Annotated in this window: 104 protein-coding genes, 1 tRNA gene and 1 pseudogene (2 of these 106 running past the window's edge); 54 read left to right on the forward strand and 52 right to left on the reverse strand. The window is 68.8% G+C overall.

The features are described 5' to 3' along the window. From HPO96_RS32580 to HPO96_RS32605, 6 genes are all read right to left on the reverse strand, one after another. Positions 1-558: the 5' portion of a CoA transferase subunit A gene (locus HPO96_RS32580; RefSeq protein ID WP_171678249.1), read on the reverse strand. It extends 204 nt beyond the left edge of the window; the window shows 558 of its 762 coding nt (coding positions 1-558); the start codon lies at positions 556-558; its stop codon lies beyond the left edge, outside the window. A 67-nt stretch (positions 559-625) separates the two neighbouring features. Next, positions 626-1528 carry a hypothetical protein gene (locus HPO96_RS32585; RefSeq protein ID WP_171678250.1) on the reverse strand — a complete coding sequence of 301 codons (903 nt, stop codon included), beginning with the start codon at positions 1526-1528 and terminating at the stop codon, positions 626-628. 44 nt (positions 1529-1572) lie between these two features. Then, on the reverse strand, positions 1573-2274 hold the full coding sequence (locus HPO96_RS32590; protein WP_171678251.1) for a carbohydrate-binding family 9-like protein: 702 nt from the start codon (positions 2272-2274) through the stop codon (positions 1573-1575). Further along, positions 2267-2668, reverse strand: a complete 402-nt coding sequence (locus HPO96_RS32595) for a hypothetical protein (RefSeq protein ID WP_184999599.1) — start codon at positions 2666-2668, stop codon at positions 2267-2269. The genes HPO96_RS32590 and HPO96_RS32595 overlap by 8 nt, the downstream gene beginning before the upstream one ends. Before the next feature lie 75 nt (positions 2669-2743). Continuing rightward, a tRNA-Pro gene (locus HPO96_RS32600) sits at positions 2744-2820 on the reverse strand. Positions 2821-2850: 30 nt separating this feature from the next. Next, the gene (locus tag HPO96_RS32605; RefSeq protein ID WP_171678252.1) at positions 2851-3789 is read right to left on the reverse strand and encodes a metallophosphoesterase; all 939 of its coding nucleotides are present in this window, start codon (positions 3787-3789) and stop codon (positions 2851-2853) included. Between the two features lie 26 nt (positions 3790-3815). Between HPO96_RS32605 and HPO96_RS32610 the strand changes: the two genes are divergently transcribed. Both HPO96_RS32610 and HPO96_RS32615 read left to right on the forward strand, forming a co-directional pair. Further along, positions 3816-4283: a GatB/YqeY domain-containing protein gene (locus tag HPO96_RS32610; protein ID WP_171678253.1), complete on the forward strand. Its 468-nt coding sequence runs from the start codon at positions 3816-3818 to the stop codon at positions 4281-4283. A gap of 143 nt (positions 4284-4426) precedes the next feature. Next, positions 4427-4816 (forward strand): hypothetical protein, encoded by a 390-nt coding sequence (locus HPO96_RS32615; RefSeq protein WP_171678254.1) that lies wholly within the window; start codon positions 4427-4429, stop codon positions 4814-4816. A gap of 36 nt (positions 4817-4852) precedes the next feature. Here HPO96_RS32615 and HPO96_RS32620 read toward each other — a convergent pair whose 3' ends face one another. The 4 genes from HPO96_RS32620 to bagA form a co-directional block, all read right to left on the reverse strand. Next, positions 4853-7267 (reverse strand): penicillin-binding protein, encoded by a 2415-nt coding sequence (locus HPO96_RS32620; RefSeq protein ID WP_171678255.1) that lies wholly within the window; start codon positions 7265-7267, stop codon positions 4853-4855. Positions 7268-7399: 132 nt separating this feature from the next. Then, entirely contained in the window at positions 7400-9751 is a 2352-nt protein-coding gene (lon, locus tag HPO96_RS32625) for an endopeptidase La (protein ID WP_171678256.1), read from the reverse strand. A gap of 88 nt (positions 9752-9839) precedes the next feature. Further along, on the reverse strand, positions 9840-10955 hold the full coding sequence (gene bagB / locus HPO96_RS32630) for an ArsA-related P-loop ATPase (protein ID WP_171678257.1): 1116 nt from the start codon (positions 10953-10955) through the stop codon (positions 9840-9842). 343 nt (positions 10956-11298) lie between these two features. Further along, positions 11299-12249, reverse strand: coding sequence for an ATPase BagA (bagA, locus tag HPO96_RS32635; protein WP_171678258.1), 951 nt, complete (start codon positions 12247-12249; stop codon positions 11299-11301). A 59-nt stretch (positions 12250-12308) separates the two neighbouring features. On the opposite strand from bagA, the gene HPO96_RS32640 reads away from it, so the two are divergent. From HPO96_RS32640 to HPO96_RS32660, 5 genes are all read left to right on the forward strand, one after another. Further along, positions 12309-12470, forward strand: a complete 162-nt coding sequence (locus tag HPO96_RS32640) for a Sp36 family protein (RefSeq protein ID WP_132413438.1) — start codon at positions 12309-12311, stop codon at positions 12468-12470. Further along, a complete protein-coding gene (locus HPO96_RS32645; RefSeq protein ID WP_171678259.1) occupies positions 12467-12925 on the forward strand; it encodes a RidA family protein in 459 nt (152 codons plus the stop codon). Before HPO96_RS32640 ends, HPO96_RS32645 begins: the two co-directional genes overlap by 4 nt. A 120-nt stretch (positions 12926-13045) precedes the next feature. Continuing rightward, a complete protein-coding gene (locus tag HPO96_RS32650; protein WP_171678260.1) occupies positions 13046-13876 on the forward strand; it encodes an NUDIX hydrolase in 831 nt (276 codons plus the stop codon). Next, positions 13873-14652, forward strand: a complete 780-nt coding sequence (locus tag HPO96_RS32655; RefSeq protein ID WP_171678261.1) for an MBL fold metallo-hydrolase — start codon at positions 13873-13875, stop codon at positions 14650-14652. Before HPO96_RS32650 ends, HPO96_RS32655 begins: the two co-directional genes overlap by 4 nt. 138 nt (positions 14653-14790) lie before the next feature. Then, on the forward strand, positions 14791-15747 hold the full coding sequence (locus HPO96_RS32660; protein WP_171678262.1) for a type IV toxin-antitoxin system AbiEi family antitoxin domain-containing protein: 957 nt from the start codon (positions 14791-14793) through the stop codon (positions 15745-15747). A gap of 76 nt (positions 15748-15823) precedes the next feature. Here the strand turns inward: HPO96_RS32660 and HPO96_RS32665 are convergent, their stop codons facing one another. Then, on the reverse strand, positions 15824-16501 hold the full coding sequence (locus HPO96_RS32665; RefSeq protein WP_171678263.1) for a cyclic nucleotide-binding domain-containing protein: 678 nt from the start codon (positions 16499-16501) through the stop codon (positions 15824-15826). A 134-nt stretch (positions 16502-16635) separates the two neighbouring features. Between HPO96_RS32665 and nth the strand changes: the two genes are divergently transcribed. The 6 genes from nth (at position 16636) to HPO96_RS32695 (ending at position 21174) form a co-directional block, all read left to right on the forward strand. Beyond that, entirely contained in the window at positions 16636-17427 is a 792-nt protein-coding gene (nth, locus tag HPO96_RS32670) for an endonuclease III (protein WP_171678264.1), read from the forward strand. 197 nt (positions 17428-17624) lie between these two features. Further along, complete coding sequence (locus HPO96_RS32675) at positions 17625-18026, forward strand: TlpA family protein disulfide reductase (protein ID WP_337796904.1); 402 nt, start codon at positions 17625-17627, stop codon at positions 18024-18026. Then, positions 18023-18778 carry an NUDIX domain-containing protein gene (locus tag HPO96_RS32680; protein ID WP_171678265.1) on the forward strand — a complete coding sequence of 252 codons (756 nt, stop codon included), beginning with the start codon at positions 18023-18025 and terminating at the stop codon, positions 18776-18778. The genes HPO96_RS32675 and HPO96_RS32680 overlap by 4 nt, the downstream gene beginning before the upstream one ends. Beyond that, entirely contained in the window at positions 18775-19947 is a 1173-nt protein-coding gene (locus HPO96_RS32685) for a MarP family serine protease (RefSeq protein WP_171678266.1), read from the forward strand. The genes HPO96_RS32680 and HPO96_RS32685 overlap by 4 nt, the downstream gene beginning before the upstream one ends. Positions 19948-19985: 38 nt before the next feature. Further along, complete coding sequence (locus tag HPO96_RS32690; protein ID WP_337796905.1) at positions 19986-20495, forward strand: SigE family RNA polymerase sigma factor; 510 nt, start codon at positions 19986-19988, stop codon at positions 20493-20495. Position 20496: 1 nt separating this feature from the next. Further along, a complete protein-coding gene (locus tag HPO96_RS32695; protein ID WP_171678267.1) occupies positions 20497-21174 on the forward strand; it encodes a hypothetical protein in 678 nt (225 codons plus the stop codon). Here HPO96_RS32695 and HPO96_RS32700 read toward each other — a convergent pair. From HPO96_RS32700 to HPO96_RS32715, 4 genes are all read right to left on the reverse strand, one after another. Further along, entirely contained in the window at positions 21167-22012 is an 846-nt protein-coding gene (locus HPO96_RS32700; protein WP_337796906.1) for an alpha/beta fold hydrolase, read from the reverse strand. The two genes, HPO96_RS32695 and HPO96_RS32700, sit on opposite strands and share 8 nt — an antisense overlap. 53 nt (positions 22013-22065) lie before the next feature. Further along, the gene (locus HPO96_RS32705) at positions 22066-22470 is read right to left on the reverse strand and encodes a phage holin family protein (protein ID WP_171678268.1); all 405 of its coding nucleotides are present in this window, start codon (positions 22468-22470) and stop codon (positions 22066-22068) included. 35 nt (positions 22471-22505) lie between these two features. Continuing rightward, on the reverse strand, positions 22506-23672 hold the full coding sequence (gene nhaA / locus HPO96_RS32710) for a Na+/H+ antiporter NhaA (RefSeq protein ID WP_171678269.1): 1167 nt from the start codon (positions 23670-23672) through the stop codon (positions 22506-22508). A 69-nt stretch (positions 23673-23741) separates the two neighbouring features. Continuing rightward, a complete protein-coding gene (locus tag HPO96_RS32715; protein ID WP_171678270.1) occupies positions 23742-24689 on the reverse strand; it encodes a glutathione S-transferase family protein in 948 nt (315 codons plus the stop codon). Between the two features lie 186 nt (positions 24690-24875). On the opposite strand from HPO96_RS32715, the gene HPO96_RS32720 reads away from it, so the two are divergent. Further along, positions 24876-25634, forward strand: a complete 759-nt coding sequence (locus tag HPO96_RS32720) for a GntR family transcriptional regulator (protein WP_171678271.1) — start codon at positions 24876-24878, stop codon at positions 25632-25634. Positions 25635-25839: 205 nt separating this feature from the next. Here HPO96_RS32720 and HPO96_RS32725 read toward each other — a convergent pair whose 3' ends face one another. Together HPO96_RS32725 and HPO96_RS32730 are read right to left on the reverse strand one after the other, a co-directional pair. After that, positions 25840-26502, reverse strand: a complete 663-nt coding sequence (locus HPO96_RS32725; RefSeq protein WP_171678272.1) for a sugar isomerase domain-containing protein — start codon at positions 26500-26502, stop codon at positions 25840-25842. Between the two features lie 46 nt (positions 26503-26548). Continuing rightward, on the reverse strand, positions 26549-27148 hold the full coding sequence (locus HPO96_RS32730; RefSeq protein WP_171678273.1) for an NAD(P)-dependent oxidoreductase: 600 nt from the start codon (positions 27146-27148) through the stop codon (positions 26549-26551). A gap of 57 nt (positions 27149-27205) precedes the next feature. Between HPO96_RS32730 and HPO96_RS32735 the strand changes: the two genes are divergently transcribed. The 5 genes from HPO96_RS32735 (at position 27206) to HPO96_RS32755 (ending at position 31349) form a co-directional block, all read left to right on the forward strand. Continuing rightward, positions 27206-27550, forward strand: a complete 345-nt coding sequence (locus HPO96_RS32735; protein ID WP_171678274.1) for a winged helix-turn-helix transcriptional regulator — start codon at positions 27206-27208, stop codon at positions 27548-27550. 229 nt (positions 27551-27779) lie between these two features. Beyond that, on the forward strand, positions 27780-29708 hold the full coding sequence (acs, locus tag HPO96_RS32740; protein ID WP_171678407.1) for an acetate--CoA ligase: 1929 nt from the start codon (positions 27780-27782) through the stop codon (positions 29706-29708). Between the two features lie 56 nt (positions 29709-29764). After that, positions 29765-30418 (forward strand): type III secretion system chaperone family protein, encoded by a 654-nt coding sequence (locus HPO96_RS32745; protein ID WP_171678275.1) that lies wholly within the window; start codon positions 29765-29767, stop codon positions 30416-30418. After that, complete coding sequence (locus tag HPO96_RS32750; RefSeq protein WP_171678276.1) at positions 30418-30858, forward strand: hypothetical protein; 441 nt, start codon at positions 30418-30420, stop codon at positions 30856-30858. Before HPO96_RS32745 ends, HPO96_RS32750 begins: the two co-directional genes overlap by 1 nt. A gap of 74 nt (positions 30859-30932) precedes the next feature. Further along, on the forward strand, positions 30933-31349 hold the full coding sequence (locus tag HPO96_RS32755; RefSeq protein ID WP_171678277.1) for a MarR family transcriptional regulator: 417 nt from the start codon (positions 30933-30935) through the stop codon (positions 31347-31349). A 107-nt stretch (positions 31350-31456) separates the two neighbouring features. On the opposite strand, the gene HPO96_RS32760 is transcribed toward HPO96_RS32755, so the two are convergent. From HPO96_RS32760 to pseB, 9 genes are all read right to left on the reverse strand, one after another. Next, complete coding sequence (locus HPO96_RS32760) at positions 31457-35032, reverse strand: discoidin domain-containing protein (RefSeq protein ID WP_171678278.1); 3576 nt, start codon at positions 35030-35032, stop codon at positions 31457-31459. A gap of 197 nt (positions 35033-35229) precedes the next feature. Further along, the gene (locus HPO96_RS32765; RefSeq protein ID WP_171678408.1) at positions 35230-36861 is read right to left on the reverse strand and encodes a solute symporter family protein; all 1632 of its coding nucleotides are present in this window, start codon (positions 36859-36861) and stop codon (positions 35230-35232) included. Between the two features lie 11 nt (positions 36862-36872). Then, positions 36873-37214, reverse strand: a complete 342-nt coding sequence (locus tag HPO96_RS32770; protein ID WP_171678279.1) for a DUF485 domain-containing protein — start codon at positions 37212-37214, stop codon at positions 36873-36875. Positions 37215-37473: 259 nt separating this feature from the next. Next, complete coding sequence (locus HPO96_RS32775) at positions 37474-38295, reverse strand: class I SAM-dependent methyltransferase (protein WP_171678280.1); 822 nt, start codon at positions 38293-38295, stop codon at positions 37474-37476. 38 nt (positions 38296-38333) lie between these two features. After that, entirely contained in the window at positions 38334-39071 is a 738-nt protein-coding gene (locus tag HPO96_RS32780; protein ID WP_238355752.1) for a cytidylyltransferase domain-containing protein, read from the reverse strand. Continuing rightward, positions 39059-39874, reverse strand: coding sequence for a hypothetical protein (locus HPO96_RS32785; RefSeq protein WP_171678281.1), 816 nt, complete (start codon positions 39872-39874; stop codon positions 39059-39061). The genes HPO96_RS32780 and HPO96_RS32785 overlap by 13 nt, the downstream gene beginning before the upstream one ends. Beyond that, positions 39874-41226: a hypothetical protein gene (locus tag HPO96_RS32790; RefSeq protein ID WP_171678282.1), complete on the reverse strand. Its 1353-nt coding sequence runs from the start codon at positions 41224-41226 to the stop codon at positions 39874-39876. Before HPO96_RS32790 ends, HPO96_RS32785 begins: the two co-directional genes overlap by 1 nt. A 175-nt stretch (positions 41227-41401) precedes the next feature. Then, on the reverse strand, positions 41402-42526 hold the full coding sequence (locus HPO96_RS32795; RefSeq protein ID WP_171678283.1) for a DegT/DnrJ/EryC1/StrS family aminotransferase: 1125 nt from the start codon (positions 42524-42526) through the stop codon (positions 41402-41404). Between the two features lie 2 nt (positions 42527-42528). Continuing rightward, entirely contained in the window at positions 42529-43512 is a 984-nt protein-coding gene (pseB, locus tag HPO96_RS32800; RefSeq protein ID WP_171678284.1) for a UDP-N-acetylglucosamine 4,6-dehydratase (inverting), read from the reverse strand. Between the two features lie 116 nt (positions 43513-43628). Between pseB and HPO96_RS32805 the strand changes: the two genes are divergently transcribed. Continuing rightward, the gene (locus tag HPO96_RS32805; protein WP_171678285.1) at positions 43629-44648 is read left to right on the forward strand and encodes a spore coat protein; all 1020 of its coding nucleotides are present in this window, start codon (positions 43629-43631) and stop codon (positions 44646-44648) included. Here HPO96_RS32805 and HPO96_RS32810 read toward each other — a convergent pair. After that, on the reverse strand, positions 44633-46789 hold the full coding sequence (locus HPO96_RS32810) for a hypothetical protein (protein ID WP_337796907.1): 2157 nt from the start codon (positions 46787-46789) through the stop codon (positions 44633-44635). The two genes, HPO96_RS32805 and HPO96_RS32810, sit on opposite strands and share 16 nt — an antisense overlap. 108 nt (positions 46790-46897) lie before the next feature. Then, entirely contained in the window at positions 46898-49225 is a 2328-nt protein-coding gene (locus tag HPO96_RS32815; RefSeq protein ID WP_202886696.1) for a hypothetical protein, read from the reverse strand. A 57-nt stretch (positions 49226-49282) separates the two neighbouring features. Between HPO96_RS32815 and HPO96_RS32820 the strand changes: the two genes are divergently transcribed. From HPO96_RS32820 to HPO96_RS32835, 4 genes are all read left to right on the forward strand, one after another. Continuing rightward, positions 49283-50035, forward strand: a complete 753-nt coding sequence (locus HPO96_RS32820) for an N-acetyltransferase (protein ID WP_171678287.1) — start codon at positions 49283-49285, stop codon at positions 50033-50035. Between the two features lie 157 nt (positions 50036-50192). Continuing rightward, entirely contained in the window at positions 50193-52532 is a 2340-nt protein-coding gene (locus tag HPO96_RS32825) for a glycosyltransferase family 2 protein (RefSeq protein WP_171678288.1), read from the forward strand. Further along, positions 52532-53353, forward strand: coding sequence for a hypothetical protein (locus HPO96_RS32830; protein WP_171678289.1), 822 nt, complete (start codon positions 52532-52534; stop codon positions 53351-53353). Before HPO96_RS32825 ends, HPO96_RS32830 begins: the two co-directional genes overlap by 1 nt. Next, complete coding sequence (locus HPO96_RS32835; RefSeq protein WP_171678290.1) at positions 53346-55013, forward strand: hypothetical protein; 1668 nt, start codon at positions 53346-53348, stop codon at positions 55011-55013. The genes HPO96_RS32830 and HPO96_RS32835 overlap by 8 nt, the downstream gene beginning before the upstream one ends. A 3-nt stretch (positions 55014-55016) precedes the next feature. On the opposite strand, the gene HPO96_RS32840 is transcribed toward HPO96_RS32835, so the two are convergent. The 3 genes from HPO96_RS32840 to HPO96_RS32850 are packed head-to-tail and all read right to left on the reverse strand — an operon-like array spanning position 55017 to position 58065. Next, positions 55017-56510: a class I SAM-dependent methyltransferase gene (locus HPO96_RS32840; RefSeq protein WP_337796908.1), complete on the reverse strand. Its 1494-nt coding sequence runs from the start codon at positions 56508-56510 to the stop codon at positions 55017-55019. Continuing rightward, the gene (gene pseI / locus HPO96_RS32845; protein ID WP_171678291.1) at positions 56507-57559 is read right to left on the reverse strand and encodes a pseudaminic acid synthase; all 1053 of its coding nucleotides are present in this window, start codon (positions 57557-57559) and stop codon (positions 56507-56509) included. The genes HPO96_RS32840 and pseI overlap by 4 nt, the downstream gene beginning before the upstream one ends. Continuing rightward, entirely contained in the window at positions 57556-58065 is a 510-nt protein-coding gene (locus HPO96_RS32850; protein ID WP_171678292.1) for a GNAT family N-acetyltransferase, read from the reverse strand. Before HPO96_RS32850 ends, pseI begins: the two co-directional genes overlap by 4 nt. Positions 58066-58148: 83 nt before the next feature. On the opposite strand from HPO96_RS32850, the gene HPO96_RS32855 reads away from it, so the two are divergent. Then, the gene (locus tag HPO96_RS32855; RefSeq protein WP_171678293.1) at positions 58149-59723 is read left to right on the forward strand and encodes a glycoside hydrolase family 10-like protein; all 1575 of its coding nucleotides are present in this window, start codon (positions 58149-58151) and stop codon (positions 59721-59723) included. On the opposite strand, the gene HPO96_RS32860 is transcribed toward HPO96_RS32855, so the two are convergent. Continuing rightward, positions 59720-62002, reverse strand: a complete 2283-nt coding sequence (locus tag HPO96_RS32860; protein WP_238355753.1) for a DUF2339 domain-containing protein — start codon at positions 62000-62002, stop codon at positions 59720-59722. The two genes, HPO96_RS32855 and HPO96_RS32860, sit on opposite strands and share 4 nt — an antisense overlap. Before the next feature lie 616 nt (positions 62003-62618). Between HPO96_RS32860 and HPO96_RS32865 the strand changes: the two genes are divergently transcribed. Genes HPO96_RS32865 through HPO96_RS32880 form a run of 4 tightly spaced genes read left to right on the forward strand, consistent with a single transcriptional unit; the run spans position 62619 to position 65013 of the window. Continuing rightward, complete coding sequence (locus tag HPO96_RS32865) at positions 62619-62828, forward strand: hypothetical protein (protein WP_171678294.1); 210 nt, start codon at positions 62619-62621, stop codon at positions 62826-62828. Further along, positions 62821-63036: an acyl carrier protein gene (locus HPO96_RS32870; protein WP_238355754.1), complete on the forward strand. Its 216-nt coding sequence runs from the start codon at positions 62821-62823 to the stop codon at positions 63034-63036. The genes HPO96_RS32865 and HPO96_RS32870 overlap by 8 nt, the downstream gene beginning before the upstream one ends. Continuing rightward, positions 63033-64274: an AMP-binding protein gene (locus HPO96_RS32875; RefSeq protein ID WP_171678296.1), complete on the forward strand. Its 1242-nt coding sequence runs from the start codon at positions 63033-63035 to the stop codon at positions 64272-64274. Before HPO96_RS32870 ends, HPO96_RS32875 begins: the two co-directional genes overlap by 4 nt. Continuing rightward, positions 64267-65013 carry an SDR family NAD(P)-dependent oxidoreductase gene (locus HPO96_RS32880; protein WP_171678297.1) on the forward strand — a complete coding sequence of 249 codons (747 nt, stop codon included), beginning with the start codon at positions 64267-64269 and terminating at the stop codon, positions 65011-65013. Before HPO96_RS32875 ends, HPO96_RS32880 begins: the two co-directional genes overlap by 8 nt. Here HPO96_RS32880 and HPO96_RS32885 read toward each other — a convergent pair. Further along, entirely contained in the window at positions 65010-66365 is a 1356-nt protein-coding gene (locus HPO96_RS32885; RefSeq protein ID WP_171678298.1) for an FAD-binding oxidoreductase, read from the reverse strand. The two genes, HPO96_RS32880 and HPO96_RS32885, sit on opposite strands and share 4 nt — an antisense overlap. A 102-nt stretch (positions 66366-66467) precedes the next feature. On the opposite strand from HPO96_RS32885, the gene HPO96_RS32890 reads away from it, so the two are divergent. Together HPO96_RS32890 and HPO96_RS32895 are read left to right on the forward strand one after the other, a co-directional pair. Next, positions 66468-67688 (forward strand): DUF2786 domain-containing protein, encoded by a 1221-nt coding sequence (locus tag HPO96_RS32890; RefSeq protein WP_337796909.1) that lies wholly within the window; start codon positions 66468-66470, stop codon positions 67686-67688. Next, positions 67685-68218, forward strand: coding sequence for a dTDP-4-dehydrorhamnose 3,5-epimerase family protein (locus HPO96_RS32895; RefSeq protein ID WP_171678299.1), 534 nt, complete (start codon positions 67685-67687; stop codon positions 68216-68218). The genes HPO96_RS32890 and HPO96_RS32895 overlap by 4 nt, the downstream gene beginning before the upstream one ends. Here HPO96_RS32895 and HPO96_RS32900 read toward each other — a convergent pair. Next, a complete protein-coding gene (locus HPO96_RS32900) occupies positions 68199-68780 on the reverse strand; it encodes a TetR/AcrR family transcriptional regulator (RefSeq protein ID WP_171678300.1) in 582 nt (193 codons plus the stop codon). The genes HPO96_RS32895 and HPO96_RS32900 overlap by 20 nt on opposite strands. Before the next feature lie 124 nt (positions 68781-68904). On the opposite strand from HPO96_RS32900, the gene HPO96_RS32905 reads away from it, so the two are divergent. Beyond that, the gene (locus HPO96_RS32905; protein WP_171678301.1) at positions 68905-70368 is read left to right on the forward strand and encodes an MFS transporter; all 1464 of its coding nucleotides are present in this window, start codon (positions 68905-68907) and stop codon (positions 70366-70368) included. Here the strand turns inward: HPO96_RS32905 and HPO96_RS32910 are convergent. The 4 genes and pseudogenes from HPO96_RS32910 to HPO96_RS32920 form a co-directional block, all read right to left on the reverse strand. Next, complete coding sequence (locus tag HPO96_RS32910; protein WP_337796915.1) at positions 70357-70914, reverse strand: GNAT family N-acetyltransferase; 558 nt, start codon at positions 70912-70914, stop codon at positions 70357-70359. The two genes, HPO96_RS32905 and HPO96_RS32910, sit on opposite strands and share 12 nt — an antisense overlap. After that, positions 70903-71172 (reverse strand): annotated as a pseudogene (locus HPO96_RS39340) (GNAT family N-acetyltransferase); the annotation flags it as partial. The pseudogene HPO96_RS39340 and the gene HPO96_RS32910, both read right to left, overlap by 12 nt. A 93-nt stretch (positions 71173-71265) precedes the next feature. Further along, on the reverse strand, positions 71266-72951 hold the full coding sequence (gene argS / locus HPO96_RS32915) for an arginine--tRNA ligase (protein ID WP_171678303.1): 1686 nt from the start codon (positions 72949-72951) through the stop codon (positions 71266-71268). A 78-nt stretch (positions 72952-73029) separates the two neighbouring features. Beyond that, positions 73030-75051: a bifunctional glycosyltransferase/CDP-glycerol:glycerophosphate glycerophosphotransferase gene (locus tag HPO96_RS32920; RefSeq protein ID WP_171678304.1), complete on the reverse strand. Its 2022-nt coding sequence runs from the start codon at positions 75049-75051 to the stop codon at positions 73030-73032. A 24-nt stretch (positions 75052-75075) separates the two neighbouring features. Between HPO96_RS32920 and HPO96_RS32925 the strand changes: the two genes are divergently transcribed. Further along, complete coding sequence (locus tag HPO96_RS32925) at positions 75076-75852, forward strand: Fic family protein (RefSeq protein ID WP_171678305.1); 777 nt, start codon at positions 75076-75078, stop codon at positions 75850-75852. A 291-nt stretch (positions 75853-76143) separates the two neighbouring features. Here HPO96_RS32925 and HPO96_RS32930 read toward each other — a convergent pair whose 3' ends face one another. Then, on the reverse strand, positions 76144-76968 hold the full coding sequence (locus HPO96_RS32930) for an HAD family hydrolase (RefSeq protein WP_238355755.1): 825 nt from the start codon (positions 76966-76968) through the stop codon (positions 76144-76146). Positions 76969-77497: 529 nt separating this feature from the next. Here HPO96_RS32930 and HPO96_RS32935 point away from each other — a divergent pair. Further along, entirely contained in the window at positions 77498-79183 is a 1686-nt protein-coding gene (locus tag HPO96_RS32935) for a chitinase (protein WP_171678307.1), read from the forward strand. Then, entirely contained in the window at positions 79183-80100 is a 918-nt protein-coding gene (locus HPO96_RS32940; protein WP_171678308.1) for a helix-turn-helix domain-containing protein, read from the forward strand. The genes HPO96_RS32935 and HPO96_RS32940 overlap by 1 nt, the downstream gene beginning before the upstream one ends. A gap of 4 nt (positions 80101-80104) precedes the next feature. Here the strand turns inward: HPO96_RS32940 and HPO96_RS32945 are convergent, their stop codons facing one another. Both HPO96_RS32945 and HPO96_RS32950 read right to left on the reverse strand, forming a co-directional pair. After that, a complete protein-coding gene (locus HPO96_RS32945; RefSeq protein WP_171678309.1) occupies positions 80105-80554 on the reverse strand; it encodes a YbaK/EbsC family protein in 450 nt (149 codons plus the stop codon). Further along, positions 80551-81756, reverse strand: a complete 1206-nt coding sequence (locus tag HPO96_RS32950) for an MFS transporter (RefSeq protein ID WP_171678310.1) — start codon at positions 81754-81756, stop codon at positions 80551-80553. Before HPO96_RS32950 ends, HPO96_RS32945 begins: the two co-directional genes overlap by 4 nt. Before the next feature lie 71 nt (positions 81757-81827). On the opposite strand from HPO96_RS32950, the gene HPO96_RS32955 reads away from it, so the two are divergent. Beyond that, positions 81828-82715, forward strand: coding sequence for a LysR family transcriptional regulator (locus HPO96_RS32955; RefSeq protein ID WP_171678311.1), 888 nt, complete (start codon positions 81828-81830; stop codon positions 82713-82715). Positions 82716-82764: 49 nt separating this feature from the next. On the opposite strand, the gene HPO96_RS32960 is transcribed toward HPO96_RS32955, so the two are convergent. Next, complete coding sequence (locus tag HPO96_RS32960) at positions 82765-84303, reverse strand: cellulose binding domain-containing protein (protein WP_171678312.1); 1539 nt, start codon at positions 84301-84303, stop codon at positions 82765-82767. A 28-nt stretch (positions 84304-84331) separates the two neighbouring features. Then, complete coding sequence (locus HPO96_RS32965; protein ID WP_238355756.1) at positions 84332-86065, reverse strand: glycosyl hydrolase family 18 protein; 1734 nt, start codon at positions 86063-86065, stop codon at positions 84332-84334. A gap of 210 nt (positions 86066-86275) precedes the next feature. Between HPO96_RS32965 and ssd the strand changes: the two genes are divergently transcribed. The 9 genes from ssd to HPO96_RS33005 all read left to right on the forward strand — a co-directional run bounded on the left by ssd (position 86276) and on the right by HPO96_RS33005 (position 92823). After that, positions 86276-87385 carry a septum site-determining protein Ssd gene (gene ssd, locus HPO96_RS32970; RefSeq protein ID WP_171678313.1) on the forward strand — a complete coding sequence of 370 codons (1110 nt, stop codon included), beginning with the start codon at positions 86276-86278 and terminating at the stop codon, positions 87383-87385. Further along, complete coding sequence (locus HPO96_RS32975) at positions 87348-88493, forward strand: TadA family conjugal transfer-associated ATPase (RefSeq protein ID WP_337796910.1); 1146 nt, start codon at positions 87348-87350, stop codon at positions 88491-88493. The genes ssd and HPO96_RS32975 overlap by 38 nt, the downstream gene beginning before the upstream one ends. Beyond that, complete coding sequence (locus tag HPO96_RS32980; protein WP_171678314.1) at positions 88490-89275, forward strand: type II secretion system F family protein; 786 nt, start codon at positions 88490-88492, stop codon at positions 89273-89275. The genes HPO96_RS32975 and HPO96_RS32980 overlap by 4 nt, the downstream gene beginning before the upstream one ends. A 9-nt stretch (positions 89276-89284) precedes the next feature. Beyond that, the gene (locus tag HPO96_RS37695; protein ID WP_202886697.1) at positions 89285-89998 is read left to right on the forward strand and encodes a type II secretion system F family protein; all 714 of its coding nucleotides are present in this window, start codon (positions 89285-89287) and stop codon (positions 89996-89998) included. A gap of 117 nt (positions 89999-90115) precedes the next feature. Then, positions 90116-90334 (forward strand): DUF4244 domain-containing protein, encoded by a 219-nt coding sequence (locus tag HPO96_RS32990; RefSeq protein ID WP_171678315.1) that lies wholly within the window; start codon positions 90116-90118, stop codon positions 90332-90334. Then, positions 90334-90702: a TadE family type IV pilus minor pilin gene (locus HPO96_RS39945; protein ID WP_420371481.1), complete on the forward strand. Its 369-nt coding sequence runs from the start codon at positions 90334-90336 to the stop codon at positions 90700-90702. The genes HPO96_RS32990 and HPO96_RS39945 overlap by 1 nt, the downstream gene beginning before the upstream one ends. 432 nt (positions 90703-91134) lie before the next feature. After that, on the forward strand, positions 91135-91545 hold the full coding sequence (locus tag HPO96_RS32995) for an Rv3654c family TadE-like protein (protein WP_184999657.1): 411 nt from the start codon (positions 91135-91137) through the stop codon (positions 91543-91545). A gap of 208 nt (positions 91546-91753) precedes the next feature. Next, complete coding sequence (locus HPO96_RS33000; protein WP_337796911.1) at positions 91754-92374, forward strand: response regulator transcription factor; 621 nt, start codon at positions 91754-91756, stop codon at positions 92372-92374. A gap of 29 nt (positions 92375-92403) precedes the next feature. Then, on the forward strand, positions 92404-92823 hold the full coding sequence (locus tag HPO96_RS33005) for a hypothetical protein (RefSeq protein ID WP_171678318.1): 420 nt from the start codon (positions 92404-92406) through the stop codon (positions 92821-92823). Positions 92824-93334: 511 nt separating this feature from the next. Here HPO96_RS33005 and HPO96_RS33010 read toward each other — a convergent pair. From HPO96_RS33010 to HPO96_RS33045, 8 genes are all read right to left on the reverse strand, one after another. Then, on the reverse strand, positions 93335-94579 hold the full coding sequence (locus tag HPO96_RS33010) for a CehA/McbA family metallohydrolase (protein ID WP_171678319.1): 1245 nt from the start codon (positions 94577-94579) through the stop codon (positions 93335-93337). Beyond that, entirely contained in the window at positions 94579-95691 is a 1113-nt protein-coding gene (locus HPO96_RS33015; RefSeq protein WP_171678320.1) for an ABC transporter ATP-binding protein, read from the reverse strand. Before HPO96_RS33015 ends, HPO96_RS33010 begins: the two co-directional genes overlap by 1 nt. Further along, positions 95691-96512: an ABC transporter permease subunit gene (locus HPO96_RS33020; protein ID WP_171678321.1), complete on the reverse strand. Its 822-nt coding sequence runs from the start codon at positions 96510-96512 to the stop codon at positions 95691-95693. Before HPO96_RS33020 ends, HPO96_RS33015 begins: the two co-directional genes overlap by 1 nt. Then, positions 96509-97369 (reverse strand): ABC transporter permease subunit, encoded by an 861-nt coding sequence (locus HPO96_RS33025; RefSeq protein WP_171678322.1) that lies wholly within the window; start codon positions 97367-97369, stop codon positions 96509-96511. Before HPO96_RS33025 ends, HPO96_RS33020 begins: the two co-directional genes overlap by 4 nt. A gap of 92 nt (positions 97370-97461) precedes the next feature. Continuing rightward, a complete protein-coding gene (locus HPO96_RS33030) occupies positions 97462-98880 on the reverse strand; it encodes an extracellular solute-binding protein (RefSeq protein WP_171678323.1) in 1419 nt (472 codons plus the stop codon). A gap of 596 nt (positions 98881-99476) precedes the next feature. Further along, positions 99477-100238 carry an RICIN domain-containing protein gene (locus HPO96_RS33035; protein ID WP_171678324.1) on the reverse strand — a complete coding sequence of 254 codons (762 nt, stop codon included), beginning with the start codon at positions 100236-100238 and terminating at the stop codon, positions 99477-99479. A gap of 415 nt (positions 100239-100653) precedes the next feature. Next, positions 100654-101034, reverse strand: coding sequence for a hypothetical protein (locus tag HPO96_RS37700; RefSeq protein WP_184999600.1), 381 nt, complete (start codon positions 101032-101034; stop codon positions 100654-100656). A gap of 36 nt (positions 101035-101070) precedes the next feature. After that, the gene (locus tag HPO96_RS33045; protein WP_171678325.1) at positions 101071-103377 is read right to left on the reverse strand and encodes a DEAD/DEAH box helicase; all 2307 of its coding nucleotides are present in this window, start codon (positions 103375-103377) and stop codon (positions 101071-101073) included. 148 nt (positions 103378-103525) lie between these two features. Here HPO96_RS33045 and HPO96_RS33050 point away from each other — a divergent pair, with 148 nt between their 5' ends. The 7 genes from HPO96_RS33050 to HPO96_RS33080 all read left to right on the forward strand — a co-directional run bounded on the left by HPO96_RS33050 (position 103526) and on the right by HPO96_RS33080 (position 112188). Further along, positions 103526-103885 (forward strand): STAS domain-containing protein, encoded by a 360-nt coding sequence (locus HPO96_RS33050; RefSeq protein WP_202886698.1) that lies wholly within the window; start codon positions 103526-103528, stop codon positions 103883-103885. A 225-nt stretch (positions 103886-104110) separates the two neighbouring features. Further along, positions 104111-106417, forward strand: a complete 2307-nt coding sequence (locus HPO96_RS33055; RefSeq protein ID WP_171678326.1) for a sodium-translocating pyrophosphatase — start codon at positions 104111-104113, stop codon at positions 106415-106417. Between the two features lie 72 nt (positions 106418-106489). After that, positions 106490-107692 (forward strand): DUF4142 domain-containing protein, encoded by a 1203-nt coding sequence (locus tag HPO96_RS33060; RefSeq protein ID WP_171678327.1) that lies wholly within the window; start codon positions 106490-106492, stop codon positions 107690-107692. Positions 107693-107908: 216 nt separating this feature from the next. Continuing rightward, positions 107909-108907, forward strand: a complete 999-nt coding sequence (locus HPO96_RS33065) for an ABC transporter ATP-binding protein (protein ID WP_171678328.1) — start codon at positions 107909-107911, stop codon at positions 108905-108907. A 1-nt stretch (position 108908) separates the two neighbouring features. Then, entirely contained in the window at positions 108909-109658 is a 750-nt protein-coding gene (locus HPO96_RS33070; RefSeq protein WP_171678329.1) for a hypothetical protein, read from the forward strand. Between the two features lie 96 nt (positions 109659-109754). Further along, entirely contained in the window at positions 109755-110543 is a 789-nt protein-coding gene (locus HPO96_RS33075; RefSeq protein WP_171678330.1) for a DUF2785 domain-containing protein, read from the forward strand. Between the two features lie 340 nt (positions 110544-110883). Next, positions 110884-112188: a cytochrome P450 gene (locus tag HPO96_RS33080; protein WP_202886726.1), complete on the forward strand. Its 1305-nt coding sequence runs from the start codon at positions 110884-110886 to the stop codon at positions 112186-112188. Between the two features lie 57 nt (positions 112189-112245). Here the strand turns inward: HPO96_RS33080 and HPO96_RS33085 are convergent, their stop codons facing one another. Further along, positions 112246-113715: an MFS transporter gene (locus tag HPO96_RS33085; RefSeq protein WP_171678332.1), complete on the reverse strand. Its 1470-nt coding sequence runs from the start codon at positions 113713-113715 to the stop codon at positions 112246-112248. A gap of 88 nt (positions 113716-113803) precedes the next feature. On the opposite strand from HPO96_RS33085, the gene HPO96_RS33090 reads away from it, so the two are divergent. Beyond that, positions 113804-114436 carry a TetR/AcrR family transcriptional regulator gene (locus HPO96_RS33090; protein ID WP_171678333.1) on the forward strand — a complete coding sequence of 211 codons (633 nt, stop codon included), beginning with the start codon at positions 113804-113806 and terminating at the stop codon, positions 114434-114436. A 4-nt stretch (positions 114437-114440) separates the two neighbouring features. Further along, positions 114441-115343, forward strand: the 5' portion of a protein-coding gene (locus HPO96_RS33095; RefSeq protein ID WP_171678334.1) for a serine hydrolase domain-containing protein. 99 nt of this gene lie beyond the right edge of the window; 903 of the gene's 1002 nt are visible here — the first part of the coding sequence; the start codon lies at positions 114441-114443; its stop codon lies off the right edge, out of view.

A 115343-nucleotide genomic window follows, 5' to 3' on the forward strand; every position in this document is an offset into this window, starting at 1 on the left:
GTCGAAGACCAGGTTGCCGTGGGTGTCGCCGCGGAGCGCGTGCACGAGGCCGAAGTCGGTGGTGATCGACTCCTCCAGGACGTACGTCGTCCCGTTCAGCTCCCGGGTCTCCTTCGGCGCCGACGCCTTGGCGACCGAGCCGTCGCTGTTGTACTTCTGCGGCAGGCCGCCGTCGGCGACCTGGGTGCCGACCCCGGCCAGGGTGAAGAAGGCCGCGATCCCGCAGCCGCCGGCCCGCAGCTTCTCGGCCAGCGTGCCCTGCGGGGTCAGCTCGACCTCGAGCTCACCGGACAGGAACTGCCGGGCGAACTCCTTGTTCTCCCCGACGTACGACGAGGTCATCTTCGCGATCCGCTTGTCCGCGAGCAGGATGCCCAGACCCCAGTCGTCGACGCCGCAGTTGTTCGACACCACGCTGAGTCCGTGCACCCCCTTGGCGTGCAGCGCGCTGATCAGCTGCATCGGGTTTCCGCAGAGGCCGAACCCGCCGACCGCGAGGCTTGCTCCGTCCTCGATGTCCGCGACCGCCGCCTCGGGCGATTCGTACGTCTTGTCCATGGCGCCGACTCTAACGACCCGTCCACTATTCGGGACAGACCCGCGATCTGTGGGCACGGCCACAGGCTCAGGCGGTTGCCTCCGAGGTGTTCAGGACGCCGAGCTCGTGCAGCGCCTCGTAGTGCGCATCCTCCAGGCCCGGCAGCTCGAGTACGGCGGCCAGATGCGCCCGGGCGGTCTGGGTGTGCCCGCAGCAGCGCGCCGCGCGGGCCAGGCCGATCCGAGCGGCCGCAGCGGTCTCCAGCAGGTCTGCACGCTCGCCGAGGGCCAGCGCCATCGCGTAGTCCTGCCGGGCGGCGTCCAGATTGCCCTGGGCGCGGTAGAGGTCACCACGGCGACACAGCAGGATGCCGGTCTCCTCGTCGAGCCCCAGTTGGTCGGCCAGCGCGAGCGCCTCGGTCGTCAGCTCCAGCGGGGCGTCTGTGGTCTGCTGCAGCGCGTTGAGTGCCAGGAACGTGCCCCAGGCGTCCTCCAGCATCCGGAACCGGCCCAGCGCCGTCCGCAGCGCCTGTGCGGCCTCTTCGGGCTCAGCGCGGGTCAGCCCGGGGTAGCCGCGGCACAGCTCGACAGCGGCGCGCACCCACGCGTCACCGGCCTCGTTGCGCTTCAGCACGTCCTCGACGACGTCCACCGGCTCGAACGGGCCGAACACCAGACACCAAAGCAGTACGGTCGCGGAGTACCGGAAGGGGCCGTCGGTGTCGTCGACGATCTGCTGGGCGAGCTCGATCTGCTCCTGCTCGGCCGAGGCCGCGCCGTGCAGGACGGCGAGCAGGTACTCCTCGTCGAGCCCGACCGGGATCGTCCGCCCCAGCATGCTGAGCACGCGCTCCGCCGCGGCGGCCGCCTCGTCCTCCAGGCCGCGCGACCACCAGTACGCCGAGTAACGGGCGACCAACCGGAGTGCGGTTCTCAGATCGGTCTCGCAGGCGCGTTCGACCGCGCTGACGACTCCGCCCCCGAACTCCACGTACCTCATTGTCACCTCGGCGCCCAAATTGCGGGTACGCGGGGTCAGAAGCGCAGAACACCCCACTGCTTAGGGACGTGCATGTCGAGGACGTACTGCGGCGACCAGACCCAGAACTCGCAGTCGGCGCCCTTCACATAGCTGCCGTCGGCGATCGCGTGCTGCCACTGGCAGCGCATCAGGTTCATTCGCCACTCGTCGCCCGGGCTCGGCGCGGTGGAGCGCCCGCCGGTGTACGCCGCCAGATCGGCCCAGGGGATCGCCACCTCGGCAGACCAGCCGGTATCGGTGTCGGACGGGTCGTTGAGCGTGCCGTCGATGTGGATCGCCGACCGTAGGCCGGGCAGGTTGGTCGGGTCGATCGGGACGCCGCCGTCGGAGTACGGCTTGGGTAGCGTCAGCTCCCAGATCGTGCCGAGCGGGTTGATCTCGAACTCGTAGTAGTTGAGACCGTCGCCGTCCGGGTCGAGGAACAGCTCGAAGTTGTTCTCGAAGTACAGCCGGCTGTTGTGCTCCGCCATCGTCGACCAGACGTGCGGCTCTTCCAGGAGGCCGGCGACGTACAGGTGCTCGTCGTCGTACATCAGCTTGACGCGGGTCCGGTACTGCGGCGCCGGGCCGTCGCCGGTGATCTGGAGGAAGTCCCCGCTCCAGGGCGCGACCTCCCAGGCGGGGTCGGTCAGCGTGCCGTCGAGGTTCGGGGCGGTCGGCGTCCGAGGGCAGTCGTAGACGGGCAGATCAGGCATCAGCGCGCTCCAGGAGTCGGGCGACGAGATTGGCGAGCAAAAAGGTGATCGCGGTCAGCATCGGGACGACGGCCAGCGTCCACACCGACGACAGGCTGCCGGTCAGGAAGGCGAGGACGACGGCGAGCATGAATGCGACCCCGAGGAACGCCACCAGCCGCGGATGCGGCATCGCCAGCCGCCGCAACGCGACCGCGCCGGCGACCATCGTCACCACCACGATCACCAGCAGCAGCGGCAACCCGAGCGCCCCGCAGTTGGTCGTGTCCCGGAACCGCTCGCACCCGCGCTCGCTCGCCCACACCAGCCCGATCGTGACGAAGCCGCACAGCAACCCCACCACCGCCAAAATCAACACTGGCGGCAGCGGCGGCTCAGCCTCCGACTCACCCATGACCGCACAGTATCGGGCAAAGCGCAGTATCGGGGAAACAGGAAGGGCGGCGACCGGAGTCACCGCCCTGCATGTTGGTCGGGCTGACAGGATTTGAACCTGCGACCTCTTCGTCCCGAACGAAGCGCGCTACCAAGCTGCGCCACAGCCCGAATTCGCCGTTAGCTTACATGCGCCCGGCGCTACTGCGAAATCGAGTTAACGCGGGGGACGAGAGTGAGCAGCGTCGCCTCCGGACGGCAGGCGAACCGGACCGGTGCGTACGGCGAGGTGCCGAGGCCGGCCGAGACGTGCAGGGCGGCCTGGCGCCCTTCGGCGCCCCAGGTGGTGAGGCCCTTGACGCGGGAGGCGTCGAGGTCGCAGTTGGTGACCAGAGCGCCGTAGAAGGGGACGGCGAGCTGGCCGCCGTGGGTGTGCCCGGCCAGCACCAAGGGGTAGCCGTCGGCAACGAAGGCGTTCAGGACGCGCCGGTACGGCGCGTGCGTCACACCGATCGAGAGGTCGGCCGACGGATCCACCTCGCCCGCGATCTCGGCGTACCGGTCGCGTTTGATGTGCGGGTCGTCGGTGCCGGCGAAGTCGAACCGCAGGCCGTTCAGTTTGAGCGAGGCCTTGGCGTTGTTCAGATCGGCCCAGCCGGCGTCGGTGAAGGCGCGGCGCATGTTCTCGAAGGGGAGATCGGGGCCGTGCGGCTTGTGGCGCTGTTTGTGCGCCGGCAGCAGGTACTTGGCCGGGTTCTTGAAGTGCGGCTTCCAGTAGTCGTTGGAGCCGAACACGAAGACACCGGGCAGGTCGAGCAGGTCGCCGAAGGCGCGCAGCAGCGGGGGAACGGAGTCCTCGTGGGAGAGGTTGTCGCCGGTGTTGACCACCAGGTCGGGCTGGAGGTCGATCAGGTCGTTGACCCAGCCGATCTTCTTCTCCTGGGTCGGCATCAGGTGCAGGTCGGACAGATGCAGCACCTTCACCGGCGTCGCGCCTGCGGGCAGCACCGGCACCGTCACCCTGCGCAGTGTGAACCAGCGCACCTCGACCACCGCCGCATACGCGACACAGGCCGCCCCGACGGCGCCGACGGCAGCCGTGGCCTTCAGGGTGGTGGTGGCAATCCTGCGCAAACTCATTGCTCCAGCCTGCCACAATCTCCGGTATGTCCAACTCCGGAATGAAACAACGCCTGCACGACGACATGACCGCCGCCCTCAAGGCGCGCGACGACATCCGCAAGTCCACCCTGCGGATGGCGCTCACCGCCGTCACCAAGGCCGAGGTTGCCGGTAAGGAGGCCCGCGAACTGTCCGACGCCGAGATCCTCGACGTCCTCGGCTCCGAGGCCAAGAAGCGCCGCGAGTCCGTCATCGCCTACCGCGAAGCCGGCCGCGCCGAACTCGCCGACAAGGAACAGGCCGAAGCCGACATCCTCGCCGAGTACCTCCCCACCCAACTCACCGCCGCCGAGATCGCCGCCCTCGTCACCGAAACCATCGCCGCCACCGGCGCCGCCGACCTCGGCCCCCGCGGCATCGGCAAAGTCATGGGCGCCCTCCAACCCAAAGTCAAAGGCAAAGCCGACGGCGGCGCCGTCTCCGCCGAAGTAAAACGCCAACTCGGCGCCTGACCCCATGCCCCCAGCCGCCCTGACGACCCAACAACCACCACCCCCGACCACCTCGACGAGCCTCCGGCGACCTCGACGAGCCTCCGGCGACCGCCTCCGGCCGCGCCCCTGACGGCCCGGCCACCGGCGACCTCGACGAGCCGGTGGCTGCCGTCTCCGGTCGCGCAGGTGTCGGTCTGGGCAGCGGCCGCGTCCGCCTGGTCGTCGGCGGTGGTTACGCAGCTCAGGTGTTGATCGGAGCGCTACTGGCCTGGCCGTCCATCTTCGCCGAGCTGGTCGTCCGCCAACTCGTCGGGACAGCGCTGGACGCGCCCTGGGCGCCGTTCGGCGACGACCCGGAGGGCAAGCTGTGGATCTGCTTGTGGGCGGTGTTGCTCTTCGGCGTCCCGCTCCTGCTCGGCGCGATCGCCATCAGCCGCGCGGTACGCCGCCGACTACCGGCCGGCCGGCGGACAACCGCACTGCACTACGCGGTTGTGCTCGCGCTCCTCATCCCGCCGATCCTCCTGATCCGCGCAGCGACCACCGCATGACGAAGGGCCTCGTCCGACGGACGAGGCCCTTCGTGTTCAGCAGTTGGGGTACTTCGGGTTCCAGGGCGGGCAGGTGTTGTTCGGCCCGCCGCCGTTGCCGTTTCCGTTGCCCGGTGGGCGGGTGGTGTTGGGCGGCTGGTTCTCGTCGCCGTCTTCGTCGTTGTCGCCGTTGTTGTTACCGCGGCTGCCGTTGGAGACGTAGATGGTCACCAGGGAGCCCTCGGGGGCGCCGTCGCGACGGCGGGGGTCGGTGTAGGCGACGGTGCCGGCAGCCTCTTCGGAGTTGACCGGGGTCGGGTCGATCGCGGCCTCGAAGCCGTTCTGGCGGAGCTTGTTGGCGGCGTCCTCGGGGTTCATTCCGTTGATGAACGGAAGCTCCTTGGTGTCGCCGCGCCGGGTCTTGTCGGTCGGGGCGGTGAACTTGGTGGTCGGTTTGCCCTTGAGGGCGGCGCGCATCGCGGTCTCCCAGAGCGGACCGGCGGTCTTCGAGCCGGAGGCGTCGTTGACGCCGCGTCCGTTCAGCGTCTGGCCCGCCAGCGTCTCGTACGGCGGGGAGGCGTCGGCGACGACGGCCGAGGCGGCCAGGCTGCTGGAGTAGCCGGAGTACCAAACGGCCTTGGCCTTCTGGATCGTTCCGGTCTTACCGGCGAGGTCGCTGTTGCCGAACTTCAGCGCTTGACCGGTACCGCCCGGCTCCATGACCTGGTGCAGGACCTCGTTGACGCCGTCCGCGACCTCGGGGGCGAGCACCTGCTTGCAGCTCTGGCCCGGGATCTTCACGGCCTTGCCGTTGGCGTCGCGGACCGAGGTGACGACCCACGGGTTGCAGAACTTGCCGCGCGCGGCGAAGGCGGCGTACGCCGCGGTCAGCTGCAGCGGGGTCATGTAGTCGACGCCCAGCGTCATCGAGGGCACCTGCTCCAGCGGCTCCTCGGTCTGGGCGTTGTTCAGACCAAGGCTCGCGCCCAGCTTCGCGATCGAGCACAGCCCGACCTGCTGCGACAGCAGGAGGAAGTAGGTGTTGGTCGACTTCTGCGCGGCCTGAACCATGGTCGGCACCGGCACGTTCTTGGTCGAGTTGCTCGGCGTGTACTTGGGAGCCGACGTCGTCCCGTCACAGGTGCTGAACTTCTTGCCGCTCAGGTCGATGGTGTCCGGCGAGGCGATCTTGTGGTTGATCGAGAAGCCCTTCTGGATCGCGGCCGCGACCGTGAAGGCCTTCATCGTCGAACCGATCTGGAACCCGCCGAAGCCGCCGGCGTACGTCTTCTCGACGTTGTAGTTGTACGCCGTCTGGTTCTTCTTCGCGCCGTACGGCCGGCTCTGCACCATCGCCTTCACCAGACCGGTGCCGGGCTCGACCATGCTGATCGCAGCGATCGCCTGGTCGTTCGCCCGCGAGTGCTGGTCGATCGAGGCCTGCGCCGCGGCCTGGATCTTCGGGTCGATGGAGGTGCGGATGGTGAGGCCCGCGGTCTTGAGGAAGTCCGAGCGCTCCTTCTCGTTCTTGCCGAAGGCGGGGTTGTCCTTGAGTTGGGCGACGACGTACTCGCAGTAGAAGGGGTACGGCGAGTTGGCGCAGCCGACCTTCGTCTTGCGGACGATGTTCAGGTTGACGACCGGCGCCTTCAGCGCGGCGTTGGCCTGGTTGAGGGAGACGACTTTCAGTTCGAGCATCCGGCGGATGACGACGTCGCGGCGGTCCTTGGCCTTCTTCATGTTGTTGGTCGGGTCGTAGGCCGTCGGGCTCTTGACCAGACCGGCCAGCATCGCGGCCTGGGCCAGCGTGAGGTCCTTGGCGTCGACCCGGAAGTAGTGCTGCGCGGCGGCCTGGATACCCCAGGCGCCGTCGCCGAAGTTCGCCAGGTTCAGGTACTTCTCGAGGATCTCGTTCTTGGAGAACTGCTTCTCGGCGGCGATCGCGTAGCGCAGCTCGGCGATCTTGCGCTGCGGGGTGGACGCCGTCGCGGCCTGCACCTCGGCGACCGAGGTCGCCTTCTCGATCAGGCTCATCTTGATGTACTGCTGGGTGATACTCGAGCCGCCCTGCTGGACCGAGCCCTCGGCCTGGTTCACGGCCAGGGCGCGCAGGGTGCCCTTCAGGTCGAGTGCGCCGTGCTCGTAGAAGCGGTCGTCCTCGATTGCGACGATCGCCTTCTGCATGATCGGCGCGATCTGGCTCAGCGTCACCGGTGTCCGGTACTTCTCGGCCAGCGTGGCGATCACGGAGCCGTCGGCGGCCCGGATCGTGCTCTTCGCCTTGACCGTGACCTCGTCGAACTTCTGCGGCAGGCTCTCGATCGACTTGTAGGTCTGCTCGGTGGTGAACCCCGCGAGCCCCGCCAACGGCATCGCCAGACCAGCTGCCAGCGCGCCCGACAGCACACTCACCCCGAGGAACAGAATCACCGACTGGACGACTCCCCGGTCGCCCTTCTCCCTGACGCGCATGGTTATAGAGACTACGGGACGCCGATTTCGGATTACCGCTCCGAGTGTGAATTGCGTCACGGATGCTGGACAAGAATCATCCAAAAGGACGAGGGCCCGAGCATGTGCTCGGGCCCTCGCCGTACTGCTCGATCAGGCAGCGTACTGACGGGCGTCCACCTGGGCCGGTTCGAGGGCCAGCTCCAGCACCTCGCGGACGTCGCTGACCGGGTGCACGGTCAGCTCCGCGAGCACGGACTCCGGGACGTCGTCCAGGTCCGGCTCGTTCCGCTTCGGGATCAGGATCGTGGTCAGCCCGGCCCGGTGGGCGGCGAGCAGTTTCTGCTTCACGCCGCCGATCGGGAGCACCCGGCCGGTCAGCGACACCTCACCGGTCATCGCGACCTCCGAGCGGACCGGCCGCCCGGACAGCAGCGACGCGAGCGCCGTCGTCATCGTCACACCGGCCGAAGGCCCGTCCTTCGGGACGGCGCCGGCCGGCACGTGGATGTGGGTGTTCCGCTCGGCCAGGTCGCCGACCGGGAGCCCCAGCTCCGCGCCGTGCGAGCGCAGGTACGACAGGGCGATCTGCGCCGACTCCTTCATCACGTCACCCAGCTGCCCGGTCAACGTGACTCCGGTCGGGCCGGTCTCCTTGTCGGCCAGTGACGCCTCGATGAAGAGGACGTCGCCGCCCGCGCCGGTCACCGCCAGCCCGGTCGCCACCCCCGGCAGCGCCGTCCGCTCCGCCGACTCCGGCGTGAACTTGGGCGAGCCCAGGTAGCCCTTGAGGTCGCTGTCGCTGATCGTCAGCTTGCCGACCTCTTCGCCGAGCGCAATGCGAGACGTCACCTTGCGCAGTACCCGAGCGATCCCGCGCTCGAGCTGCCGGACGCCGGCCTCCCGGGTGTACTCCCCGGCCAGCAACCGCAGCGCCGAGTCCTCGACGGACACCTCGTCCGCCGTCAGGCCCGCCCGCTCCAGCTGACGCGGAAGCAGGTGGTCACGGGCGATGGTGACCTTCTCCTCCTCGGTGTACCCGTCCAGCTGCACCAGCTCCATCCGGTCCAGCAGGGGGCCGGGGATCGAGTCCAGCACGTTCGCCGTGGCCAGGAAGACCACGTCGGACAGGTCGAGCTCGACCTCCAGGTAGTGGTCCCGGAAGGTGTGGTTCTGCGCGGGGTCGAGGACCTCCAGCAGCGCGGCCGTCGGGTCGCCGCGGTAGTCCGCGCCGACCTTGTCGATCTCGTCGAGCAGGACGACGGGGTTCATCGACCCGGCCTCGGTGATCGCCCGGACGATCCGGCCCGGCAGGGCGCCGACGTACGTCCGCCGATGCCCGCGGACCTCCGCCTCGTCGCGGACGCCGCCCAGCGCGACCCGGACGAACTTCCGCCCCATGGCGCGCGCGACGGATTCACCCAGCGAGGTCTTACCCACGCCCGGAGGGCCGACGAGCGCGAGGACGGCGCCGCTTCGGCGTCCGCCGACGACACCCAACCCACGGTCGGCCCGACGGCGACGGACCGCCAGGTACTCGGTGATGCGCTCCTTGACGTCGTCCAGACCGGCGTGGTCCGCGTCCAGGACGGCGCGGGCTTCGCGCAGGTCGTAGCTGTCCTCGCTGCGCTCGTTCCACGGCACTTCGAGGACGGTGTCGAGCCACGTCCGGATCCAGCCGACCTCGGGCGACTGCTCGGCCGTCCGCTCCAGCTTGTCGACCTCGGCCAGGGCGGCCTTGGCGACGTGCTCGGGCAGGTCGGCCGCCTCGACGCGGGCGCGGTAGTCCTCTTCCTCGGACTCCGCCTTCCCGTCGAGCTCGGCCAGCTCCTTGCGGATGGCCGCCATCTGCTGGCGCAGCAGGAACTCGCGCTGCTGCTTCTCCATCCCCTCCTGGACGTCCTTCTGGATCGTCTCGGAGACCTCGAGCTCGGCCAGGTGGTCCTTCACCCAGCCGATCAGCTTCTCCAGCCGCTCGGAGACGTTCGCGTTCTCCAGCAGCTCGGACTTCTGCTCGTTGCTCAGGTACGACGCGTACCCGCCCAGGTCGGACAGCTCACCGGGGTCGGTGACCTGCTTGACCGAGTCGATGACCTGCCAGGCGCCGCGGCGCTCCAGCACGGACGTCGTGAGCGACTTGTACTCGCGGGCCAGCTCGGCCGACCGCGCGTCGGTGATTTCGTGCAGGCGGGTCGCGCCGACCCACAGCGCGGCGCCCGGACCGGTGGTCCCGGCGCCGATCAGGACCCGCGCGGTTCCGCGGATCACGGCCGCCTGGGCGCCGCCCGGCAGCCGGCCGATCTGCTCGATCTCACCGAGCGTCCCGGCCTTCGCATATTTCCCGTCCAGCCGCGGTACCAGCAACACCTGGTCGGCACCCGAGGCCTGCGCGGCATCGATCGCCGCTCGCGCCTCGCTGTCGGCGAGGCGGACCGGCACGACCATACCCGGCAGAACGACCAGGTCGTCCAACGGCAGAACCGGAAGATTCAACGTATCGGTCACGCTGTCACACCCTTATCCAAAGATTGAGTCTGATTGGCTCAACCAGGGTTGTGACCAGGTCATTCCCGGCGTTCGCTGAGGGTGAAACTCACGCTGTCAGCAGTTCACCGATCCGGCGTAGACCGGAAATGTCGTGGACGTCGTCGGCCAGCGCCGGGACCTCGACGGTCGGGATGGAGCGGTGGCCGCGTTTGAACCGGTCGGCGCGCTTCCGGTCCGCGACCACCTGCTGCATCTTGTCGGCGTGCAGCCGGAGCAGCGCGGCGGTCAGCGGGGACTTCTCCGCCTCCTCCAGCTTCTCGGCTGCCGCGAGCGACCGCTCGGCCGACAGATCCATCGCCTCCGAGTTGGTCACTCGGTTGAGGACGACGCCGGCCAGCGGCATGTTCTCCGCGCGCAGTCGCTCGGTGAAGTACGACGCCTCCCGCAGCGCGTCGTTCTGCGGGGCGGCAACCACGAGGAAGGCCGTGTGCGGCTCGCGCAGCAGCGCGACCGTCTTCTCGGCCCGCTGCCGGAACCCGCCGAAGAGCGTGTCGAACGCCGCGACGAACGTCTGCACATCGGTCAGCACCTGAGCGCCCAGGACCTTGTTCAGCACCGACATCGCCATGTTCACCGCGGTCGACATCAGCCGGAACGGCCCCTTCGCCGGCGCCAGCAGCAGCCGCAGGAACCGCCCTTCCAGGAGCGAGGCCAATCGCTCCGGCGCATCCAGGAAGTCCAGCGCGGAGCGCGACGGCGGCGTGTCCACCACGATCAGATCCCAGTCGCCCGAAGCCTCGGCCTGCTTGTGCAGTTGCCCGAGCTTCTCCATCGCCATGTACTCCTGCGTCCCCGCGAACGACGACGACAGCGCCACGTAGAACGGATTCGCCAGGATCTGCTCCGCCTTCTCCGGCGTCGCATGCGCGAGCACGACCTCGTCGAAGGTCCGCTTCATATCCAGCATCATCGCGTCCAGCCGCCCGTCGCCCCCCACCCCCGCGACCGCCCGCGGCGTGTTGTCCAGCTCCGTCAACCCCAGCGACTGCGCCAACCGCCGAGCCGGATCGATCGTCAGCACCACGACCTTCCGCCCCCGCTCAGCAGCCCGCAACCCCAACGCCGCCGCCGTCGTAGTCTTCCCCACCCCACCCGACCCACAAGTAACCACAATCCGAGTCCCCGGATCATCAATCAACGCATCCAGATCGAGCTCACTCACCGCGCCACCCCCTCACCCAAGCCGCCCGCAAGCGAGCCCGCCACACCCACGCGCCCCGCGCCAGCTCGGCCGACGCCTGAGCCCACGCGCCCCGCGCCAGCTCGGCCGACGCCCGAGCCCACGCGCCCCGCGCCAGCTCGGCCGACGCCCGAGCCCGCTCGTCTCGTGCTTGCTCGGCTGGCGTCTGCGTCCGCTTGCGCTGCGCCCGCTCGGCCGGCGCCTGCGCCCGCTCGGCCCACGCTCAGCTCCGCTTCGCTGCGTGCTCCGCCGCACTTCTCGGCGGCCCCGGCGAACCCGGCCCGGGGGAAGGTTGCGGCCGCTCTCCGGCGAACCCGCGTCGTGCTCATCCGGTGAACTCCTCGGCGAGGTCCAGCAGGGCGCCGTGGTCGATTCCCCCGGGCTGGAGGGCGAGTTCGGTGACTTGTTTGCCTAGGGCATCTATGCGGTCGCGGTTCTCGCGTTCGAGGCCGACGCGGACGGCGTGGTCGCGGGCTTCGGCGGCGAGGGTGGCGACCATCTCCTTGCTGTAGGAGACGCCGGCCGCGCGGAGGCCCTTGGCGAGTTCGGCGGCGGGGAGTTTCTCCTTCACCGCAAGGGCGATCGCGTCGTCGTCGAGCGGGCTGTGCCGGACCATGTTGACGACGATCGAGCCGATCCGCAGATCGAGGGCTTCGAGTTGTTCGACGGCGTCCAGGGTCTCCTGGACCGGCATCTCCTCGAGCAGCGTGACGAGATGGATGCGGGTGACGTCCGAGCGCAGCATGCCCATGATCGCGTCCGCCTGGTTACGGACCGGGCCGACCTTGGCCAGATCCGCGACCTCGTGGTTCACGTTCAGGAACGGGCCGATCCGCCCGGTCGGCGGCGCGTCCACGACGACGGCGTCGTACGCGAGTTTGCCGTGCGCCTTGCGCCGGGTCGCCTCGTAGACCTTGCCGGTCAGCAGGACGTCGCGCAGCCCGGGCGCGATCGTGGTGACGAAGTCGATCGCGCCGACCTTGTCGAGCGCCTTCCCGGCGCGGCCGAGGTGGTAGTACATGTCGAGGTACTCCAGCAGCGCGGCCTCGGCGTCCACCGCCAGCGCGAACACCTCGCCGCCGCCGGCCCCGGTCGCGATCTTGCGCTCGACGTACGGCAGCGGCGGTGAGTCGAAGAGCTGGGCGATCCCCTGCCGCCCCTCGACCTCGACCAGCAGCACCCGCTTGCCCGGCCCGGCCAGCGCGAGCGCCATGGCCGCGGCAACGGTCGTCTTCCCGGTGCCTCCTTTGCCGGTGACCACGTGGAGTCGCGCCATAGGACCAGGGTAGGACGTGGCCCACACCACAGCCCGTTTGCCTTCGTTAGAGTCCCCCCATGAAGAAGTTCGAGTACTTCACCGCGCCGCTGCTGGTCCACTCGACCAAGGAGATCCTGGACAACTTCGGCCAGGACGGCTGGGAGCTGGTCCAGGTCGTCCCGGGCATGAACCCGGAGAACCTGGTCGCCTACTTCAAGCGGGAGATCGAGAGCAAATGAGCCACCCCGAGGAGAAGCTGGCCGAGCTCGGCCTGAAACTGCCCGAGGTCGCCAAGCCGGTCGCCGCCTACGTCCCCGCCGTCCGCACCGGCAACCTGGTCTACACCTCGGGCCAGCTGCCGCTGCGCGAGGGCACGCTGATTGCCACCGGCAAGGTCGGGGACGCCGTCACCGCCGAGGTCGCCAGCGAGTGCGCGCAGCAGTGCGCGCTGAACGCCCTGGCCGCGATCAAGGCCGAGATCGGCGACCTGGCGAAGATCAAGCGGATCGTCAAGGCCGTCGCGTTCATCGCGTCGACGCCCGAGTTCACCGGTCAGCCGCAGGTCGCGAACGGCGCCTCCGAGCTGTTCGGCCAGGTCTTCGGCGACCTCGGTCAGCACGCCCGCAGCGCGGTCGGCGTCCCGGTCCTCCCCCTCGACGCCCCCGTCGAGGTAGAACTCATCGTCGAAGTCTGACCCCCACCTCTCCGCATTTGGCTGGTTGACCAGCCGATTCATTGGTCTTCCACCCGTATCCACGGTGCAGAACCCACGATTTCGGTGGTGGACCAGCCAAATGGGGTCGGAAGGAGCCGCATGGTGCGCGACCTGAGGTCGGAGCCGCTCACCGGCCGGATGGCCGAGGCGGCGCTCGCGCACGTCCGGGAGTCCCGGACGCCGGCCGAGCCGCGCCCGGCCGCGACCGTGATCCTGCTCCGCGACACCGCCGCCGGGCCCGAGGTGTACCTGCTACGCCGGCAGCGGTCGATGGCGTTCGCGGCCGGGATGACGGTCTTCCCGGGCGGCCGGGTCGACCCGACCGACGCGACCGTCGCCGACTCGTGGTCCGGTCCGGCGCCGGAGCAGTTCGCGGCCCGGCTGGGGTGTGATGCGGCGACCGCCTCGGCGTACGTCGCGGCCGCCGTCCGGGAGACCTTCGAGGAGTCCGGCGTCCTGCTGGCCGGGCCGTCCGCCGAGACCGTCGTCGGGGACACCAGCGGAGACGACTGGGAGGCCGATCGAGTCGCGCTGGAGTCGCGGGAGCTCGGGTTCGCCGACTTCCTGCACCGGCGCGGGCTGGTCCTGCGGGCCGACCTGCTCGGCGCCTGGGCGCACTGGATCACCCCTGAGTTCGAGCCGAAGCGGTACGACACCGCATTCTTCGTCGCGGCGCTGCCGACCGGCCAGATCACCCGTGACGTGACCAGCGAGTCCGACCAGGTCGCCTGGCTGCGCCCGGCCGATGCGGTCGCCGCCGCCGACGCGGGCGAGGTCCTGATGCTCCCGCCGACCTACCTGAGCTGCGCCGACCTGACGCCGTACGCCGATGTTGCGGGCGCCCTGGCCGCGGCGTCCGACCGGGAAATCCCACTGATCATGCCGACGCTGCGGATCGAGAACGACCTGGCCTACCTGGAGACGACATGACCGGCGCCGAACGAGTCACCGACTACGCGACCCGGCTGCTCGCCGCCAACCCCGGGCTGATGACGCTCGACGGCACCAACACCTGGATCCTGCGGGCGCCCGGCGCCGAGCGCTCGATCGTGGTCGATCCCGGTCCGCTGCTCGAAGACCACCTCCGAGCCGTCCTGGACGCCGCGGGCCCGGTCGCCGTCGTCCTGCTGACCCACCAGCACCCGGATCACACCGAGGGCGCCGCCTGGTTCGCCAACCTGGCCAACTGCCCGGTTCGCTCGGTCGACCCGGCCTTCCGGATCCCGACCGATCACGCCCACGGGCTCGCCGAGGGCGACGTAATCACCGTCGACGGCCTCCGCGTCGAGGTCCTCCCGACACCTGGCCACACGCTCGACTCGGTCTGTTTCTGGCTCCCGCAGGACGGCTCGCTGCTGACCGGCGACACCGTCCTCGGCCGTGGTACGTCGGTCGTCGCTCACCCGGACGGCGCGCTCCGGCCGTACCTGGAGTCGCTGGAGAAGCTCCTCAGCTTCGCCAACTCGGCCGCGGGCCTGGAGCGGCTACTGCCCGGCCACGGCCCGGTCGTCGACGACCCGGGCAAAGTCCTCAGCTACTACCTGACGCACCGCAAGGAGCGGCTGGAGCAGGTCCGGCAGGCGGTCGCCGCCGGTCACACCACTCCGGAGGCCGTCGTCGAGCATGTGTACGCCGACGTCGACAAAAGCCTCTGGCCCGCCGCCGAACGCTCGGTGCGGGCTCAGCTCGACTATTTGGCTGGTTGACCAGCGAGATCAGGGGTTCTCCACCAAACCTCCGGATGCAGCACCCCCGAGTTGGTGGGGTGACCAGGCAAAATGGAGTTATCCACAGGCTGCGGTAGCCGGGTGTCGGGATGGCGAGACTTCGGTGATTCTGGGCATATGAACCCGGTACTCGCGGTTGTCGCAGGGCAACAAGGTGGTGTTTTCAGCCGTCGTCAGGCCCTTGAAGCCGGGTACACGCCTGAGCAAGTTCAGGAGCGATTGAAGGCTGGGCGGTGGCATCGGGTACGGCACGGCCAGTACGCCGAGCGCGTCGACCTCAGCGAGTTGACTCCGTGGGAGCGCGAGCTCTGGCTTCATCGGCAACTTGTGCACGCCGCGATGAACTCGATGAAACCGGGGACATCGGTGGTGAGCCACCACTCCGCGCTCATCCTGCACGGCATCCCGGTTTGGGAAGTCGACCTGTCCGAAGTACAGCTGACCAGGACGAGCGGATGGCGGAGTGGGAGATCGGCTGGGGTCATGCATCACCGAGGTCCACTCGGCGCACCCGACATCGGTAGCAGGCACGGCCTGGCCGTCACCGTCATCGGCCGTGCCCTGGTCGAGAGCGCCGCGGCCGCATCGTTCGAGGCAGCCGTTGTCAGCGCGGACGCCGTCTTGCGGAGTGGAGAACTGACGGACGACGAACTCCGCAGGGTGCTCGTGCCGACCGAATTCTGGGCCGGCGGGCCGACGATCCGAGCCGCGCTCGCCTTCGCCGACCCATTGGCCGAATCGGTCGGTGAATCGCGACTCAGAGTTCTGATGCACGACCAGCGCTTGCCAGCGCCTGTTCTGCAGGCGGGATTCAAGGACGCCGCCGGGTTCGTCGGCCGGGTCGACTTCTACTTTCCCGACCACAGCACCGTGGTCGAGTTCGACGGTCTGCTGAAGTACGCGACCGGTTCCAGCGACGTCCTCATTCGTGAGAAGACACGCGAGGACCGGTTACGTGCGCTCGGGCTCGAGGTCGTCCGGCTCACCTGGCTGGATCTGGCGCAGCCGGCGCGGACAGCCGCGGCCATTCGCCGAGCCTTCGACCGATCTCGCCGTACTCACGTACCAGCCTGACCAGGCAATTCGGGGGTTCTGCACCCTTAACCGTGGTGCAGAACCCCTAACTTCGCTGGTCAACCAGCGAAATGAGTTAGCGGGCTCGGCGCTGGAGGCGGTCGACGTCCAGGAGGACGACGGAGCGGGGTTCGAGGCGGACCCAGCCACGGGAGGCGAAGTCGGCCAGGGCCTTGTTGACCGTCTCGCGGGAGGCGCCGACCAACTGGGCCAGCTCCTCCTGGGTGAGGTCGTGGTGGACGTGGACGCCGTCGTCGGCCGTGCGGCCGAAGCGGCTGGCCAGATCCAGCAGGGCCTTGGCGACGCGGCCGGGCACGTCGGAGAAGACGAGGTCGGCGACGACGTCCGAGACCTTGCGCAGGCGGGAGGCCAGTTGCAGGAGGAGGCCGCGGGCCACCTCGGGACGACCGGCCAGCCAGCGGAGCAGCTCGTCGTGGGTCAGCGACATCATCGAGGCGTCGGTGACGGCGGTGACCGTGGAGGAGCGCGGTCCCGGGTCGAACAGCGACAGCTCGCCGAACATCTGGCCGGGCCCGAGGACGGCGAGCAGGTTCTCCCGGCCGTCGGCGGAGGTGCGGCCGAGCTTGACCTTGCCCTCGACGACGATGAACAGCCGGTCCCCGGAGTCGCCCTCGTGGAAGAGCACCTGGCCACGGCGCAGCCGGCTCTCGGTCATCGACGCGGCCAGCGCGTCGGCTGCCTCGTCGTCGAGCTGACTGAACAGCGGCGCCTGTTTGAGCACTGCGGCATCCACTTTGGGGCCTCCTAGGACCTTCGACCACGTCTTCGGCCGGGGGATCGCCCCGCCCGGCGAGGTGAGCGTATCCACCCGCTCGCCCCAAAACCGTAGCCCCTCCAGTGTCGGCCCCGCCACGTAGGCTGGCCTGCATGCCATCGCAGCGTGTCGCGGAACCGGTCGTGCAGCCCCTTCCCGGGGCCCTGCCGACGGTGACGCTGAAGCTCCCCCGCAAGGCCCCGGTGTTCGCCGGCGAGACCTCCAGTCAGCTCGTCCGGCGGGCCCGGAAGATGCACAAAGTGCTCACCGAGACGTATCCGGACGCTCACTGCGAGCTCGATTTCACGACGCCGCTGGAGCTGCTGGTCGCGACGATCCTGTCCGCCCAGACCACCGACGTGACCGTGAACAAGGTGACCCCGACGCTGTTCGCGAAGTACCCGACGGCGCAGTCGATGGCCGAGGCGGACCGCGAGGAGATGGAGGCGATCCTCAAACCGACCGGCTTCTTCCGGGCCAAGACCAACAGCGTGATCAAACTCGGTCAGGCGCTCGTCGACGAGTACGACGGCGTCGTCCCCGGCAAGCTCGAGGAGCTCGTCAAACTCCCCGGCACCGGCCGCAAGACCGCGAACGTCGTCCTCGGCAACGCCTTCGGCGTCCCCGGGATCACCGTCGACACCCACTTCGGCCGCCTCGTCCGCCGCTTCGGCTGGACCACCGAAGAAGACCCGGTCAAGGTCGAGCACCTGATCGGCGCCCTCTTCCCCAAGAAGGACTGGACGATGCTCTCGCACCGCCTGATCTTCCACGGCCGCCGCCGCTGCCACGCCAAGAAACCCGCCTGCGGCGCCTGCCCCATCGCCCAGTACTGCCCCTCCTACGGCACCGGCCCCACCGACTACGCCCCCGCCGCCAAACTCGTCAAGGTCCCCACCCCGTGACCCCATCCCCACCCGCCGTGCCCTCCCTCGTTCCGCGCGTCGTGCGGTTGCTGGGGGGAGTGGCGCTTGCGCTGGTGCTCGTGGCCTGCGGGTCTCAGCCGGCCCAACAACCAGTGAGTGGGGTGGCGGGGGCCGATCGGTTGGTGGCGTGTCCGGTGGTGGAGCCTCGGCCGCCGGTGGCGGGTGGGTTGCCGGAGGTGAGTTTGCCGTGTTTGGGGGCGGGGCCGGATGTTCGGCTGGCTGATTTGCGGGGGCCGTTGGTGATCAACGTGTGGGCGCAGTGGTGCCCGCCGTGCCGCGACGAGGCGCCTTATCTGGCGGCGTTGCAGCAGAAGGCCGGCGACAAGCTGCGGATCATGGGGATCGACTACACGGATCCGCGGCCCGAGCTGGCGGTGCAGTTCGCGCTGGACAACAAACTCGACTACCCGCATCTGGTCGACGCCGAGAAGCAGGTGCGGAAGCCGTTCAAGGTCGGCGGGCCGCCGGTGACGGTGTTCGTCGACAAGACCGGCAAGTTCACCCTGCACAACGGCGCGCTGACGTCGCAGGAGCAGCTCGATCAGCTGGTGCGGGAGCGGCTGGGAGTGCAGCTGTGACCCTCGACGTCCAGATCCCGGAGTGGCTGCACCCGCTGGCGAAGGCCTCCGCGGACGTCGATCCGAACGTGCTGTCCCGCTTCCTGCCGCCCGACGACCCCACCGTGCGGAACTCCGCCGTCCTGATCCTGCTTGCCGAGGGCAACGAGGGCCCCGAGGTGCTGCTCACCGAGCGGTCCTGGACGCTGCGCAAACACGCCGGCCAGGTCGCATTCCCGGGCGGCGGCGTCGACCCCGAGGACGGCGTCGGCGACGAAGGCCTGATCCGGACGGCGCTCCGCGAGGCCGAGGAGGAGACCGGTCTCGACCCGGCCGGCGTCGTTCCGTTCGCGATCTGGCCCGCGCTCTGGGTGCCGGTCAGCAACTTCGGCGTCTCCCCGGTGCTGGCCTGGTGGCAGGCGCCGTCCCCGGTCGCGGTCGTCGACCTGGCCGAGGTGGCCTCGGTGCACACCGTGTCGGTCCAGCTGCTCGCCGATCCGGCGAACCGGGTGACCTGCCGGCACCCGTCCGGGTTCACCGGCCCGGCCTTCCTCGTCAACGATCTGTTCGTCTGGGGCTTCACCGCGGGTCTCTTGGACAAATTGCTGCTGCTCGGCGGCTGGGCGCGCGACTGGAGCCCCTCGAACGTCGTACCGTTGCCCGACCGACTGGTCGAGGCGGCCTGGCGGAGCGAGGGCAGCCGGCCCGCCGACGTCCGGCGGATGACCGCCATCGAGCACGATCTGAGCCAGGACGCGGAAGGTGTGGAGTGAGCAACCTCGACTACGCGCTGCTGATCATCACCGTGCTGGTGGCGATCTCGGGTTATATCGAGGGGTTCGTGCTGGGCGCGTGCGCGACGCTCGGGCTGCTCGGCGGCGCCGCGATCGGCGTCTGGGGCGTCCCGCGGGTGCTCGACAACTTCGAGCCCAGCGTCACGGTCTCGTTCGCCGCGCTGGTCCTGGTGGTGATCCTCGCCTCGATCGGCCGGACGGTCGGCGCCCTGATCGGCTCCAAGATCAGGAACAAGATCTCCTGGAAGCCGGTGAAGGCCGTCGACGCGCTCGGCGGCGCGGTGCTGGCGGCGGCGTCCGTGCTGATCGTGTCCTGGGTGCTCGGCGTCGCGGTGAGCGGCGCGCGGATCCCGAGCGTCACCTCCGCGGTCCGCGGCTCGCAGGTGCTGGCCAAGGTCGACCAGGTGCTGCCGAGTGGCGCTGACAACGCGCTGCAGGCGTTCAACGACGTGGTCAACACCGACCTGTTCCCGCGGTTCCTCGATCCGTTCGTCCCCGAGCGGATCCGCGACACCCAGCCGCCGGACAGCGCGATCGGCCGGCAGCCCGCCGTCCGGCAGACCTACAGCCGGATCGCGAAGATCACCGGCGTGGCCAACTGCTCCCGCGGCCTCGAGGGCAGCGGTTTCGTCTACGCGCCGCAACGGGTGATGACGAACGCACATGTCGTCGCCGGCGTCAGCTCGCCGGATGTCGAGATCAACGGCCGTGAGTACGACGCGCGCGTCGTCATGTTCGACCCCGAGATCGACATCGCCGTGCTGTACGTGCCCGGCCTGGAGATCAAGCCGCTGCAGTTCGACTTCACCGCCAAGGCCGACGACCCGGCCGTCGTCCTCGGCTACCCGGAGAACGGCCCGTTCGACTCCGAGCCGGCCCGGATCCGCTCCGAGGAGCGCCTGCGCGGCCCGGACATCTACGGCGACCGCACGGTCACCCGGCAGGCCTTCTCGATCTGGGCCTCGGTCCGCCCAGGCAACTCCGGCGGCCCGCTGATCTCCGCCAAGGGCACCGTGTACGGCGTCGTCTTCGCGGCCTCCGTCGAGGACAACCGCACCGGTTACGTGCTGACCGCCGAGCAGGTCGCCGCCGGCGCCCGCGCCGGCGCCACCGCCACTCAGGACGTCTCGACCAGAACTTGCACCTGAGCTGCAGCAGATCGCCCCGCCCGCCGCGTTGAAGAGATGTGACGGCGACCATGGGCGGGGACGAGATGGTGACGTACGACGAACTCGTACGGGCCAGTGAGCAACGGCTGCTCCGGCTCGGGCTGATGCTGTCCGGCAACCGGCACAGCGCTGAGGATCTGGTGCAGACCGTGCTGGCGCGCGCTCATCGGCGCTGGGACAAGATCCGCGGTCTGGAACATCCCGAGGCCTACCTGCGCACGATGGTCGTCAACGAGTTCCTCAGCTGGCGCCGGATCCTCAAGAACCGCGAGCTACCCCTCGCTGAGCCGATCGAGCGCCCGTCCGAGGAGGACATCGGCTCCCGGCAGGCACTGAAGGACGCGACCTGGCAGCTGCTCACCCGGCTGCCCCGCCAGCAACGCGCCGTCCTGGTACTCCGCTACTACGAAGACCTCTCCGACGACGAGATCGCCACCGTCCTCGGCGTCGTATCGGGCACCGTCCGCTCGAACGCCGCCCGCGCGCTGGCCTCCCTCCGCGACCACCTCTCCCAGGAGGACAACTGACATGCCCGAACTCACCGACGACCAACTCGGCAGCCTGCTCCGCGAAACCTTCACGGACCACCAGGCCGACGTCGATACCTTGCCCGAAGCAACCAAATCCCGGCGCCGCCTGATCACCCCGGCCCTGGTCGCCGCCGCCGTCCTGAGCGTCGTCGCCGGCTCCGTGTACGCCGTCCGCAACGCCGGCCCGGACGCCGAGGCGCCCGTCGCGAGCCCCTCCTCGCCGACTGCGCAGTTTGAGGTGACCGACGATGACACCAAGGTGTGGACGCTGTCGGCCCAGACACTCGCGAAGGGCCTCAAGCCGGCTGCAGGCTGGGAGAAGCTGATCCTGCAAGGTCTGCGCGACTCGAAGACCGGGCCGGAGCCTGTCATCGAGCCGAAACAACGACGCCTGATCGCGCTGATGACCTCCGACCACGGCCCGGCGGAATGGCGCGGTTCGGCGCCACTGCCACCGGAGCTCTACCAAGAATGTGACAACGATCGGATCGGGCTGATCGAACTCGGCAAGATCACCAAGGTCGGCGACACCCGGGTGTTGCGCGTCCGGCTCACGCAGTCCTGCCACGGCGACTACACCGCGACGTACACCCTCGTCAAAGACCCGAGCTTTCAGAGCCGGTACACCGTCTGGATGCTGAAGTCGACCAGCAACGTCGTTCAGAGCATCAGATAGCGCGCAGCCAGTCCAACAGTTGGGCGTTGAAGAGCTCCGGGGTCTCTTCGTGAGGGAAGTGGCCGGCGGGGGTGATGACCTCGTGCCGCAGCGGCGCCGCCACCAGTTCGGGCGGCGTCGTCGCGGTGGGGGAGATGGCGGGGTCGAGGGCGCCGTGCAATTGCAGGACCGGTACGGCGACCGGCGTCCGCATCTGCTGGGAGAACTTGCGCCCGTCGGGCCGGAAGCGGGAGCGGGCGAACCAGCGGTGGTACTCCAGCGCGCAGTGCGGCGCCGGCCAGACCTGCAGCGCAGCGCGGTACCGGCGGGACGCTTCGGCGTCCGGGAAGCGGCCGCCGGGTGCAGCCCAATCGCGAAGTAGCCGTTCGATGTGGACGCCGTCCTGGGCGAGCAGTCGGCGTTCGGGCAGGATCGGCAGCTGAAACCACGCCGTCCGCGCGACGGCCTTCGGCTGGCCGGAGCGGGCCAACAGCAACGGATGCGGCGCTGAGACCGCTGCCAGCGCGCGCACCTGCCGGGTGGCCAGTACTGCGGCCGACCAACCGATGAAGCCGCCCCAGCCGTGTCCGACGACGACGGCGTCGGTCGCGCCGAGGGAGCGGATCACCCCCGAGACATCGGCGGCCGCGGTGTACGGGTCGTAGCCGCGCGGGGTCTTGTCGCTGGCGCCGTACCCGCGCAGGTCCATCGCGACGGCGCGGTACCCAGCGGCCGCGACGACCGGCAGCTGGTGCCGCCAGGCCCACCAGAACTCCGGGAAGCCGTGCAGGAAGAGGACGAGCGGATCATCGGCCGCTCCGCACTCGGCGACGTGGAACCGTGCCCCGTTGGCCGCCACCAAGGAGTGCGACCAGGGGCCGTCGACCAGCAGGTCGACGACGCCGGCCGGGCTCAGTCGCCCTTGCCGATCGCCTTGAGCGCCTCGACCGACTCCTTCGAGGTCTCGATCGCCCGCTGCGGCCCCTTGGCCTTGCCGAGCATCTTCTTACCGACCAGCACCAGGACGCCGGCGATCAGCAGCAGGATCACCGCGGTGATCAGGAACGCCAGCGCGGGGTGCAGGCCGAGCGCGGTGAACGCGTAGGCCAGCGAGATGGTCAGCAGGATGATCGCGAGCAACCCGAGGAAGGCCGCGCCGCTGAACATACCGGCGCCCGTCCCGGCGGCGACCGCGGTCTTCTTCAGCTCGGTCTTCGCAAGCTCCAGCTCACTGCGGACCAAACTCGACAGGTCCTTGCTGACATTCGCGACCAGCTGACCGACCGTGGGCTCGTCACCGCTCTGCCCCATCGACATGGCACTCCTTCCACGCGCGTCCCGTCTCACTGACACTACCGTGCGTACGAACGGTTCCGGCGCAGGAGCAGAGCCGAGGCGATCAGCGCGGCCAGCACCGACGCGATCAGGACGGCGGCCTTCGCGCGTTCGACCTGGGCGACGTCACCCGCAAAGGCGAGCTGGGCGATCAGCAACGCGACGGTGAACCCGATCCCGGCCAGCACCGACACGGCGCCGACGTCTCGCCAGGCCAGGTCGGAGTTCAGCTCGGCGCGGGTGAAGCGCGCGGTCAGCCAGGAGCCGCCGAACACCCCGAGCGCCTTACCGGCGAGCAGGCCGGCGGCGATCCCGATCGCGACCGGATCGGTCAGCAACTGCCGGACGGCGTCGCCGCTCAACGTGACCCCGGCGGCGAACAACGCGAACACCGGTACGGCGACGCCCGCCGACCACGGCCGGAGCCGGTCGTCGATCCGCTCGGCCGACTCGACCCGCGTGACGAGACCGAGCGCGACGCCGGCGATCGTGGCGTGGACACCGGACTCGTGCATGAACCACCAGGCCGCGATCGCGATCGGCACGTACAGGAACGGCGTCCGGATGTTGCGGCGCTGCAGCACGTACCAGACGGCGATCAGCGCGACCGACGCCAGCAACGACCACAGGTGGAAGCCGTGCGAGAAGAACACCGCGATCACCAGGATCGCGCCGAAGTCGTCGACCACCGCGAGCGTGAGCAGGAATGCGCGCAGGGCGTTCGGGAGGTGGGAGCCGACGATCGCCAGCACCGCCAGGGCGAACGCGATATCCGTTGCCGTCGGCACCGCCCAGCCGTGCGGTTTGCCGTCGTCCGCCAGCAGGTTCACGCCGAGGTAGATGATTGCCGGGAGCACCATTCCGCTGATCGCGGCGGCGACCGGCAGCACTGCCTCGCTGAGTTTCGAGAGCGACCCGACCACGAGCTCGCGCTTCAGTTCGAGACCGGCGAGATAGAAGAAGATCGCGAGCGCGCCGTCCGACGCCCACGCCTCGACCGTCAATGGACCGAGCGGCAGCTCGCGGAGGTGGTGATAGCCGTCCTGCCAGGGTGAGTTGGCCCACACCAGCGCGACAACGGTGGCCGCGAGCAACAAGAGCCCGCCGGTGGTCTCGGTGCGTAAGGTGTCGGCCAGGACGGCGCGCTCGCGCGGGAGGATCCGGGGGAACATCTGCCGGGTCATGGTTCGGCCCTTCGTCGGGGGTCGCGGAAACGATCGCCGACCAGACTTCCCGGCACACCTGAGGACAGTTTAGCCGAGCCAGACCGCCGGGTCCGGGCCCTTGGGGACGATGCCCGTGGGGTTGATGGTGTCGTGGGTGACGTAGTAATGGCGTTTGATCTGGTCGAAGTCGACGGTCTCGCCGAAGGCGGGGAGCTGGTAGAGGCGGCGCGCGTAGGCCCAGAGGTTGGGGAACTCGGTGAGCTTGTTGCGGTTGCACTTGAAGTGGCCGTGGTAGACGGCGTCGAAGCGGACCAGCGTGGTGAAGAGCCGGATGTCGACCTCGCGCAGCTCGTCGCCGAGCAGGTAGGCGCGATCGGCGAGCCGTTGTTCGAGGAGGTCGAGGCGGGCGAACAGAGCGTCGTACGCCGCCTCGTACGCCTCCTGGCCGGTCGCGAAACCGCAGCGGTAGACGCCGTTGTTCACGTCTCGGTAGATGTCGTCGATCAGGGTGTCCATCTCCGCGCGATCGGCGGGCACGAGTTGCGGCGCGCCGGGGCGGTGGTGGTCGGTCCACTCGGTGGACAGGTCGAGGGTGATCTGCGGGTAGTCGTTGGTGACGACCAGACCAGTCGTGGTGTCCACGATCGCGGGGACGGTGACGCGGCCGTCGTACGCCGGATCCGTCCGCCGGTAGGCCTCGGACAGGTACTCGATGCCGAGCACCGGGTCGCGGCTGCCGGGGTCGAGGGTGAACCGCCAGCCGCGCTCGTCGCGGATCGGGTCGACGACGGCGAGGCCGATCGCGTCGTCCAGGCCGAGCAGCCGGCGGACGATCACCGCGCGGTGCGCCCAGGGACAGGCCAGGCTGACGACGAGGCGGTAGCGGCCGGGCTCGACCGGCCAGCGGCCCTGGTCGTCGGGGCCCTCGCCGGGGGACGACGTGGCGGCCCGGGAGATCCGGCCGGTGAACCGGTTTCCCTGGCGCTTCCACTCGCCGTTCGATCCGCTTTCGGCTACGAACTGTGCGCGACGCATAACGTTAAAACTACCCTGACTCGTCACTGGCCGTGAGTCGGCGGCAGAGGTTACAGTCGGGCGGAGAGGTCTACCGCGCCAACGCCGTCGCGGTCGCCACAAGCACCGGTCGCCGAGCCCCGAGCGACCGCGGTCAGCGCCCCCGGCAACCGGTTTGCCGGCCACAATTCCAGGGATACTGAGCACATGGCCCGCCCACGGAACAACCCCGGTGACCTCGCCGATCTCCCCACGGAGCTGCGGCCCGATCGCCCCAAGGGCGACCAGATCCGCGAGATCCTGGAGAACCTGACCAAGTCGCTGGCCGTCGGCACCGTGCTGCCGTCGGAGCGGGTCCTCGCCGAGCGCTTCGGCGTCGCCCGGATGACGGTCCGCCAAGAGGTCGACCGCGTCGTCGCCGACGGCCTTGCCGCCCGGCGTCCCGGTGGCGGCACCTTCGTCGCCGAGCCCCGCCCGTCCAAGTTGCTCGCCTCGTCGTTCAGCCAGGACATGGTCAACCGCGGGATCACCCCCGGCGCCCGCGTCCTCGAGCACCGCGTCGGCGCGGCGGACGACGTCCTCGCCCGCGAGCTCGAAGAGCCGCTCGGCACCCCCGTCCTGCACCTGGTCCGCCTGCGCACCGCCGACGGCGAGCCGATGGCGATCGAGCGCACCGCCCTCTCCCTGCGCCGCTACCCCGGCCTCGACGAGGTCGACCTGGCCGCGAACTCCCTCTACGGCGTCCTCGCCGACCGCTGGAGCGTCGCCCTCGGCATGGTCTCCGCCTCCATCGTCGCCGCCCCACCGGAGCCAGGCGACGCCGAACTCCTCGAGATCGACCCCAGCACCCCCTGCCTCATCATCACCTCCGCCCCCCGCACCGCCTCCGGCGAAGTCATCGAGTTCGGCCGCTCCACCTACCGCTCCGACCGCTACGACATCACAGTCGCCTACCGCGCCACGTAGCCCGCCCCCACGTTTGCTGGGCCAGCCCACGCCCGCGTTTTGCTGGGCCAGCCCACGCCCGCGTTTTGCTGGGCCAGCCCACGCATTTGCTGGGCCAGCCCACGAAACGGTGGGTGGGCCAACTGCAGGCGGCTGGCCCACCCATCGGCTGACTGGCCGGCCCAGCAAACGTGAGCAGCCGGGTGGGTGGGGCGCAGGTTGGGGGTCAGGCGTTGAGGCTGCGGAGGACGTTGGGGGTGTCCAGGCGGGTGACGATTTCTACGGTGAGGGCTTGGGCGAGGAGGGCGCCGACGACGGTGGAGGTGGCGCCGGTCTTCTCGGGGGTGGTGGGGACGGTGATGAGGGCGTCGCCGGGGACGCCGCAGTTGTCGAGGACGACGTCGGCGGTCTCGAACAGGCGCTGGCCGCTCGGCACCCGGGAGTCGACGGCTGAGGTGTGCGCCATCGAGGTCAGGGCGATGACGGAGGCGCCGCGGGCGCGGGCGCCGAGGGCGAACTCGACCGGGACGGCGTTGCGGCCGGAGTTCGAGGCGATCAGTACGACGTCGCCGGCGGCGATCGGGTGCGTTCGGAGGAGGACGTCGGCCAGGCCGGGGAGCCGTTCGAGGTGGGAGCTCTTGGCCAGCCCTTCGTGCAGCATCAACCCGGGCTCGAGGATGGCGCGAACATCAGCCAGCCCACCCGCGCGGCCGTAGACCTCTTCGGCGATCAGATGACTGTGACCGGTGCCGAAGACCCAGAAGGTGTGACCGGCGGTCATCGCATCGACGACCAGACCGGCGGCGACGCGGATCGCGCCGACCTGGGACTCCGCCGCGCGGTGGGCGACTTTCAGTGCTGCCTGCAGGTACTCCTCAGCGCCATCCATGCGCCCGAAACTACTCGCCACCCGCCCACCCCAGCGAGAAGCCGACCTAGACCACTCCCACAGCCACCTGATGATGCTCCGGCCGTTCGACCTCGTCGACCAGCGCGATCGCGAGATCGGCGTACGAGATCCGCGCGGACGCCGAAGCCGGTACGACGCGGTACCCACCGACCCGCGCCGGATCGTCGTGCTCGAAGTCCCCAGCCGGCGCCACCGACACCCAGTCCAGCCCGGATGCCGCGAACGTCTCGAGCGCGGCCTGGTGCGCCAAGTAGAGCGGCCGGTACTCGTTCGGATACCCCTCGGTGTCCATCAGCAAGACTCCGTCCGCGGTCGGCAGGATCGAGGCGAGCCCAACCCAGACCAGCCGTCCGACGCCGACCGTCGACAGCCCGTCGACGAGGGCCCGCGCGGCCTTCGGGAAGAACACGGCCGGATCCGAACCCCCGTCGTACACGGCCGCGATCACCGCATCGTGCCCTTCCGCGAGTTCCGCGAGGCGGACGGCGTCCGTCACGTCCCCGGCGACGTACGGCCCGCCGCCGGCTCGGCGTACGGGCGTCACGTCGTGCCCCCGCCGCGCCGCCTCCTCGCGCGCGGCGCCCCCTGCCCGTCCACCGGCTCCAACCACCAGGATTCTGCTCATGCCGCCGACCGTAGAACGGCCGCTGGTTACCGCCCGGATACCAACTACGCTGGCCGGATGGAGCCGCTGCGCGCAGACATGTTCGAGGAGATCTGCCCCTCGAGCCTGCTCCCGTTCCGGGTCGGCCCGGACAAGTGGGCCGCCCTCGTCATCCGCTGCCTGGAAGCCGGCCCCCGCCGCTACTCCGAGCTCCGTGTCCCGCTCGCCCGCGTCTCACCCAAAGCCCTGACCCACTCTCTGCGCGCACTCGAACGCGACGGTTTCATCCGCCGCACCGAACAACCCCGCCGAGTCACCTACGAACTGACACCCCTCGGCCAAGGCCTGTTCGAACAGCTCCAGCTCTTGTGCGACTGGGCGTCCGACAACTGGGACAACCTCCTCGACGCCCGCGAAGCCTGAAGTAGACCAGTGGGGTGGGTGGGTTCTGACCAGCGGGGAAGTGGGCTCTCGACCGTCCGTCCCGCCCGGGGATCGGTTCGGCGCAGGAGGCGGGCTGTTCGGCGATACCACGCTTCCGCGGCCGTGTTCGCCTTGGTAGAAAGGGGTCGGGCGCTCCGAGGCGCCGAAGCCACGAGGAGGAGTCGCCGACGTGACAGAGTCACCGCAGTCCGAAGCCCTGTCGAACCTGATGCACGAGGAGCGTCGGTTCGAGCCGCCGGCCGAGCTCGCCGCGAACGCGAACCTGAAGGCGGATGCGTACGAGCGCGCCGCGGCCGACTTCGAGGGGTTCTGGGCCGAGCAGGCCAAGCGGATCACCTGGGCCGTCGAGCCGACCGAGACGCTGGACTGGAGCAACCCGCCGTTCGCCAAGTGGTACGCCGACGGCAAGCTGAACGCGGCCTACAACTGCGTCGACCGGCACGTCGAGAACGGCCTCGGCGACAAGGTCGCCTACTACTTCGAGGGTGAGCCCGGTGACACCCGCGAGATCACCTACGCCCAGCTCAAGGACGAGGTCAGCAAGGCGGCCAACGCGCTGCTGGAGCTGAACGTCCAGCCCGGGGACATCGTCGCGATCTACATGCCGATGATCCCCGAGACCGTGGTGGCGATGCTCGCCTGCGCCCGGGTCGGCGCCCCGCACACCGTCATCTTCGGCGGCTTCTCCTCCGAGGCCTTGAAGGACCGCATCCTCGACTGCGACGCCCGCGTCGTCATCACCTCGGACGGCGGCTACCGCCGGGGAGCGCCGGCCGCGCTGAAGCCCGCGGTGGACGCCGCTCTGGTCGACTGCCCCGACGTCCGCAACGTCCTGGTCGTGAAGCGCACCGGCCAGGAGACGGAGATCGTCGAGGGCCGCGACCTGTGGTGGGAGGAGTTCGTCGGCAAGCAGTCGACCGAGCACACCCCCGAGGCGTTCGACGCCGAGCATCCGCTGTACGTCATGTACACCTCCGGCAGCACCGGTAAGCCGAAGGGCATCCTGCACACGACCGGCGGCTACCTGGTCGGTACGTCGTACACCCAGTGGGGCGTATTCGACCTCAAGCCCGAGACCGACGTCTACTGGACGGCGGCCGATATCGGCTGGGTCACCGGCCACAGCTACATCGTGTACGGCGCGCTCGCGAACGCGACCACCTCGGTCCTGTACGAAGGCACCCCGGACACCCCGCACCAGGGCCGCTGGTGGGAGATCATCGCGAAGTACAAGGTCTCGATCCTGTACTGCGCCCCGACGGCGATCCGCACGTTCATGAAGTGGGGCGACGACATCCCCGCGAAGTTCGACCTGTCGACGCTGCGCGTGATCGGGTCGGTCGGCGAGCCGATCAACCCCGAGGCGTACGTCTGGTACCGCAAGCACATCGGCGGCGACCAGGCGCCGGTCGTCGACACCTGGTGGCAGACCGAGACCGGGATGCACATGATCTCCCCGCTGCCCGGCGTCACCGCCGGTAAGCCGGGCGCCGCGATGAAGGCGATCCCGGGCGTCAGCGTGGACGTCGTCGACGACAGCGGCAAGTCGGTGCCGAACGGCTCCGGCGGCTACCTGATCATCGACAAGCCGTGGCCGTCGATGCTGCGCACCCTGTGGGGTGACGACCAGCGCTTCAAGGACACCTACTGGTCGCGCTGGGAGGGCGTCTACTTCGCCGGCGACGGCGCCAAGAAGGACGAGGACGGCGACATCTGGCTGCTCGGCCGGGTCGACGACGTGATGAACGTGTCCGGCCACCGGCTGTCCACCACCGAGATCGAGTCGGCCCTGGTCTCGCACCCGAAGGTCGCCGAGGCGGCCGTCGTCGGCGCCACCGACCCGACCACGGGCCAGGCGATCGCGGCCTTCGTCATCCTCCGTTCGGAGGCCGGCGACGGCGGTCCGGACGTCGTCCAGGAGCTGCGCAACCACGTGGCCAAGGAGATCGGCCCGATCGCCAAGCCGCGCCAGATCATGGTCGTGGCCGAGCTGCCGAAGACCCGCTCCGGCAAGATCATGCGCCGCCTGCTCCGCGACGTCGCCGAGAACCGCGAGGTCGGCGACGTCACCACGCTGGCCGACTCCACCGTCATGGACCTGATCAAGACCAACCTGAACAAGTCCGACGAGGACTGACCGAACCGGCGTTTCGGGCCCCCGGGAGCGACCTCCCGGGGGCCTACGCTTTGCCCGTGCTCGAAGCGAAGCGGATGATGCAGACGAACGAGGAGCGGCAGGCGCTGGCTCAGCAGTCCGGATGGCGGTTCCGGGAGCAGGCGCCGGAGCTGACGGACTACTGGCGGGTGCCGCCGTTCACGTCACACGGTGACCAGCGGATCGCGTTCGGTGTCGTGGACGGCCAGCTGAACGGCGTGCCGTTCGTCGCGTTCGACTTCCACCGGCGGCCGAAGGTGACCCACGTGCACACCGCGTGGACGAACAAAGAGGTCAACCAGCTGGACGAGGTGAAGATCGACACCGTCTGGGTGGTGAAGCTGCCGCGCCCGATGCCGTACTTCTCGATCGCGTCGAGCACCGAGCCGGAGCTCGAGGTCGAGCACTACCCGGAGCCCCCGACGCCGGACTCCAAGTTCAACCGCTGGTACAAGATGATCGACACCGACCCGAACGTGGCCGGCTACTACCTGCACCCGCAGCTGATGCAGTTCATGCGCAAGCAGAAGGTGAACACCTGGTCGGTCGTCGGCGACGACCTGGTCTGCATGGAGCACCCGATCTTCGGCCGCACCAAGCCCAAGGACCTGACCGAGACCCTCGGCAAACTCGTCCAGCTGGCCGGCCTGCTGCCCTACAACGCCTTCCCACCGCCGCCTCCGCAGCAGTGATGAGCGCCGTCCTCGCGATCGTGCACGCGGGTCTCGCCGCGGCCTGGGTCGGGGGGATGGCCTACTCGCTGTTCGTCGTCCAGCCGAAGCTGAAGCGGTACTTCGGCGCCGACCACGCCGGTCGCGAGGCGCTCACCACGGTCATTGCTGCAGGCAACCGCTACAAGGTGCTCGGCCTGATCGCGGCGATCGCCCTGACCGGCGGCGTCCTGCTCCTGCTCGACTCCGCGCACTGGCCGCTGCACGCGGTCAAGGCCCTCCTGTTGCTCGCGGCAACCGGCAGCTTCTGGTACGTCTCCTGGAAACACTGGCCGCGGCGCGTCTTCGCCACCGCCGCCGAGCTCCCCTCCCTGCAACGCCGCCTGATCACGCTCGCCGCCACTATGCTCGCCCTGACCGGCTCGGCCTTCGCTCTAGGGGTTCTCGCAACCCGCTTATGACGTTCACCACTGGGCCCTGGGCGAACGCCGTTCGGTATGTCAGGATCAGTGCTTCATCAGGGGAGGTGATCACCGTGGCGCAGGAGGAGACCCTGCAGCTGCTGGTCAGCATGCATCGGATCGTCCGCTATCTGCGTCGCAGCCGGACGGCGGTCCTGCACCCGACCCAGTTCCTCGCCCTGATGCTGGTCGCCGACGAGCAACCGATCCGGATCGGCGAGATCGCCGCCCGGGTGCCCTGTTCGCAGCCGACCGCGACCACCACGGTTGCCGCCCTCGAGGAGGCGGGCCTGGTCCGCCGTGAGCCCGACCCGGTCGACGGCCGCGCGACCGCCGTCGTCCTCACCGAGGCCGGCCGGACCACCGTCGAGGACTCCGGCCGCCAGGCCGCCGACGAGCTCACCAAACTCCTGCACCGCCTGGACGACGCCGACCGCGAACACGTCCTCAAAGCCGGCGAGCTCCTCGACCGCATCGCCCGCGACCTGTAACCGCGTACCGAAGAACGGGTAGTAGTAGGCCGCTCGGCGGCCCGGCTACGCTCAGCCCACGATCCGCAGGTGCGGGGATCGCGACTACTACCCGTTCCTGTGTACGGCTAGTTCCGGTTGATGGTGAACCCAGTCGTATTGCGGATGTCGACGGCGTTGTTGCTCAGCGTCAGGTTGTTGAACTGGACCGAGCCGACCGGCGGGCCCTGACCGGGTTCGGGCAGCTCATTGGCCCAGATCCCGAACCCGGACTTCACGTCGAAGGCGTCCCCGGACTTCCGCGCCCCGGAGATCGACGTGTTCGTGAAGATCGTGTCCGCGACCGGGAACTGCGGCTGGCCGCCGACGTAGTTGGTCTGGAACATGATCCCGCTGTACGTCGGATCGACGATGTCCAGATCGCTCACCCGGATTCCCTGGAAGACCTTCGAGGCCGAGAAGATCCACAGGCCGGGGAAGGTCTGGTTCCCCCAGAAGTGCCCACCCGACCGGACGATCGAGACGTTCTCGAACCGCGTCGTCGGGGTGGCGCCGAACCCGTTCATCGGGATGCCGAAGTCCAGCGAGCTGATCGTGACGCCGGGGTAGGTGAGCATGTCCGCCGCGTACAGGTTGCGGAAGACGTTGTTCGTCCCGCCGTAGACCGCGAACCCGGCGGCCCGCCAGGTCAGCGTCGCGGACAGGTTCTCGAAGACGTTGTCCCGGACCTCGCCGCCGCCGTTGTCGGTGGCGTTGAAGAGCGCGAAACTGTCGTCACCCGTGGACCGCGCGTCGTTGTTGCTGACGGTGTTCCCGGCCGACCCGTTGGTCATGTTGATGCCATCGGCGAAGGCGTTCCGGATCCGCGAGTTCTTGATCGTCGAGTTGTCGGTGTTGGCGCCCCAGTACAGGCACATCTGGTGCTCGGCCCAGATGTTGTCGATCGTCATGTTCGACGTCCCGGAGAAGTTGAACACCTTGCCCGGACCGTCGTTGCGGCTGTCGTAGTTGCCGAAGTACGAGAACCCGCTGAACGTCGAGCCGTTCGCCGACGACTGCGCGTCGAAGCCGACGTCGGTGTTCGACTGGGACTGCGGCGCCACGAACTTCGTGAACCACGGACCGGCCCCGACCACCTTGGTCGCCTTGCCGTACACGTTGAACTTCGACTGCGTCGGGTACTCACCCGCAGGTAGGTAGACGCCCTGCAGCGTGCTGTCCTGCCGGACCCGGTCGAGCGCGTTCTGCACGTCCTGGTGGGTGAACCCGGCCGGCGTCACGAACCCGGCGCCCGGGTTGCCGATCGGCGCCACCTGCTCGGTGTTGATGAAGTCGATCGAGTACGTCGTACTGTTCGCCGGGTCCTTCTGCAGCTTGATCTTCGCCCCGGCCGGGACGGTCGAGTCGAGCATGATGCTCGCCTCGTCGTAGATGTGCCGGGCCGGGCCGGCGCCCGGTGAGTTGCTCGGGCCGGACTCCGAGCCGTACAGCCAGGAGTACTTCGAGGTCAGCGGCAGCGCCTTGTGGAACGTGCCGTTCACGTACACGTTGATCGTCGAGTTGATCCCGCCGCCGCCGGACGAGTCCGGGATGGAGAACCGGGTGACGAGCGTGTTCGTCGACGCTCGGGTGGTGAACTCGACGAACGAGCCGTTCGAGTTCAGCGTCACCGCGCGCCGGCCGGAGGCCTCACCGGCGAGGTCGCCGATGGTCCGGTTCGGGCCGATCACCTGCGCGCCGCCGCCGACCGCGGCGTCCTCGGCCTCCAGGTGGTCGTAGGGCATGTTCGCGCCGCGGCCCACGAAGAATGGCCGCTCGCTGGTGTTGTTGGTGCGTTTGACGGGCAGCTCGTTGGCGTCGTCCGCCAGGACGACGCGCACCGTGTAGCGCCCGTTCGCCGCCGTCCAGTTGCCGAGAGCAACTGCTGTGGTGGTGGCGCCGGCCGCGATCGCGCCGTTGTAGGTCCCGGTCAGGGTGGTGACCGTGGAGCTGCCGTTGAGCAGGGTCAGCGTGATCCCGTGCGCGCCGGCGGCCGAGGCGATGCTGCCCTGGTTCCGGATCGTCACGGAGAAGGCGACGCTGTTCCCGGCCGACGGGTTGCCCGGCGTCCAGTTGACCGCCGCCGCGACCAGGTCCGAGCTGGCGACCGGGGTGACCACGAGCGCCGTCCCGGCGGTGGCCGAGTTGTTCGCGTCGTTCTGCTCGATGATCGTGTTGGCCTCGTCGACCTTCGCGTTCAGCGAGTAGCTCCCGGCGTCCCGTGCCCCGATCGCGGCGCTGACCGTGGCCGAGGCTCCGGCGGCGAGCGCGCCGACGGCCGCCGTACCGACCTTCGTGGTGCCCAGGTAGAAGTTGACGTCGGTCGCCGCGGCGGCCGCGTTTCCGCTGTTGGTGACGGTGCCGCGGACGGTGATCGTGTCGGTCTCGACCGGGGAAGTCGGCGTCCAGGACAGGCTGCCGATGGTCAGATCCGGGTTCGGCGCCGGCACGCCCATCACCTGGAACTCGGCGACCTGACCGGCCGGTGCGCCGGTGTTCGCGGTGAAGTTCAGCCGGACGTCGGCCACCCGCGCGCTGACCGGGATCGACACCGTGTTCCCGGACGACGGGTTGAAATTGTACGCCGCGCTCGCGACGATCGTGGTGAACACCGACGAGCCCTGCTCACGGCCGAGGATCGAGAACGTCTGCGTCCGCGGGCCCCAGGCCGAGTCCGGGTTCAGCCGGATCACGATCGAGCTGAGGTCGGCGTTCGAGCCGAGCTGGGTGGTCAGCGTCGCGGGGTTGCCGTTGCCCTCCCAGTACGTCGTCACGTTGTCGTCGTTCGCGTTCGTCGCGACGAACGTGTGCACGAAACCGGAGGCCGTGATCGGCTTGCCCTGGGCGAGGTTGCTGCCCGGGCCCTGACTGCCGTTCCGGGTCACCGTGTTGCTGTTCGGCGACTGGTTGCCAGCGGCATCTTTCGCGCGGACGAAGTACGCGATCGTCGAGCTGGTCGGCTGGGTGTCGGTGTACGTCAGCACGTTCCCGGCCACGCTGGTCCGCAGCTGGCCGTTGGCGTAGACGTCGTACCCGGTCACGCCGACGTTGTCGGTGGCGGCGTTCCAGGCCAGCCGGATCTGACCGGCGCCGGGCTCGGTGAGGGACAAGCTGCCCGGGGCGGTGGGAGCTTGGGTGTCACCGGTGACCGGGCCGTAGACCTCGAACTCGGACAGCTGACCGGCCGGCCAGCCGGTGTTCGCGGTCACGCGGACCCGCAGGTAGCGCGCGGTCGAGTTGCCGTAGTCGAGCGTGACCGTGTTGTCCGGGGCGGTGAACGCCCGGCCCGCGGACGCCGACAGGTCGTTGAAGTTCTGGCCGTCGGTGCTGCTCTGCAGGGCGAGCGTCTGGGTGCGTGAGCCCCAGCCGGTCGGGAGTTTGAGGACGACCTGGTTGGTCGTGACCGAGGCGCCCAGGTCGACCTGGACCCACTGCGGGAACGCGTTGTTCGCGCTCTCCCAGTAGGAGCCCTGGTTGCCGTCGGTGACATTGGCGGCGACGTAGTTCTGGGTCACGCTGCTCGCCGTCGCGGTCTTGCCGGCGGCGAGGTTCGGGCCGGCCAGCGCGGCGGCCTGGGCGGTCGGGGTATGGGGGACGACGAGGGCGCCGGCCGCGAGACTCGCGGCGAGCAAGGCGGTCAGCAACCGCCATCGGGGAATTCGCATGGCCTCTCCTGTTGGGCGGGAGTGGTGAGGACGCAAAGGAGTAGTCGCCACGCGAGAGTCTGAAACTTTCGTTGACTTGCCAATATCTTGCGTAGCGCTGGCTCATTGTTACGGCAGTGCTACGAGGCCGTCAACGGTTCATGACACAGCAAAAGGGCCGGTCCGCAGTCTGCGGACCGGCCCTCGAGGTGTTGCGGTCAGTGCTTGGTGGCGCCTTCCGCGCCCGCGCCGGTGAGCGCGCGGACCGACAGCTCGTTGTACCGCTCCTCGCTGGAGCGGTCCTTGCCGAGGTAGGTGCCGAGGACGCCGAACAGGAACCCGAGCGGGATCGACACGATGCCCGGGTTCGACAGCGGGAACCAGGCGAAGTCGGCGCCGGTGATCATCGACGTCGGCTTCCCGGAGACGACCGGCGAGAAGATCACCAGCACCACGGCCGAGACCAGACCGCCGTAGATACTCCAGACCGCGCCGGAGGTGTTGAACCGCCGCCAGAACAGGTTGAACAGCAGCGACGGCAGGTTCGCCGAGGCGGCTACCGCGAAGGCCAGCGCGACCAGGAACGCGATGTTCAGCTTCTGCGCCGGGATCGCCAGCGCGATCGCGACCGCGCCGATCCCGATTGCCGCGAACCGGGCGACCCGCAGCTCGCTCTTCTCCGACGGCTTGGTCTTCGCGATCACGTTCGCGTACAGGTCGTGCGCGAACGAGGACGCCGAGGTGAGCGTCAGCCCGGCGACCACCGCGAGGATGGTCGCGAACGCGACCGCCGCGATCAGCGCCAGCAGGATCGAGCCGCCGAGCGACCCGGCGCCGCCGCCGACCGCCTCGGCCAGCTCCGGCGAGGCGACGTTACCCTTCGAGGCCTCCACCGCCGAGCCCTTCGCCGTGTTCAGCAGGGCCGCCGCGCCGAAGCCGAGGGCCAGCGTCATCAGGTAGAAGGCGCCGATCAGGCCGATCGCCCATTGCACCGAACGCCGCGCAGACCGCGAGTCCGGCACGGTGTAGAACCGGATCAGGATGTGCGGCAGACCCGCGGTGCCGAGTACGAGCGCGAGGCCGAGGGACAGGAAGTCGATCTGGCCGATCAGGTCCTTGCCGTAGAGCAGGCCCGGCTGCAGGAACGACTGCCCCTTACCGGACTTCTCCGACGCGGCGCCGAGCAGGTCGGAGATGTTGAAGTTGAACTTCAGCAGCACCAGGAACGTGATCAGCACGGTGCCGGTCATCAGCAGCACGGCCTTCACGATCTGCACCCAGGTGGTGCCCTTCATCCCGCCGATCGTCACGTAGACGATCATCAGCGCGCCGACCAGGATGATGACGGCCGCCTTGACGCCTTCGCCCTTCACCCCGAGCAGCAGCCCGACGAGCGAGCCGGCGCCGACCATCTGGGCCAGCAGGTAGAAGATCGACACCACGATCGTGGACGTCGCGGCCGCCGTCCGGACCGGCTTCTGCTTCATCCGGAACGCGAGCTGGTCGGCCATCGTGAACCGGCCGGAGTTCCGCAGCAGCTCGGCGACGAGCAGCAGCGCGACCAGCCAGGCCACCAGGAAGCCGATCGAGTACAGGAAGCCGTCGTAGCCGTAGAGGGCGATCTGGCCGGAGATGCCGAGGAACGAGGCGGCCGACATGTAGTCGCCGGCCACGGCCAGGCCGTTCTGCGCGCCGCTGAAGTTACGTCCGCCGGCGTAGTAGTCGGCGGCGCTCTTGTTCTGCCGGGACGCCCACCAGGTGATGTACAGCGTCACGGCGACCACGGCCGAGAACAGCGACAGCGTCAGCACCCGGTTGCCGGGTTCGCCGTCCGCCAGCGGGATCAGCATCGGGATCAGGCTCACCGGCGGCGCTCCCTCTTGAACTTGGCATTCAGGCCGGCGGCCAGCGGGTCGAGTTTGCGGTTCGCGAACCGGCCGTAGAGCGCGGCGATCACGAACGTCGACACGAACTGCAGCAGCCCGAAGACCAGCGCGACGTTGATGTTGCCGATCACCTCGGTGTTCATGAAGCCGCGGGCCCAGTTGTTACAGGCCACGTAGGCCAAGTACCAGACCATGAAGGTGATCGTCCACGGCACCACGAAGTTCTTGTACCGCCGCTTCAGTTCCTTGAAGTCGGCCGCGTCGTGCACGGCCTCGTAGGCGCGGGCGTCCCGCTCGCGTACGACGTCCTCGTCCATGCGTTCCCCTCATGATCGGCGACGCGAACAGATGCACGTTAGCGTCCGGGAACCCATTTGTGACTTATAGGGCGTGTCCGCAACCAAAATGTTTTCAGGGCGCGTCTCTCGATCCCACGCCTACTGCGCTGCACTCGGCACGGCACCTCGCCGCACGGGTGCAAAGGGCACGATGCTCCGCATCGAACCCTCCGCCCCCGCACACCGAGCTACCGCACCGAGCACATGCTCGCTACGGCGTGGAATCGAGAGACACGCCCTAGAGGTGTGGGGCGACCGGGGCGTCGAGGGTGCGGCGGTAGTTGGCCAGGTCGCTCGGCCTGGTGCGGTAACAGCCGGTGATGTACGGCATCCGCAACGGCTCCGGCGGGCGGGCCGACGTCTCGTAAACGGAGTCGACCTGCTCGAGAACGGACTCCCGGCGGGATTCGGTCAGCACCGCAACTCGCGAGTGCGAGAGCGCGAGCTGGCGCAGGCCGCCGCGGTCGAGATCCTGCCAGTGCTTGAACCGGGCCGTCTCGACCCCCGCGAACAGATCGGACTGGAGCAGGATCGGCATCGGGTCGAACGCGTCCGCGCCCGGGGCGCCGAAGTCCTCGCCCATGATCGCGCGGTGCACCCGGCGGACCCACGGGACGACGGTGTCGTAGTTGTTCCAGAGCAGGCCGAGGACGCCGTTCGGGCGCAGGATCCGGGCGATCTCGGGGAGCGCGCGGGAGTGGTCGAACCAGTGGAAGGCCTGGCCGACGATGACCGCGTCGACCGACGCGTGCGCCAGCGGGATCGACTCGGCCGCCCCGACCATGGTGTCGATCCCGGGCCGCTGCCGGCAGACCGAAAGCATCTCCTCGGACGGATCGACGGCCACCACGTCGTGCCCGAGCTCGGCCGCGACGGCGGCCAGCTTGCCCGTCCCGGCGCCCAGGTCGAGCACCTGCAGACCCCGGCCGGGGCCGAGGATCCAGGTCAGGGCGTCGACCGGAAAGGTCGGCCGGCCGGCGTCGTACGCGCTCGCGACAGCGCCGAACGACGTCGCGCGGGCCGCGTCGTTCGGGCTCAGAGCCGGCTCATCGGTGGTCATCACCGTAAATCATGCCGTAGCCGCGACCCTGCGCGCTGTTACTCGCCGAGCTTCTTCTGTTCGATGTGCGCGTTGAGCGCGGCCAGCTCGGGATGTGCGTCCAGTAGCTGGACGAGCTGGGCGCAGTTCAGGTCGCTGCCGCCGTGCTCCTCGATCAGGGCATCGAGCAACTTCCAGTCGTCCGGGGTGTCGAGGGTGAGCCGGTACTGCGCGCCGCCGCCGGACCAGGCCAGGTTGAGCAGGCGCATCTCGCCGGAGCGGTTCTGGTGCAGGTACGGCGTGACGTGCTCGCGGTCGGCCTGGAGGGTCGCCTTGGCCTCGGCGTCGTACAGCCGGGCCGCGGAGAAGATCTCGTAGTCCATCCCGCGCGGGTAGCTGCGCTCCAGGCAGTTCGACAGGTAGAGATCCGGGTCGGCCTCGGCCCGCCAGCGGTCGACGCCCGCGGCAACGACCGCCGGGTCGATCAGCGGGCAGTCGGAGGTGACGCGGACGACGGCGTCCAGCGCGTGCTCCCGGGCCGCCCCGGCGAACCGGCTGAGCACGTCGTCCTCGGAGCCGCGGAAGACCGGGACGTCGGCCTCTTTCGCGACGGCCAGCACGACGTCGTCGTTGAAGTTGGTCGTCGTGGCGACCACGACCGGGAGGCCGGTCGCGCGGAGCCGTTCCAGGTGGTGTTCGAGGAAGGTCCGGCCGGCGGCGGTCAGCAGCACCTTGGCCGGTAGCCGCGAGCTCGTCACGCGGACCTGGGTGACGATGCCGATCTTCAGTCGTTCCATCGGAACAGCTCCCGGATCTCCGCGGGGCAGACGACGTGGTCGACTCCCAGTTCGGTGTTGGTGAACTCCCGGGCGGTCGAGAGCGGGACGAAGGGCTGGTCCATTTCGGGCCACAGCCGTTTGATCCGGGCCTGGCCGCCGAAGGACGGATGTTCGTTCTCCAGGACCATCGGATCGCCGTACACGCCGGGCTGCAGGCCGATCGAGGCGCCGTACAGGACGGCGGAGCTGAGCCGGTTGGAGGCGACGCGGGTGTGCCCGCGCAGCTCGCGGAGCTGTTTGACCAGGAACTTGGCGTCGGTCTTGCGCCAGTGCAGGCCGCGGTACCCGTGGGTGATGACGCGGAAGCCGGCGTCCGCGTAGACCTTGCGGATGGCGGGCTGCTGGTATTCGTTCCAGTACAGGCAGACGGTCACCGGGCCGGTCTCGTGCTCGTTGATCGAGGCAACGATTCTGCCGTGGTCGCCGAGTACATGCTGGCCTTCCCAGCCGTGGAACGGGTAGAACAGCGTGCCTTTCGCGTTCTTCGCCGGGGCTGCCAGCTCGGGGTGCACTTCGAGCAGGTAGAGCCAGACCGAGCCGATCACCGAGTAGTTGCGCAGGCCCATCGACTGTCCGCGGCGGCGGACGGCCTCCGACCACACGTACTTCGGCATGCCGGGCGCGAAGTTCGTGCCGTGCGCGAATCCGTCGAGGATGTTCCACCCGTGCTGTAGGTAACCCCAGATCCGCGGCGGCTTGCGCAGCCCGGCGTACGCCGCCAGCACGTTCGCATGCCCGTAGAAGTGGTTGGCGTGGTGCATCAGCGCCTCCGCAACACGCGCTTGATCCGCCGCCGGATCACCCGCGCCGGGTTCAGCACCGCATGCCCGACCCGATAAGCCACCGATCGCCGAATCCCGCTGACGGTCCCCTCGAACAGGATCGCCCGCGCACTCGCATGCGCCAACTCGTCCGCCAACCGAGCCACCGTCGCCAGCTGCTCCGCACTCCCCAGCGGCCTGGTCACTTCGAGGTTCTCGGACGGCGTCAACGTGACCCCCGCCATCGACGCCAGCCGCGCCGTCAACTCCCGCCCGTCCCCGCCCGCCGGCCAAGGCACCCGCACGCCAGCCTGCAACACCCGCTCCACAAACCGTTCCAACGCGGCCTCAACCCCCACCAGCCCCTCACCATGCAGCCGATAAGCGCCGTCCACCACAATCACGTTCTCCGGCGACCCAGGCGTCTCCGTCGTCCGCAACCACTCCACATACCCGACAACCTCACGCCGCAACGCCGCCTGGTCATCCACCCGCAAAGCCCGCACCAACCGCTCCTCGAGCAGTTCCCCCTCGCCCGACTCGAACGCCGCCACCGCACCGACGACCACATACCAAGCCGGCGCCAATGCCACCAACAACCCACCCGCCGCCGCATCCATCACCACCCGATACGGATCCCGCAGCACCGGCCCAGCATTGGTTGCCGCCAGCACCCTACCCGCCGCCGCAGCCCCCAGTTGGTTGTCACCGTCAACAACCACCTCGGCATCGGTCAACGACGGAAACACCCCGTAGGTCGCAGTCGGCGTGATGTCCGCCGCCGACAACATGTTCATCAGCGGTTTGAGGCCTGCGGGAGGTGCGTCTACTACTGACCGGCCCCAGTCTTCGTCGCGGGGGAGGGCGGCGGTGATGTCGGGTTGGATCAGGTTGTTGATGCTGAAGGGGTTTGTTGCGCCTAGCAACAAGCGGCCGCCGGGGGCGAGGCGGGTGCGGAGTTCGGCGAGGGCTTCGGACCAGGGGAGGGTCGGGGTGTCGGGGCCGACGAGACGTTCGAGGCCGTCGAGGGCGACGATCAGGTCGTAGGTCTCGGTGCTGGTGAAGCGGTCGAGGGAGCCGCAGTAGACCTGGGTCTTCTCGGCGCCGAGGGTTTCGGCGAGCTCCTCGGCGTCCGGGGCGGAGCGGACGAGGATGTCGACGGCGGCCGCGGGCGCCAGGTCGGCGTACAGGTGGTGCGCGTGCGGGCCGGCGACGAGGACGGTGTCGCCGGGGTGGACAGCGGCGGCGAGGAGGGCCGCGGCCGCCGGGCCGGTGGCTGCGGGGCGGGCGTCCGCCGGGTGCAGATCCGACCAGTTGAGCATCTCTCCGCCGACCAGGTTCGATCGGGTCACATCTGTCACTTTAGTGCCCCGGAAATGGCGTGAGTTGACGCTGGCACCGCCCAGGCACGCACCTCGCTGCGTTGGAGGAGCACCCACGATGAACACCGCATCGAGGGCACTCCTCCGCCTTGCGATGCACGCACCTGGACGCTGCCATCGTTCAACTCACACCATTTCCGGGTCACTAGCCAACCAGTCTGAGTAGCGTGTCGATCACCCGGTCGACGTCGTTGTCGGTGAGGTCCGGGTAGAGCGGGAGGGAGAGCTCCTCGGCGTAGAAGGCCTCCGCGTTCGGGCACAGGCCGCGGCGGTAGCCCTGCCGTGCGAAGACAGGATGCCAGTAGACGGGGATGTAGTTCACCTGGACGCCGATCCCAGCCGCCCGCATCGCCTCGAACACCTCCCGCCGCCGCCCGTCCAGCACGCGCACCGGGTACAGATGCCACATCGGGTCGACACCAGCACGCTGTACCGGCGTCCGCAGGCCGTCCGCCCCGGCGAACGCCGCGTTGTAGCGCGCTGTGATCTCGGCCCGCCGCTGTTTGAACCCCTCCAGCCGCGCCAGCTGCGACAACCCGAGCGCAGCGCCCAGATCGGTCAGCCGGTAGTTCACGCCGTACTCGTGCACCTCCTGGTGCCACGGCCCTTCATCAGCGATCTCGAACCGCTCCGGATCCCGCACCAGGCCGATGAAGTGGAATTCGTGCGCCCACTGCGCCACCGCCGGGTCCTTGCAGACGACTGCGCCGCCCTCACCCGTAGTCAGGTTCTTCGTCGGAAAGAACGACATGGTCGTCACATCAGCCAGATCGCCAACCGGACGCCCATCAGCACGCCCGCCGACCGAGTGCGCCGCGTCAGCCACCGTCCGCGCCCCCACCGCGTCAGCCACCGCCTGCAGCGCGCTGTAGTCAGCCGCCTGCCCCGCATAGTCGACCGCAGCGATCACCTTGGTCCGCTCCGTCGTCACCGCCGCAGCCGCAGCCGGGTCCAGCAACGCCGTATCCGCGTCGACGTCCGCGAACACCACTTTCGCTCCCAGCAACGCAGCGGACGACGCAGTCGCGACGAACGTCATCGGAGTCGTCACCACCTCGTCCCCCGGCCCGACGCCGAGCGCGGCGTACGCGATGTGCAGCGCGGCCGTCCCCGACGTACAGCTGACGGCCCGGTGCCCACCGGCCAGTTGTGACACCGCCTCCTCGAACGCCGTCACCGCCGGCCCCGTGGTCAGCCAGTCACCCCGCAGCACGGCGGTGACCGCGGCGATATCCGCCTCGGAGATCGACTGCCGCCCGTACGGAAGCATGCTCAGTGATCCACTTCCAGGATCTTCCGGATCTCCTCGATCGAGTACCACTGGTCGTTGGTGTCCGACGCGTAGTGGAACCCGTCCGGGAGCTGGGTGCCGGCGGACGGAGCGACGTACCCCCAGGTCGCCAGGTCCGGCTGGAGGACGTAGCGGTTGCCGACGGCGAGGACGCGGCGGCCCTCCTCCGGGCTGATCATCTCCTCGTGCAGCTTCTCGCCCGGGCGCAGGCCGATGTCGTGCATGGCCGCGCCGGGCGCGATCGCCTCGGCCAGGTCGGTCACCTTCATCGACGGGATCCGGGGCACGTAGAGCTCACCGCCGGTCATCAGCTCGAACGACTCGACCACGAACTCGACCGCCTGCGGCAGCGTGATCAGGAACCGCGTGCAGCGCAGGTCGGTGATCGGCAGCGACTGCCCGGCCGCGTGCAGCGCCCGGAACTTCGGGATGATCGACCCGCGGCTGCCCATCACGTTGCCGTACCGGACGACCGCGAAACGGGTGTCGTACGCCGCCGCGTAGTGGTTGCCGTTGATGAACAGCTTGTCGGCGGTCAGCTTGGTCGCGCCGTACAGGTTGATCGGGCTGGAGGCCTTGTCGGTGGACAGCGCGACCACGCGCTTCACGCCGGAGTCGATCGAGGCCTCGATCACGTTCTGGGAGCCGATCACGTTCGTCTGGACGAACTCCCACGGGTTGTACTCGCCACTGTCGACCTGCTTGAGCGCCGCCGCGTGGACGACGTAGTCGACCCGGTGCATCGCCCGCAGCAGCCGGGAGCGGTCGCGGACGTCGCCGAGGAAGAAACGCAGCCGCGGGTCGTCGCCGAACAGCTGCCGGACCTCCCACTGCTTCAGCTCGTCGCGGCTGAAGACGATGACGCGGCGCGGGTTCAGGCGGTCCAGCGCGTGTCTCACGAACGCCCGGCCGAAGGATCCGGTGCCGCCGGTGACGAGGATGTCGGAGCCGGTGAGGATGGTCACGGTCGAGCGGAACCCCTTCTTGACGGACAGTTCCGGACACCACACCCGCGGTGTCCGACACGAAACAATAGCTGCCCGGTTAGCGACCTCTTCAATCCGCTGGATACGGTCACTCTGTGGAACGCGTCGGGGTGCGCTGCGATGTCGGGCCGGGCCGTGGGATCGGGCACGTGATGCGGTGCCTGGCGCTGGCAGAGGAGTTGCGACTCCGGGGGACTGCGGTCGAATTCGTCTGTGACGCGCATACCGTGCCCTGGGCGGCCGGTCAGATCGCCGCCCGCGGGATACCGATCGTTCCCGCGGTCTGGACGCCGGCTGAGCACGTCGAGCTGCTGCAGCGGTACGACGGCGTCGTCTTCGACTCGTACGACCTCGATGCGGTCGTCTACGCCGCAGTCCGCGCAACCGGAGTGCCGACTCTCGCCATCGTGGACGGCGACTTCCGAGGCGCTGAGGCGGACCTGCTGGTCGATCAGAACCTCGCTGCGGAGCTGGACCAGCCGGCTCTGCCGCCGGGTGCGTCAAGGCTCGCCGGGCTCGACTACGTGCTGATCCGCGATGAGATTCGCGCCCTGCGTCCGTCCCAACCGCCTGTGCTGCGCCCGTCCGGCGTACCGAGTGTGTTTGCGTTTTTCGGCGGTACGGATGCTTTCGGCGCGGGGCCGGTGGTGACACAGGCGCTGGTCGCGACCGGCGTACCGTTCACCGCGACTCTGGTCGCACCGACGCCGGAGCTGGCTCGGCAGGTCGCTGCGGTCGAGGTCGGCGGACATCAGCGCGTTGACGTGATCGGGCCGACCGACCAGCTGGCCGCCGCCGTCCGAGCGGCTGACCTGACCATCAGTGCCTCCGGTACGTCGACCTGGGAGCTGCTGTGCCTCGGTGCGACAGCCGGCCTGGTGTGTGTCGTCGACAACCAGGTGATGGGCTACGAACGGGCGATCGCGACCGGTACGGCGGCCGGCGTCGGAGTGCTGTCGGAGCTGGCCAGCGACCCATCAGCTGCCGCGGACGTGCTCAAGCGACTGCTGACCGACGCTGCGGAACGGGCTCGGCTGGCGGCCGCCGGCTGGCGGCTGGTGGACGGTCAAGGGCGCGCCCGGGTCGCGGACGCGCTCCTTCACTTGAGCTCGTAGATCGTCACATCCAGCGTCGCGTGCCGGATGCTGACGAAGTCCTTCAACAGTGGTGAGATCTCACCGGCCCGCCGGTCGGCGAACAGCCAGCGCACGTTGGCACTCCGCAGCCGCTGCATGGCCGCCTCGCTCGGTGCCTTGAACGCAGCATCGTTGGCGACCATCACCTCGCGGTTCCAGTACGGGACCTGGACCGGGTTGGCATTGTTGATCAGCGCCGTACGGTTCGCCTGACTCGTGTAGGCCCAGCCTTCGAGTAGCACCCGACGTTCGGAGAGCGCAGCGATCCAGAAGTGCCGGCTGTCGCACATGCCGTCCCGCTGCACGATGCAGTGCGCGTTCGTGGCCACCAGATCATCCGGGTTGCTGTTCTCCCGCAGCCAGCGCGCCGCATCCGCCTCCGCCGTGGTCGCGCCACCGCTCAACGGCTTGGGGAAGATGCCCCGGATCGCCTCGTCGGAGTAGATCGTCTGCAGCGGGACGAGCGTCGCGCCGACCATGCCAGCAGTCACCGCAGCAGCCACAAAGGCCACTCCAACGTGACCAGGGCGTCGGAAACCCTTCCAGGCCAGGGAAACCAGTACGCCGACCACTACGACGGCAGCAAGCGTCCACACCCATGCGCTCTTGATGCCGGCCGTGTCTGCGGTCTGCGAGCGGGCAATCGCGAAGCCGATCAGGCCGAGCAGCCCAGCGGCCCCGACGAGTGCCACACCGCGTCGATCACCGAGCCGCCCGACCAGGTTGGCCAGCCCGACCGACGCCAGTACTGCGGCCAGTGGGAAGCCGGTCCGGACGAAGTACAGCTGACTGTTACTCGCCTGCGTCGTCAGCAGTGTCGCCAGCAGCCCAGCGACCGCGCAGCCCATCAGAAACGCGACCCCGACATCCCGCCACTTCCGGCCGAGGAACCACATCCCGCCGACGGCCAGCGCCCAACTGAGCAGCATGGTCAGTGCCGACAGCAACTGCGCATTGGGGCTGGACTGGATCGTTGCGTACGGCGCCAGCTGCACAAAGGTGTGGAACGGCTTCACCACCGTTCCCCAGGTGTTGCCGCCGAAGATCGCCAGCAGAGCGGCCAGGAACACCCCGAACGTCAGCAGCCCGCCGAGCATCGCCGTCCGCGTCTGCTGACGCACCATGCCGAGGTGAACGAACGCAAATGCGAACCCGAGCCCCACCAAGGGCAGAACCGTCGACTTGGCTCCGGCCGCGATCAGCACGAACAGGACAAGCAGCACCCACCGACTCCGTGGTGACTCCGACCGCAGCAGATCCACAGCGACGATGGAGATCGCCACGATCATCAGAATGCCCAGATTCTGCGTGGGGTTCATGTACGCCGTCGCAGCGGTCGAGATCGCACTCAGACCGACAGTCTCGAACGGCTGCACCACACCGCCGAGCCCAGCGACCAGTACGGCGAGGGGCCCGGCCCACGTCGCGCCTGTCTCGGCCGTCGGAGCGAACCGGGTCGTCAGCGCGAAGATCAGCCCGCATCCGGCCAGGAACAACGGCAACCAGGTCAGCGAGTGGATGAGATCGGTCAGGTCGATCCGCGTCCCCCATGCGGTCGCGGCCGCGGACTGGTGGAAGAACGTGTGGTACTTCATCGGCTCGCCACCGAGCCACAGCGCCTCGACCGGTACGTCGTACTTCGCGCTCGCGGCCAACGCCTGCTGGAACGCGAGGTCCGGGTAGGAGCGCAGCGGATCGGTGTAGGCCGGCAGGAAGGCGCCCGGACCGCGGCGGAAGGTGATCAGCGCAACGGTCATCGTCCCCAGCGCGAGCAGCCAGGCCTGCAGCGGTCGCACCGGAGTCTCGACCCGGCGCCACACCCGCGCCCGGACGTCTCGGTCGATGAATGCGATAACCAGGGCAACAGGTGCCCAGACCCACGACCAGGCTTGCAGACCGATCGACGCACTGGCCAGATAGACGATGATCTGGACGGCGGTGCCGACCGCGAACCCGGCGGCGATGTCCTCCACCAGGTTGCGGCCGTAGTTGCCGATCAGCCGCCAGAGCGCGAAACCGGGCAGCGTGACCACCACGGCGGTGAAGAACACGAACCGGGTCACCGCGAAGACATTGGCGTGCTGCAGCAACAGCACGATCGTGAAGAGACCTACTGTCACTCCGGCCAGAAGTCCGGAAAGGGAGGGCCCCGACGTTCTCGGCCCCCGTCGCCTAGCCCGTGCGCGCATGCGCACACCCTAGTGTGAAAACGCGTCTGCCAGACAGGCCTATCTGAGCTGGTAGATGAGCGCGTCCGGCGCGCTGAACCGCAGCGTCGCGAAGGCGTCGAGTTCGGGTGACACGGCCCCTTGTCCGGGGTCGGCGTACAGCCAGCGGACGCCGTACTTGGCGCGCAGGTTCTGCAGGTTGTCCCGGGTGGGCGCGGTGAAGACGAGGTCGTTCTCGGCCAGCTTGGGCTGGTCCCAGAACGGGAGGATGTTCGGGTTGAGCGCGGTCGAGACCACCTGGTCGTTGATGGTGTTGGTGTAGGCCCAGCCCTCGACCAGAACGTGCCGCTCGCTCAGCCCGGCGATCCAGAAGTGCCGGGCGTCGCAGCCCATCGCGCTCCGCTCGGCGCAGTGCGCGTTGGTGGCGATCAGCTCGTCCGGGGCGGTGTGGTCGCGCAGCCAGCGCGCAGCGGCCGCCTGTGTTGCTGACGGCCCCAACAGCATCTCCTCGGTCAGCGGCCGATCCAGCTGCGCGCGCGTCACCTCCGGGATCTCCGGCAGCCCACGCAGCGGCAGGAACAACCCGGCACCCATCGCAGCGAGCACAAAGGCCGCACAAGCGATCCGGACCGGCTGCTTGCGCATGTACAAAGCGGCAACCAGCGCGACGCCGAGGAGTAGGACCAGTGTCAGCACCCACGGCAGGACAATCCCGGTCAGTGTGGCGTCCGGCCGCCGGAACGGCTCACCGTCGCTCGGGATCGCCTTGACGAGCCGCCGAGCAACCAGCGTCGCCGCCATCCCGCCGAGCACGGCCCCGGCCACCAGTCGGCCCGTGCGCCGCCCAACGACCAGTTGGTGTGCGCCGACCGCGGCCAGCACAGCGATGATCGGTACGGCGGTTCGGTGGAAGTACATCTGGCTGGAGCCGGACTGGTCGGTCAGCGCCATTCCGAAGAAGCCGGCGATCGACACCCCGACCAGGAACACCACTCCGGTGTCGCGCAGCCACCGCTTCGGCGTACCGGCCAGAACGAGCAGGCCAGCTGCACCTAGCAGCCAGGCCAGGCAGGTGACTGCTGCGCTGATCCACATCGAGCTGTGGTCGTAGACGCCGGTCTCGTAGTCGCGTTGCCAGACGATCAGCGGGTAGATGCCCGTCTTGGCGAAGGTGACCCAGGGCTTGAGTGACAGCCCGGTCGAGTGGTTGCCGAACACCACCGCGATCGCCGCCAGAATCACACCGGTCACGCCGACCGCCAGCACGAGGGCACGCCGGGCGAGCCGGCGGCGGCAGAGCTGCACGAAGATGACCAACCCGAGGCCGCACAGCACCAGCGGCAAGATCGTCGCCTTCGCACCGGACGCCGCCGCAGCGACGAGCAGCGCGAGCAACCAGGTGCCAGGGCCGTTCCAGCCACGGAGGAGGTCGACGACGAGGACGGCGAGCAGCACGGTCAGCCCACTGCCCAGGTTCTGCGTCGGGCTGCCCCACAGATAGGCGGTCAGGCTCTCCTGCGGCAGACCGATCCCGGGGTAGGCGTTGACGGTTCCACCGACCGCAGCGACCGCGATGGCCAGCGGACCGACCCAGCGTGAGCCCGGTGCGAGGCGGTCGGCCAGCGCGAAGATCAGTGCGCAGCCCGCCAGCGTCAGCGGGATCCAGCCGATCGTGTAGATCAGGTCGGTCAGATCGACACCGGTCGCCCACGCCACGGCCGCTGTGAACTGGTGGAAGAAGTAGTGGTAGTCCATCTGCTCGCCGTGCACGTACGGCGCCTGCAGCGGGAAGTCGTACTTCGCACTGGCCGACAGAGCCTGCTGGTAGGCCATGTCCGGATTGTTGTAGCCCGGATCCGTGTACGGAGCCGGTGCGATGTTCCGCGGTAGCGCAATCACGTAAACCGGCAGCGCACAGGCCGCAGCGAGCAGCCACGCGGTCACCGGGCCGACTGGGCGTTCCACCCGACTCATAACCCGCCGACGCCACCGCGGCACGCCGAACGCCGCCAGTACGACCGGGACCGCCCAGAGCCAGGCCCAACGCTGCAAACCGAGCGGCGACACGCCCATGTAGATCAGGAGCAGCGCAGCGACGCCGACGAGCGTCCCCGCGGCCACATCCTCGATCAGGTTGTGCCGGAACGGCGAGCCCAGCCGCCACAGCACGACACCCGGCAGCGTGATTCCGAGCAGCCAGAAGCGCACCAGGGCGACGATGCTGTCAGCGGAGCTTGCGCCCGCCATCAGCCACAACACCAGCACGGCTAGTGCGACACCGGCTGCTGCTTTGACAACGTGGTTCACGGCGGTCCGCCGGCCGGGGCGGGCGGTCGGACGTGCCGACGTGCCCACTCCCCACGGCGCGAGGCCGGTCAAGGTCGGCACCTGACGCACCTTAGGCACCGAGCGACTAAGCTGCCAACTCATGCCGGTGGGTTCACTATGAGTTGGTACGAGGCTCTCGAGTCCGGGGAGCTGACGGTCCGTCCCTCCGTGGACGCGGCCAAACGCTTCGGGATCTCGATCGACCGCATGTCGGTCTCGGCCTCCGCGGGTACGCCGTTGGCCGAGGTTCTTGCCGCCGTCGAGCGGTCGACGGCGGACGTCGTCGTACTGCGGTATCCGGCGCGCGAGATGACCTGGTTCGCCGCTCTGGCCAGCGGGCCGCGCCGGGCGCTGCTGGCCGACACGGTCGTCTACTGGTCGCTCCCGGTCGGCAAGGGCCGGCGTCCGGCGCCGCTGGCCGGTTTCACTGCGAAACACGAGGAGACCGCGGACGACGTCCTCGTGGACGACCTGGTCGCGGACGTGTTCGGCGACTCCGGAAACCACTACTGCGCCAACCCGGTCTTCGACCGATCGGTAGCCCTCGCCGGGCGGCAGGAGTGGGCCCGGCGGCGCATCAGCGCGGCCGGTGCCGTCGTACTGCGCGGTCCGGACCGGCGGGTGCTCGCACTGGCCTCGATCGACCAACAGCGCTCCTGGACCGAGATCCAGCTGGCTGGCGTCGTACCGGCCGAGCAGGGCCGCGGCCGCTACGGACACCTGCTGTCCGCGGTCGAAGACGCCACCACCACCCGCCGCCTGGTCGTCTCCACGCAAGCGCACCAGACCGGAATCCAGCGCATCTGGGCCCGCTACGGCTTCGAACCCGTGCATAACCTCCTCACGGTCCACCTCGTTGCCGCTACGTAGGGCGCGCGGCCAGGGCGCGCCCCTCGCGCGAGGAGAGTGCCATCCAAGTGACCTGCGGGAGATGTAACTCGGCGCTACCGGCGCCCAGGCACGCACCTCGCGGCACTTGCCCAGCGCCCACGATGCTCCGCATCGAGGCCACTGCTCAAGCACCACGATGCACGCACCTGACCACCGCTATCGCTCGAGCTACATCTCCCGCAGGCCACCTGTGACGCCGCGGCTCAGCGTGGTGGTGCCCTTCTACAACGTCGGTGAGTACATCGGCGACTGTTTGGACTCGATCGCCCGGCAGACCTGGACGGATTTCGAGGCGATCCTGGTCGACGACGGGTCTCCTGACGACAGCGCGGTGATCGCCAAGGAGTTCTGCATCCAGGACTCCCGCTTCCGGATCGTTCAGCAGGACAACGCCGGCCTGGGCCCGGCGCGCAACACCGGCGTCCGGCACGCGAGCGGTGAATACCTCACGTTCGTCGACAGCGACGACCTGGTCACCCGGCACGGCTTCGAGAAACTCATCCGTTCCCTGGACCGGACGGGCTCCGACTTCGCCGGCGGGAACGCGCGGCGGTTCAACAACAGCTCCGGCGTCCGGCCGTCCTGGCTGCACCGCCAGCCCTTCATGCGGGACCGCTTCGCCACCCACGTCACCGAGGTCACCGACCTCGTCCTGGACCGGATGGTCTGGAACAAGGTCTACCGGCGCTCCTTCTGGGAGGAGCGCGGCTACGAGTTCCCCGCGATCCGCTACGAGGACTACCCGGTCACCCTGCAGGCCCATCTGGACGCCGTCACCGTCGACACGATCGCCGCTCCGGTCTACTACTGGCGCGAGCGCGAGTCCGGTGAGTCGATCACGCAGCAGAAGTTCCAGCTCGGCAACCTGCGCGACCGGGTCATTTCGGCCGGCATGGTGATGGACCTTGCCGAGAAGGCGCTACCGGCGGTCCGCAGCCGCCTGCACGCCCACTTCACCCAGATCGACCTGCTGACGCTGATGATGGCGTTCGGCGCCGTACCGGCCGGTGAGGAGGAGCAGCTGGTCGAGCTGGCCAGCGAGCTGCTCACCCGACTCGACCCGGCAGCGCTGCAGCGGGCACACCGCTACGACCGCATCCAGCACGCGGCGCTGCGGGCCGGTGACGTCGACCTGCTCCGGCGGCTGGCGATCTTCCGCGAGGACGGCGGGCTGCGCGGCGGTGCGCGCGTGCTGCCCCGGCGCCGCAAGGTCTACGACTTCAACTACCCAGGTCTGCTGGAGGGCGTCGTCCCGCAGGACCTCTATCGGGTGGCCGAGCAGGATCTGACGCTGGCGACCAGCGTGCGTTCGGTGACCTGGGCCGACGGGAAGCTGTCGGTGCAGGGCACGGCCGAAGTCCGGCACCTGCAGACCTGCACGTCGTCCAGCCTGCGCATCGACCTGGTGATCGCTGGTGTGCCCTACCCGCTGCAGGTACGCCGTTTCGACGCGACTGATCTGCACGGCGAGAACAGCCGGGTCGGGTTCGAGGTGGTCCTCGACGAGGAGTTGCTCGGACGCTGCACGGCCGGCCCCGCGCATTTCGACGTCCGGATGAAGCTGGGTCGCCTCCGGCGTCAGGACAAGCTGCGCGGGCAGGGCCCCGGGAGCCCGGGCTGGCCGCCCGGCGCCTGGCTCGGGGAGAGCTGGATCCAGCCCGGCCCGGGGAAGGACGGCTGCTTCGCCATCCGCCGGTTGCACGACCCGAGCCGGTTGACCGCGATCGAGCACACGCCGGATGCCCTGGTGCTGCACGGGCGGTCCTCGTTCGACGAGCCGTCGTTGTTCGTCACCCGGCCGGTGGCCGGCGGTGAGGAGAAGGTGCCGATCAAGGTCGACGGGCGGGATTTCACCGCCTGGCTGCCGATCCGGCCGATCCTCGACGAGACCAACCCGGACGACCCGTTCAGCCAGCGGACGACGCGCGCCTTCCGGCTGCGCGGTCCGGCCGGCGAGGAGAAACTGCTGCTCTGGACGGCGGGGGACCGGGCGATCTCGCATGCCGAGCGCGGCCGGGTGATCACGATGACGCGCTCCACCGGCGGCTACGTGAACCTGCACGAATCGCCGATCCGCTTCGCCGCCACCTCAGTGGTTGCTGCAGGCAACAAGCTGGTGGCCCGCGGTCCGGACTGGGGTGACGTCACCTTCGCCTGGCGCCGCTTCCTGCCCGAGTCGGACGACCACATCGACGTACCGTGCCGTCGGAGCTTCTCGGACGACGGATGGTCCGCTGCGGCCGATCTGGACGCGCTGACCGCTGTCGGCGACCGAGTGAGCGAGCGGCGCGTTTCGGTCGACCCGCTAGCCTCACTGGCCGACTGGATCCTGTTCGCGATCGCTCCGGACGGCTCGGCGCACGCCGTCCAGTGCGAGCCGTTCCTGTGCAGCCGGCTGCCGCTGGTGGTCGAGAGCAGTGCGCACACCCTCGCCGTCCGGCCACATGCGGGCACGCTGCACGCAGAGGTGCGCTGATGCACCACCACAACCACTACTACGGTCAGGCGCACATCCTGGCGCGGTACGCCGGTCTGGAGTACGACCAGCCGCCTCGCATGCGTGGCTACCTGCAGCACGGCTGGAACATCGGCTGCGGGTGGAACCCGGTGCACGAGTTCTACGACGGCGCCTGGCGGTTCACCTGGAGCGATGCGCCGCGGCGGCGCGGCCATGCGCTAGGCCGGCGGAACTACCACAGCATCGGCGCTCCCTTCCTCTACCTGCTCGACCTGGTCCCGCCAGTCGAGGAGGAGGAGCGCGAGGGGACGTTGTGGTTCCTCTTCCATGGCTGGGAGGGCGGCAAGATCCAGGGCGACCACAAACGCCTGATCGACGAAATCCGCGACACCGAGCCCGGCCCGGTCACGTTCAGCCTCTACTACACCGAGTACGACCGGCCCGAGGTGCGCGGCTTCTACGAGGACGCCGGCTTCCGCGTGGTCTCCTTCGGTCGCCGTGGCTTCTCCTATGAGGGCACCGACAAACAGTTCCTCTACAAGCAGTTGGCCGAGCTACGGCGGCACAAACGCGTCGCGGCCAACCGGCTCTCCACTGCGATCTTCTACGGCGTCGCCGCGGGCTGCGAGCCGGCCGTCTACGGCGACCCGATGGAGATGGAAGGCGAGAACCCGCTCTTCGGCGGCCAAAGCCGGATCGAGCGCCTCTGGCCCGAAATGCTCGGCACGTCGATCGACCACGAGGCGGCCCGCGCCACCACCGACATCGAGCTCGGCCGGGACCGGATGCTGCCCGCCGCCGAACTACGAATGCTGTTCGATTGGAGAGAGCGTGTCTGAGGTTCTGGTGGTCCGCGGTGAGATGCAGCCGTGGACGGATCACACGTCGCCGCAGCCGGCGCTGGCCGCGCTGCTTGCCGACGTGCTCCCGGCCAACCGCCGGACCCTCGTCCTCGGCCCGCACTCGTCGCTGCAGCTCGAGTCCGTCCTGGTGCACTCGTCCGACGTCACCGTCCTGGTCCGCTCGGTCTCCGACGCGGAGTCCCTGGCCGAGTCCTTCGGTCCGAACCTGCAGGTCATCGCCGGTGCTCTCGACGGTCTGCAGGCAGCGCCGTTCGAGGTCATCGTTGCCACCGACGGTCTGGACCGAGTGCTCGGTTACGACAGCGCTGAGCTCACCTGGTCGGAGCGGCTCGCAGCCGTCCACGCACTCGCCACTCCGGACGCCGTCGTCGTGCTGGCGCTGCAGAACGAGTTCTCCGTCCTCAACCTGCTGGATCGGCGTCCCGACCATCTGCGCCACGGCGACACCGACTGGACGCCGCTCCACGACGACGACACCCGCCCTGTCTCCGTAGACCAGTTCACCGCCGCCCTCCCGTGGCCGGCCACGGTGTACGCCGACTACGCCGCCCACACCCTCATCGACACGACAGTCGCCGCCACTGCCCGCCCAGGCCACCTCCCCACCCGCCTGGCCATCGAAGCCCTAGAAGCTTCCCCCACCCCTCTCCTCGCCGCCCCCACCGAGTCCGTCGAGTCCGCCAGCCGCGCCGGCCTACTCGCCGCCATCCCCACCACCTGGCTAGCCATCTGCAACACCCCCACCCCCCAAGCCATCTACACCCCCACCCTCAAAGCCACCAGCACCACCCACGGCTGGCAGATCACCTCCGCTCCAATCGATCCAACTCCTTCCGGCGTGTACTTCGACCCGACGGTTGTCCCGGTGACGATTCCTGACGGCGTCACCGTGGAAACCACCCTCCTCCGCCTGGCCGCAGCTGAAGACGTCCCCGCCTTCCGCAAACTTGCCGCCCAGCTAGGGGAGTGGGCGACCAGCTCGAACCTCCTCCTCCGCTGGGACGACGTAGTACTGACCGGCGACACCTTCACCCACGGCGTCTCCGGCTGGGTAAACCCCGAGCCCGTCGACAAGGCCGACCTCCTCGCCGCCGCCTGGCTCCGCTTCCACCACCGCCTCATCGACAACCACCGCCGTCACCCCTGGCCGCCGTGGATGGTCGGCGACGACCTGGTCTCCGCCTGGCTCGCGATGTCCGGCATCGACCCCGTCCCCGCCACCCCAGCGACCGCACCGCACGCCGAGTCGATCGCCGCCGACCAGCTGGCCCGCGCCAAGGAGCTCACCGCGGCCCTGTCCGCAGCCCTCGAGACCCAGGACCACTCCGACCCGGATCTCCGCACCGCGCTCGCCGACGCCGCCCGGGCCCGCCACGACCTGCACGAACTCCAGGGCCACGTCTTCGGTCTCGAACGCACGCTCAACTTCCGCAACAAGGCCCTCAAGACTCGCGAGAACCGCATCCGCGAGCTCCGCGCCCAGGTCCAGAAAGCCACCGCGGACCGGACCAAGCTGCACGGCTCTCGCACCTACGCGCTGGCGCGTCAGGTCGCCCGGGTGGCCCAGCTCCGCAAGCCGCGCAAACTGAAGAAGGCCCTCCGGAAGTACACGAACAAACTGCGCCCGCGCCGCTGACCCTCAGCGCCGGGCGATCAGGAGCTGGTGCGTGTCCGGCCAGTCGAGCTCCGCGCCGTCCAGGCTGCTGAGTGCGGCGACCGGTGCGATCCGGTTGTCGATCACCCAATCGTTGCGCCACGGCTTCGAGGACGGATCGAGGGTGAACCCGGCCTGGGTGGCGACGTCCGCCCAGCCGGCGAAGTTCAGCCCGCAGAACTGCTCATGGGTCTCGCTGAGCCAGTTGTCGACGTAGTCCTTGCGAGTCAGGAAGTCCATCGCGTCGGCCAGTCGAAGGACGAGCCGGCCGTCCTGGACGGCGTACTCGAAGGGGACGCGCGCGTTCCGCCGGAAGTCCTGGGCGAACTGGAAGAACCGGGCGCGCGTCGACAACCCGCCGACGTACGCCGCGGGGTCGTCGAACGACTCCAGCTCCACCGGCTCGGCCGGGTTCAGCCCGTCGCTGTCGTCCAGGGCCAACACGACGGGCCGGTCCGGCTCGGCGGGCCCGCAGACGTCGGAGTTGATCCACACCCCACCCGGCGCGGTGTGCGCGAACAGGGCGGAGGCGAACCGCTGCACGGTCTCCGGGCGCGCCCCATCGGCATACGACCAGATCTCGTGCGTGAGCGCGAGGGTCAGCGTGGTGTCGATCGAGCGCGGCGGGAAGACTGCCGAGCCGAGCATGTTGCGCTGGTAGAAGTAGACGTTCGGGTTGGCGAACCGCCCTTGCTCCTTCTTGTGCACGCATTCGGCGTACAGATGCCGCGCGACCTCGACGCCGATCAGATCCGATTCGTGGAAGCGCGGGTCGGCGTCGACCAGCTGCAACGTCGCCCCGGTCGCACACCCGATGTCGAGAATCCGCCCGGGGCGGACGAACTCGCGGATCTGCGCCCACTTCCGATCGGCGGCGGTTTCGAACGCATCGGCGTACGTCTTGTAGTCCCGCGTGGTGGTCAGACCGCCGTCGTCGCCGACCACGGGGTCGTTCACGCAGCGCTGGACATGCGCATCCAGCGCGTACCGCTCGAAGACGTCCACCGTCGCCGGATGTGCTTCCGAACGCCACGATTCATTGCCAGCGGCAACCATGAGCAGGACGTCCCACGGCCGGACGACGCCCTCGGGCTCGACCCCGATCACCACGAACCCGAGCCGCTCGTACAGCTTGCTGACCTCGGGGGTCGAACACGCGACCACCGTGTTCGCCGGCGTCAGGCGCACGAGGTCGTCCGTACCCGCCTCGATCGCCTTGACCGTCACCTCGGCGAACTCGTCGGTCGGCGGTGTGTCCACCACGCCGACGACCAGCGATCGGATGCCCTCCAGCACGCTGAACCGCTCGATCGCGGCCTGGCGCCGATCGAAACCGATCGGATTCCGCTTCGTCGTCCGATGGTTCGCCGACGTGACCGCCCAGACCACTGTCCGCCCGGCCGCGTGCTCCCGGAGGAATTCGCCCTGGAAACGAGTCAGAACATGATGCCGCCCCGGAAACAGCAGGTACTCGCTCACAACAGGTCCCAGGTGAACGGCGTCCCAGCTGGCACATCAGCCCGAAACACGCGCCCTTGCACCTCAGCAAACAGATGCGGCGCCAGCCCGCCCGCAGGTCGCACCGACCGCACATTCTCCCGAGTGATCACGTCTCCGGCCGAAACGTCCTGTGCGACGTACAGCGACCGGCGGAAGCGCAGTACGTTCTGCTCGGCGTCTTTCGGCCCGATCACCGGCCGGCCGAGCGCAAGCTGCGCGACGCGTGTGTTCTCGACCAGCGCCGCCAGCTCCTCGGGCTGCAGTGAGAACGCCGAGTCGACCCCGCCGTCCGCCCGCTTCAACGTCACGTGCTTTTCGATCACCGTCGCGCCCAGTGCGACCGCAGCGACCGCCGCACCGATCCCCATCGTGTGGTCCGACAGGCCGACCTGGACGTCGAGCGCATCGCGCAGCACCGGGATGCCGCGCAGGTTCGACTGCTCCGGCGGCGCGGGGTAGCTCGCGGTACAGGACAGCACGATGATCTGCTCGTTCCCGGTCGCCCGCGCGGCGCGGACGGCGGCATCGATATCGGTCAGCGTCGCGGAACCGGTCGAGATGATGATCGGCTTGCCGGTCGCGGCCATCCCCTGCACCAGCGGCAGATCGCCGATCTCGTTCGACGCGACCTTGTACGCCGGGACTTCGAGCTTCTCCAGGAAGTCGATCGCCGTCTGGTCGAACGCCGACGAGAACGCGACCAGCCCGAGCGACGCGGCCAGCTCGAACAGCGGCTCGTGCCACTCCCACGGCGTGTGCGCCTCGTCGTACAGGTCGTAGAGCCGTGCCGAGCCCCACAGCTCGTGTTCGGCCGGCAGCCGGAAGGCCGGCAGGTCCACATCGAGTGTCATCGTGTCCGCGGTGTAGGTCTGCAGCTTGATCGCCTGCGCGCCCGACTCGGCCACCGCGTGGACGATCTCCTTCGCGCGCTCCAGATCGCCGTTGTGGTTCCCGGACATCTCCGCGATCACGAACGGCTGGTGCTCCGGCCCGACCGGTACGCCGCCGATCTCGATGGTGGTCCTCATGCCTTCTTCCCCTGTCTCCGGTCCTCGCGACGCAGGCTGATCGGGATCACAGTCAGCTCACGGCCATCGGCGTACCGCCGCTCGGGCGTGCCCTCGGTGAAGCGGAACCGCCGGTTCATCTGCCGGACGACGGTGTTGTGCTCGAGCACCTCACCGGTCAGCACGTCGAGGCCCAGCTCGTCGAACGCGTACGCCGTCGCCTCGCGCATCACCTCGATCCACGCGGGTAGCGTCTCGCCGCGCTCGGCCAGCCCGTCGGCGTCGAGGAAGAACCCCCACGCACCGGCCGCGCCCTCCAGATCGAAGAAGTTCACCACGCCGGCCGTCCCGCCGTCGCGCTCGTAGATCAGCACCCGGCGGGCCGGATCGCCCGATGCCTTCGCCCACCACGCCGCGTGCTCCGCGGCGCCGATCTCGTGGCTGGTGATACTCACCTCGCGGTTGGCCTGCTGGTTGCGCAGCCTCCGCATCTCGTCGACATCGTTGTCCGTGGCGGCCCGCAACATGGCTCTAACCTAACGCCTTCTCAGTCGCCGCCTTCTGTGTAAACATCTTTCCAATCCACCTGGAGACGATGTCGGAGAGTGACATGAGAGTCTGGCGTGCCATGGGCGTTCTCGGTGCCACCGCAGGTCTGTTGCTGGGCGGCTTGCCCAGTACGGCGTCCGCCGTGCCAGCTGCGGATGACGGAAAGTGCGTGCCGAGCCAGACCACACCACTCCGGCAGTTCCGAGCTTCCTGGGTCGCATCGGTGGTGAACATCGATTGGCCGTCCAAAACCGGTCTGAGTGCCGCCCAGCAGCAGGCCGAGCTGATCAGCTGGCTGGACGACGCCGTCCGGCAACGGCACAACGCAGTCATCCTGCAGGTGCGGCCGACGGCGGACGCGTTCTGGCCGTCCAGGGTGGAGCCCTGGTCGCAGTACTTGAGCGGCAAGCAGGGAGTGGACCCCGGGTACGACCCGCTGGCGTTCGCGGTTGCAGAGGCGCACAAACGCAACCTGGAGCTACATGCGTGGTTCAACCCGTACCGGCTCTCGATGGGCACTGATATCAACACGCTGGTGCCGACGCACCCGGCGCGGCAGAACCCGGACTGGGTGGTCACGTACGGCGGGAAGCTCTACTACAACCCCGGCATCCCGGCCGCGCGCAAACTGGTCGAGGCAGCGATCATGGACGCGGTGTCGCGCTACGACATCGACGGCGTGCACTTCGACGACTACTTCTACCCGTACCCCGTGGCTGGTCAGGTCTTCGACGACGCCGCGACGTACGCGCAGTACGGCGCCGGCTTCCCGGATCTGAAGTCGTGGCGACGGAACAACATTGATCTGCTGATCGAGGAGCTGCAGCAGCAGATCAAGGCCGTCAAGCCGTGGGTGAAGTTCGGCATCTCACCGTTCGCCGTCTGGCGGAACAAGGCGACCGATCCGGAAGGCACCGACACCACTGCGGGCGTGCAGACCTACGACGACCTCGCTGCGGACACCAGGCGCTGGGTGCGTGAGGAGTGGATCGACTACATCGTTCCGCAGGTCTACTGGGCCGGTGGGTTCGCTCCGGCCGACTACAACAAGATCGTGCCGTGGTGGGCCGAACAGGTCCGTGGGACGCGGGTCCACCTCTACATCGGGGAGGCGACGTACAAGGTCGGTACGTCGACGCAGTCGCCGGACTGGGCCGACCCGGCCGAGCTGAGCGACCACATGGCCTTCGGGAGTGCGATTCCGGAGGTGAAGGGCAACATCTTCTTCTCGGCCAAGGATGTCCGCGCGGACCGGCTCGGTGCGACCACTCTGCTCAACAACACCTGGTACACCCGGCCTGCGCTCATTCCGGCCATGCCCGAACTCGATTCGCGGCCGCCGCTGCCGCCGATCGCCGTCCACGCCACCCGCGGCGCCAGCGGCGTGCAACTCAAGTGGCGGCGGACGTCGGCTGACACCACGTCGTACGCCGTCTATCGGCGCGAGCTGCTGAGTGGCGACCACTGCCCGGACAACGACGCGCGCAACTTGGTAGCGACGCTGCGGTCGACCGGAGCTACGCAGTCGTACGTCGACAGCACGGCCGTGCCCGGCAAGCTCTACCTGTACTCCGTTGCCGCGCTGGACCGGCTGTCGAACCAGAGCATCGCGATTCCGACGCTCTCGTTGCGCTAAACGCCTGGTGTGAACGGGCTGCTCGGTCCGCTACCGGGTGGGAAGGGCGGCGTCTGGCCGGGTGTCTGACCTGGCGTCTGCCCTGGGGTCTGGCCCGAGGTCGGGAAGCTCTGCGTCTGGGTTGGGAAGCCGGGCGTCTGACTTTGTGTCGGAAAGCCCGGCGTCTGGCTCTGGGTCGGGAAGCCCGGGGTCTGACTCTGGGTCGGGAAACCGGGGGTCTGACTCTGTGTCGGGAAGCCCGGGGTCTGACTCTGGCCTGGCGTCGGTGCCGGGTTCGTCGGTGCCAGTTGATAGAGCTGGTAGACGCGGACCGTTCCGAGCTCGAAACGCAGCTCAGTCAGCTTGGCCAGCTCCTCCGGCGCCTCTCCGACACGCGTGTCCAGCAACAGCCACTGCACGCGGTACTGCGTGCGCAGCGTCTCCAGCAGGTCGCGGCTCGGCTTGGTGAACACCTGGTCGTTGAGCCGAAGCCGCTCCTCTTCCCAGTACGGGCTCTGCGCGCGGCCGGGGTAGGTGTCGTCGACTCTGGTCTGATGGGCCCAGCCCTGGACCAGCACCCGACGTTCGGCGTACCCGGCGATCCAGTAGGAGCCGGCCAGGCAGCGCGACGTACCGGGCTGGTGGCAGTGCACGTTGGTCGCGATCAGGTCGTCCGAGCCGGAGTTCCGCCGGATGAAACGCGCGGCCTCGATCCCGCCCGGCGCGATGGACTCGTACGCCGTGAGCGGCGGCTTCGCGAACTTTTGCAGCGACTCCACGGTGGGGGACGCCGTGGTGCCCAGCAGGACGGCGACCGCGATGACTGCCCACGTCCGCCGGGAGCCGCGCAGGATCAGCCCGAAGAGGCCGATGCCGAGCGCTGCGATCACCAGCGCGACGGCGAGGCTCTGGCCGTAGCAGTTGGTCGTCGTGCAGGAGTCGGGAGAGCGGTAGCGGCCCCAGTAGATCGCTGCGACGCCGATGAGCAGCGCGACGGCGGCGATCCAGTACTGCTTGCGCTCCAGTGAGCTGAGGGCCCAGGCGGCGAGCAGTACGCCGAAGATGAAGCCGGTGCGGACGAAGAAGAGCTGTGCCTGGCCGTCGACGTACAGGAGGGTTGCTGCGGTGACCGCGCTCAGTAGGCCGAACACCAGGAAGATCGGCATCGGGTCGCGGCGTACGCGGCTTCTGATCAGTAGCGCGCCCACTGCGGGCATCAGCCAGCCGACGAGCAGCACGGCGCCGACGATCGGCTTGTCGAACAGGTGGTCCGGGGTGAAGCGGGCTCCGGCGGGGGTGCCGCGGAGGACGACGAAGAACGTCGCCGCGTAGGCGGCGGCGATGCTGATGCCGAGGACCAGCGCGCGCAGGTTGAGCCGACGGGCGCGGACTGTCAGGTAGACCCACGCTGCGGCGACACCTGCTGCGTAGACGGGCAGTGCGGTCGATTTGGTCAGTGCCAGGGCCACTATGAGGACGCCGGCCGTGACGAGCAGTCGGAACACGTACGACTTGGACTGGCCGGGTTTGCGACGCAGTAGCAGTGCAGTGGTCGCGATGAGCGGTAGTAGTAGGACCGTCGAAAACGCCTGGGCCGGATTCGTCAGCTGACCAAGGGAGAACGGGCCGTCGGCGAAGGTGCGATCAGACAGGGCCCACGGCCACGCTGTCAGGTCTCCCGCGGCCACAGTCAGACCAGCCGCGATCGGAGCCGCCACTGCGCGCCCGGTCAGCACGATGCCCACCGCCGCGGCGCCGACGACCGTCATCAGGATCCACGCGAACGGCGCCATCCGGTGCGTCAGCACGTCGAGCGGAACGGTCGTGATCCAGTGGGAGGACGCGATGTGGTCGTACGCCGCCCAGTGGCCGGTGAGCCACCGGCCGTCGGCGTACGGAATCCGCGGCGGGAAGTGGTGCGTCAGTTCGCTGGCGATCGCCAGGTTGTACGGCGCATCCGAGTTCGGTCGCAGCGCCGCCGGCCCGTTCAGCGGGATCAGCTGCGACCCGACCCGCACGAACCAAGCCGCCGCAACCCCAACAGCCACCATCACCCCAGCAACTGCCCACCAAGGCGTAGCCCGCGCCGCGCGCGGAGCCCGCGGCAACCCGCGGTGCATCCCGAACGCCAGCGCCGGCATCAGCAACGCCGCAAACGGCATGCTGAACACCATCCCCACCGGATAGATCAGCGCCTCGACCGCCAGCCCCAGCCCGGCCCCCAACACCACATCAACCGCAAACCACCCGCTCCCACCCGTCAACCGCCGCCAGAAAACCACCCCCGGCACAGCCACCACAAAAACAAAATAAGCAAGGTAAGCCCCCGCCATCCACGCCGGATGCTCCCCCAACCCCAAAAACCACCCCACCCCCAAAACCGGCGAACTAACCAGCGCCGCCCCCCGAACCCCACCACTCCCACCCCGCCGCCGCCCCCGCCAAAACCCCCGCCGCCCCCCAGCCCCAGCCCCAGCCCCAGCCCCAGCCCCAGCCTCCGCCCCCTTGGCGCTCACTCCTCCCGCGGGCACAGGAGTGTCCGACGACACAGCCTCCGCGGGACCAGAAGATGAGCCACCGGCGACAGCATCACCACCCGAACCGTCCTTGGACCCCCCGCCCCCACCAGCCCCCTTCGCGCCGCCCGCCTCGGGGGTGTTGGTGCGGGATCGACGACGCCACGAACGTTTGGCGGGTTTGCCCGCGGGGCTGCCTGTTGGGGCAGGGGTGGCGGCCGCGGGGACGGCGGGGAGCTCTTGGGTAACCGCTTCGGACGCGGTCTTGGGGTCCTCGTCGTCGGCTGGCGTCACCCGGAAGAGTGTAGGCAAGGAGTCCACGCTCCGAGGCGTTTACCGGCGGAAGGATCGCGTTTACACTCGGTAACCTCCCAGCGAGCGCACGCATCGGGGAGGTCCCATGGTCACCTTCCACATCGCCGGCCTGCCGGTCGAGGAGGTCCTGCTGGCCGCGATCGCGGCGGCGGGCCCGCTGATCGCACTGATCGGGTGGGAGATCTCCAGCCGGGTGAAGCGGCTCAGATCGGCTCTGCGGCGCCGGACGGGGCAGGCTAGGCTCTGGGACCATGAGTGCGGTCGCGCGGAACAGGGTCAGGGAGTTGATGGGTGAGGTGATGACCGCGCAAGGCCGGTCGTTACCGGCCGACGACAGCGCCGATCTGCGCACGATCGGCTTCCGGTCGCTGGACTTCTCCGAGCTGGCCCTCCGCGTGGAGGACGAGCTGGGTGACGAGCTGAACTTCGATGCCCCCGGGCTGCGCCGGATCTCCACCGTCGGCGACGTACTGGATTTCATCGAGCACCTCCAGTCCGCGTGAGTACGCGGCGCCGGACCACCGCGCTGATCGGTGACGACAACACCGTCGTCGTCGCCGGCAAGAGCCTGACCTGGCGGACTCTGCACAAGCTCCCGCAGCTGCCCTCCCCGGCCGCCGTACTGGTCGACAACGGCGCAGACGCACTCGCAGCCCTCCGACACCACGCAGTCCACGGCACGGAGCTGCTGGTCGCGACCAGCTCCCGCGTCGACGAGCACATGCGCGAAGAGCTCGGGGAGTCCGGCTTCGCCGTCGTTCTGCCGGGTGGCGACGTCACACCGGCCCGGCTGAAGCGTGTTGAGGAGTCAGGCCGCGCCTGGCTACTCACCTCCGGTTCAACCGGTCGCCCGAAGCGCATCGGTCACACCCTCGAGACGCTGACCACAGTGACGGCCGACCAGCCGCCGCGTACCTGGCTGCTGCCCTACTCGCCCGGCACTTACGCCTGGTGGCAGGTCGTCACCCTCTCCCTGACCCAGGCGGACCAGGGCCTGGTGGCGATCGAGCCGCACGAGCTCGACGACTGGCCCACCATCGCCGCCGAGCACGGCGTCACCGCCGCCTCCGGTACGCCGACCTTCTGGCGGCAGGCCATCTACCGGGACGCCGACGCCCTCGCCTCCGTCCCGCTGGAGCAGATCACCCTCGGCGGTGAGCCGGTCGACCAGCCGATCCTCGACCAGCTCCGCGACCTGTTCCCCAAGGCCCGGATCTCGTGGATCTACGCCTCCTCCGAGGTCGGCGCCTCGATCGTCGTCCACGACGGCAAGGCCGGCTTCCCGCGCGCCTGGCTGGACCGCAAACCCGACCCGGATCGCCCGATGCTCTCGGTGGACGGCGATGAGCTGGTCATCCGCTCACCGCACCACGGCGCCGGTATGGTCGGTGCGGTCCATACCGGCGACAGAGTCGAGTACGACGCCGATCGCGTCCTCATCACCGGTCGCCTCGACACCGACGAGATCAACGTCGGTGGCTCGAAGGTGTCGGCCGGCGTCGTCCGCAACGTGCTGATGGGACACCCAGGGGTGTCCTGGGCCCGGGTGTTCGCCCGCAAGGCCCCACTGGTCGGCCGGATGGTCGCAGCGGAGGTCGTCACGAACAACTCGCTCGGCCCGATCACAGATGCCGATCTGGTGCAGTGGTGCTCCAGCCGCCTGCCGGACTACGGCGTCCCACGGCGGATCAAGTTCCTGGACGCCATCCCGCAGAAGGAGACCCTGAAGAGTGATGTCTGAGCCCAGCGCCGTTCCGCCCGCTTCGGTCGTGCTGGTCTCGGGAGGCTCCCGCGGCCTCGGCTTGGCGATCGTCACCGACCTCCTCACCTCAGGTGTCAAAGTAGCCGCCTTCGCGCGCACTGTGACCCCAGAGCTCACTGAGCTGACGGCGAAGTACCCAGAACAGCTGTACGCCGGTTCTGTCGACATCAACGACGCCAAAGCCACGCAGTCCTTCGTGAAAACCGTGGAGTCGACGCTCGGCCCGATCGACGGCCTGGTGAACAACGCTGCGATCGGTCAGGACTCGCTGCACGTCCACACCGCGCCCGAGCGGCTCGAAGACATCATTCAGACCAACCTGACCGCGCCTCTGTTGCTGACCCGGTTTGTCCTGCGCCGCATGCTGGCCAAGGGGCTGAAGGGCCGCATCGTCAACGTCACCTCGATCTGCGCCCAGCGCGGCTACCCGGGTCTCGTCGCCTACTCGGCGACCAAGGGCGGCATGGAGGCGGCCACCCGCTCACTAGCTCGTGAGCTCGGTGGCCGTGTCCTGGCCAACGCCGTAGCGCCAGGCTTCTTCGCGTCAGAGATGTCCGCAGTACTCGGCCAGACCCAGCTGGACCAGATCGTCCGCCGGACGCCGACCGGTCACCTGACCGAGCCCGAGGACGTCGTCCCCGTCGTCCGCATGCTTCTGCTGGAGAACACGAATATCAACGGTCAGGTGCTGGTCATCGACGGCGCCGCGTCGATCTAGGCCGGCCGGATGTTCGCGTTCCGGTGGAACACGTTGTCCGGGTCGTACTTCGCCTTCAACTGCTGAAGCCGCTCGTACTTCGATCCGTACGTCGCCCGGATCCGCGCGTCCTCCGGCTCGGTCATGCCGTTCACGTAGCTGCCGATGCCGGACGTCGCCGGCTGCAGCGCCTCCCAGAACGACCGCACCCACTGCTGCTCGGCGTCGAACAACTCCGGCACCGGAGCCTGCCCGACGATGAACACGGCGTACTGGTCGGTCCGGCTGCCGCCGAAAGCCGTAGCGTCATCGTCGACCGCGGAGTACGCGCGGTCGAGCCGGTAGAACAGCGTGGCCGACAACGGCGACTGCTTGCGCGGCACGTGCTCCGTGATCACTGCGATCGCCTCGTCGGTCAGCTCCGGCAGATAGGCCCCCTTCTCGTACGAGTAGTGCCCCCACCCGTTCGCCTCATCCAGTGACTGCTGCAGCGCGGTGTACGGCATCGGTGTCCCGAAAGCGAACGCCGGCGGCAGCTCAGTGCGAATGCGCTCGACGAGCGCAGCCTGCTCTTCCGGCGTACCAAAGCCCACAATGACCAGACCGTAGCCGGGTGCGAAATGCAGGTCTTCCGGGACGAACGGCGCCGGCGGCGCGTTCAGACAGGCCACCACGATGTTCGTGTCATCCGACAGCGTTGGGTACAGCTTCCGCGCCAGCCGCAGTACGTCGGCGCCCTGGTCGAGCGTCCAGAACAGCAGGTCGTAGTTGACCATCGGACCGGCCTCGCTCAGCCGGAACTCGAACTCTGTGATCACACCGAAGTTCCCGCCGCCGCCTCGCACGCCCCAGAAGAGGTCCGGGTTCTCGTCCTCAGCTGCGCGCAGAATGCTGCCGTCGGCGGTGACGATCTGTACCGACTCCAGATTGTCGATGCTGAGCCCGTACTTGCGTGTCAGCCACCCCATACCGCCACCGAGCGTCAGCCCACCCACTCCGGTGTGGCTGACCACTCCGGCCGGTACTGCCAGGCCATGCGCCTGCGTAGCCGCGTCCAGGTCGCGCAGCAACGCACCGCCGCCTACGCGCGCCCGTCGGGCTTCCGGGTCGACCGTCACACTGTTCAGCGCGCTCAGGTCAATCATCAGACCGTCGTCGACCGACGACGCTCCGGCAATGCTGTGCGCTCCGCCGCGCACTGCGATCTCCAGCCCGTTCTCCACTCCGTACCGCACCGCAGCCTGCACGTCTGCTGCGTTCTGCACCTGCGCGATCACTGCCGGTCGCCGGTCGTGCTGCGCGTTCCACAGCCGCCGCGCGTCGTCGTACCCGTCCTGCCCGGGTGTCAGTACCGTCCCCGCCAAATCCAGCATGCTTCCTCCCCGATCCGTTGTCGCCAAAGTAGATCCGCGGGCCGACCGGGGCGGAGTCCTTTCGGGCAGATCTTCGCGCCGAATCCGTGTCAGACTCTGCGCGTGAGCGACGACGAGATCCTGCGCCTGCTCCCGATGGCGGCCGCGATCGTTGCCCGCAGCGACGATCGCGCCGATCAGCAGCTGGCCCTCCTGGGAGCGTACGACGAACGCGATCAGCTGCAAATGGATCGCGTCCTGCGCGGTTTTCTGACCGGCCTGCTGCGCACCGCCTGGGAGCGCGGCTGGACGCCGGCGGATGTCGCTCAGCACAGCCGGCGCACGCTCGAACCTGGCGTCGAGAAGCTGCTCCAGGCCGCTATCTCCGCCGAGCATCAGGGGTACCAGGCCGAGACGATCGATCCGCGCTGGCTCGACCAGCTGACCGATCTCGGCGTCGGGCAGCCGTTCGGCGTGCTCGATCTGACCGCCTGGGCGGCCGCCGAGCGCGTCGGCCGCTACCTCACCCTGCATCACACACTGTCGCTGGCCGGCTTCCTACAGACCCTGCCGCCGCTCGCCCAGCTCTTCCCGCGCCCCGGTGCCGCCGTACGCCGAACCGCCGGCGACCGCCCCGCCGTACCGGCGAACGCGAAGATGCTGGCCCGGATCCGCGCGCTGCTTGCCAAGGCCGAGGCGACCGACTTCCCCGACGAGGCCGAGGCGCTGTCCGGGAAGGCGCAGGAGCTGATGGCCAAGTTCTCCCTCGATCAGGCGCTGGTCGACGCAGGCCCAGCGGTCGAGATCCCGGACGACTCGGCCGCCCGGCGGATCTGGTTGGACACACCGTACGTCTCGGCCAAGGCTCAGCTGGTCGGCGCGGTCGCCGACGCCAACCGCTGCCGGACCGTCATCATCGACCAGCTCGACGTGGTGACGATCGTCGGCGACGAGCTCGACCTGCAGCTCACCGAGCTGCTCGCGACCTCGCTGCTGGTCCAGGCCAATCGCGCAATGATTGCCGCTGGCAAGCATTTTGGTCACCGCGGCGAATCCCGGACCCGCTCGTTCCGGCAGTCGTTCCTGATGGCCTACGCGCAGCGGATCGGTGAGCGTCTGCAGGCCGCCGCCGCCGAGACCAAGGCGGCCGTCTCCGATGCAGATGCAGGCCGGTTGCTCCCGGTGCTGAGCCGCCGCGAGGAGCAGGTGGAGGCCCTCTTCACCAAGCTGTTCCCGAACACGACGACCCGCCGGACGCGGATCACCAACGGCGCCGGCTGGGAGGCCGGGCTCTCCGCGGCTGACCAGGCGCAGCTCGAGGCCCGTCGGCAGGTGCGTCGATGAAGGCGCACCCGACCTCGATCGAGGGCCTCCTGCGCATCGAGCTGGATTTGCAGCTGAACGCGGACGGCTGGTTCGTGGAGAGCTTCCACCGCGACAAGCTGCTCGCCGCGGGCGGTCCGGCGTACGACGTCGTCCAGCACAACGTGCTCGCCATCGACCGGGCCGGCGTGCTGCGCGGTATCCACGCCGAACCCTGGGACAAGTACCTCGCGCCATCCGCCGGCCGGCTGTTCGTGGCGATCGTCGAGCTGCGCGCGAACGCGCAGTTCGGTCAGGTCGAGTGCTTCGAGCTCGCGCCGGGGGAGGCGCTCTACGTACCGCGCGGCTGCGGTAACTCGTTCTGCACACTGGAGCCGCACACGGTCTACAACTTCCTGGTGAACGAGACCTGGTCACCCGAGCGGATCACGGTAGACCCCTTCGACCCGGAGCTGGCCATCCGCTGGCCCTTCCCGCGCGCAGAGCTCAGCTACACCGACCGGGACGCGTCAAACCCGCCGCTGACAGAGGTCAGGGCGCAGCTCGTCTGAGCCCGCACAGCACGATGTCGAGCATCCGCATCGCCTGATCGGGCTTCGGCTGCGGCGTTGTGTGCGTGATGCCGCCGACCAGCCGCAGTACGTCGGCCAGCTCCAGCTCGGGGCGGATGTCGCCGCTGGCTTTGGCTTTGGACAGCAGCAACTCACCGGCGTCCTGAACGTTCGTTTTGCAGGCCGAGAAGAACGGCGAGTCCTTACCGAGCGCGGCCAGCAGCTCACCGGCCAGCGTCTTCTTGGCCAGGCCGTAGTCGACGAAACTGCGCAGCCAGGCCGCCAGCGCATCGAACGGCGACAGCTCCCGGTCGAAGTCGTACGCGCGGTCGCAGACCGACTGGATCTCGTCGACGTAGACGGCCTCGAGGAGCGCAGACCGGCTCGGGAAGCGGCGGTAGAGCGTGCCGATACCGACGCCGGCCCGGCGGGCGATCTCTTCCAGCGAGGTGTCGGTGCCGTGTTCGGCGAAACTCGCGCGGGCCGCCGTGACCAGAAGGTCGTAGTTGCGCGCGGCATCCGCGCGGGTCGGCCGCATCGACGGCGGCGGCGTCGGCGCCATCCGGCCCTCCTGTCCGTGGGTGCGCGCAGAATATCGCTTGCAAAGCGGAGGTGTCCTCCGTATTGTATTCGGAGGGGCCCTCCACTTTCTCTTTCAACTATAGCCCTGCGGGGTGAGGAGCACTATGTCGGCAACAGGTACGGGCACGCCCACGCGGCGGCCCGGTGTCCTGCTGGCGGTCATCCTGGTCACCCAGCTGATGGTGATCCTGGATGCGACCGTCGTGAACATCGCGATGCCCAAGATCCAGCACGCTCTCGATTTCAGCCCGTCCAGCCTGTCCTGGGTGCAGAACGCCTACGCCCTGGCGTTCGGCGGTCTGCTGCTACTCGGCGCCCGCGCCGGCGACCTGCTCGGCCGCCGCCGGGTCTTCATCACCGGCGTCAGCGTCTTCACGCTCGCCTCCCTGCTCGGCGGGCTCGCCCCGAACGCCGAGCTGCTACTCACCGCCCGCGTCCTGCAGGGCATCGGCGGCGCAATCGCTGCGCCCGCCGCACTGACCCTGATGATGCTCACCTACCGCGAAGGACCGGAGCGGGTGAAGGCGCTCGGGTACTACAGCCTGGTCTCGTCCGGTGGCGGCAGTGTCGGCCTGGTCCTCGGTGGCATGCTGACCGACTGGGTGTCGTGGCGCTGGGGTCTGTTCATCAACGTGCCGATCGGCATTGCGCTGGTCGTCGCGGCTCGGAAGGTTCTCACCGAGACAGCGCCGGAGAAGGGCCGTTTCGACATCGCAGGTGCGCTCACCTCGACTCTGGGCATCACCTCTCTGGTCTACGGCTTCATCCGCGTCGCCGAGATCGGCTGGACCGCAGGCGAGGTGCTGGCCGCGTTCGGCGCTGGTGCGGTGCTGCTGGTGTCGTTCGTGCTGATCGAGCGCCGCGTCAGCCACCCGATCGTCCCGCTGCGGCTGTTCCGCTCAGCTCCACGGTCGGCAGCGTTCCTGACCATGCTGCTGGTGATTGGCACGATGATGGGGATGTTCTTCTTCCTGACGCAGTACCTGCAGGGTGTGCTGTTGCTCAGCCCGCTGGCGGCGGGTCTGGCCTTTCTGCCCATGACAGGTCTACTGTTCGCCGCCTCCCGGTTCGTGCCGCGGCTGGTGGCGCGCATCGACGGCGGCAAGCTGATGCTGTCCGGGTCGTTGCTGATCACCGCCGGCACAGCCTGGCTGACGCAGCTGGACGAGCGCAGCACCTACCTGGCCGACGTAGTCGGGCCGATGGTTCTGTTCGGTCTCGGAGCAGGAGTCCTGTTCATTCCGCTGGTCGGGCGGGCCATCACCGGTGTCGCCCCAGAAGACTCCGGAGCGGCGTCCGGCCTGCTGAACGTCGTCCAGCAGGTCGGCGGCGCGCTGGGGCTCGGCGTACTCGTCACTGTCTTCGGTACAGCCAGCCGCGACTCCACTGGCACCACGCCACGCGAAGTCCTCACCGACGGCGTCCACGGCGCCCTACTGGGCTCGCTGGTGTACGCCGTCCTCAGCCTGGCGATGATCGTGATCACCGTCCGACCCTGGACCTGGCTCGGCCGCAAGACCGAGCCGACGCCGGCAGAGCAGCCTGTGGTGGTCGACTCACACTTCTAGTTGCAGCCGGTAGGTGATCGACCTGCCGTGAACGGAGAAGCCGAGACCCTCGTACAGACCGAGGGCACCGGTTGGGCTGTCGGCGTCCACGCCGAGCGCAGCCCGCTGGTACCCGGTCTGTACGCCCTCGGCCAGCACAGTTCCCAACGCCAGCCGGGCCAGCCCGCGCCCGCGGTACTCCCGCCGAGTGCCCACCAAACCGACGTACAGCTCACGAATACCGGTCGCCTCGGTGTCGGCGACCCATTCGTACCCCAGCGCGTACGCCGCCACCGTGTCGCCGTCCAGCACCAGGAACGACACCTCTGGCCGGAACGGCCGACTGCCGGTCACCGAGCTCTTCCATGCCGCCGGGTCGCGCGGCGTCGAGCCCCAGTGGTCCAGGAACGCCGCGTTGTGTGCGACCCGCGTCGCCTCGTCGTACGCCGGGTCGAAGCGCACCAGGCGTAGACCGTCCGGAATCGCCGGAGTGGCGATCGGCTCCGCCAGCGGGACCTTCATGTCGAAGAAGTAGCGGGACTCCTCGAAGCCAAGCCCCTGAAGCATCTGGACAGCGCCGACAACGGTGTCCTTCGTGCTGGCCCGTACCTCACCCGCATGCTCGGGAAACGTCACCCGGTGGTGTTCGGCCGCACCCTGGATCAGCCACTGCATCAATACCGCCCCGATACCGCGCCGGCGCCACTCCGGGTGCACAGTGCCCTCGACCTGCACCCGATCGACGTCCACGACCGAAGTGGACGCGTGGAGCCTCGCGTAACCGACCATCTGCTCGCCGACCCACAACCCGATCGTGTGCCGCTCCGCATCGAGATGCGGCTCGTCGACCTCAACGTCTCCATGGCGCGACTGTGTGAGGAGGCGGGTTCGCCGACGACCGAATTGCCTGGTTCGGAGTCACATCGCGTCAGGTGCGGCGATGCCCAGGAGGCCGAGACCGTCCTGCAGCACTTGTCGGGTGGCTGTGCAGAGCGCGATTCGGCTGGTCCGGGTCGCGCCTGCACTGGTGAGTACTGGGCACTGCTCGTAGAAGGCGGACAGGGCAGCGGCCACGTCGTAGAGGTAGGTGCAGAGGCGGTGTGGCTGCAGGGTTTCTGAGACTTGGACGACGGTGTCAGCGAAGCCGGTCAGGAGCAGGGCTAGCCGTTGTTCGACTGGGTGGTCGAGGACTGTGACTGTGGTGGACGCTTCACCGGCTTTGGTGAGTAGCCGCGTCAGCCGGGCGTGGGCGTATTGCAGGTAAGGGCCGGTGTTGCCGGTCATTGCGACCATCCGGTCCAGGTCGAACACGTAGTCGTTGCCCCGGTCGCTGGACAGGTCGGCGTACTTGACCGCACCGATGCCTACGGCGGTGGCGGTCGCGGAGCGGTCGATGCCGGTGCGGTCGGCGAGCAGAGCGTCCGCCCGCTCGACCGCCTCGTCGAGGAGCGTGGTGAGCTTCACAGTGCCGCCGGCCCTGGTTTTGAACGGTTTTCCGCCCGGACCGAGGACAGTTCCGAAGCTGACGTGCTCGGCACTGGTATCCGGCGGCAACCAGCCGGCGGCCTGCGCGAGCGTGAAGATCATCTCGAAGTGCAGTGCCTGCCGGTGGTCGACGACGTACACGATCCGGTCGGCCTTCAGCGAGCCCACCCGGTGCCGGATCGCGGCGAGGTCGGTTGCGCTGTAGCCGAAACCGCCGTCCGACTTCTGCACGATGACCGGGAGCGGCTGGCCGTCCCGGCCGTGGAAGCCCGGTAGGAAAGCGCACAGCGCGCCATCCGATTCGGTGAGCAGATCGGCGTCCAGTAGCTCGGCGACGATTTTGGCCAGGTCGTCGTTGTAGGCGCTCTCACCGACCACATCGGCCCGCTGCAGCCCAGAGCCGAGCCGCGCGTACACCTGCTCGAAATCGGCCAGTGAGACCTCCACCATCCGCCGCCAGCTCGCCCTGGTGTCCGGATCGCCTGACTGCAGCTTGACGACCCGCAACCGGGACAGGTCGGCGAATGCCGGGTCACTGTCGAAATGCCGCCGACTCCGCTCGTAGAGCTCCTGAAGCCCTTGCAGATCAAGGGAATCGGCGTTCAGCTGCTCCTCGAGCAACTGCTCGATCATCATCCCGTACTGCGTGCCCCAGTCGCCGACATGGTTCTGCCGGACGACCCGGTAGCCGACGTACGCCAGCACGTTGCAGAGCGCGTCACCGATCACGGTCGACCGCAGGTGGCCGACGTGCATCTGCTTCGCCACATTGGGTTGTGAGTAATCCACGACGACGGTCTCGTCGCGCGGCGCGAACGGCGTCCGTTCGTTGACTGTGGCCGCCAGTGTGCTGGACCGCAAGGTCAGATTGACGAAACCAGGCCCTGCGATCGTCGGTGGCTCACACAGGTCGTCGACGTCCAGCGCTTCGACCAGACGGGCCGCAACGGCCCGCGGCGGCGTACCGAGCTGGTTGGCGAGCCGCAGCGCCAGATTGCTCTGGAAGTGGCCGAACTCCGGTTTGGTCGCAGACCGCAGCTCGGGGTCGAGCGGCGTACCGAATGCGGTGGCGGCGGCGTTGGACAGTCTGGTGGAAAGCACAGACACAACAGCGGACATGAGAAGTCCTTCAAGACGACGTGCGTGAACAGGGAAGCTGAGGTGTTCAGGCCGTACGTCGTCGTCGCATGTCAGCCATTATGCACGAAGGCGGCTCCAGTACGCCGACGGCGCCGGACTGCGCTCCGCCAACGGAGTGATCGGCGGTACGGCGTCCGCGTCACCGAACAGTCGCTGTACGACGCGCTCCGCGGCCCGGCCGTCGTCGTACTCGCAGAACCGCTCGCGGAACAGCTGCCGGTGTTTGGCCGCCTCCGGCGCCGCGAAGGCACCGCTCTGGAACGCAGCGGTCAGCTCGGCGCGGGAATGCGCCACCAGCCCCGGAGGCAGCTCGGCGAGATCGAAGTAGGTCGCCGGCCGGTCGCTGTCGAGGAGCAGCACGATCGGTCGGTCCAGATTGGCGTAGTCGAAGAGCAGGGCGGAGCAGTCCGCCACCAGAACATCCGCCGCTAGCATGAGCTCCTCGATCCGCGGTCCGGCGGACAGACCGATGACTGTCCCCTCCGGAACCTCCAGATCCTCCACTGTGGACAGGACGACGAGCTGACTGTCGTCGAAGCCCAGTCCCGACCGGACGGCGCGGACCTCGTCGGCTGTCGCGGTGAGCAGTCGGTCGTTCCGTGGTGAGCCGTACTCGAGCTGCTCGAAGTAGGAGGGGTAGATCCGCTCCCAGATCTCCGAGGAGTAGCGGTTGGCGGACAGGTTGAAGTCCCAGCGGTCGACCAGGTGCAGGTCGCGGACCGGTGCGACCTTTTCGAGCGGGGTACCGCGCTGAGTCTGCAGGTGGAGCTGCCCTGGGCGTTTCTGCAGGGCAGCTGCCCAGTTGGTGTCGTTGACGAAGTACGTCGCCCGGTCGGCTAGCTTCTGGTGCGCGGGCGACCCGGCGACGACGTACTCGACCCCCTCCGGGACGGCGCCCAGATGGTCGGCTTCGATCACCCAGACACCGCGTACCTGTGGCGCGAGCTCGGCGGCCTTCTCGTAGATCGCTCGCGGGCTCCCGGCGTACTGGGTGCAGCCGAGGGCGGCGTACGCGGCGAGGTTCGGGTCGAGGCTGGTGCGCCGCAGCAGCTTGCCGACGGTCTTGCGCGGGCTCGGGAGCTGTAGCACCTTGGCGCTGAGCTTCAGCGTCGAGTACGTCGCATAGTCGTCGTGGATGAGCTGCCAGCGCTTGAAGCCGCGCCGGGACCGATCTGTGGTGTAGCCCTCGGGCTTCCAGCGCTTGGCGAAGGCGTGGGCCGCGTGGAAGAACTCTGCGCGGTCGTCCGGGTCGATCCGCTCTGGCTTGGCCAGAACGGCCAGAATGTGGTCCAGCGATCGGTCGAACGCGAACCGCCGCCAGCCGGCCAACTCTGGGTCGGACTGGATGAAGGCGTGCACGCGGTCGTACTGGTCGAAGATGTCCCACTGCCGGCGACCACTGGTCGCGTGGATGTTCCGGCCGGTCCGGTGCTGGCGGTAGTGCACCACCACGCGGTCCAGCGTCGCGATCCGCTCTGCGGTCAGCATGGTCGAGTACGTCCAGGGAGCGTCCTCGTAGAAACCCGCGGTGAAGGCGAAACCGTGCCGAACCAGGAAGTCCCGGCGGCAGGCCTTGTTCCAGACCACCTCCAGGAACGTGAGGAAGATCGGGCGCTCGGCGGCGGTGAACACCCCGGCACCCTCCCGGGCGAACGCATCGTGCCGTTGGTTGCCGACGAGGCGACCGTCCCAGAAGATCCGCTCGTAGTCGAACAGCACGATGTCCGGCCGGTTGGTCGCGTCGATCCGCTCCGAGATCGCTGCGAGCGATCCGGGCAGGTAGAGGTCGTCGGCATCCAGGAACAGCACGTACTCACCGCGGGCCGCCTTCAGCCCGGCATTCCGGGCCAGACCGGGCCCGACGTTGTCCTCCAGGTGCAGCACGCGCACTCTGGGGTCAGCCGCGGCGTACTCGTCCAGAATGCGCCCGGAGTCGTCCGGGTCGGCGCTGTCGACCCCCAGCACCTCGAAGTCGGTGAACGACTGGCTCAGCACCGAGTCCAGACACGGCCGCAACCAGGCCCGCGCAGCATGACACGGAACCACGATGCTGAACCTGGGGACGATACCGAGCGCCATACGACCTCATCCTAGGCTGCACCTATGACGACAGATGTGTTCGAGCCACTGGCCGCTCTGGAGGGGGTCGGCTCGTCGGCTCGCGCGGCACGGGACGCCGTCGACGTGCTGCTCCGGGACCGCGGACTGCGCAAGGTCGGCTCGGACATGACAGCTGAGGCGCTACTGCGTGGCGCGCACGCCTCTGCGGCGCTTGCGGGCAGCGCTGCGACGCTGGACGACGTACGGCGGGACAGCGGTGCGGACGGGCTCGTGGCGGGAGCGGTCCGGATCACTGGCGAACTGATGCGGCTCGCTCCGCAGGTGGACACCGCGCCCGTGCAGGTCTGGACCAGACTGCACCAGCTGGCCGGGGCGGACCTGGGGCCCGAGGCCACGCTCGGCCACCTGCGGACCGCCCGCGAGCCGCTCCCGGACGACATCCCCGGTCTGCCGCCGGCGCCGAGTGCGGGGGAGATGTGGGAGCGGCTGAGCGCACTGGCGCAGAACCTGTCCCGGCCGACGAAGGCGCCGGGTCTCGTCGCCGCGGCGATCGTGCACGCCGAGCTGGCGATCCTCCGGCCGTTCCCGACCGCCAACGGACTGGTCGCCCGGGCCGCCGAGCGCGCCGTACTAGTTGCCCGAGGCATCGATCCGGTCGCGGTCACGGTTCCGGAGCTCGGTCACTGGGAGTTGTCGGCGACCTATGCGCCCGGGTTGGTCGACTACGCAGCGTCGGGGCTGGTCGGCGTCCGGGACTGGTTGCTCCGCTCCTGCGAAGTGGTTGCCCTCGGAGCCGAGCGGTCACCGCTGGCGCGCTGAAAACCCTTGCGCTACTGACAAATGCGAACGGCGCTCTCACGGGGAGAGCGCCGTCGCTGGCACGCCATCCTGGTTACCATGCGTGCACCTGTCTGCCGTCACAGGACTGAGCCTGGATCGCGCTGCCCGGTTGGGATGGGCTGGTCGCCGCGTGGGTACCTGACTGCCGTGCAATCTCTACCGGATCCGAAGATCCTTTGTACTTCCTTTGTACTCCTGAAAACCCTTCCTGTGAAGGGGATACGGCGTCTTCATGGAGTTGATAAGAATGAAGCAAGCTTCAGCTTTGGGCTAGTCGACCGATGATCTGGAACGCCGCCTTGATGCCAGCAGGAATGCTCCGGCGGCGACTCCCGCGACCAGGCCGGCGGCGACCGCGGGCCGGCGGACCTCACGCAACCGGGAGCGCTCGGTGAGACCGACGGGCTGGCTGAAATCCAGTACCGGCCAGTCTCGGGACTGCGCCAGCCGGCGCAGCGCCTTGTCCGGGTTGACGGCGAACGGGTTGCCGACGGCCGCCAGCATCGGCTCGTCGGTGATCGAATCGGAGTAGGCGTAACTGTTCGCGAGGTCGTAGTTCTGGCTGACCGCCAGCTCGCGGACCGCGGTCGCCTTGTGCGGGCCGTAGGCGTACTCGGCGATCTCGCCGGTGTACTTGCCATCGGCAACTACCATCCGGGTGGCGACGACCCGGTCGGCGCCGAGCATGGCGCCGATCGGCTCCACCACCTCGGCGCCCGACGTGGAGACGATCACCACCTCCCGGCCGGCCGCGTGGTGGCCGTCGATCAGCTCGACGGCCTCCTCGTAGATCATCGGCGTGACGATGTGGTGCAGCGTGTCGGCGACGATCGCCTTGACGGTCTCGACGTCCCAGCCGGTGCACATCGCCGACAGGTACTCGCGCATCCGCTCCATCTGGTCGTGGTCGGCGCCGCCGAGCAGATAGACGAACTGGGCGTACACGCTGCGTAACACGGTCCGGCGGTTGATCAGCCCGCCGGCGTAGAACGGGCGCGAGAACGCGAGCGTGCTGGAGCGCGCGATGATGGTCTTGTCGAGGTCGAAGAAGGCGGCCGGCCGGGCCGGTCCTGAGGGCTGTTCGGCGGGCTCCATGAGGACGAGCATAGGCACCGCGAAGAAACGCCGAGGGGCCCGGGCTTTTGTGTTGGCCACTCGACGGTTAGACTGTTGAGCAGTGTGACAGTGACACTGGTCGCGAGCGGTGTTCCGCCGGCTGCGACGCTCGGGCAGACACACACTTGGTTGCAACAGAACTGAGATGTGTGGAGTTCGAACTCGGGGGGTACATACCTCCTGACAGTGGCAGACTGTCGCCTCCTGAACGGCCCCCGGCTCCTCCCCCCGAGCCCGTGGCCGAAGACGGCCCCCGGTCACCCCCCCGCCGGGGGCCGTCGCCTTTCCTCAGCCAGGTCGGCCCTTTCGCAGCTGATCGGCTCGTGTCGTTCCACCTGATGGTTCGCCATGGCGGCTGTTCGGCCCGCGATTTCCATCTGGAGTGGTCTCGGCCGGATCGGGTTTCACCGGGCGGAATCTGTACATTCTTCACTTTCCTGCCCGTGAGAGCGCGTTCACTTTATGCAGGGTCTTGACAATGTAGTTACGCAGCCACAGTTTGTAAATCATGAAACCGCCTGCGTACCGCCCCCAGGCAGCGGTCCTCTCCAGCCTGCTCGCTTTCGTCCTCGCCCTCACGGGCCTGACCCTGCTCTCCGGGACGGCGTCCGCCGCCACCAACCTCGTCGTCAACGGTTCCTTCGAGACCGGGACGCTCTCCGGCTGGCAGTGCACAGCCGGCAGCGTCACCGGAACTGCCCGCACCGGCTCGCACGCGCTGCAGTCGGCGCCCAGCGGTTCCGACATCGGTCGGTGCAGCCAGTCCATTCCGGTCCGGCCCGGTACGGCGTACACGCTGTCCGCCTGGGTGACCGGCTCCAACGTGTACCTGGGTGTCGACGGCGGCCCGTCGACCTGGACGACCAGCAGTTCGTGGAGTCAGCTGACTGTCCCGTTCACCAGCGGTGCGTCGGCCACTTCGGTCACCATCTATCTGCACGGCTGGTACGGCCTCCCGCCGTTCCAGGTGGACGACGTCGTCCTGGACGGCCCGGGTGGGACGCCGGACACGACGCCCCCGACCACTCCGGGTGGGCTCACCGTCGGTAGTCCCTCGTCGAGCACCCTGCAGCTCAACTGGTCCGCCGCGACCGATGCGAACGGCATCGACCACTACGACGTCGTCCGGGGCTCGGATGCACCGCAGAGCGTTGGCAACGTCACGAGCTGGACGGCGACCGGGCTGAGCCCGACCACGACGTACAGCTTCAAGGTGCGCGCATGCGACCCGAGCGGCAACTGCTCGCCGTACGGCGCGACTGTGTCCGGTACGACGACCACCGGGCCGACCAACCCAGGTGGGAGCCTGCCGAAGCACGTGCTGACCGGGTACTGGCAGAACTTCAACAACGGCGCTGCCGTCCAGAGGATCTCCGACGTGCCGGCGGCGTACGACCTGATCGCTGTCGCGTTCGCTGACGCGGACCCTGCTCGCCCGGGCGGTATCACCTTCACGCTCGACAGCGCCGGGCTGAACGGCTACACCGTCGCGCAGTTCAAGGCTGACATCGCTGCGAAGAAGGCGGCCGGGAAGCGGGTCATCCTGTCCGTCGGCGGTGAGCGCGGCACGATCTCGGTCGGCAGCGCGACCGCGGCGACGAACTTCGCCAACAGCGCGCTGACGGTGCTCCGCGAGTACGGGTTCGACGGGATCGACATCGACCTCGAGAACGGCGTCAACGCGCAGTACATGGGGCAGGCGCTCCGCAGTCTGCACAGCCAGTTCGGCAGTGGGCTGATCATCACGATGGCGCCGCAGACGATCGACATGCAGAGCACGTCGTTCGAGTACTTCAAGCTTGCGCTGGCGATCAAGGACATCCTGACGATCGTCAACGTGCAGTACTACAACTCGGGCGCGATGAATGGCTGCAACGGACAGGTGTACTCGCAGGGCTCGGTCGATTTCATCACCGCGCAGGCCTGCATCATGCTGCAGAACGGTCTGCGGCCGGACCAGGTCGGCCTTGGCCTGCCGGCATCGACTCGGGGCGCCGGTAGCGGTTATGTCTCGCCGACGATCGTCAACAACGCTCTGGACTGTTTGGCGCGTGGGACGAACTGCGGCAGCTTCAAGCCGAGTACTACCTGGCCCGCGCTGCGCGGTGCGATGACGTGGTCGACGAACTGGGATGCGACGAACGGTAACCAGTTCTCGAACACAGTCGGCCCACACATCGACGCCATGCCCTGATGCACAACTACCGCCCCGCTCCGGTGCTGGAAGCGCTCGGTGTCTGCTCGGAAGACGAGCAGCTCTACCGGGCGCTTCTGGCCCGCCCGGAGTCCACGACAACCGACCTGTCGGTTGAGACCGGCTGGCCGGTCACTCGCGTCGGCCGGCACCTCCGGTCCCTGCTTGTCCTCGGTCTGGCCTCCCGGATGCCCGGGCGGCCTGCCCGCTACGTACCGGCTGTGCCGGAAGCCGCGGTCGAGCTACTCGCGCTGCGCAAGCAGGCGGCGATCGTCCAGGCCAGGCTCGGTGCTTCCGTACTCACTGCGGAGTTCCGGGCTCGGCATGACGCGTTCACGGTCATCCGTGGTGCCGAAGCGGTCGCGCAGCGCTTCCATCAAGCGCAGCAAGCCGCGCAGGCCGAAGTGCTGGTCCTGGATCGCCCGCCGTACGTCGTCGTCCCGCTGGAAGCTCGTCGGGCACACGGCGTCACCTATCGGACGATCTTCGATATGGCATCGCTTTCGGAGCCCAGCGACCTGGTTGCCGCTCGGGCCACCGGTTGCCGGATGCTGCGCGATGTCCCGCTCAAGATGCTCGTGGCTGACCGTCGTACTGCCCTTCTGCCCACCAGCCACGACATAGTGGTCGAACTGGGCCCGTCCACGCTCCTGGACGGCCTGCTTCGCCTGTTCGACGTCCTCTGGCACCAGGCCACCCCGCTGACGCCGGTGCCCGTTGACGGGCCTCTGACCCCCGAGGACCAGCAGCTTCTGTCGTTGGCCGCCGCGGGCCTCACTGACCAAGCGATTGCCCGCCGCCTCGGCGTCGCCCAGCGCACCGTCGAACGGCGCATGCAACGCATCCTCAAAGCCCTGGATGCCACCACGCGCTTCCAGGCCGGCCTCCGAGCCGGCCAACGGGGCTTGCTTGGGTAGCGGCTCAGTCGGTGACGTCGGCGACCGTGGCGTTGAGGGCCTTGTTGAGGTTTTCGGCGTCGACTGTGATGCCGGTGCCGAAGTCACCGCCGCCGATCGAGATGGTGCCGGTGATGCGTTCGTCGGAGATGACCGGCCAGGCTTGGGTGCTGCCGAGCGGCGTGATGGTGCCGCGGAGGTAGCCGGTGACGGCGAAGGCGGTGTCCTTGTCGGGCATCGACATGCGCTTGACGCCGAGGAGCGTGCGCAGCTTGGGCCAGGCGATCTCTCGGTCACCCGGGACGAGGACGAAGCGGTAGTCGTCGTCGGCCAGCCGCACCACGATCGTCTTGATCAGCCGGGCCGGTTCGATACCCCGGGCGGCGGCCGCCTCCTCAAGGGAGTTCACCGGGCCGTGCTGAGTCACTTCGTAGGTCAGTCCGAGCTGGTCAGCCGCTTCCGTCGCCTTGGTCACCGGTCCAGTCTAGGAACCGCCCGAAGTAGCAGCGTCAACACCAGTGCGACAGCGAACAGCACGCCCGCCTCCAGGGCGACACCCGGCCAGCCGCCATGGCTCCACGCCGTACCGGCGAGGCCGCCGAAGGCCGAGGAGCCGAGGTAGAAGGCAAACAGATACATGCTGGACGCCTGACCGGTGCTAACCCCGGCCGCGTGGGCCCGGGCCGGCACCCATCCGCTCGCCACGCCATGCACCGCGAAGAAGCCAGCGGTCATCACAGCCAGGCCCGCAACGATCATTGGCAGCGGTGCGGCCAGAGTGATCGCGACACCGGCCAGAGTGATCAAACAGCCCACCGGTACGACGGCACGTCGGCCGTGGCGGTCCGCCAGCGTGCCTGCGGTCGCGGACCCGACCGAGCCGAGTAGGTACACACAGAACACCAGTCCGGCCGCACCCGCGCTCAGGTGATACGGCTCGCCGGACAGCCGGAAGACGGCGCCGTTGTAGACGGCAACGAACCCACCGACAGCCGTAGCGGCGATTCCGTACAACGCCAGCAGCGCTGGATCTCGGAGTACTCGCAACTCCTTGGGGTGCGCCGAACCCGGACGGAAGTTGCGTGAGGCCGGTAGCAACCACCAGACCACCGCAGCACACAGGACGCCGACGATCGCGATTCCGGCGGCTCCGAAGCGCCATCCGCCGATGTCGGCCAGACCGCCCGCGACCAGTCGACCGGACATGCCGCCGACCGCCGTACCGGCGATGTAGAGGCCGCTCGCCCGTGCGTGACTGCTGGCGTGCACCTCCTCGCGGAGATAGGCCATCGCCACGGCTGGTAGCCCTGCCATCGCAATACCTTGTAGCCCGCGTAGCGCGAGCAGCGTGTGCCAGGTGGGTGCGAAGGCGGTGAGGAGTGCGAAGAACGAGGTGGCTGCGACCGACCAGCGCATCAACGTCGTCCGGCCGATCCGTTCGGACCACGGACCGGCGACCAGTAGCGCGAGACCGAGGCCGAAGGTCGCGAACGAGACGCTGAACGCGCTCTGGCCGGGGGAGACCTGGAAGTCGTCGACCAGCTCGGGTAGTAGCGGTTGGGTGCTGTAGAGCAGTGCGAACGTCGCCAGGCCGGCGGCGAACAGCGCGACCGACAACCGCCGGTACTCGCGTTCGCCCGGCCGGTAGCCGGTGCTGACGGCGACGGACTGGGACATGTCTTCGACGGTGCCACGATCCGTGCGATACGTAAAATGTCGATCTCAGTGGAGATTGATACGATTTCCGCATGCATGTCGAGGATCTGCGCTGGTTCGCCGTCCTGGCGGAGACCGAGCATCTCACCGCGGCGGCCACCGCACTGGGGACCAGCCAGCCGAATCTGTCCCGCTCGCTCCGCCGGGTCGAAGACGGTTTCGGCGTCCCGCTGTTCGAGCGGGAACACCGTGGGCTGCGGCTCAATCCGTACGGACGCATCGTGCTCGAAGCGGCCCGGGCGGGGATTGCTGCGGTCGACGCGGCGCAACAGCGGATCGATGCGCTGCTGGACCCGCAGTCCGGGACAGTACGGCTTGCCTTCCTGCATTCGGTCGCCTCCAGCCTGCTGCCGGATCTGCTCAAGGCCTACCGTGCAGCCGGCCCGAATGCCGAGTTCGCTCTCCGCCAGGGCGCCGGGCACGACATCATCCACGACCTGGAGAGCGGTGATGCCGAGATCGGCATCATCTCGCCACGGCCGGATGCGGATCGCTTCGGCTGGTACCTCCTTGAGCAGCAGCGCCTCGCGCTCCACGTCCCGCCCGGCCACCCGCTGGCGTCGCGGCGTCGGGTCGAGTTGGCCGCGGCCGCAGACGAACCGTTCGTCGGGCTCCAACCCGGCTTCGGTTTCCGGCGTATCAGCGACGAGCTGTGCCGCGCAGCGGGTTTCACACCCCGGCTGGCCTTCGAGGCCACCGACCTGACCACGATTGACAGTCTGGTCGGTGCTGGGCTCGGTGTGGCTGTTCTGCCATCCAGTGCGGTACGTGGTGGTGACAGCGGGGCAGTCGCGGTACCACTGGCCGGCGTACAGGCCCGGCGAGAGATTGGAATGATCTGGCGGCTGCAGGCGTCGCTGACACCGGCCGCAGAGCGGTTCCGGACGTTCGTCCGGTCTCGGCCCGTTACTTCGACCTGAGTACGGCGGGTGCCCCTGACGAGCACCCGCCGTTCCGATCAGGTGGTGGTTAGAACCCTGCGGTGATGCGGGTGAACTCCCAGTCCGGCTGGGCGATTCCGCTGCAGTTGGAGACCACACCGCCGCCGGCGCAACCGCGGTCGCGGTTCACCGACCAGAAAGCCAGCCGGGACAGGCCGTTCGTCTTGGCCCAGTTGGTGATGTTCTGCCAGGTGGCCGTGGTGGTCATCTCCTGCTGGTCGGACAGACCGTTCATCCCGGAGATGCCCTGATGCGCGTAGGCCTGGGCCGTCGTCCACCCGAAGACGGACTTGAGCTTGTTGTTCAGGCCCACCGACGCGTTGACGGTGTCGTTGTAGATGTTCGAGCTGCCGAAGTCGAACGGCATCAGCGTGAAGACGTCGATATTCGCGTTCAGCGCCGCCGCCCGCTCGATCAGCCGGTTGCCGTAGTAGTTCGGGCCGGTGGTCGAGGTGCCGAAGGTGAGGATCGTCTGGATCCCCGGGTTGTTCTGCTTGACGATCTTCAGCGCGTTCAGGATCCGGTCCTGGACGACCTCGTTCTCGAACTCGTCCGAGTTCTCGATGTCGACGTCGATCGCCTTCAGGCCGTAGGCGTCGATGACCTTCTGGTACGCGCCGGCCAGTGCCTCCGGCGTGCTGCAGTTCGGGCCGAGCTTGTTCCCGCTCCAGCCGCCGATCGACGGCACGATGTCGCCGCCGGCCGCCCGGATCTGTGCGATCGCGGTGGCATCCGCACTGCCCTGCAGCGGGCGAGCGCCGTCCCAGGCCGGGTTGCAGCCGCCGGACGACAGGATGAACGCCATCGTGAACCACTTGATCCCGGTCGCGTTCATGACGGTCTGCGGGTTCGGCGGGTCACCCCAGCCCATGTAGAGGTACGGCGCGGCCCGCCGCGACCCGACCGGGTCGGTACCGGTCTTGGTCGTCACCGACACCGAGCTGCTCTTCGGGCCCTCGCCGGCGCTGTTCGAAGCGCTGACCTGGTAGCTGTAGCTGGTGTTCGCCGTCAGACCGGAGTCGGTGTACGACGTACCGGTGGACGTGCCCACCTTCGAGCCGTTGCGGTAGATGTTGTAGCTGGCCGCCCCACTGGCAGCCGTCCACGACAGGCTGATGGTTGCGGCTGTCGACGTACCGGACAGGCCGGTCGGCGCACCGGGCAGCGTGACCGGTCCGCCACTGCAGGAGCCGCCGTTGACCCGGCACGCGCTGATGCCAGCGAAGTTGCCCGGGGTGCCGTTGAAGCCGAAGGTGACGCTGGCGCCCGGTGCCAGCGGACCGGCCCAGGTCGGCGGCGTGAACGTGTGCGTCTGGCCGCTACTGCTGCGGACGGCGTCCCACGAGCTGGAGATCGAGTAGCCCGACGGGAAGTCGAGTGCGACCGACCAGGTGCTGACTGCGCTCGTGGTGTCGTTCTTGACGGTGACCTTGCCCTCGAATCCGCTACCCCAGTCGGACACCTTCAGGAAGGTCGCTGTCACACCGGCCGCGTTGGCGACCGGGGCGACGAGCAGTGCGAGTACTACTGCGGTGACGGCGGTGAGCGCCATCGAAATGCGTTTCATGTTGCTCCGATCAGTGGGCGGTACGTGATCAGACCCGGCCCCAGAGTGCGGGGACGTTCGGAGGCTCCCAGCCGGTCAGAGTGGTGTGACCCTGAATGCACTTGTAGGTAAGGCCGTTGTAGCTCACCAGTGCGCCGGTCGCGTACGTCGTGTTGGGCGCCCACGGGGTAGCCGTTGGGGGCGTGGGAGTCGGGGTGGGAGTGGGCGTCGGCGTCGGAGTGGGCGTCGGTGTCGGAGTGGGCGTCGGAGTGGGCGTCGGGGTCGGCGTAGGACCGTCACAACCGGGGGTCGTCGCGTTGACCGCGTTGACGACGTGGTTGAACAGAGTGACGCCCGCGTCCAGGGCCTCCATCGAATACATCATTGCGCCGGCCAGACCCTTGCAGTGCGCGTAGTCGGCCTTCGCCTTGATGGACTGCTGGTTGTCACCGGTCCAGAACGTGCCGTTCCGGTAGAACCACGACGACTTGGTGGTCTCGTCCCAGAACGTCGTGGACGGGTTGTCGACGAAGCCGGTCAGCTCCTTGTAGAAGGAGACGCCAGGGACGTTCCCGCTCAGCGCATGCCCGTCGGCCGGGCCGGTCGCGGTCTGGTACTTGCCGTTGGCCGTGCTGGGCACGCCCTTCCAGCCACGGTAGTAGAACGGGTAGCCGATGGTCAGCTTGTTCGCCGGGAAGCCACCGGGGATGCCGTACGCCGGGTCGCCCTGCGTCCACGCCTTGATCGCACCGTCGACGGAGTACTTCGCCTGTCCCGGCGGGATCGGCGTACTCGGGTCGTCGGGCGCCTGGTAGAGCGGGTCCTGGAAGTTGGTCGGCCCGGTGGCGTCCCAGCCGCCGTGCATGTCGTACGTCATCACGTTGTTGTAGTCGAGGTACTGCCCGATCTGGTCGGTCTCGATCGTGGCGATCTTGTCCTGGCCCGCCGGGGTGGCCGCGGTCAGCCAGTAGCGCTTGCCGGTCTGGCTGCCGTACGCGTCCAGCTGGGCGCGGAACTCGGCCAGCAGCAAGGTGAAGTTCCGCTTGTCGGCGGGGCTGTAGTGGTTGCCCACATGGCCGTTCGGCGAACCGGGGTACTCCCAGTCGAGGTCGATGCCGTCGAAGATGCCGGCCGCGCTGCCCGCGCCGCCGAAGCCGTCGATGACCGGCAGGTTGCCCTTCAGGAACATGTTCACGCAGGACGACACGAAGGTCTTCCGCTTGGCGTCGGTGGAGGCCGCGTCGGAGAAGTACTTCGAGTACGTCCAGCCGCCGATCGAGATCAGGATCTTCAGATTCGGCGCCTGCGCCTTCAGCTTCTTGAGCTGGTTGAAGTTGCCCTGGATCGGCTGGTTCCACACGTCGCCCACACCGTCGACGCTGATGTCCGCGCCGTACGACTTGCCGTAGTCCGCGAACGCGTCGCCCGCGCCGTCACCGGCGTTCGGGTTGTTCTCGTCCTGGGACGCGGCCTTGTTGGCCATGAAGCAGGTGTGGTCGGTCGGGTGGATGTTGGCGAACGCGTAGTTCAGGAAGTCGAGCTTCCCGGCGGCGCCGGTGGTGAGCAGGTTCTTCGGGTAGAAGCCGTTGGCGTAGATCCCCCATTGGGTGAAGTACGCGGTTTTGATGCCGCCACTCGCGGCGGCCGGAGCGGCGGCCGCCGCCGGCGCGATGTTCGCGGCGGTCGGCAGCTCGGCACTCGCCAGCGAGACGCCGGCAGCGGTGACGAGAGCGGTGGCCGCGACGGCGGCAGTGGCTGTGAGCAAGCGCATTCGACTACTCATGGGCGGTCCTCCGGAACTGGGCGGGGAGCGAAAAGCGGTCCGGTGAAAATTAGTTAAAGACGCTTCGAAAGGAACGGTAACTGTTTCCGCCCAGTTGGTCGCGGGCTCGTCGTGGCGGATTCCCGCTGCTGACGGAAAGCCGACAACACCGTTGTCCACAACCTCGAGATCACCCGTCCGGCACCGGCCCGGTAACGGCATGTTCTTGGCATGAACACTTCGCCGCCGCCCTTATCGGTGCTCATGGCAACTACCAACGAACAGCTGCTCGACGACCTGCTCCGGCTGGCCGCCGCGGCCTCGATCACCCCGCTCGTCGAGCGCGACCTGCACGGGTTGCGCCGCAGCTGGCATGCGTGTGCGCTGGTGATCGTCGGCGATGATCTCGCCGCCGCAGCGGCCCGCGTGGCGCCCGCCCGGCGTACCGGTGTGGTGATCGCCGGTGCCGGCCCCGCGGCGGATGAGCTGTATCACCACGCTTTCGACATCGGCGCGGACACCGTGTTCCGGTTGCCGGGTGACGAGGCCGCGTTGGCCGGCCGCCTGATCGACACGTTGGACGGCGGCGTCCGCGCGGCGGTCACCCTTGCCTTCGTCGGCGGTTGCGGTGGCGCGGGCGCGACGACGTTCGCGACCGCGGTCGCCGTCATCGCCAATCGCCGCGGGCTGCGCGCGATGCTGATCGACGGCGATCCGTTCGGCGGTGGGATAGAGCTTGCCCTCGGCATCGAACAGGACGCCGGGCAGCGGTGGCCTGATCTCCTCAATGCCGCCGGGCGAGTGAGCGCGACGGCGCTGCGCTCCGCGTTACCGGCCGCTGACGGGTTGCCGGTGCTCTCCTGGGATCGTTCCGAGGTCACGGTCCTGCCGCCCGAGACGATGAGTTCGGTGCTGAACGCCGCCCAGCGCAGCAACGACCTGGTAATCCTCGATCTCCCGCGGCGCGCCGATCCCGTCGTTCAGGAGGCCTTCGTCCGAGCGACGGCCGGCTTCCTGGTGGTGCCCTGTGACATCAGATCGCTGGCTGCGGCCAAGCGGTTGGCGACGCCGCTGGCGACGCTCTGCTCAGACCTGCGGCTGATCGCTCGCCAATCGCGCCGGCACACGATTCCGCCACCGGCCGCCGCGGCCCATCTGGCTCTGCCAGTCGCGGCCACGTACTCGGATGAGCCTGCGCTCGCCGTCGCGATCGACGCCGGCCATTTCGCTCCTCAACCCAAAGGATCCCTGGCTCGAGCAGCCACTGCCGTTCTGTCTCTCTTCCCCCAACTCGAGGTGCCAGGTGAACGTGACCCCCGAACTTCTCGACCGCGTCCGTGATCGGCTCGCCGTCACCGGCGCCGAGCCGACGCCCGCCCTGGTCGCGGCCGCGTTGCGAGCCGATGGCCGTGTCTACGGCGATTCGATCGTCCTCGCGGTCGTGGCAGCGTTACATCGCGAGGCAATGGGTGTCGGCCCACTCGACAGTCTGCTGGCCGAGCCCGGGGTCACCGACATCCTGGTCAACGGTCCGGACGAGGTGCATATCGACCGCGGCGCCGGTCTCGAGCGCGTCTTCGTGCGGACCGGTGATGATGCCGCGATCCGCCGGCTCGCGACCCGCTTGGCCGCCGCCGCGGGCCGTCGGCTCGACGACGCCACGCCGTACGCCGACGTCCGCCTGCCGGATGGCACACGCTTCCACGCGATCCTCGCGCCGATCGCTGCGCCCGGGACGTGCCTGTCCCTGCGCATCCCCGCCCGCAAAGGTTTCACTCTTGAGTCGCTGATCGCGGCCGGCTCGCTGCCGGCCGATGGCGCGCAACTCCTGCACAACCTGCTCGCCACCCGTAAGGCCTTCCTGATCAGCGGCGGCACGGGGACCGGTAAGACGACCTTGCTCGCGGCGCTGCTCTCCGCCGTCGACCCGGCCGAGCGGATCGTCGTCGTCGAAGACGCGGGAGAGCTCCGCCCCGACCACCCGCACGTCGTCCGCCTCGAAGCCCGCCCGGCCAATGTCGAGGGCGCCGGCGAGATCTCGCTCCGCGCCCTCGTTCGGCAGGCGCTGCGGATGCGACCGGATCGGCTGGTGATCGGCGAGGTCAGAGGTCCGGAGGTCGTCGATCTGCTGACCGCGCTGAACACCGGCCATGAAGGTGGTTGCGGCACGATCCATGCCAACTCGCCCGCCGACGTCCCTGCTCGGCTCGAAGCCCTGGGCGCGTTGGCCGGTCTACCGCGCGACGCCGTCCACAGCCAGGTCGCCTCGGCCCTCCAGGCTGTTGTCCACCTCACCCGCCTGTCCAACGGCGTCCGCCGGATCAGCTCCATCCATGCGCTGCATCGGCTCCCTAGTGGCGAGGTCGTTACGCGCCCGGTGGCCGACTTTCCTGCGAACGCCCCGACGACCTTCCATCCGCCGGCTGCGCTCTTCGCCGGCGCCGCATGACCAGACTTCTCGCGGTGCTCGCCGCTCTGCTGACTCTGCACCTCGTCTTCCCGCCCCGGCCCGATCCACTCCGCCGGCTCACCGCGCCGCGCGGGCGTCACCGCTCCCGCCCACATCCTGCGATCCTGATCGTCCCGGTCGGGATCCTCCTGCTCGCCCTCAGCCCCCAAGTCCTGGCGATCGTGGCCGCAGTCGCCGCCGTCGCCGCCCTGGCCCACTCCCAGCGAACTCAACACGTACGCCGAGCCGCCGCGACCCTCCGACGGACGACCGTCATCGAGGCGCTCGACGTACTCACTGCAGACCTAGCAGCCGGGCGCCCGCCAGTTGACGCTCTGGCCGGCGCGGCCGGTATCGCTCCCGAGCTGGCGGCAGTCCACACCGCCGCGAGACTGGGCGCCGACGTCCCTGCCGCGCTGAACCAAGTGGCGCGATCCCCAGGGGCCGAAGGGCTCCGAGCCCTCGCCGCCGCCTGGCAGGTCGCCGAAGAGTCCGGCGCTGCCTTCGCCGCGCTCACCGAACGCCTCGCCGACTCCCTCCGAGCCGACGAATCCATCCACCGCCAAACTGCAGCCGGCCTGGCCGGTGCCCGAGCCTCCGCCCGGATCCTCGCGGCGCTGCCCCTCTTCGGTCTGGCCCTCGGCTACTCGCTCGGAGCCGACCCGATCATTTTCCTCACCAACACTCCGGTCGGCTGGCTCTGCCTGGCCGCCGGCCTCGCCCTCACCGCACTCGGCCTGCAGTGGACCACCCGGCTGGCCGCTACTCCTCTCTACCGCTGACTGTTGCTTATGACAACTATTCTCCTGGCGGCGGTGGCCGCCGCGACCGCGGTTGTTCTCCTCGTCCGTACTCCTCCCGACCTGCGCCGCCTCGCACCGCGCCCGGAACCGCGGAAGGGGCCACCCCGACCGCATCGGCTGGTTGCGGCGCTGGTCGCCGCCGCCCTCGTCATCCTCGTCCACCCACCGTGGGGGCTGCTTCCCGCAGCCGCCGCGTACTACGCCGTACCGCGCCTCCTTGCCCGCCTCGAACCCGCTGCCGCCAAACGCCGCCGAGCCGAGCTCGCGCGGGATCTCCCACTGGCCATCGATCTCTTGGCTGCCTGCCTCAGAGCGGGCCGCCCACCCCAACAAGCCCTCACCACCGTCGCGGCCGCCATCCACGGCCCGCTCGCCGGCCTCTTCGCCGAGATCGCCCACCGCCTCACTCTGGGCGCCGACCCGCAGACAGCCTGGTCGCTCCTACGCGCCGAGCCGCCCTGTATTCCCTTTGCCCGCGCCATCGACCGCTCGCTCAGCTCAGGCGCGCCACTCTCCCGAACCCTCGAACGCCTCGCCGACGACACCCGTCAGTCCCGTCACCACCAAGCCGATCAGCACGCCCGCGCCATCGAGTCCAGAGCCGCGCTCCCACTCGGTCTCTGCTTCCTGCCCGCCTTCGTCCTGCTCTCCATCGTCCCCACCATCGCCGACGCGCTCGTCCCCTACCTCGGCCCGCCCTAAAGATGCCCAGAGCAACAAGTTGTCCACAGGTCGCGAACTCACCGCGAAATCACCCACCCGACAACTGCATCTTCTCCACAAGAACTCCCGCCAACGACCCACCCCCTGGAGGTCACCGTGCCCAAGGCCCTCGTCATCCGCCCCCGCCGCAACCCGCTCCGCCGTCGATCCGAACGCGGCGCCGCAACCGCCGAGTACGCCGTCAGCATCGTCGCCGCCTGCGGCCTCGGCGGCATCCTCGTCGCCCTACTCAAATCCGAGGTCATGATGAACGCCCTCAAGGCGCTCATCAACTACGCCCTCAAGCTCGCCGGCGTCGAAGGCATCCAACTCTGATCACCCGTCGGCGGCCGGCACCCCCGGCCGCCACCCAACAAGGCGCCGTCACCGTCGAGCTGGCCCTCACCCTCCCCCTACTCCTAACCCTCCTAACCGCCTCCCTCTACACCCTCTCCCTCCTGACCACCCACCTCCGCGCCGTCGACGCCTCCCGAGACATCGCCCGAGCCCTAGCCCGCAACGAACCCCCAGAAACCATCCGCCACCTGACCCAAACCCTCCCTCCCCCCAACTCCACCGTCACCCTCCAAACCACCCCCACCATCCGAGTAACCATCCACTCAACCCCACCCCACCCCTTCCCCCTCCTCCCCACCCCCACCACCAAAGCCCAATCCACCCTCCACCCCGAACCCCCCAACTAACCCCACCCCATCCCCCGAACCCCCAGGAGCCCCATGCCCAACTACCTGATCCCCCAGCCGCCCCCCGCGAACCCCGCGCCTCCCGCGTCCGCCGCGAACCCCGCGTCCGCCGCGAACCCCGCGTCCGCCGTCCCCGCTCCTGCCGGGTCCGCAGCGCCCGCCGAGCTTCCCGCGCTCGCCGAGTTCGCCGCGTCCGCAGCGTCCGCCGACCCCTCGAACCCCGTGGCTGCCGTGCCCGCCGCGAACCCTGCGCCTTCCGCGCCTGCCGCGCCTGCCGGGTCCGCCGTGCCTTCCGTGCCCGCCGCGCCTGCCGACCCCGCGCCTGCCGCGCCTGCCGGGTCCGTCGGGTCTGCCCCGTCCATCGTGCCTCCCGTGCCCGCCGACCCCGCGAACCCCGCACCTGCCTGGTCCGCCACGCCTCCCGCGTTCGCCATGCAAGCGGGGGCCGCCGCCGTCCGGCGTGCCGTCGGTTGGCTCTTGGCTTCCCGTCGTTGGCGACGTGTGCGTGGGGAGGATGGGGCGGGGAGTGTGGTCGTGCTGGTGGGGTGCCTGGTGTTGGCCGTGGCGGTGGTTGGGGGGATGGGGTGGGCGGCGGTGTCGGTGGCTCGGCATCGGGTGGGGGCGGCGGCTGATCTGGCGGCCTTGAGTGCGGCGTACGCCGTCGGTGCGGATCCGTGTGGGGTGGCGGCGCGGGTGGCCGCGGCGAACGGCGCGGTGCTGGCGGAGTGCGTGCCGACCGGGAGCGAGGTGACAGTTCGAGTCGGGTGCGAGGTTCGGCTGCCGTGGGGCTTGGCGACCCAGGTGATGGGCCAGGCTCGGGCTGGTCCGGGTGCAGCGGGGTGACCGGCTGCGCGAGGTCGTGGAGAGGTGGTGGCGCCACCTCGGTGGCTGCGGGGAGTACTGAAGCGGTCGCGATCTGGTCGCAATCTGATAGAGATGCCGCGTTGATCTGGACTGAGCGCGGCGCGTCACTCCATGATCTGGTCCGATGTCCTGCCCACCTTCCCGGACGCACTTCCCCGGCGCCCGGACGGTTACCCCGGAGGCCCGTGTGCCCGACCGCATCCGGCTGTTGCTGGTCGACGACCAGATCCTCAGCCGAGGCGTGCTCAGAACCGGTCTGGAACGCGAGCGCGATCTGGAGATAGTTGCCGAGATCAACAGATCGGACGACGTGGTCGGCGCTGCCAAGCGGCACCGGGCGAATGTCGCGCTGCTCGACACCACCGGTCCGGGGACGGCGAGCCTCGCTGTCACCACCGAGCTGCGGACGTCGATCCCGGAGTGCCGGGTCGTGATGCTGACGACGTACGGGCGTCCGATCCACCTCCGGCGTGGTCTGGAGGCGGGCGCCAAGGGGTTCGCGTTGAAGGGCTCCCCGGCCCCGCAGCTCGCGGACGCCGTCCGTCGGGTGCACCTCGGGCTTCGCGTGGTCGACGCGAACCTCGCCGCCGAATCGCTCAAGTACTCCGAGACGCCACTCGACGACGGCGAGACCGACACCCTGCGCGCCGCCCGCGACGGCGGCTCGGTCGCGATGATCGCCCGCTCGCTGCACGTCTCCGAACGCGTCGTCCGCCGCCGCCTCTGGTCCGCCATCGGCAAAACCGGCGCCCGCACCCGCTCCGACGCCATCCAGATCGCCGAACACAACGGTTGGCTCCTCGACTGACGGCCTGACCAGGTGGGCACACTGTCCAGATGAGTACTCCGAAGCAGCAGGTCGTGGTCGTCGACGCAGCGAACGTGATCGGCTCGCGCCCGGATGGCTGGTGGCGCGACCGAGCCGGCGCCGCCCGTCGCTTCGTCCTCAAGCTCGCCGAACTGAACGCCAAGCTCCCCGACACCTCGATCGTCGTCGTCCTCGAAGGCGCCGCCCGCCGAGCCCTCCCAACCCCCGACGCTCCCGACGCCCCCGACCTCGGCGACCTGCGGGTAGTCCTCGCGTCGGGCTCCGGCGACGACACCATCACCGCAGTCACCGCCGACCTACTCACCCCCACCAACCCCCCACCCGTAACCGTCGTCACCGCCGACCGCGGCCTACGCCAACGCGTAGAACCCCTAGGCGCTCAAACCACCGGCCCCACCTGGCTCTGGACCCACCTGGACAACCTCTAGCCACCCAAACCAGCCCGCACCCACCCCATGTGCCGCCTCACATGCCGACGCCGCACGCGTGCCCGCCGCGTCCCGGGTTCGTGCGCCTGCTCCGTGGCCTGGTCATGCGCCCGTTCTGTGCGTCGGCCTCGTTCGCCCACCTCGTGGGCCCGTCCCGTGCGCCTGCCCTGGGCATCCGTTCGGTGCGCCCGCACCACGTGCCCCGGCTTATGTTCCTGTGTGCCTGTTGTGCGGCCTAGCGCCGTGCGCCTGCTCCGTGCACTCACCTCGTGTGCCTGCCCCTTCGGCGCACCCGCGTCACGTGCCCGGCAGGTTCGCCTGCGTGCCTGTTGCGTGCCCCGGCCCGGTGCGTCGGCTCCGCGCCGTCCTCGTGCGCCTGCTTCACGTGCGCGGACCGCGCCCGCCTCGTGCGCCTGCTCCGCGTAGTCACCTCGTGCGTCCGCCTGCTGCTTCCGTTCCGCGGGCCGAGAAACTGCCTGCGCGGGGTCTTTCGGCAGGTAGGTCTTGTTCGCTAGGTGCAGGAGGAGAGGAAGCGGCCGTCGTGGGTGACGAGGGTATGGGGGCCGGGGGGTGCGGGGAGGCGGTGGGTGGGGGAGGTGACGGGGTGGCGGGTGCCGTCGGGGGTCAGGACGAGGGTGTTGGGGGCGTCCAGGGCGATGAGTTCGTCGTCGGCTCGGACCAGGATGGGGGCTTGGTAGCTGGTTGAGACGGCGGTTCGGCCGGCGGCTAGGGCTTGGAGGGCGGCGGCGGCGAGTTCGGCGGGGGTTTCGGCGGTGGCGTCGACGGCCAGCCAGGTGGTGGGGGTGCCGATCGGGGTGGGCGAGGTGGGGTTGTGCCAGTCGCTGCCGCCGATGGGGGTGGTTTCGAGGCCCCAGGCCTGCCACCAGGTGATGGGGCCACCCCAGCGGTGGTCGAGCCAGGAGGAGTGCCAGATCTCGGCGAGCGGCGGGTGCTCGGCGAGGGGGTGTCGCCAGGCGCAGTCGCCGGAGAGCGGGTGGTTGATCGAGAGGAGGCCGCCGCGGCGCGCGACTTCGCTGACCCAGGTGTCCGCGGGACGGCGGAAGTCGATCGGGCCGATGTCGCCGAAGGCGTTCGCGTGGCCGGTGTCGGTGGTGACCTCTTGGCCGGGGATGAGGCCGAGGCCGAAGCGTTCGGTCAGACCGGGGAGCTCGAGGTGGTGGGCGACGGTGTTGTGGTCGGTGATCGCCAGGACGTCGAGGCCGGCGGCGACGCCCATTGCGGCGAGGTTGGCGATCGGGGTGGCGCCGTCGGAGTGCAGGGAGTGGGCGTGGAAGTCGCCGGCGATCCACTTCAGGCCGGAGGTCGCGGGGAGGGTACGCCGGGGCGGGCGCTCCGGTACGGCGATCGCGGCGGTGGCATCGGCGTATGACGTCAGCCCGGGGATCGTGGGGACCGGGCCGGTGTGCGCCTCGACGAAGAGCTCGGCGCCGTCGGCCGGGAGGCGGTGCAGGCCGAGGACGATCCACCAGGTGCCGGGCTCAAGGTCGCCGGCCAGGTAGCCGGGGGTGGCCGCGGTCGGGGTGATCGCGAAGGTCTGGCGGGCGCCTCCGGACCAACCGCGCCAGCCGCCCGCGCCCTCGCAGCCGAGGTCGATGACGACGCCGTCGATGGCCGGGATCGTCAGCGTGACGAGCAGGCCGGGGCAGTCGGCGGGGATGTCGACCGGTAGCGAGTGCCAGACGGATTCGGCGCGGTCGTCGAGGGTCCAGCGGCGTTTGTACGACGTGAGCGCCATCAGGCGACCGTGGCGGGTTGGCGGGTGATCAGTTCGCCGGAGTCGCGGTCGTAGAGGAGGACGCGCTCGGCGGGGGCGGTCAGGAAGACGGGTTGGCCGGGGGCCGGCTCCTGTTCCTCGGGCACGGTGACGCCGATCAGGACGCCGTCGCAGTCGACCGAGACCAGGGATTGGACGCCGAGGTTCTCCGCCACCACCACGGTGCCGCGGATCCCCGGGCCGGAGGCGTCCCCGGTCGCGAGCGTCAAGTACTCCGGGCGGACGCCGACAGTCACCTCGGCGCCGGCCGGCGCGGAAGTTGCTACCGGCAACAAGCCGCCGGCCACCGAGACAACCCCGGTGGCGGAGTCGCCGGATGTTGCGCCTGGGGTGACGGTGCCGGGGAGGAGGTTCATGGGGGTGGAGCCGATGAAGTTGGCGACGAAGGTGTTGGTGGGGTGGGCGAAGACTTGGCGGGGGGTGCCGAGTTGGCGGAGTTTGCCGGACTCCATGACGGCGATGCGGTCGGCGAGGGCGAGGGCTTCGGCTTGGTCGTGGGTGACGAAGACGGTGGTGATGCCGAGGTCGCGCTGGAGCTTCTTGAGGAAGGTGCGGGCTTCGAGGCGGAGGCGGGCGTCGAGGTTGGACAGCGGCTCGTCGAGGAGGAGGACCTTGCCCTGGGAGGCGATGGCCCGGGCCAGGGCGACGCGCTGCTGCTGGCCGCCGGAGAGCTGGCCGGGGCGGCGGTCGAGGTAGGGGCCGAGGGAGAGCTCGCCGGCGGTCTGCTCGGCGGTCTCCAGGCGGGTGGCGACCGGGACCCGCCGGACTTTCAGCGGGTAGGTGATGTTCTCGGCGACGTCCATGTGCGGGAAGAGGGCATAGTCCTGGAAGACCATCGCGACACCGCGTTTCCCCGGCTCGGTGCGGGTGACGTCGACCGCGTCGATCCGGACGGCGCCCTCAGAGGCGTTCTCCAGACCCGCGATCGTGCGCAGCAGCGTGGTCTTGCCACAGCCGGATGGGCCGAGGAGGGCGAAGAACTCGCCGTCCTCGACGTGCAGGTCGAGACCGTCGACGGCGCGCACGCCGTTCGGGTAGACGGTCGCCAGGCCCTCGATGTCGATACCGGCCATCAGCTCTTGATCCCTCCATGGAAACGGAACCCGTAACGCGAGTTCACCAGCAGATACAGCACGACGACCGGGATCGAGAACAGCAGCGAGAACACCGGCAGCACCTGCAGGTTCACGCTGCCGCCCTCGTCGGTGAGGGTCTGCATCAGCACCGCGCCGGGCTGCAGGTCGATCGACCGGATGAGCAGGAAGGGCACCAGGAAGTTGCCCCAGGAGTTGACGAACGCCCAGACCATGATCGTCGCCAGCCCCGGCCGGGCGACCGGCAGGACGACGTCGCGCAGGATCTGCAGCGTGGACGCGCCGAAGACCCGCGCCGACTCCTCGTAGGATTTCGGCACCGCGTCGACGAAGTCCTTCAGGATGAAGATTGCCGCCGGCAACAGCCCGCCGGTCATCACCAGCGCGACGCCGAACCGGGAGTCGATCAGCCCGAGCTGGTAGATCATCACGAAGATCGGCACCATCGCGGCCGTCCCGGTGACGACCGAGGAGAGCAGCAGCAGCCCGTACAGCAAGGCGTCCCGGCCCGGGATACGGACCCGCGACAACGCGTAGCTGGCCAGCGCCGCGAACGCCGTCACCGCCAGCGCCGTCGTGATGCAGATGATCAGCGAGTTGACCATCGAGCCCAGCGCGTACGGATGGTCGAACGTCTTGCGGACGTTCTCCAGCGTCCAATCCGGCCAGTGCACGCCGAGGCCGGGGTTCCGGTCGAACGGCGCCGAGGCGATCCACAGCATCGGCACCGCGAAGAAGATCGTGATCGCGCAGATCAGCACGTAGAAGCCGATCCGCCGGACGACGTACGCCGGTGTCACGCGCGCCTCCTCAGCAGCCGCAGGTAGACCAGCGAGACGAGCAGATTCGCCAGCAACAGCAGGAACGAGATGGCCGACGAGTAGCCGAGCTCACCGCCCTGCAGCGCCACGTTGTAGATGTAGACCGGCACTGTCTCGGACTCGTGGTTCGGACCGCCCTTGGTGAGCAGGAACGGCGAGAAGTCGTTCGCTGTCCACAGGGAGATCAACAGGGTGTTGGTAAGTACGTGACCGCGGATGTGCGGGAACACCACATCGCGCAGCGTCTGCCAGCCGGATGCTCCGACCATCCGCGCCGACTCCAGCTGCGACGGCGGAACGGCTTGTAGGGCTGACGAATAGAGCATCATCGAGAACGCCGTACCGCGCCAGGTGTTGAAGACGATCAGGCACACCATCGGGTAGTCGATCAGCCAGGCGGTCCCGGTCGTGCCGAGGATGCTGTTCAGGGTGCCGGTGTCCCGGTCGAAGAACGCGACCCAGAGGTAGGCGACGACGGTCGACGGGAGGATCCAGGCGAGCAGGGTGAGGGCCTCGACGGTCCGGCGGACGGCGGGGCGGGCGCGACGGAGGATCCACGCGAGGGCGAATCCGAGGATGTTCTGGCCGAGGATCGCGGATCCCAGGACGAAGAGCATCGTGAGCCACAACGCGTTGTGGAACAGGGCGTCGTTCAGCGCGCGGGTGTAGTTGGCGAGGCCGACGACGGACGGGGAGACGGCTTCGACACCGGTGAGCCGGTAGTTCGTGACGCCGATGTAGATCGTCCAGATCGCCGGGAAGACCAGGAACGCGCCGATCAGCAGCAGCGCGGGCGCGACGAAGCCGAGGGCCCGGCCGACGCCGAGCCCGGCCACGTCCCGCGCCGGCCCCCGGCCGCCCCGACCAGGGCGAGACGCGGGGCCCGCGTTGGAGCCCCCGCCCGCGGCGGGGGGAGAGACGGTGGTCATCAGTTGCCGGCGACCTTGTCCTTGCCGCCCGCGGCGGTCTCGACGGACTTCTGGTACGCCCGGGCCGCCTGATCGGTGGACTTGCCGCCGACGACGTCCGCGGTCGCCTGCTGCAGCGCGGCCGAGATCTTCGGGTACTCCGCGAGCCCCGGCCGGTACTGCGTGATCGGCAGCACCTTGGTGGCCACGAAGTTCAGCATCGGGTCGCTCGCCAGCACCTCGGTGTTGACGTCGGTCCGCTGGGTGATCTTGGCGGCGCCGTTCAGCGACTCCTTGACCATCGCGGCGGAGTTCATGAACTGCAGCAGTTCCCAGGCCTGCTGCGGGAATTTCGTGTTCGGGTTGATCACGGTCGCGCCGCCGCCGGACATCGAGACGAAGTCCTGGCCCTTGACGCCGCCGCCGGGCCGGGCCGCCGGGATCAGCGCATAGCCGACGGCCGCGTCCCGGTCGGCCATCTTGGCCACACCGGCCTTCGGCTCGACGACGCTGCGCCAGAAGTAGTCGCTCTCCAGCAGGATGCCGATCTTGTTCGCGGCGAACTCCGCGAACGACTTGTCCCGGCCTTTGGCCTCGCGCTGCAGCACCGGGTCGCCGAGACCCGAGCCGTAGACCTGGTGGTAGAAGTCGAGCACCTGGCGCAGTTTCGGGGTGTCGCCGAGCCACTTGCCGTCGACGTTGATCGAGGTGCCGGTGCCGACCAGCAGCGGCAGCACACCCTGCATCGTGGTCGCCTCGCCCATCGCGGTGCCGCCGTTGACCTGGATCGGCGTCACACCGGACAGCTTCTTCAACGCCTGGCCCGCTTGGAGGATCTCCTCCCAGGACTTCGGCTGCCAGTCGGCCGGCAGCCCGGCCTGCTGGAACAGCTTCTTGTTGAAGTACAGGACGCGTCCGTCGGTGCCGCCGGGGACGCCGTACCGCTTGCTCTCGAAGATGCCGAGCTGCTGAACGGACTCCGGGATCTGCTGCCAGCCGTCCCAGCCGTCGACCTTGGCGGCGTCCCCGACGGTGTCGGTGAGCGGCTTGATGTAGCCGGCCTGGGCGAACTCGCCGACCCAGATGCCGTCGATCTGGATCAGGTCCGGGCCGGACTTGTTCGACAGGTCGAGGGACAGCTTCTGCTTGTAGACCTCGTCGTCGGAGCCGTCGCCCTGGAACTTCACCGTGACGTCGACGCCCTTGGCCTTCTGGTCGGCGACGAACTTCGGGATCAGCACATCCTCGGTGAACGTCGCGCCGGCGCTGCTCTTCCCGCCCTTGACCGAGTTCGAGCCGATCGTCAGCTCGACCTTCTTGGCGTCGGCGTTGCGGTTCGCGTCCTGCTCGCCGGAACCGGACGAGCCGAGGCAGCCGGTGAGCAGCAGGGTGGCGGTCGCGCCGAGGGCGACGGCCGGGAACAGCCGGAGTGATCGCATCGAGGGGGCTCCTTGCGAGGGGTTTCGGAGTGCCGGGACACACCTTGGCACTCACGAGCAAGTATGTGAAGACATTTGCTCAAACGGTGTACGCCGAGTAGTCGACGCGCCGATCGCGGTTACCGGGAGTGTCCGTTCGGCGTCAAGTCGGAGTTCGCCGCAGCGCATTGCGGGTCCGTTAAAGGAAGCTCAAAGTTCTGTCGCAACCGGTGATTGACTAGATACAGACGGTGACAGCGAGAGGTAGCGTCATCCCCGTTCGCTTCAAGGGATCGGAGGTGACTGAACATGTTGTACAGCGTTCTCCACGCAGTCGACGGCCTGCTCTTCGGGCACTGGCATCACGGCCACTGGTGCTGGTGGTGACCGGCACCGACTGGTGAGGCCTTCGGAGGTCAGGATCAGCCGGTGACGACGGCGTACGGCTCCCGCTGACGCGCAAGCAGCGGAATCCCGCGCCGATCCCCGAGCGCCGCTCTTCCTGACCGACGAGGAACACCAGGTTCACACAACTGAAGCAGTGTCGATCTCTAAGGAGTGAGAAAACAGCCGGCCCCGACATTGTCGGGGCCGGCTGTCCGTTGGTGCGGTGTCGGTTACTTCTGCGCCAGCTCCATCATCTGCTTCGGCAGCGTGGTCATCTGGGCCGGGATCGGCAGCTTCGGCCGAACCAGTTCGAGCAGGCTGCCCGCGGCGTTCGCGATCGGCAGCGGCAGGGCCAGGCCCAGCGATGCCAGCAACGCGTTCACCAGAGCCAGCACCGCGCCCAGGATGTCCAGACCCGGCAGCGGCAGCGCGCTCCAGCCCTGGACCGGTGTGCCGGCGGCGTCGAAGCTGCCGGTCGGCTGTGCCTGCTTGGCCTTCCCCTTGCCGAGCAGTGAGGTGAGGGCGAGACCGCTCGCTTCGTTCACGAACGTGCCGACGCTCTCGTCGTAGTTCCACTTCTGGCCGTCACCGGCGCGGCAGGGCAGGACCAGCAGCGGGGCCGCGGCCGGAACCTTGGCCAGGTCCGCACCGCTGTCCAGGCAGGCTCCGGTCTTGGCAAGGGCGCCACCGACGCTCTTGCTCATCGCTACCTGCAGCTGGCCGGACTCGGTGTAGACCCACTCCTGGGTCTTGCCCTCCTTGCCCGGAGCGCACGCCATCATGACCGCCATCGGGACCTTGGCAGCGGCGACGAACGTCAGGCAGTAGCGGGTGTCGGCGCGGGTGGCGATCTGCTTCGCCACGCCGACCTCGACGCCGGGTGCGGGCTTCGGCGCCGGTGCGGCGGCCTGGGCCGGGATCGCCGTGGCCAGCGCGACGCTGACCGCCAGGATTACCACGCCGGTACGGCTGAACAGTTTACGGGTGATCAAGACAACCTCCGAAGGTCGTACCATCTCGCGGCGTCCGGGTCGTCGGGACCTCGTTACGAGAGTCGGTCCGAGTTCCGGGAACCGCTTCGCCACCCCTTGCGCGGTGGGCGGGTTGCGGGTCGATCCCCCGTGAGGAGGCGGTGTGGCCCGGAAGGCCGACAGTGACTCAACGCGACGTTGACGCCACAACCAGTAAGGCACAGGTGCGTCGGAGGTGGTTATGGCAAGACCGGGGAACTTGATGCCAATGGCAACTAACTGCCACCCGAAACTCGTTGCGCTGGGCATCGAAACTCGGCTGCGGGGTGGCCGTGGTTGCCCCGAGTGGAGGCTGTGTTCCGTTCGAGATACTACGGCATCCGGCGGATACTGGGGTAGTCCACTGTGTTAGTTGATGCCATGGGCAACAGAGTGCTCAGTGGGGCTGCTTGTGGTCGCTGGGATTCGCCGCAACGTCCGCGTCGATCGCCGGTCGCGACGTTTCGATTGTCTCGTCAGGTACCTCTGCGTCGCGCTCGGCGGTGACCGCCGGAGCTGCGTCACGCTCGGTCACCTTGGCGCGCAGGTCGCGGACCTCCTTGTGTCGGCGCCAGCCGCGGGTAAGTCCCTTCTTCGTCAGCCACAGGCCGGCGACCAGGGCCGCGCCGGCGGCCGCGCCGAGGAAGAACACGGTCGGCACGATGACGCCGAAGTTGATCCCGAACACCTCGAGGGTGGTCGAGGCCGACGACGACACCGAGACCCCGAGGCCGAACAGCACCGCGACGACGATCAGGACGACTCCGAGAGCGAACATGGCACTGCCTCTCCGTCCGGGGCTCTGCCGGACCGTTCAGGCCTCACTGCTGAGTAGTGCGGCGAGCAGCGCCACGGCGCCGCTCTTGTCGAGTGGGTTGTTCTGGTTCCCACACTTGGGTGACTGTACGCAGGATGGGCATCCATCCGCGCACTCACAGTGTGCAATCGCAGCACGTGTCGCGGTCAACCACTCGCGCGCCGCGGCGTACCCGTGTTCGGCGAAGCCGGCGCCGCCGGGGTGGCCGTCGTACACGAAGACGGTCAGCCGACCGGTGTCCGCGTGCCGGGCGGTGGAGACGCCGCCGATGTCCCAGCGGTCGCAGGTGGCGAACAAGGGGAGCAGACCGATCGATGCGTGCTCGGCGGCATGAGCCGCGCCCGGTACGTCGTCCAATCCGAGCGACTCGACCAACTCGTCGGGAACCGTCCACCAGACCGCCTTGGTCTGCAGTGTCCGCTCCGGCAGATCAAGCGATTGTTCGTCCAGGACGTCGCCGGTCGAGATCAGCTTGCGCTGGAACGAGATCACCTGGCTCGTCACCCGGACCCATCCGCGGCACAGCTCCGCCTTCCCCCAGGACTGCGTCTCCTCAGTGGCCAGGATGCTGATCTCGGTCGTGTCGCGGGCGAACGTCGTGTAGTCGGGCGCCGCGGCCTCCACCACGGCCGCATGCCCCTCCAGATCGAGTGACTGGACCAGATAGGACTCGCCCGCATGCACGTAGACAGCGCCTTCGTGGACCGACGCATGCGCCGAGCCGCCATCGACAGTGCCGAGCAGTCGCCCGGTCCGGTCCTCCACGATCTGTACGGTCTTCCCGCCGGCGGACCGGATGTCGATGGCGTCCACCGCGCGTTCGCGGCGCGTCCAGAACCACCCGTGTGGTCGCTCGCGCAGTGCGCCCTGACGAACCAGCTGCGCGATCGTGTCGGACGTCGTACTTCCGAAGACCTCGTAGTCCGCCGCGGTCAGCGGTAGCTCCTGTGCGGCCGCGCAAAGCTGCGGCCCGAGCACGTACGGGTTCTCCGGGTTGAAGACAGTCGCTTCCACCGGTCGCCCGAACACGGCCGCTGGGTGGCGAACCAGGTAGGTGTCGAGTGGGTCGTCCCTGGCGATCAGTAGGGCCACTGCATCGCCGCCGGCTCGGCCTGCCCGCCCAGCCTGCTGCCAGAGCGATGCGCGCGTTCCAGGCCAACCGGACAGCAGGACGGCGTCCAGACCAGCGATGTCGATGCCGAGCTCCAGAGCGTTCGTCGCGGCGACGCCAGTGAGTTCGCCGGTCTGCAGCATGCTCTCCAGCCGACGGCGTTCCTCTGGCAGGTAACCCGCCCGGTACGCCGAGACCTGGTCGATCAAGGTGGGGTCGACCTCGGCCAGGTTGTCCCGCGCTGTCAGCGCCACCGTCTCCGCACCACGCCGAGAGCGGACGAAGGCGACCGTACGGACGCCCGACACGACGAGGTCGGTCAGCAGGTCAGCCACCTCGGCTGTGGCCGATCGGCGTACCGGGGCGCCGTTCTCGCCCCGGAGTGAGGTCAGCGGCGGCTCCCACAGCCCGAACGAGATGCCGCCGCGCGGGGAGCCGTCGTCCACCACCTCTGTCATCGGCAGGCCGGTCAGCCGTTCGCCGGACGCCGCCGGCTCGGCCACGGTCGCCGAGGCGCAGACGAAGACCGGGTTGGCGCCGTAGTGCGCACAGATGCGGCGGAGTCGCCGGAGTACGCCGGCCACGTGTGCGCCGAAGACGCCGCGGTAGTGATGGCACTCGTCGATGACGACGTACTGCAGACAACCAAGGAAGCGGGCCCAGCGCTGGTGGTTGGGCAGGACCGACCGGTGCAGCATGTCTGGGTTACTCAATACATAGGTGGCATGGTCGCGCGCCCAATCGCGCTCGGTGCGCTCGGAGTCGCCGTCCAGTGTCGTCGCGCGCAGCCCAGGGACGTCGTACGCCGAGACCGCGCGCAACTGGTCGTGGGCCAACGCCTTGGTCGGTGACAAGTACAGAACGGACGCCGTCCGGCGATGCGGTGACGCCGCTTGCGCGATGCTCAACGTCGCGAACGACGGCAGCAGATAGCCCAGTGATTTCCCGGACGCCGTACCGGTCGCGACCACGACATGACGACCCGAGTACGCCGCCTCGGCCGTGGCGACCTGATGTGTCCACGGAGCCGCGATGCCCGCGTCGGCCAACTGGCCCAGTACTTCGGGCGGCACCCAGCGCGGCCATTCGCACGTCCGCCCGGGCCGCGGGGGGACGGACTCGACATGCGTCAGTCGATCGTTTCGTCCACCGGCCAGGCGGTGCAGTACCGCAGTCGCCTCACCCGCACGCATGGGAACGAGAGTAGTACTGCACGAATCCGTGCACGAGCCGCGTGCAGATGCGGATGCACGCGGCATTTTCGGGACGGGATCGACTTTCTGCATCACGAGATGAAAGAGTTTTCGGGAACGGTCCTACTCACGGTCCGTACATGGTTGAATGCAGCAGTTCACGGGATCGGAGGCCGAAGTGGATCTGTCGCTGACCGCGCGCGCCGAGGGCGGGCGGACCGTCATCGAGGTGGCGGGGGAGATCGACGTCTACACCGCGCCGAAGCTGCGGGAGAAGATCGCCGCCCTGGTCGACGACGGCGTCTACGACCTCGTCCTCGACCTGGATCGCGTGGAGTTCCTGGATTCCACCGGCCTCGGCGTCCTGGTCGGCGGGCTGAAACGGGTCCGCACCCACGACGGTTCGCTGTCCCTGGTCTGCACCCAGGAGCGGCTGCTGAAGATCTTCCGGATCACCGGCCTGACCAAGGTCTTCGACATCCACCCCGATGTCGCGTCGGCGATCTGAGGCCTTCACCACAAGCGAAAACGTGTCCCCGTCGGCACGCTCGGTGACCCTTCCGCCTGAACTTCGCGGTATGGCGTAGACCACCCTGTCGTCAGGTCTGGTCGGTTAGCCGTTAGAGTGACCCACCGCGCCAAGTCCTTGGCGCTGTTTGCTATTTTCCCCAACCCTTCGGTTGCGGCAGACGGGGGCCGTCAAGCCTGGATGGGTTGCCTACAAGGAGGACGGATGTCCGCGCTGCTTGCACCACAAGCGGTGGATCTTTCGTCGAGCAACACCACTCTGGTGATCGTCGTTGGCGTGATCGCGATCCTCGCGGTCGCGATCGCGATGGTCTTCCGGAACCAGGTGCTTGCCGCGAACGATGGCACCGAGAACATGAAGACGATCGCCGGTGCGGTCCAGGAGGGCGCAGCGGCCTTCTTGAACCGGCAGTTCCGGACGTTGTCGATCTTTGCCGTGGTGGCGTTCCTGCTGCTGTTCCTGCTGCCCGCGCACACCGACGGCGGCAACGAGACCACGCTGAAGATCTTTCGCTCCGTCTTCTTCCTGGTCGGCGCGGGCTTCTCCGCGCTGATCGGCTACCTGGGCATGTGGCTCGCGACGCGCGCCAACGTCCGGGTCGCCGCGGCGGCCCGGGACGAAGGCCGCGAGCCGGCCATGCGGGTCGCGTTCCGCACCGGCGGCACGGTCGGCATGTTCACCGTCGGTCTGGGTCTGCTCGGCGCGGCGCTGGTGGTGTTCCTCTTCAAGGGCGACGCTCCGACCGTGCTCGAGGGCTTCGGCTTCGGCGCCGCGATGCTCGCGATGTTCATGCGAGTCGGCGGCGGTATCTTCACCAAGGCCGCCGACGTCGGCGCCGACCTGGTCGGCAAGGTCGAGCAGAACATCCCCGAGGACGACCCCCGGAACGCCGCGACGATCGCCGACAACGTCGGTGACAACGTGGGTGACTGCGCCGGTATGGCCGCGGACCTGTTCGAGTCGTACGCCGTCATGCTGGTGGCGTCGCTGATCCTGGGTAAGGCCGCCTTCGGCGAGCAGGGCCTGGTGTTCCCGCTGATCGTGCCGGCCATCGGCACCATCACCGCCGTCATCGGCGTCTTCCTGACCCGGCCGCGGAGCAACGAGAACGGCCTGCGCACGATCAACCGCGCGTTCTACATCTCCGCGGTGATCTCCGGTGTGCTCTGCGCGGTGGCGGCCTTCGCCTACCTGCCGAGCAGCTTCGCCGACCTGACCGGCGCCGCCGGGACCCCGATCGCCGGCTACGACGGCGACCCGCGGATCATCGCGACCGTCTCGGTGCTGATCGGTATCGTGCTGGCCGCCGTCATCCTGGCGCTGACCGGCTACTACACCGGTACCGAGGACAAGCCCGTCCAGGACGTCGGCAAGACGTCGCTGACCGGTGCGGCCACGGTCATCCTGTCCGGTATCTCGGTCGGCTTCGAGTCCGCCGTCTACACCGCGGTCGTGATCGCCGCGGCCGTGTACGGCGCCTTCCTGGTGGGTGGCTCCGGTGTCGTCGCGCTGTTCGCGATCGCGCTGGCCGGCTGCGGTCTGCTGACCACCGTCGGCGTCATCGTCGCGATGGACACCTTCGGCCCGGTCTCCGACAACGCGCAGGGCATCGCCGAGATGTCCGGTGACGTGGACGGCGAAGCGGCCCAGATCCTCACCGAGCTGGACGCCGTCGGCAACACCACCAAGGCCATCACCAAGGGCATCGCGATCGCCACCGCCGTACTGGCGGCGACCGCGCTGTTCGGCTCCTACACCGACGCGATCCGGTCCTCGCTGGCGGAGAACTACGCCAAGTTCGAGGCCGACGCGCTGGTCTTCAACCCGGGCACGCTGGTCGGTCTGATCCTCGGTGCGGCCGTCGTGTTCATGTTCTCCGGGCTTGCCGTCAACGCCGTCGGCCGCGCCGCCGGCGCCGTGGTCTACGAGGTTCGCCGCCAGTTCCGCGACATCCCCGGGATCATGGAGGGCACCGGCAAGCCGGAGTACGGCAAGGTCGTCGACATCTGCACCAAGGACTCGCTGCGTGAGCTGGCGACCCCGGGTCTGCTGGCGCTGACCGCTCCGATCGCCGTCGGCTTCGGCCTCGGCGCCGGGGCCCTGGCCGGCTACCTGGCCGGCGCGATCGGCGCCGGTACGCTGATGGCGGTCTTCCTGGCCAACTCCGGTGGCGCGTGGGACAACGCCAAGAAGCTGGTCGAGGACGGTAACCACGGCGGCAAGGGCTCGCCCGCGCACGAGGCCACCATCATCGGTGACACCGTCGGCGACCCGTTCAAGGACACCGCCGGCCCGGCCATCAACCCGCTGATCAAGGTGATGAACCTGGTCTCCGTGCTGATCGCACCGGCCGTCGTCGGCCTGTCGGCCATCGGCAGCGACACCAACACGCCGCTGCGGATCGGCATCGCCGTCGCCGCCGTGGTCGTGCTGGCCGTGGCCGTAGTCATCTCCAAGCGGCGGGAGTCGGTCATCGCCGACACCCCGGCGGAGACGAACGTCGCCGCGTAACGACGCCGTACCACAGTGAACGGCCCGCCGGACAGACTGTCCGGCGGGCCGTTCGCCATTTACGGTTGAGGGGTGAAACTACTGCGGGTACCGGCTGCGCTGCTGCTCGTCGCGGCCGGCGTGCTCGGCGCGACCCAGCCGGCGAGCGCCGCCACGCCCGCGGACGGCGCCTATCTCGCGCCCGCGCACCAGCTCAACCTGACGATCATCGCGGCCGCCCGGACCGCGGTCACCCAGGGCAGCACGCCCTGTATCCGCAAAGTCGCGGCCCAGCTGGAGCGCGACCACCTGAAACTCGCCGCCCAGGAGACCGTCGTCGCCGCCCGCGTCGACCTGGAGCTCCCGACCACGGTCTCGACCGACGAGCGCCGCCAACTGATCACGCTGGCCGCGAAATCCGGTAAGGACGGGTACGACGCCGCCTGGATGAGCTTCCAGCGGCAGTTGCACCAGGACTACCTGAAACTGATCGCCGGTGACGCCCCGAAGGAGGCCTCGCCGGCTGTCGAGGCGGTGGCCAACGGCGCCAAACCGGTGGTCGAGATGGATCTGCGGCTGGTCGGCCCCGGCCAGTGCAAGGCCCAGGTCCGGCCGCCGTCCGTGGACACCGGCACCGGCGGCATGGTCGCCGACGCCAAGGAAACGCGCACCCGGGCCGCGCTCGGCCTGGTCGTCCTCGGTCTGCTGCTCCTGCTCGTCGGCAAGTCGGTATCGGTCCGCCGCCGCCTGCTCGGCATCGGCGCGCTGGCGGCCGGTCTGGTGATGATGTTCGGCGGGACGGTCCGCGACACCGGCTCGGTCCCGCAGGCGGCAGCCGGGCCGCAGGCGCGGGAAGCTGCCGTACCTCCAGTTCAGTTGAAGGTGCCCGGTCTGATGGACGTGAAGGTGCAGGCGGTCGCCACCGCCGGGGACGGGCGGCTGGAGGTGCCGACCAAGGGCGACGTGGGCTGGTGGGCGGCAGGCGCCGCACCGGGCGCTCAAGGCGGCACTGTGCTGCTCGCCGGACATGTGGACACGGCCGCCGGCCGTGGCGTGTTCGCGCAGCTGGAGAAGGTGCCGATGGACGCGCGGGTCGCAGTGACCGACGGCGCGGGCGAGCAGCACTGGTACCGCATCGTCGCGCGGCGTACGTACAAGCAGGACAACCTCCCGCCGGACCTGTTCAACGGCGCGATGAAGCCGCGGCTGGCCCTGGTCACCTGCACCGGCAGCTACGACCACAAGGCGAAGAAGTACAGCCACAACCTGGTGCTGTACGGCGAACCGCTGGACTGACCCATCTGGGAGTGACTACCACTCTCGGGGGTGCTCGGGGTCCGGGTCAGGGGTTCAACCGATACAGCTCTCGCCGCTCGTTCGCCAGAATCAACCCACGGGTGGACACACCGGATCCGCCCCGGGTTCGATGATTACGGCGGTCCGTCCCACGATACTGAGACGGACACAGCCGCCCGCACTTTACTGGCGCGTCCCCGAACGAGGAGTACGGCGATGATCGAGGCACAAGGCCTCACCAAGCGATACGGCGCAACCGTTGCCGTTGACAACCTGTCGTTCGAGGTGAAACCCGGCAAGGTGACCGGCTTCCTGGGCCCGAACGGGGCCGGCAAGTCCACCACCATGCGGATGATCCTCGGCCTGGACACCCCGACCTCCGGTACCGTCACGATCGACGGGCAGCGCTACCGGGACCTGCACCAGCCGCTGACCAAGGTCGGCGCGCTGCTCGACGCCAAATGGGTGCACCCGAACCGGTCCGCCCGCGCCCACCTGATGTGGATGGCGGCGTCCAACAAGCTGCCGAAGTCGAGTGTCGACCGCGCGCTGGAGATGGTCGGCCTGACGTCGGTCGCCAACAAGCGGGCCGGCGCCTTCTCGCTCGGTATGTCGCAGCGGCTCGGCATCGCCGGCGCCCTGCTCGGCGACCCGGGCGTCCTGCTCTTCGACGAGCCGGTGAACGGTCTCGACCCCGAGGGCATCGTCTGGATCCGTAACTTCATGCACCGGCTGGCCGACGAGGGCCGGACGGTCCTGGTCTCCAGCCACCTGCTGTCCGAGATGGCGCTCACCGCCGAGGAGCTGGTCGTCATCGGCCGCGGCCGGCTGATCGCCCAGAGCTCCACCCAGGAGTTCGTCGACCGCGCCAGCGGCACCACGGTCAAGGTCCGGACGCCGGAGCTCGACAAGCTGGCCGCCGTCCTGCAGGGCCAGCAGCTCAAGACCCGGATCGAGGACGTCGGGGAGCAGGGCAAGGTCCTGTTCGTCGAGGGCGACCTGACCACCGACCAGGTCGGTGAGGCCGCCGCCGCGCACGGCATCGTGCTGCACGAGCTGAGCCTGCAGCGCGGCTCGCTGGAGGCGGCGTTCATGCAGATGACCGGTGACTCGGTCCAGTACCACGCACAGGACGACGTCGCCGCGGTGACGCACGTGAACCTCGAGGCCCCGTCGGGCGCCGAGGTGGCCGCGGGGCCGAAGGAGGACAACTGACATGTCGGTGATCACTGTCGAGCGGATCAAGCTCTTCTCCACCCGCTCACCGTGGTGGTGCATGATCGTCGCCGCCGTGCTGACGCTCGGACTGGCGGCGCTGGCCTCCGCGTTCACCGAGGGACAGGTCACCATCGGTCTGACCCAGGGTGGCGCTCAGCTCAGTCAGATGGTGATGATGGTGATGGCGGCTCTCGCGGTCACCACCGAGTACCGCTTCGGCACCATCCGGACCAGCTTCCAGGCGGTGCCTCAGCGGGCGGCCCTGCTGCTCGGTAAGACCACCGTGGTCGCCGTGCTGTCGGCGCTGGTCGGCCTGATCGCGTCGTTCGGCGCGTGGGGTATCGGTAATGTGTTCGGCGGCGGCTCGGACCTGGCCATCGACACCGGTGCGGAATGGCGGCTGCTGGCCGGCCAGGGCATCGTGTTCGCGCTGTCCGCGGTCATCGCGGTGGCGATCGGCATCCTGATCCGGCAGAGCGCCGGTGCGATCGCGATCCTGATCCTGTGGCCGCTGCTGGTCGAGAACCTGCTGAACCTGATCCCCAAGGTCGGCGACGACATGTCGCGCTGGTCGCCGTTCCAGAACGCCGCGTCCTTCCTGAACCAGGGCCAGGACTTCGGTATCGAAGGCGCCGGCGGCCCGTCGCAGTACGCGCTGACTCCGGGGTGGGCGCTGCTCTACTTCGCCGCCTGGGCGGTGGCGTTGATGGCGATCGCCTTGTTCTCCGCGAGCAAGCGCGACGCGTAACAGAAAAGCCCGGCCGGGCTGAGGGGTCCTGGCCGCGTGACGGCCCGTGGAACTCACGTTCCACGGGCCGTTTGCTTCTGCGTTAACCTTCCGCGCATGACTGATTGGGCGCGGGTGCGCGCCGACGACTTCGCCGTCCCGGCCGACCGGCCGTTACCCGAGCTGGTCGCGGAGTTGTCGGAGCTGCTGCGCTCGCCGGATCCGCTGGTCCGCGACGGTCAGGCGTACGCCGTCCTCGCGACCTGGATCGGGCGCGACGTGCTGTCCGCGGACGAGCTGGTCGCGCTGGGCGATCAGATGGTCGAGCGCTTCGGCGACGCCGAGATCCAGGCCCGGACGTTCGCGCCGCTGATCCTGGACTGCATCGTGTCGGCCGGCGCCTACGAGGCGCGGTGGGTGCCGCCGTTCGAACGCTGGTACGTCGGCGAGACCGACCTGCGCGGTCAGGACGCCGACCTCGGCTGGCTGCACGCGGTCGCGCACGGCGCCGATCTGCTCGGCACGTTCGGGCTGCATCCGGCGGTCGAGCCGGTGGAGATGCTCCGGCTCGGGATCGGCCGGCTGTTGACGCCGACGACGTACGTGCTGCGGGACATGGAGGACGACCGGCTGAGCTACGCGCTCGCGCTGACGCTGACCCGGCCCGAGCTGACCGAAGTCGACGCGATCGGTTGGCTGGATCCGGCGTACGCGGGGCTGGTGTTGCCGACCGAAGTGATCAGTCCGCTGACGACGAACACCCTGCGGACGTTGCGCGCGCTCTACCTGCTGGTCGATCGCGGCGTCCGGCTGCCGAACGGGAAAGTTGCCCAGGCCCCGTATCGCGAGCAGGTCAAGACAAAGCTGGCCGATGTTGTCGCGGTGGTGAATCGCACGTATTTCTGAGCCGGGTAAGGCTACCCTGGGTTGATGGGGGCCGGGGGCACGTTCAGCACAACAGCCGTGGGGCGGTTCGCGCATCCGACTTTCGGCGGTGTTTTCCCTGGTTCGTCCCCGAGATCGGCTCGGGCGCGGGCCCGGGACCGGTACAGGTTGATACCTGTGGATGCGGCGCCGGCGCCGTGACAGTGTCAGTAGGACACGACCGTGGTCCCCTCCCATGGTGGTGCCAACGCCACTACCTGAAGTAGTGCCAACACCATCAGATTCTGGTCCTCGGCGACGTTAACTTTTGGTTGACGAAAGCCGTCGGGGGCAGGCAGGGCAGAGAGGGCGCGTGGAAGTCATGGTTGCGACATACCTGAAGAAATGGGTGGGCAACCGGATCTTGAGCAGGACCACCGGTAAAGGTGGGCTCAACCTGTCGAAGATGCGGATGTTCCCGCCCCAGGTCTCGATGCCGCTGCGCAGGCACGGGCTGGACCCGGTGCCCGCGCTGGGGGAGGCCCGGGAGACTGATCCCGTGCACCGGCTGGCGCACCTGTTCGGCCTGACCGTCTGGCTGGTGACCGGGCATGCCGAGGCGAAGGCGGTCCTCGCCGATACGACGAACTTCAGCAACGACATCCGGCCGATGGTCGGCTCGGACCCGAACCGGCCGTCCGAAGGGATCGGCGGGCTGGGGTTCACCGATCCGCCGGACCACACCCGGTTGCGCAAGCTGCTCACCCCGGAGTTCACCAAACGCCGGCTGGCCCGGCTGGAGCCGGCGATCGAGAAGATCGTCAACGACCAGCTGGATCTGATGGAGGCCAAAGGGCCGGTCGCCGATATCGTCGCCGACTTCTCGTTCAACGTGCCGTTCCTGCTGATCGCCGATCTGCTCGGCGTCGAGGAGCAGGACCGCGATCGGTTCCGCGCGCTCGGCCCGGCCCGGTTCGACCTGTCCGGCGGCGGGATCGGGGTATTCGGTTCGGCCAGTGAGTCGCGCGAGTTCCTGTTCGAGATCGTCCGCAAACAGCGCACGAATCCGGGGGACGGGCTGATCGGCTCGATCATCCGCACGCAGGGGGACGAGATCGACGACATCGAGCTCGGTGGTCTTGCGGACGGCGTCTTCCTCGGCGGCTACGAGACCTCGGCCAGCATGCTCGCCCTCGGCACGCTGGTGCTGCTGCGCAACCCCGAGCACTTCGAGCGGATCCGGACCGAGCCGGGCGCGGTCGACGTCATCGTCGAAGAGCTGTTGCGCTATCTGGCCGTCGTCCAGGTCGCGTTCCCGCGGTTTGCGAGGCACGATCAGGAGCTGTTCGGCAAACAGGTCAAGAAGGGCGATCTGGTTGCGGTCTCGCTGTCCGGCGCCGATCGGGACAAGCAGGTTTTCGGATTGGATGCCGAGGACTTCTACCCGCGCCGGGCCGCACCGGCCGCGCACCTTGCTTTCGGACACGGGATGCACCGCTGCGTCGGGGCCGAGCTGGCCCGGATGGAGCTGCGGGCCGCGTTCACCGCGCTGGCGCATCGCTTCCCCGATCTGGCCCTCGCCGTCCCCGAGGAGCAGCTCCGCTTCCGCGAGTTCTCGATCGTGTACGGCGTCGAGACGCTGCCCGTCCACCTGCACGCCGTCGGCACCCGCCAAGCCGCCGGCTGAACACGCACTGAAGCCGCCGCTCCCCGGATGCCGGGGAGCGGCGGCTTGGTTGTGTGGCTAGTGCTCGATGCCCGCGCGGGCCGACTTCGGGAGCAGGAAGCCGGCGGCGAAGGCGAGGGCGATCCCGCCGATCGTGGCGAGCAGGGCGGTCTGGGTGCCGTCGAGGGCGTTCAGGGCCCGGTGGGCGGCGTCCGCGTGCGAGACCTTACCCATGAAGATCGTGCCGATGACCGCGATGCCGAGTGCGATGCCGACCTGCTCGAACGAGCCGAGCATCCCGGTCGCGGAGCCGACCTCGTCGTCCCGGACGCCGCTCAGGATGATGTCGAAGAGCGGGACGAAGACCATGCCCATCCCGATCCCGCCGAACAGGGTGGGGATCGCGATGTCCCACTGGCTGACGTTCAGGCCGGTGAGGCTGAGGACGGCGTACGTTCCGGCGAGGCCGAGTGCCATCAGGGCGAGGCCGATGTGCAGCAGCTTGCGGCCGAACTTCTGCATCGTCATCCCGGAGATCGCCGAGCCGACCAGCGCGCCGAGGGCCCAGGGCGCCATCGCCAGGCTGGCGTGGATCGGGGTGTAGCCGAGGCCGACCTGCAGGAACATCCCGAGGACGAAGGTGCCGGCCATCGCGCCGAAGAAGACCACCGCGAAGAACACGCCGGACAGGTACGGGCGGCTCTTCAGCAGCCGGGGCTCGATCAGCGAGGTGAGACCGCGGCCGGAGCGACGGGCCTGGTGAACGCCGAAGATCGCGAGGATGGGCAGCGACGCGACCAGCAGCAGCTTCGACCACAGCGGCCAGCCGATCTCGTGACCCTGGACCAGCGGGTAGACCAGGGCGACCAGGCCGGCGGTGGCGATCAGCAGGCCGGTGACGTCGAGCGAGACCTTGTTGGCGGCGGGCTTGGTGTTCGGCAGGTGCTTGGCGGCGACGACGAAGGTGAAGATGCCGACCGGGATGTTGACCAGGAAGATCGAGCGCCAGCCGGTGCCGAACAGGTTCAGGTCGAGCAGCGTGCCGCCGATGATCGGGCCGAGCACCGCGCTCAGGCCCATGATCGGGCCGAAGAACCCGAAGGCCTTCGTCCGCTCGTCGGGTTCGAACAGGTCGCGGACCAGACCGAAGCCCTGGGGCAGCATCACCGCGGCGAACGCGCCCTGCAGGACCCGGGAGGCGATCAGCATCTCGGGCGAGATCGCGAGGCCGCAGAGCAGCGACATCACGGTGAAGCCGGCGACGCCGATCAGCAGCGCGTTCTTCCGGCCGACCAGGTCGCCCAGGCGGCCGCCGACCAGCAGCAGCACGGCCAGCGCCATCGTGTACCCGGCCGCCATCCACTGCAGGCTGGCGTAGGAGCCGCCGAGGTCGGCCCGGATCGCCGGGGCCGCGACGTTCATCACGGTCGAGTCGAGCAGGTCCATGACGGCCGCGGTCATGACGGCGGAGAAGGCCAGCCAGCGCTTGCGGAGCCGCCGGGGCGCGGCGGTGGCGGTGCTGCGGGGAAGTGCTGCGACTGCGGTCATCTTCGGCTCCAGTTTCAAACGGAACGAACTGTTCTGTTCCAAACTTTAGCGGAACGGATCATTCCGTTCAAGTGCTAATCTGGGTGACATGACAGCAGCACTGAGTGGCCGTAAGGCGCAGGCGGCCCGAAACGACGAAGTGATCCTGGCCGCGGCCCGGGCGGTCTTCATCGCCGATCCCGGTGCGCCGATCTCCGCGGTCGCCGAACATGCCGGCGTCGGCATCAGCGCGCTCTACCGCCGCTACGCCAGCAAGGAGGAGCTGCTCCGCAAACTCTGCGGCGACGGCCTCGACCGCTACATCGCCGAATCCGAGAAGGCCCTCGCCGACGACCGCGACCCCTGGGTCGCCTTCACCGCCTTCATGGCCGCCCTCGTCGACGCCGACACCAACTCCCTCACCGCCCGCCTGGCCGGCACCTTCACCCCCACCCCCGAGCTGTACGAGGCCGCCGTCCGCGCCGAATCCCTCGACCGCGCCATCTACGCCCGCACCCAACCCCACTTCCGCGACGGCATCGTCGTCGAGGACTTCGCCGTCATCCTCGAACAACTCACCTCCATCCGCCTCGGCGACGACCACCGCACCACCCAACTCCGCCACCGCTACCTAGCCCTCATGCTGGAGGCGATGCACCGCCCCTCCGCCCAACCCCCGCCCCTCCCGGGGCCCCCGCCAACCGTCGAGGAGCTGACTGACCGGTGGCGGCGGGCAGAATGACCTGATGGTGCGCTTGCAGGCGGTTCTCGACTCGCTGATTTCTGGTGGTGCGGCTGGGGTTTTGTTGCATTACAGGGATGGCGAGGGGGAGTGGTCCGGCTCGGCGGGGGTGGCTGAGGTGGGGACGGGGCGGGCGGTTGACCCGGAGGGGTGTTTCCGGGTTGGGAGCATTACGAAGACGTTCACCGCGACTGTTGTGCTGCAGTTGGTCGGGGAGGGCGTGCTGGGGTTGGGCGACTCGGTGGAGCGGTGGTTGCCGGGGATGATTCCGACCGGTGCGGGCATCACGTTGCTGCATCTGCTCAACCACACCAGTGGGTTGTACAACTACGTCAACGACCTGCCTGACACTGCCGGCATCGTCCGGGATCGCTATGTGCATTGGGATCCGGCGCGCGCGGTGGACATCGCCGTCCAGTACCCAGTGGTCTTCAAACCCGGTACGGCGTGGTCGTACTCGAACACCAACTACACGCTGCTCGGCCTGATCATCGAAGCCGCGACTGGGCGCAGTTACGAAGCCGAGGTCGAGGCGCGCATCCTTCAGCCGCTCGACCTCAAGCAGACCTACCTCCCCGGCGACACCACCGCACTTCCCGAGCCGCACGCCCACGCCTACCTCGCGGTCGGCGACGACCTGGTCGACACGGCCGACGTCAACGTCTCCCAGGCCTGGGCCGCCGGCGCGCTGGTCTCCACCGCCCGCGACCTCAACACCTTCTACACCGCGCTTCTCTCCGGTGCCTTACTGCGCGAGACCGAGCAGCAAGCCCTCCTCACCACCGTCCCCACCGCCCCCGACGCGTCTGCCGAATCGGTTGGCCCCGGCCTCTTCCGCATAGTCCTCGCCGAGGTCGACCTCTGGGGCCACACCGGCGGCATCTTCGGCTACGAAACCTGGAGCTAC

The sequence above is a fragment of the Kribbella sandramycini genome (assembly GCF_013131805.1).
In the GTDB taxonomy this organism is placed as follows: domain Bacteria; phylum Actinomycetota; class Actinomycetes; order Propionibacteriales; family Kribbellaceae; genus Kribbella; species Kribbella sandramycini.

Coding starts and splice junctions, on each gene's coding strand:
- HPO96_RS32590 (WP_171678251.1), bottom strand. CDS start 2,274: ATGCCTGATCTGCCCGTCTACGACTGCCCTCGGACGCCGACCGCCCCG.
- HPO96_RS32595 (WP_184999599.1), bottom strand. CDS start 2,668: ATGGGTGAGTCGGAGGCTGAGCCGCCGCTGCCGCCAGTGTTGATTTTG.
- HPO96_RS32605 (WP_171678252.1), bottom strand. CDS start 3,789: ATGAGTTTGCGCAGGATTGCCACCACCACCCTGAAGGCCACGGCTGCC.
- HPO96_RS32610 (WP_171678253.1), top strand. CDS start 3,816: ATGTCCAACTCCGGAATGAAACAACGCCTGCACGACGACATGACCGCC.
- HPO96_RS32620 (WP_171678255.1), bottom strand. CDS start 7,267: ATGCGCGTCAGGGAGAAGGGCGACCGGGGAGTCGTCCAGTCGGTGATT.
- bagA (WP_171678258.1), bottom strand. CDS start 12,249: ATGGCGCGACTCCACGTGGTCACCGGCAAAGGAGGCACCGGGAAGACG.
- HPO96_RS32640 (WP_132413438.1), top strand. CDS start 12,309: ATGAAGAAGTTCGAGTACTTCACCGCGCCGCTGCTGGTCCACTCGACC.
- HPO96_RS32645 (WP_171678259.1), top strand. CDS start 12,467: ATGAGCCACCCCGAGGAGAAGCTGGCCGAGCTCGGCCTGAAACTGCCC.
- HPO96_RS32650 (WP_171678260.1), top strand. CDS start 13,046: ATGGTGCGCGACCTGAGGTCGGAGCCGCTCACCGGCCGGATGGCCGAG.
- HPO96_RS32655 (WP_171678261.1), top strand. CDS start 13,873: ATGACCGGCGCCGAACGAGTCACCGACTACGCGACCCGGCTGCTCGCC.
- HPO96_RS32660 (WP_171678262.1), top strand. CDS start 14,791: ATGAACCCGGTACTCGCGGTTGTCGCAGGGCAACAAGGTGGTGTTTTC.
- nth (WP_171678264.1), top strand. CDS start 16,636: ATGCCATCGCAGCGTGTCGCGGAACCGGTCGTGCAGCCCCTTCCCGGG.
- HPO96_RS32695 (WP_171678267.1), top strand. CDS start 20,497: ATGCCCGAACTCACCGACGACCAACTCGGCAGCCTGCTCCGCGAAACC.
- HPO96_RS32705 (WP_171678268.1), bottom strand. CDS start 22,470: ATGTCGATGGGGCAGAGCGGTGACGAGCCCACGGTCGGTCAGCTGGTC.
- nhaA (WP_171678269.1), bottom strand. CDS start 23,672: ATGACCCGGCAGATGTTCCCCCGGATCCTCCCGCGCGAGCGCGCCGTC.
- HPO96_RS32715 (WP_171678270.1), bottom strand. CDS start 24,689: ATGCGTCGCGCACAGTTCGTAGCCGAAAGCGGATCGAACGGCGAGTGG.
- HPO96_RS32720 (WP_171678271.1), top strand. CDS start 24,876: ATGGCCCGCCCACGGAACAACCCCGGTGACCTCGCCGATCTCCCCACG.
- HPO96_RS32725 (WP_171678272.1), bottom strand. CDS start 26,502: ATGGATGGCGCTGAGGAGTACCTGCAGGCAGCACTGAAAGTCGCCCAC.
- HPO96_RS32730 (WP_171678273.1), bottom strand. CDS start 27,148: ATGAGCAGAATCCTGGTGGTTGGAGCCGGTGGACGGGCAGGGGGCGCC.
- HPO96_RS32735 (WP_171678274.1), top strand. CDS start 27,206: ATGGAGCCGCTGCGCGCAGACATGTTCGAGGAGATCTGCCCCTCGAGC.
- acs (WP_171678407.1), top strand. CDS start 27,780: ATGCACGAGGAGCGTCGGTTCGAGCCGCCGGCCGAGCTCGCCGCGAAC.
- HPO96_RS32750 (WP_171678276.1), top strand. CDS start 30,418: ATGAGCGCCGTCCTCGCGATCGTGCACGCGGGTCTCGCCGCGGCCTGG.
- HPO96_RS32760 (WP_171678278.1), bottom strand. CDS start 35,032: ATGCGAATTCCCCGATGGCGGTTGCTGACCGCCTTGCTCGCCGCGAGT.
- HPO96_RS32765 (WP_171678408.1), bottom strand. CDS start 36,861: ATGCTGATCCCGCTGGCGGACGGCGAACCCGGCAACCGGGTGCTGACG.
- HPO96_RS32770 (WP_171678279.1), bottom strand. CDS start 37,214: ATGGACGAGGACGTCGTACGCGAGCGGGACGCCCGCGCCTACGAGGCC.
- HPO96_RS32775 (WP_171678280.1), bottom strand. CDS start 38,295: ATGACCACCGATGAGCCGGCTCTGAGCCCGAACGACGCGGCCCGCGCG.
- HPO96_RS32780 (WP_238355752.1), bottom strand. CDS start 39,071: ATGGAACGACTGAAGATCGGCATCGTCACCCAGGTCCGCGTGACGAGC.
- HPO96_RS32785 (WP_171678281.1), bottom strand. CDS start 39,874: ATGCACCACGCCAACCACTTCTACGGGCATGCGAACGTGCTGGCGGCG.
- HPO96_RS32795 (WP_171678283.1), bottom strand. CDS start 42,526: ATGCTTCCGTACGGGCGGCAGTCGATCTCCGAGGCGGATATCGCCGCG.
- HPO96_RS32820 (WP_171678287.1), top strand. CDS start 49,283: ATGAGTTGGTACGAGGCTCTCGAGTCCGGGGAGCTGACGGTCCGTCCC.
- HPO96_RS32825 (WP_171678288.1), top strand. CDS start 50,193: ATGCACGCACCTGACCACCGCTATCGCTCGAGCTACATCTCCCGCAGG.
- HPO96_RS32830 (WP_171678289.1), top strand. CDS start 52,532: ATGCACCACCACAACCACTACTACGGTCAGGCGCACATCCTGGCGCGG.
- pseI (WP_171678291.1), bottom strand. CDS start 57,559: ATGAGGACCACCATCGAGATCGGCGGCGTACCGGTCGGGCCGGAGCAC.
- HPO96_RS32850 (WP_171678292.1), bottom strand. CDS start 58,065: ATGTTGCGGGCCGCCACGGACAACGATGTCGACGAGATGCGGAGGCTG.
- HPO96_RS32855 (WP_171678293.1), top strand. CDS start 58,149: ATGAGAGTCTGGCGTGCCATGGGCGTTCTCGGTGCCACCGCAGGTCTG.
- HPO96_RS32865 (WP_171678294.1), top strand. CDS start 62,619: ATGGTCACCTTCCACATCGCCGGCCTGCCGGTCGAGGAGGTCCTGCTG.
- HPO96_RS32870 (WP_238355754.1), top strand. CDS start 62,821: ATGGGTGAGGTGATGACCGCGCAAGGCCGGTCGTTACCGGCCGACGAC.
- HPO96_RS32880 (WP_171678297.1), top strand. CDS start 64,267: ATGTCTGAGCCCAGCGCCGTTCCGCCCGCTTCGGTCGTGCTGGTCTCG.
- HPO96_RS32885 (WP_171678298.1), bottom strand. CDS start 66,365: ATGCTGGATTTGGCGGGGACGGTACTGACACCCGGGCAGGACGGGTAC.
- HPO96_RS32895 (WP_171678299.1), top strand. CDS start 67,685: ATGAAGGCGCACCCGACCTCGATCGAGGGCCTCCTGCGCATCGAGCTG.
- HPO96_RS32900 (WP_171678300.1), bottom strand. CDS start 68,780: ATGGCGCCGACGCCGCCGCCGTCGATGCGGCCGACCCGCGCGGATGCC.
- HPO96_RS32905 (WP_171678301.1), top strand. CDS start 68,905: ATGTCGGCAACAGGTACGGGCACGCCCACGCGGCGGCCCGGTGTCCTG.
- HPO96_RS32910 (WP_337796915.1), bottom strand. CDS start 70,914: ATGCTTCAGGGGCTTGGCTTCGAGGAGTCCCGCTACTTCTTCGACATG.
- argS (WP_171678303.1), bottom strand. CDS start 72,951: ATGTCCGCTGTTGTGTCTGTGCTTTCCACCAGACTGTCCAACGCCGCC.
- HPO96_RS32920 (WP_171678304.1), bottom strand. CDS start 75,051: ATGGCGCTCGGTATCGTCCCCAGGTTCAGCATCGTGGTTCCGTGTCAT.
- HPO96_RS32925 (WP_171678305.1), top strand. CDS start 75,076: ATGACGACAGATGTGTTCGAGCCACTGGCCGCTCTGGAGGGGGTCGGC.
- HPO96_RS32930 (WP_238355755.1), bottom strand. CDS start 76,968: ATGGAGCCCGCCGAACAGCCCTCAGGACCGGCCCGGCCGGCCGCCTTC.
- HPO96_RS32935 (WP_171678307.1), top strand. CDS start 77,498: ATGAAACCGCCTGCGTACCGCCCCCAGGCAGCGGTCCTCTCCAGCCTG.
- HPO96_RS32940 (WP_171678308.1), top strand. CDS start 79,183: ATGCACAACTACCGCCCCGCTCCGGTGCTGGAAGCGCTCGGTGTCTGC.
- HPO96_RS32950 (WP_171678310.1), bottom strand. CDS start 81,756: ATGTCCCAGTCCGTCGCCGTCAGCACCGGCTACCGGCCGGGCGAACGC.
- HPO96_RS32955 (WP_171678311.1), top strand. CDS start 81,828: ATGCATGTCGAGGATCTGCGCTGGTTCGCCGTCCTGGCGGAGACCGAG.
- HPO96_RS32960 (WP_171678312.1), bottom strand. CDS start 84,303: ATGAAACGCATTTCGATGGCGCTCACCGCCGTCACCGCAGTAGTACTC.
- HPO96_RS32965 (WP_238355756.1), bottom strand. CDS start 86,065: ATGAGTAGTCGAATGCGCTTGCTCACAGCCACTGCCGCCGTCGCGGCC.
- ssd (WP_171678313.1), top strand. CDS start 86,276: ATGAACACTTCGCCGCCGCCCTTATCGGTGCTCATGGCAACTACCAAC.
- HPO96_RS32980 (WP_171678314.1), top strand. CDS start 88,490: ATGACCAGACTTCTCGCGGTGCTCGCCGCTCTGCTGACTCTGCACCTC.
- HPO96_RS37695 (WP_202886697.1), top strand. CDS start 89,285: ATGACAACTATTCTCCTGGCGGCGGTGGCCGCCGCGACCGCGGTTGTT.
- HPO96_RS32995 (WP_184999657.1), top strand. CDS start 91,135: ATGCAAGCGGGGGCCGCCGCCGTCCGGCGTGCCGTCGGTTGGCTCTTG.
- HPO96_RS33005 (WP_171678318.1), top strand. CDS start 92,404: ATGAGTACTCCGAAGCAGCAGGTCGTGGTCGTCGACGCAGCGAACGTG.
- HPO96_RS33010 (WP_171678319.1), bottom strand. CDS start 94,579: ATGGCGCTCACGTCGTACAAACGCCGCTGGACCCTCGACGACCGCGCC.
- HPO96_RS33015 (WP_171678320.1), bottom strand. CDS start 95,691: ATGGCCGGTATCGACATCGAGGGCCTGGCGACCGTCTACCCGAACGGC.
- HPO96_RS33030 (WP_171678323.1), bottom strand. CDS start 98,880: ATGCGATCACTCCGGCTGTTCCCGGCCGTCGCCCTCGGCGCGACCGCC.
- HPO96_RS37700 (WP_184999600.1), bottom strand. CDS start 101,034: ATGTTCGCTCTCGGAGTCGTCCTGATCGTCGTCGCGGTGCTGTTCGGC.
- HPO96_RS33045 (WP_171678325.1), bottom strand. CDS start 103,377: ATGCGTGCGGGTGAGGCGACTGCGGTACTGCACCGCCTGGCCGGTGGA.
- HPO96_RS33050 (WP_202886698.1), top strand. CDS start 103,526: ATGCAGCAGTTCACGGGATCGGAGGCCGAAGTGGATCTGTCGCTGACC.
- HPO96_RS33055 (WP_171678326.1), top strand. CDS start 104,111: ATGTCCGCGCTGCTTGCACCACAAGCGGTGGATCTTTCGTCGAGCAAC.
- HPO96_RS33065 (WP_171678328.1), top strand. CDS start 107,909: ATGATCGAGGCACAAGGCCTCACCAAGCGATACGGCGCAACCGTTGCC.
- HPO96_RS33070 (WP_171678329.1), top strand. CDS start 108,909: ATGTCGGTGATCACTGTCGAGCGGATCAAGCTCTTCTCCACCCGCTCA.
- HPO96_RS33075 (WP_171678330.1), top strand. CDS start 109,755: ATGACTGATTGGGCGCGGGTGCGCGCCGACGACTTCGCCGTCCCGGCC.
- HPO96_RS33080 (WP_202886726.1), top strand. CDS start 110,884: ATGGTTGCGACATACCTGAAGAAATGGGTGGGCAACCGGATCTTGAGC.
- HPO96_RS33085 (WP_171678332.1), bottom strand. CDS start 113,715: ATGACCGCAGTCGCAGCACTTCCCCGCAGCACCGCCACCGCCGCGCCC.
- HPO96_RS33090 (WP_171678333.1), top strand. CDS start 113,804: ATGACAGCAGCACTGAGTGGCCGTAAGGCGCAGGCGGCCCGAAACGAC.